The following is a 115,343-nucleotide window of genomic DNA, read 5'->3' as shown; positions in this document are numbered from 1 at the left end:
GATTCCGCCAATCAATTCGCCACAGAAATTGTTTGCGCAACTTTTCATCGACGACAGCCCCGCAGCACAGCGAGCCCAGAAGCAACGCATTCTCGAAGGCCGAAGCATCATGGACCTCGTCGCCGCCGAAGCCAAATCCATGCAGCGCCGCCTCGGTCCCTCCGACCGCGAAAAACTGGACGCCTACTTCACCAGCGTTCGTGATTTGGAACGTCGCTTGGACATGAACCAAGGCTGGGCCGAACGCGCCAAGCCTAAAGTCAACGAAAAGGCACCGGAACCGGTGTCTGACAACAGCCACACAATCGCCAAACAATCGGCCATGCACGATGTGATCTACCTGGCGATCCAAACCGACAGCACCCGGTTCATCACCATGCACACCGATGGCGGAGGTGAACGCGTGCCCTTGGAAGGAGTCGAACAAGGCTATCACCAACTCAGTCACCACGGTCGCGACGAAGAAAAGATCACGCAGCTTGGAATCATCGAAGAAGCCCAAATGCAATCCTGGGGCAACTTGGTTCGCAGGCTTCACGAAACCCCAGAAGGCAACGGCAACCTGCTCGACCAAACCATGTTGTTACTGACTTCCAACCTCGGCAACGCCTCGTCACACGACACCAAGAACATGCCCGTTGTGGTTGCCGGCGGAGGCTTCCGCCACGGCCAGCACCTCGCGTTTGATCAAGCCAACAATTACCCGCTGCCCAACCTCTACACGTCGATGCTGCAACGCCTCGATCTGGAAGTGGAGACCTTCGCGAGTGCCACCGGCACCATGCGAGGCCTCGAACTAGTTTGAGCAGGTGACCAGGAAGAACCACGTGAGTCGCTTAGGCGTTCGCCTGGACTACGAAATCTTTGATGTTGTGGAGCGCATTGGTTTGCGCAAGTTCTGTTCCACGACTTCGCCCCAACGGAGCAGCCCTATGACAGCCCAGGGCAACGCCCTGGGTTACAGCGGGACCAAGATTGCAAAGCCCCAACGGGGCGGCCCTAGCGTTTTGGGGGGACTCTCCAGTTTTCGCGGTCCAGCGTGCGCCACAGTTGTGCGTGGGAACCGTGGCGAACGCCAACCGGCTCACATAACGAAAGACACCTGCTGGACGACTGAAAGAACTCTCACACACTCGCTTGGCCGCTGGCAGGTAGATGGGTCAGCTCGTGAACCTGAATGCCCTCCAACGATCCTTCGGTCGCCGTCCCAAACTCTTTGAGCGGCTGCCCGGCAGTGTGCTGCTGCCACAACTCTCGCGTTTCCCAGTTTTCATAGAACATGAAATGGGCGGGATTCTCATTGTCTTGGTGCAAATCGTAATTCACGCACCCTTCTTCCTTCAACGTCGGTGCAATCAGCTTCAACAACTCGCTTTTGACAAAATCGACTCGATCTTCTTTGGCGGTGATGTGGGCAACGATGGTCAGGTGTGCCATGAGAATTCAATCAACAGTTCAAAAGGAAGGAAGGGGGAAATCAATTCGGACAATTGCCAACGAAAGCAATCTCGACCAGCTGGAAATTCGCTGCCTCAACGAATGAGGTTTATCGGTCGACTTCCGCCAATTTTTTCGCGAACGCTTCGTACGGCAATGTGTTGGCGACATCCGCCGCGGTCAGTCCACCCCGGCGAGCTTGCCGGATTCCATACCGCATCACCCACAACCCGTCCGTGACGTGTGCGTCGGTGTTGATCACGATCGGAATGCCACGCTTTTTCGCGGCCGCCAAGTGAACGTCGTTCAAATCCAAGCGAGCGGGGTTGGCGTTCAGCTCCAGAAACTTGTGGTTCTCTTTCGCGGCTTGCATCACCGCGTCCATGTCCACGTCGTAGGCCTCTCGGCGATTCAAGATCCGCCCCGTCGGATGAGCGATGCAGTCCACATGCGGGTTCTCAATCGCTCCCAGAATCCGATCCGTGATTTGGTCTCGCGGTTGCTTTTGACCGTAGTGCACACTGGCCAAGATCCAATCACCTTGTTCCAACACCTCGTCGGGCAAGTCCATTCCACCGGCTTCGAGGATGTCGCACTCGATGCCTTTCAAGATCACCAGCCGGCCATCGTACTGCGGTCGAATCTCGTCGATGATTTCCCACTGTTTCAACAATCGCTCGGAATCCAATCCGCCCGCCATCGTCACTCGTTTGCTGTGATCCGTGATCGCGATGTACTTCAAGCCACGCTCGATCGCCGCGTCGGCCATTTCTGCGATCGTGTTTTGACCATCCGTCGCGGAGGTGTGCATGTGCAAATCGCCGAGCACATCTTCGGTGTCGATCAGATCCGGCAACTCTCCGGCTTTCGCCCACTCGAATTCGTGGCGATCCTCTCGCAACTCCGGCGCAATCCATGGCAAGTCAATGGCTTGGTACACCTCTTCTTCGGTCGCTCCCGCCACGCGAGTTTCGTCGTCCAAACGGAACACGCCGTACTCGTTGATCTTGTACCCATGCTCTTTCGCAATGCGGCGGACGTGAATGTTATGGGCTTGGCTGCCAGTGAAGTACTGCAGCGCGGCACCAAATTGGTCGGCCTCGACCAATCGCATGTCCACTTGGAACGCTTTGCCCACACGGATCGACATCTTGGTATCGCCCCTGCCAATGAGGGACATCACGCCAGGGAATGTTGCCAAGTGATCCATCGCGGCCTCTCGGTCGGATGCAACTGCCAACAAATCCAAATCGCCGACCGTGTCACGGCCACGTCGATAACTCCCCGCCCATTCCATTTGTTTGATCGCGTCGCACGCCTGCATGTGTTTGCTGATCTCGCGAGCCAGATCATCCGCTTTGGACCAGTAAATCCGTTCCGAAGCGGCTTTCGCGATCGCCAGCCCATCCAAAATCGCAGCTTCCGTTTTCTTGGCAAAGCCTTTCAAGCTGGCGACACGTCCTTCGCGACAGGCTGCGGCCAAATCGTCCAACGACTCAATGCCCAACTCCTCGCGAAGCTTGCTGGCTTTTTTCGCCCCCAACCCTGGAATGCGAGACATCTGAATGACCACCTCGGGGACCGCTTCTCGCAACTCTTCCAATTGAGGCAGCGAGCCGGTCTCCAGCAACACCTTGATCTTTTCCGCAATCGTTTTGCCGATCCCAGACAACTTCGAGAGATCTTGATCGGGATCCGAAGCCAGATTGGCGATCGGTTCGTCAAGGTCCCGAATCGCGCGAGCACCGTTCTGATAGGCACGGATGCGAAACGGATTTTCACCTCGAAATTCAAGCAGCTCAGCGAGCTCTTCGAAAACGGCGGCGACGGCGGAGTTGTCCATGGAAAGGATTCGAACAGAGGCTTCTCGGGCAATCAACAGAAGCCGTCATTCAACGCCGGAGTCGCCTGCATTGCAATGGTGCGGCCAGCTCATGGTCACCTTGGTTCCCGATTCTCCGTCGGATTCCATTTGGAACGATCCGCCCAGCTCTTTGATCACCAACGTCGAAACCGCCAGCCCCAAACCGGCTCCGTCACGTCGTTCTTTGCCGGTCCCCAAACACTCGAACGGCTCACAAATTTTTTCTGCGTACTTGGTGTCGACTCCGATGCCGTTGTCTTCGATGGACACCGAGATCAGTTCACCAGTCTGCTGGATCGAGACGAGCACCTGCAGCGGACGAGACTCCTTTTGAAACCCCAACGCATTGCGAAGCAACTGTTCCAACGGAACCAGCAACAGCGTTTCGTCCACCGACGTTTGGGCGTCGCCCTGCACGGTCAACGAGTCAACCCGGCCGCCGATCGAGCTCCAACTTTCAGAAATCACCTCCGCGACAGAGTAGGGTTCTGCTTGAAATCTCGCACTGGGATTCTTCGCCGTTGCATGCAGCCGCTCGATCATCTTCATGTGCAACGACACCATCAGCGTCAATTGTTGCATTCTCACCGCGGCGGTTCGGACGGTTGCCAACGAACGCCGTGCGTCATCAAGGTCCAACGGCTCCGTCAACGCTTCGTCCACGAACTCCGAAAAAATCGACACGTGACGCGTCGGCGCACTCAAGTCATGCATCAAACGACGGATGTAGGTGGTGTCGACAACAGGTCCATCACGAACCGTGGGGGACTCACCAGGCGAATCGATGGCCGCGTTATCGACGGAGGGATCATTGGACATTCGTGGCACTCCGACCCATGAGGTTTTCTTTCCAAGCCTCTGACAAACTTTCGCAAGCCGCCAAACGCAGATCCGCCGCAGCATCACGAGGCTTTGCAAACAAAACGTCATTGGCCGTTTCGATTGTGAATTCAGGATGAGGACGTTCGATCAACCGCAATTCCTGCCCCGCCTGGACAACCCCAGGTTGCAGCACCCTCAGATACCATCCCGTCCGCCGTGTTTGTTGCACTCGCACTGCTAACTTAGGCAGCCCCCACCGCTGCGACAACTTCCAGCACGGCTCGCGCGGCTGCGAAACCTGCAACCGGAGCCCTTGGGCATCGTCTGACTGACACTCAAAAACATCACCAATGCAAACTTCCGATTCCAGCATTCCAGAGAAGGTCAAATTCTCTCCAAATGCACCTGAGTCCCACTGGACCTCGGGAAATTCGGTTTTCCAAAACGCAAAGTGGGATTCGCAGTACCCCAAAACAGCTTTGTCAATTCCGCCGTGGTGTTTCTTGTCGGCCTGCTCATCCCCTTCCAAACCCAATTTCGAGACAGGCACCGGAGCGTGCACGACACTTTTTTCAATCGCGGAGATCCAGGGTCGATCTGGATCGCCATCTTTGAGATAAGTACGGCACCTTCCCACTTGGACGGCGACAATTCGCAGCGAATCGGTCATGGCAAGCAATCCTCGTCCACACGGCGACATTCAATGTCGGTAATCTGTCCGGCAACCCACCTTGGACGTGACGCGTTCGCCCAGTTTCAATGGGTCCATCCTACCGTTTGATCCCTTCCCCATCGATCCACCTTCTCCCATGAATGCCAATCCCGACCGTGACCCAACCCAATTGCGTTCCCACCGTTGGTTCGGCCGAGACGACTTACGCTCCTTTGGGCACCGTTCCAGGCTGAAAGGGATGGGATTCGACGACATTGATTACCGCGACCGGCCGGTCGTGGCGATTCTGAATACTTGGAGCGAACTGAACACTTGCCACTCACATTTTCGTGATCGAGCCGATGAAGTCCGACGCGGAATCCTGCAATCGGGTGGTTTCCCCGTCGAGGTGCCCGTCATGTCGCTCGGCGAAATGATGATGAAGCCCACCACGATGCTGTATCGCAATCTGTTGGCGATGGAAGTCGAGGAGGTCCTGCGTTGTCACCCGATTGATGCCGCGGTGCTGATGGGGGGATGCGACAAAACCGTTCCCGCCATGTTGATGGGCGCCATCAGCGCCGACATCCCCAGCCTCTTCCTGCCCGCCGGTGCGATGTTGCGAGCCCGTTGGAAAGACCAAACACTGGGCAGCGGCAGCGACGCCTGGAAATACTGGGACCAACGTCTCGCCGGCAATCTTTGTGACCGAGATTGGAACCAAGTCGAAAACTGCATCGCCGCGTCCGCCGGCACCTGCATGACGATGGGAACCGCCAGCACGATGGCCTGCGTCGCCGAAGCCATGGGATGGACGTTGCCATCCGCCGCCACGATTCCCGCCGTCATGGCCGATCACTCCCGACTCGCCGTCGCGACCGGACGCCGCGCTGTCGACATGGCCTGGGAACAACTCAAACCCAGCCAGTTCTTTAACTCACAAAGCATCGACAACGGTCTGACCACGTCGCTGGCCATCGGTGGCAGCACCAACGCGATTGTGCACTTGATTGCGATCGCCGGCCGACTGGGCGAAACACTGACGCTGGATCGCTTCGATGAACTCTCGCGAAAAACTCCCGTGCTCGGTGACCTGCGTCCCGGCGGGCGTTTTCTGATGCAGGACTTCTTCGAAGCCGGCGGACTGCCCGCCCTGTTGCAACGCCTTCGCGATCTGTTGAACCTAGATTGTCCAACCGTCTCGGGCAAAACGCTCGGCGAGCAAATCGAAGATGCGGAAGTCCACGACGACGAAGTCATTCGAACTCGCGAAAACCCGGTCTCACCGGCCGGAGGAGTCTGCTTGCTGCGTGGCAACTTGGCCCCCTCGGGATGTGTGATCAAATCCATCGCCGCCAGCGAAAAGCTGCTGCATCATCGCGGCCGTGCAGTGGTCTTCAACGACTACCCCGAGATGAAAAAATCCATCCACGACCCCGAGTTGGACGTCGATGAAAACAGCGTCCTGATCCTGCGTTCCGCAGGCCCCCTCGGTGCTCCCGGATTCCCGGAATGGGGCATGTTGCCGATCCCGCAAAAACTCCTGCAAGCCGGTGTCACCGACATGGTTCGCATGAGCGATGCTCGGATGAGCGGCACCAGCTACGGAACCTGCGTGTTGCACATCGCACCGGAAAGTGCCGCTGGCGGACCGCTGGCGTTGGTCGAAACCGGCGATGAGATCGAGATCAACGTTCCCGAACGTACGATCCACTGGCACATCGACGACGAAGAACTCGCTCGGCGCCGAGCCAACCAACCGGGCGCCGCACCGGAGCCCGCTCGCGGCTACATGAAGCTGTACGCGAAACATGTGACGCAAGCCGACCAAGGGTGCGACTTCGACTTCCTCGCCGGTCGCTCACCCGGCGAAGAACCCGCCATCCACTGATGGAGCGCGACGAAGCAGGTACGCAGGTTTCATCGGGTATGTGAGCCGTTGGCGTTCGCCACGGTTTTCACGCACAACCGGGGCGAACGCTGGGCTGTCAAAAGGTTGGTATTGATCATTCCTGCCGACCTGCTTACAGCGACGGGACTGAAATCCCAGCGCCACCGCCAGAACGACTCATCGGCATTCGCGGCACTCCGATCCGGGGCGTTGGCCTGGGGAACGATCTCGCTTGGATCTCAATTCCAAACGGCTTTTCCAGTTCCCAGTTGGCAAGCTCCGCCCAGGGTGTTCCTCGATGCTCGCTGACGCACTCGCTCAGAACCTGGGTCGCGTGCTCGGCAAGGGCCGCACCCGGCGAAGTGTTCATCCGCGAGGACGGCATGAAAGTCACCATGTTGGTGTCGGACTGAATCGCGTTCTTCGCTCGATCACAGGCCGCGATGTATTCATGGTACCGAGCCATCGAAGCCAGCGACCTTCCGTGAGCCAGGCTGAATGCAGCTCGCCAACGTGCAGATTCTTCCCCCTCCAGCAAAGCTCGCCAATCGTTTGTCTGTGAATCCTCCAGCAATTGATCCAGCGCTTCCAACGCCGCTTCACTGCGAGCACGCTCGCGTTTGATCGCCACACTGAACCGAGACCGAAACTCGGCGGGGGTGACGTACATCGCTGTGAACTGAGTCGGATCGATCGGCGATCGCTTTCCCATGAACAACATCCGAGGCGCAGCGAGCTGCTCCTTTTCTTGCATCGTCCAATCGGCTGCCTGCACCACGAACGATCGCAACAGACTGCCCTGGACCGACAATCGCACGTCCGTGACCGAGCGATAACTCGGCATGTACTGTCGTAGTTTCCCAACGTCGTACTGATCCGACACACCGTCGTCGTACAGCGTGAATGTCCCGCCGGTTTGCAACGCCAACCGAGTCAGCGCATACGGTCCAAAACCTGACAACACCCGTTCGCGATAGGCACTGCCATACCACGGCATCGCCGACACCGGTTGCATCTTCACGTTCTTCAGCGGCACATCCGCCTCATGCCAGTACGGCAAGAAGATCCGCTGCGGCACCGCCGATTCCGGCCCTCGGTCCACGGTCAGGAAATACTCGGCTCCTCCACCGGCAGCGGGTGCGGTCCAACGTTGCAATCCCTTCTGCATGCCCATCACCGCGGTGGGCCCCAACACGTGCACCACTGCTTCGGACTTGCGACAATTCGCGATCGTGTACTCGAGTTTCTGCACGTCGTCGCCGGATTCATCCGTCAACAACACCACCATCAAACGCTCCTTGCGTCGCTGCTTGGATCGGTAGTGTTCCAGGACACCGTCCACCGCCGCCATGGTGTTCTCAACGCCGCTGGTATCAACCGGCACTCGCGTCATCGCATCGATCGCATTGACGCCGACCAACGAAGGCCGGGAGACCTCTTGGATTCCTTTGCCGAATGCGACCACGCTGCTGAACAAGCGATGTTTCTCGATCCCGTCCGAGGTGGCCGGCCGACTCAGTGCTCCAATCTCGTCATAAAATTCGCGAATTCGGCGAGCCATCCGGTCGCGGTTCAGCTGCAAACTGATGGACGCATCGAGCAACCACACCACCAACGTGTCGCCCTGTTTCAACTCGCCCCGAATCGCGTTTTCGACCGCCTGAGTCGCGGACTCAATCCCGTCGGCGGCGCCGATTTGTTCCGCGGTGGATTCACTTCGCTCCGTCGACTCAGATCCGCCGACCTCGGCCATCATCTTCCGGATCGACGCCAAGCGTGTCTCGGGCGTCGGCAAAAGCTTCTCCAATGCCGAAGCCTCCACCCCTTCCGCCGACGGCATCAACTCCGGCAGATCCAACTCCGCGAGCTCCGAAGTCAACGACGTTTCAACAGGCTCGTCTTCCAAATCCGAATCGCCCAGTTCGGGCATTTCAATCGCAGCGATTGGCATCAATGAGAAACTTGACTCCTGGTCGCCCAGGTCGGCAAAGCTGGCGGTGATCAATTGACCTTCGCGATCCATCCAGTCGGGAAAGACCCACAGCCCCATCACCAACAACGCGGCGGTGTGAAAGATCATCGAGATCAACCACGGATGATCTTTCAGGTGCTCTCGGATCTCTGCCAACGTGTTTCGCATCAGTCGAGCGCTCTGAGAGGGAATTGTTCGCTGGGAACATGCTGTTCCTTCGCGATTGCTTCGATCTGGGCCATCACATCCGGATGCGACGCACTCACGTCGGTGGACTCTGCCAAATCCTTTGACAAGTCATACAGAGCAAACGCCGGCGGTTCGGTTTGGCCTTTCTTCAATCGCTTGGAAAGGTCTTTGCGGATCGCTTTCCAATTGCCCATCCGAATCGCCTGTTGGCCACTGTAACCGGGAAATTCCCAGTACAGAAATTCGTGAGCTTGCTGTGCGGCGTCGTCTCCATGAAGCAATGGCAAAAACGAGATGCCGTCCGTCGTGCTCGGATCCACTTCCACCCCAGCCGCTTCCGTCAGCGTTGGCAAGAAATCCCACCAAGCACCGATCCAATCAGAAGTCCGCCCCGCCGGCACCACACCGGTCTGACGAGCGATCATGGGCACGCGAATCCCGCCTTCATCGAGTTGCCCCTTCAAACCCTTCATGCCCGACGCCGAATCAAAGTAGTCGCTGTCCGATCCACCCAAGCGATCGTAGGTCGGGCCGTTGTCCGACGTGAACAGAATCAGTGTGTTCTCGCCCAATCCCAGTGAATCGATCAGGTCCACGATCTGGCCCACGCCTTCATCCATGCGTGTCACCATCGCGGCGTACCCCGCACGTGGACGCGGGTGCTTCAGATAACCGTGGTGCTCATACTCGGCTTCTTCGATCACGCCGTCATACGCATCGACTTCTTCGTCAGGAACCTGAATCGAAAGGTGAGGCACCGCGAAGGGCAGGTACGCGAAGAACGGCTGGGTCTTGTCTTCCGCCACGCTTTGGCGAATGAAATCACACGCTTCGTTGACGAATTGATCCTGTGAATACGTCTCGCCATTCAATGTGCGATCGTTGCCCGGCTGAATCTCCTTGACTCGGTTCCGCCACAGGAATTTTGGATAGTGGTTGTGAGCGTGACGCTGGCAGTTGAAACCGTAAAACAGATCGAACCCTTGCTCGTTCGGGTCGCCTGTGGTTCCAAAGTGACCCAGCCCCCATTTGCCAAACGCGCCCGTTCGATAACCAACCGACTTCAAGTGCTCCGCAATCGTGACCTCATCAACCGGCAACGGGTACTGACCGGGAAATTCCAGTTTGAGCTCTTCGCGAACGACCGGATCAATTTTAGGATCTCCGTTGTTGCGGACATGCGCATGACCGGGATGCTTGCCCGTCATCAAACAACAACGACTCGGCGCGCAAACCGCATTGCCGGAATAGAAGTTCGTCAGCTTGATCCCTTCCGCCGCCAATTGGTCCAAGCGAGGCGTGCGAATTTTGGTTTGCCCATAGCTCCCTAACTCGCTGTATCCCAGGTCATCCGCCACGATCAACACAATGTTGGGACGCGGCGTGGATGAATCATCCCCTGCCCCAGACTCCGCGGCTTCAGCCCCCGCCGAAAACAGACTGGCCAATCCCACCACGCAACCAACGATCACGGTTGATTTCAGCTTGGACCAGGGGAACAGACTTTGCGACGACATCGGGACGGCTTGATTCATGATGCTTTTCAAATGGTGAAACGTTCGTTGGGCGAGGCGGCTTCGCAATCCACTCAGTGTCGCCCCTGCCAATTCACCCGTCAAATCTCCCCGGTCGATTCCCACCGCAAAGCATCGCAAAGGGGCATTTCGAATCCTTTGCGGCTTCATGTCCAAACCGAGCACTCCAGATCGACTAACCGTTCCATTCTTCAGCGAATCGACGGTGACTCCTCAGGCAGTTTCCAGTCCCGGGGCGGCCAACGTTCTGGCACCGGCAGCTGGGACTCAAACGCAGGTCCCACCAGTGATGCAAATCGCTTTGAAGATTCCTCCAAACCACGGACCACATCCCGGTCTGGATCCTCAACCGACTGGGTTTCATTCGGATCCCGCTGCAAATCGAACAACTCGCCGTCCTTCCACTTCCATCGGTCCGAAACGACGGTGCTCGCATCCAACAAAATCATTCGCTCCTGCCGGGGTGCCTTCCCGGTCAACCAAGGCAACAGGTTCACGCCATCGAGCTGTCCGGGGGGCGAACCGCCCGCGGCCGCCACCATGGTCGGCAACAGGTCCACGTAGCTGGCAACCGAATCAAACTTCGCAGCCGCAGGCAAAACAGCAGGCCAACGCATCACGGCCACCACACGAACGCCGCCTTCCCACGTCGTGAACTTGTTCCCGCGAAGTGGTTCATTGCTCCCACCATGCTTGGGATCGGCGCCATTGTCACTGTGAAAGACGACCAAGGTATTTTCTCGCATCCCATTCCGATCGATCGCATCCAAGATCCGTCCAATCTGGCGATCCATTGCGGTCGTCATCGCCGCAAACGTTTGTCGAATGGAATTGCCTTTGCCGCGTTCGCCATAGTTCAACGCATTCTCCCGCTTCGCGATTTTGCGGTCGGTATTGGGAGCCAACTTTCCATCCGGATCGAAACCGTAGGCGTCAAGATCCGACCGCTTCGCCTGCAGCGGTGAATGCGGTGCGTTGAACGCCACGTAGGCATACACCGGCCCTCCGTTCGCGTTCCGATCGATGAAATCCACCACCGCGTCACCAATCAAATCCGTCGAGTAACCTTCCTCTTGGACGCTGTCGTGATCGCGATGCCAATCCAACTCGCCAAAACGTTCGCGACGGAAGTAGTCAATCGCTCCGTTGTAGTGGCCGTAAAACTCCGTCATCCCATGGCGAAGCGGATGAAACAAAGTCGACGCCAGCCCCAAGTGCCACTTGCCAAACATCGCTCGATGCTCGTAGCCAAGCTTCGAAAGACGCTCTGGAATTGTCTCCAGCTCCGGCGGCAAGCCATGTCGCTTTGTCGGTGAGACCACACCACCCCACATTCCAAATCGAAACGGATACAAACCAGTCAGCACGCCTGCGCGAGTCGGCGAGCAAATGGGAGTCACATAAAACCGGTTGAGAATCACCGATTCACGGGCCAGCCGATCGATGTTGGGCGTACGGATGTCGCTGCCGTGAAAGCCGACGTCATTCCACCCCAAATCATCCGCGACGATGTGAATGATGTGCGGTGATTGGATTTCGTCATTGGGCTCGGCGGACACATCCGCCCCTGCCAACAGAACGCCGAGACTGACTGCGAGTGGACATTTCATTCGCACAACGCACGCGCTTTGGCGGAAGAGATTTCGAAGTCGATTCCCCATGCCCATCCCCTCTCCCATCTTCCCAAAAAACATTTTGCTGTCCCGCCGCCAATCCTTCTCCACACCAAGATAGCAACGTCGCACCCCAAGCGGTTTCGCTCACTCAACGGACCACCCCGGTGAACCGGCGTGCCGCGTCAGGTTTCGTTGTCACCGTCAACACCGCCCAGGCTAACCAATTGACAGAGCAACCAATTGACTGGGGTGCCATTGCCAAGTGATGCCTCGGCAAGTGACAACGCCACCTCGTGCCGACGAAGCGGGCGGACTGCACCACGTCTTGAATCGCGCTCATCGACGAGCGGAGATCTTTCACAAGGACGCTGCTCACTACCACACCCGTGGCATGGGCCATGTCTATCAGCAACGCGACAAAAGCTTTCCGATCCAGGATGACGAACACTTCTTTGTTGTCTGCCGGCATCCCGCCGAAGCCACTTCGGAAACCATGTTTGGTCACTTTCACTGACATCATCCGCCGATGCCACGACCATCTCGAAGCCTGCAGGTGTCATCAGAAGGACACCCTGGAATGGCAACATTGCCGCAGCAACGCGCAGCCGTTAAAATTTCCAACACGCGAGTGAGTTGAGTGATATTGGTAAAACACCCCAACTCACTTGCCCCGTATCACGCGATTTCCCGAATACGACCCTACTGAGTAGGGTTGAATCTATTGTTCATGCATGCTGGTGGCTGAGCACCGACGGGTACTTGATTCGTCGTCGCGTGTGTTGAGTAACATTGAACTGCGTGGTGGCGTACAAGACCGCCCCGGGCCTAGACCAACACTGACCATGACATCCGACGCCCGACCCAGCGCTGAACAAGACATCCAACGCCTGATCCAGTACTGCTGAAGACAATCCGCCGCCTGACGCCAAGTGGAAGTTGCCCCCAACACCCGTGCCATCACAGACTCTGTTAAATTGTTTGGTTGAACCGATGTTCGACGGCCTTGAGCCAAAAGGCATGAACCACGCGATGATGCGGAGTCGCGGCGCCGTCCATCCTGAGTTCACGTCCAATCTCGCGACCCGCATATCGCCGCCGTTCGCCCAATTCAAATGATGACACGACCCAACGACGGTGGCGGCACAACATTGGTCCTCGCTGACGGCGACGATTTAGCTTCCGTGCCGGACTCGCATCGCGACATCATCACCGATTCCGTTCGGGTTGCTTTCCGCGATCCCGCGGCATACTTTTCTGAAATCGCGTCACGGACAACGATACCCAGCCTGCGAAACTATCTGGCCAACTTTGTCGCCGACGGTCGCTGGACTCTGCTTCTCGCTGACACGTACATGATGGACCGCGAGACGACTGCTGCATTCCAATGGTTTCACCCGACCCAATACGCTTGCATGCTTGGCGCGCCGACTGGGGATTGTGACGACAACCGATTCACTTCGTTTTATGATTGCCTGTCCATAGCGCATTGGGATTCGATCGGTTTTGCTGGCGGCATTTTTCCCTGTCGCAACCGAATCTCCGTCGACGACTACGGGACACCGTCAACAAATCCAACATTTCCGGCTGACACAACGACTGTATTTGGCAACTCGTCCTGTGGCGACATGATGGTTTGCAACTCGTCCGGCGATTCCGGGTACTTATCGCACGAGAATGGAGCGTCGTACGTTGTTGGTTCATTCTCTGAGATGCTAGACTGGATTTTTGGCGAGCTGCTTCAGAAACGAACGCCAGAGTTTGATTATTCCCGTTGCTAACAAGGCTGGGCGAACCATGCGATGGACCGAAGTCGCGGGTGAGTCGTTTTGAAATGGAAACGACATTGCCGCGACTCGGTCATCGCGGACGTTCGCCCACGAGTCATCTGACACCGTCCTTTGCTTGAATCTGCATTATGCTCCGGAAGCTACGAAACCTTCTTGGCCTCAATCCACCACTGCCAAACGTGGAAAGCGTCCTCGAAAGCGTGCAATCTGGAAAGCTCTCAGTCGATGAAGCTGCCGCACAGATTCGCAACGATGCAACGCGTCCCTACCTTCCACCGTGGTCGTTGCGGTTTCTTCGGTATGCCGGCGGAGTTTTTGCATTGGTCGGAATTGTTCTGGGGATTTACAGCGTCTCCGTTGGGCTCGGGAAGAGCACGACCGGCGGTACGGTGGTAGAGATGGTTGGAGCTGAAATGACTTCCCCAATTGTCGAGTACCAAGTCGAAGGTACTGTGCATAGAATACAGGGCTCCGTTTCGTCATCACCACCGGCACATTCGGTGGGCGATCTTGTTGATGTCATTTACGACGCAAGCGATCCATCAACATCGAAGATTGACACGTTTCGCGAACGGTGGCTTTTTCCGATTGTTTTTGTGTTCGCTGGTCTGAATGCGATTTTTCTAAGTGTTGTGCTACCCTGGATTTTCAAAGCAATTTTTGGGGCGAACCATTCCGATGCACGGGAGCGGCGAAGTCGCGTTTTTTAACAATTGAGAATCTTTCGTCGCCGCCCCGTGATCGGCGACGTTCTGGCAGATAGAGGCTCTATGGCTTGGACACCTCAACCGGACGACAGTCCTTCCGACGTACTCGACTCTGCGGTCGATGATTCGCAAGCAGGACGCTACGAAGACGCGCTGCAAAAGTTCGTGTGGTTCCACGAAGCGTCACGATCGGAGCGCGGAATGGGTGGCGTGCGATTGTCCTTCGCCTTGGGCTACTGGTTGGATCTTGCATCTCAGTATCCGCCCGCATTGGATGCTTTCACTAACCTTCGTAATGACCTAGAACGGCGATGTCGCAACAATCACGGCGACTTTGAATCGTTTCACGATGTCTCTGCATTCAACGGATATCTCGGTCACAACCAACGAACGATCGACCTGTTCATGGAGATCGCGAATGACTATCCAGACAATGCGAAACGTCTTTATCACGTTGCTGAGCGAATATTGGTTGCAGACGGCATGTACCAACAATGCGCCCCGTTTCTCGAATGGGAGCAAAGAATCGAAACGTCGATTGCTGCGTACGAGATCAGCTTGGAACACGAGGAATCATGGGAGGATATAGAATCGGCTCCACCCAAATTTGCTCGACCGCATTTTGAGACTGAATCTGCTACACTCGTTGCATTGTTGTCGCTTAATGGTCGACTGAGCGAGGCGGAGCGAGTGCGTGATCGTTCCCTCAAGGTTATTGATGATGCGGCTTTTCGTAACACACTCGATCTCGCATTGACTGGCCACTTACCCGACAATGACGATGGCAGAACAAAGCCGTGAACCGGAGCACTCAATCACGCGGCAACTGAAATCAAAGCCTTCCGTTCGTGCCCGGTTACGGCAGGCGTTCCCCGACTGAAGTGCTCGCTGATGGAAAATCCATACCATCCCTCAGTTGAAGCCTCCTCGATGGCTCAGTCGTTCCGTCGCAACTGCTGTCCAGTTTGCGGCCAGAAGCTTCGCCGAATACCTATCATCCGCCCTGGATGCGAGTGCTCCAATTGCTGTACTCGGCTGACGCTCGGGATGCCTGGCACAATTACTTTGATTTGGACCGTTGCTTTGCTTTCTGTTGCTATTGTCGCGGGTCGTTGGGTCATTTCTGATCCTACTCGATTGGTCGACAACGCACTTGTTGCTGCGTTTCTTGTTGTTTCTTCACCACTCGTATCCGGGCTCGCTGCGCTTCTTGCGTTTGGACGAATATTCGCTTCAAATGGAACGAGAGCTCTAACAACCCTCGAAGTCGAAGCCCGGCGAGACAAGCTTGCTCGGTTACAAGGCGGGGAACCATGCGATGCAACGGAGCCGGGCTTGCAAGGTTTCACAAATGGAAAATCAAATCTCCCGGCCCGCTGATCGCCGCCGTTATCCGATGTCGGTGACCCGGTGAAAGATATGACGGCATACGAACAGGCGTGGAACGCGGCACACCACAACGACTTTGCCTGGGGCTACTCCGCTACCCTATGGTTCGGTTGCATCATGCTTGCCCTACTATCGCTCAGTCGATCGCGCCTGAAGCGTTTCCTAGAGGTTCCCGTTGGCCTGGCGTTCACTGCTGTGGCGACGACGTGGTCGGGTTCGCAGATCCAAGAGAAGTGGCGGTTGCGGCGGGAGTGGGCGGAGGCGAACATGACGCCGGACGACCCTCGCTATGCGGACGCTTGGGCACTCGATGGTGCGAACCTCGCGTTAGGACCGGTGGTCGACGGACTGTTCGCTCTAGTGATCCTTGCGATGGTTCCGGTCGTCGTACGGCAAGGCCTTCGTGCCCGTGATCGCGGTAGATCATCCGATGCCGCTAAAACCATTGGATGAAGCGGATAACCATGGCATTCACACGGAGCGGGGCTTGCGGCCGAATCTGAAATGGACAACTTTAATCTCCCCGCCCGGTGATGCCGGACGTTCCCCGACTGACTTCAGGTCACTGATACGTCTTTACACATCAGACCAGAGCACTTAATGCCGTGGATCGCTACTCAGCTAAACTCCTGTTTCAGTTTCGCGTCGACGTCGACGGCGACCCTGGAAAGCGTCGCATTTGCGAAGAACGGATCGTCGTGATCGAAGCAAAATCCCCACAAGCCGCTCTCAAGAAATTGAAACGACGTGCCGCTAAGGCGGAGCACTCCTACCTCAATGACGAGGGGCACACGGTCCACTTTGAATTTGTTGGCATCATGGACCTGCTGCTGCTTGGCATTGAATGCGAGGATGACGAAGTTTGGTACGATGTGCGGGAACGATTGTTGCCAATGGAACGCCGGGGCAAACTAATCCCGCCCGAATCCGAATTGAATGCCATGCGCAACGCGGGGAACAAGGGCGGGGAACCATCGGATGCACGTGAGTCGCCGAGTTAGGTGTAATTGAGTGGTCAGTCGTTCGCGGCGACCACGTGATCCGTAACGTTACCCGACTGAAATCTCCGCACCCAACATTACTCATCGATGGCGACTCGTGGTTACTCCCTCCTGATGACTCCGCTTGACGTGCACGCGTCGTGCGACGAACTGGTTCGCATCTATGAACACGTCCGACGCAACATTGACGTTATCGCACCATTCCTGCCCGTAACCGCCGAGATCGACATCATTGCGAGTGGGACTCCACACAACACTGGGGATATACCGCTACTGGGTCTATATCTGCCGGATGATGCAAGCAGCAACGGTGCCGTCGACAACACACTTCAGGACGCGATTGATGAGTGGTTCATCGCACAAGATCCCGATACACTTGACCAATCGCTGGCAGACATTGACTTCCCGACTTGGGCTCACTTGGTTTCCGTCGGTACATATCCCGACCGAAGCACAACGCAAAATGGCGGGTAACCATCGCGATCGGGATAGGGGCCCGGTTGCCCGGGCCCCCTCCCACACCACCTAGCATGCGGGACCGCACTAGGCGGTTCGTCTCAAGGATGCAAACGAGTGCCAACGCTCTTCTAGATTCAACAAGCCCTCGGCGGTCAGGTATTCGATCGACAAAGCCCGCTGGACACCCGACGTCATGGAAAGACGCCAAGCACCCTTGCCGCTCATCGCAAAACCGCGAGCGACACGGTGGGACACGCCCAAGGAAATCAGTTTCTTCAGTCGAGTCTTCGACTTCTTCCACTGCTTCCAGTAACAAGCTCGGACTCGTCGCCGCAGCCACTTGTCCAAGTTGACGAACGTTGTCTTGACTTGGTCCAATGCGAAGTACCCCATCCAACCCAACGCATAAGAGCGAAACTCACGCAGACGCGATTTCATCGACACGCCTCGGCTCTTTCGAAAGATTTCCGAGGCACGCCGTTTGAACGCATCGAGCCTCTTTGGGCTCACCCGAATCTGTCCGCCGAAGCCACGGAATTCGTAGCCCACGTACTCCAGCCCATCCGTTCGACGGATTGAACTCTTGTCGTGATTGACGGTCAACTTCAGGCGGTCTCGCAAGAAGCGTTCGACGCTCGCGTACACACGTTGTGCGGCAACTTCTGTCTTCGTGAAGATCACGAAATCATCGGCATACCTCACAAATGGCAGCCCCCGTTTCTCCAGTTCCTTGTCCAAATCATCCAAGTAGATGTTGGAGAGCAACGGTGAAAGCGGACCACCTTGCATCGCCCCCTCTTCGCTGGGGTGGCATAAACCATCGACCATCACTCCGGCTCGCAGGTAGCGTCCGATCAACTTCAGCAATCGCTTGTCGTGAACCTTGCGGCTCACGCGTGACATCAGCACGTCGTGCTGGACTCGATCGAAGAATTTCGAAAGATCCATGTCAACGCACCAACGCGGCCAAGAAAAGGGGACGGCCAAGAAAAGGGGACGGCCAAGAAAAGGGGACGGGCCAAGAAAAGGGGACGGGGGTCAAAAACAACGCATCACGCCAATTGACCCCCGTCCCCTTTTCCGAGTCGTCCCCTTTTCCGAGTCGTCCCCTTTTCCGAGTCGTCCCCTTTTCCGAGTCGTCCCCTTTTCCGAGTCGTCCCCTTTTCCGAGTCGTCCCCTTTTCCGAGTCGTCCCCTTTTCCGAGTCGTCCCCTTTTCCGAGTCGTCCCCTTTTCCGAGTCGTCCCCTTTTCCGAGTCGTCCCCTTTTCCGAGTCGTCCCCTTTTCCGAGTCGTCCCCTTTTCCGAGTCGTCCCCTTTTCCGAGTTCGTCCCCTTTTCCGAGTTAGACTGACTCCTCGAAAGAAACCGGAACGAAGCACAGGGGGACTTGCACCCCACAAGATCACGCCCATGTCGGGCGTACTGCACTGGAGCCGGCGGCCGGGCCGGATTCAATTGGAACGTCTTCACCGCCGGCCCAGTGATGCGTAGCGTTCCCCGACTGACAATCTCCAATCTGCAACTTGATGTCGAATGTTTGCCAAAGATTTCAGCATCTCCGATCTTGAGCGACTCGGACCGATCATCGAACAACTGCTGGAATCTGGAAAACTGACCGCTGACGAAACGTGGGCGGTCGATATCTCGTGCCGCGCCGCAACAGACTTGGCATCAATCCGCCATCCCGAAGTGGCGCAAAAGCTCTACGCTCGTCCAGACATCCAAGAGCAAGCCGAAAAAACCACGGAATCGTGGTTGGTGGAGAACCCAGATGCCGAGCCCGGAACTGTCGCCATGATTTGTGGGCGTATGAATGTCGCCTCAATCGGAACCGATGGCAAACTACAATTGACGCCTGTTTTCGATCTGTAGGTGACGTGTTGGACATGCCCGGCACATCATGTCACAATCGCGGGGAACCATCCCGTGCACCGAAGGACGGCTTGCGCGGTTTCACAAATCGAAAATCAATCGTCCGTCCTCGATGACGGGTAACGTTATCCGACTGAATACACCTGCGAAATATGGACCCCGTCAAACGCCGATTCGGAATCGCTGACCTGGTCTTCCTGGTCGCTGCGTTCGCAGTGGCGTTCGCGGTTTGTCTATTCGCGAATCGGCACTGGGATGGACGCAACGCAAATTGGTCGGACGGCAACACGATGACATTCGCCTGGTCATCTGCCGGTAACTTTCTCTATATCTTTACTGTATACCTAACGGCAATGATCCTGCGCCGCAGGCCCGCCAGGCGTGAGTTCGTCGCCTCCCGCGGAAACGCTTGCGTACTTTCGATATTCTTGGTCTCCCTAATTCAGATTCCTACAAACTGGGATGCACTCTTCAATTCTGCGGTTCCAGTCAGCTTTCTTGTCGTCATGGCACCCTTCTCGCTTTCCGGCAACCCTCTTGCTGGTGCTGGTGCGGCGATCAGTGCATGGCTGGCTCTCAATCTCGCATCTGTACCTGCCTCGGAAACGGACTGGCTAGACCGTGCTGGTAAATGCACTGCCTTCACTTGGCTAATTTTCGCTTTTGCGCAACCGGCACTTGATTTGAATGTTCTTGAATTTCTGGGTGTATCTTTTAGCTGAAGTTATATGACACTTCGATCCAGCAATTGACGGATAACGATTGCGATGCACCGCAGTTTAGTGCTCTCCGCTACGGCGGTTGGATTCGCCATTTTACCGCCTCCGCTCCGATCACTAAACGCGGTGATCTCTACGTTCCCCGACTTACTTCATGATTTTCTACACACTTGAGACCGAATACAACCGAAGTGGAGATCTCGACTGGAGTTGTGGCTCATACGAGGGCGAACCAGATGATCTCGACGTCGTTCTAACGACTCTCAGACTGTCGGCGATCTGGAACCCACCAGAAATCCAAATCTTTCAGGAAAAGCATCGGCCGAATGTATACTCTATCGATCATGAATTCGGACTTGATCAATTTGCACGCGATCGCCTGAAGCCATTTCTCGATTGTGATGCGGAACTTCTTCCGTTGTCGTGTAGTGATGGAACTGACCTGTGCCTCTTGCACCCACTCTACTGCACGACTCTCGACGACAACGCAGAATATCGTCGTGGTATTGATAGCGGCAACCTAATCGAGATATCTCGTTACTCCTTCCCGTGGCCACGCTCATTCTACGGTGACCCGTGCCATCTGTTCCGAATCCGCAATTTTCCTGACTCACCATCTGGAACTATTGGGTGTGCTTTCGATTCGATGATTGTTTCAGGCGACCTTCGTCGTGCGATAATTGACGCCAGCATTTCTGGTGTTACGTTTACACGAGTTCATGAGATCGGCGGATAACCATGGCGTTGAACCGGAGCAAGTGTGCTCTCCGCTACGGCGGGTTGCCTTCGGCATTATACCCGCCTCCGCTACGACCACACTTCCCCGGTTATCCCTGGCGTTCGCCCACTAAGATTTCCCGCTTTCCATGACGCGTGACCCACTCGACCTTTCAACCTTTCGACCTTTAGCTATTCGGAACACTACTGGGAAGGCGTTTGCGACATTCCATGGCTCGATCGTGAAACTGAGTGTGTCGTCGAAGGAACATCCGAACTGATTGGCGACGCCGAACGCACGGCACTTGGATTTGCTTGCGGGCTCCCGACTGACACTCGTCTTAGGCTGCAATCGTTCATCTACAACGCATACCAAACCGAAATCTATGGCTCCATGGCCGGTGGAGACAGCGTGACGCCGCCGATTGCGACCGCGTCCGAGATCTGGACGCTGCTCTCAGAACCCGGAATCGCTGTATCGGAACAACCGCGGCCGGATCACTATTTTTGTGTGTCGTTCGAGTGCGTTTAGGATCCAGAGCATGGACTCTCTATACTATTTGACGAAAACGGAGTTCCGATCGAACTCGGTGGCCAAGGTGACCACTTCTGAATCAGTAGCAGGGCGAACCATGACATGCACAGGCGGACGGCTTGCGCGTTTTTTTGAAGTGGAGAGTCTTTCGTCCGTCCCCCGTGATGTCCACCGTTCGCCGACTGTGCACTTTCGCCCTGAGCTTTTTTCATGCTGAACGAAACGCCCAATCCGTCCGACGCATCCGAACCACAGCGGAATGCATTATATGAACGCCATCGGAGTACATGGCGCGAACGCATATTTGCAACAATTGGCCTCTTGCTTGCATCTGCATTGCTGCTTCGATTCGCTGGTTCCCGGTGGGGTAAATGGCCGTGGTACTTCTCCCCACGCGAAGCAGGTTTCGATCTCATCGAGCTATTCGTTTTCTTTCTTTTCCCGATTGGCATAACCGCCGCGATTTCCATCTTCGCGGGTCCTTCCCGCCGGTGGATTCTCGGATTGCTCGCCCTGACCTTTGTGCTCAGCCTCGTGTAGCGGTCGCATCGCTCGACATGACTCCGCTTTAATCAACTACCGCTGCTCGGCCGCACATGGCATGAACGCAACCCACAACGCCGCACCGTGCCACGCAAAGGAGGGCGGCTTGCGAGATTTTTTGAAGTGGAAAATCATTCGTCCGTCCGCCGTTCTTGCTGTTCGTCGTTGCGCGGTCGATTGCCAAGCTTCGTGACTGTTAGGCGGTCGCTCGCTAGACTCCGTGGTGGTTGCTTGATCGCTTGACGCCGCCAATGAGCGCTGGACGAACCTTCACGGCAAAGTGATTAGTGTGCGATTAGCGAAGATTAGTGTTCTCACTTTCTGGAACACTAATCGCCACCAATCACACGTTAATCGGCAGCCTTGCCCGTGGTGGTATGCCGACCTGCAACGCGAATCGCATCAGAAGTTCTGGGCGGAGTCCTATGGAGAGGACTTTCACGATTGGTACCTGCAAACTCAGGTAGAAAGTGCAAAGGAACGCGAGCAAGATCGCCCACCGGCGATTCAACTGCCCTTGCCCGGCCTTGCCGCTTCCCGGCCATACCAAGAATCGTATCTGGTAGACTCTTTCTAGCGAATCAGACGCCCTGATTCGCTTCCCCGCCCAATCCAGTGCGGCGACAAAGTTCAACGCACGATCTATTCGCAAGTCAGGCGATCAGCTCAACCATCAACGTTGAGTTTTTTCAACGCCTGACCAGCGGATAGATCGCAATTCGTTATTGGAGAACATGAATGACAGACGATGACTCAAATGGAAACCAGAATCCGCCACCAGACCCAACAACGAGAATCAAACGCTCGTACAACTCGCCAAACAAACCGAAACCATCCACCGTGCCAAAAAAGGTCATCCGACCCACAAAACCGAAACCAAGCGAAGGCAACACAGAGCAATCATAGCGGCAACGAGCATCCGAACCGCATAAACTAGTGCTTCTGTTTTCCATGCCACAATACGTTCCATACCCTTCGTGGCGCAATGCAAACTTGCTGAACGCCACGCGAGGAATTGGTTCGTCGACTCGTGACGCTCGATGGCGTTTTCGATGCCGAACGCTGACGGAACATCACAAGGGACGCGGCAGCGCAGTGCGAGGTGCATACTCCAAAGCAATATGGCAACGACCGGCAGCACTGCAACAAACGAGAGGCCCGCTCGATCCGGGAACGCGATCACGGCGGCGGACGCAGCAGACGCTAAACCGAAACACCACTCTGCCTTCTTGTCAACCAAATCAAATGCGCCGCGAATTTCTTCGTATTTCGCTTCGGCAAAATTTAGAACTGGTTCGTAATTCTCGGACGTCGGCTGGAACTGCATATACCACGCGACCGCGTCGCGATACTCTTGCTCTTGCTCGTAATCAACTCGCTGCCAAAACGAAACTTTTAGCAAACTCGACAACCAACGCATTGTTTTCTCGCACAACGATCCAATAACCAAACGATGCAACGGAGTCGATTGCTTAATCGGCTTTTGAGCCGTCATCGAATTGGAATACCTATCGTTTTACCACACCAATTGGCCAATTCCATCGACCCGCTGATCGTCAGCGTTCTGTCGCTGACTCAAAGAGACGCATGTGACCGGCCAAGAAAAGGGGACGGGGGTCAAAAACAACGCATCACGCCAATTGACCCCCGTCCCCTTTTCCGAGTCGTCCCCTTTTCCGAGTCGCAAGGCATCCGCCGGGCTTCCGGTACGGCTTCTCGATCAGCAGCCCACTGTGATCCAAGGGATCGCTCCGCGACGGGCCTGGAGTCGTCGGCCTCGTATCAAGTTTCTGTACGTCACCTGGCGGGGCCTGGCGAGAAGATGTCCAGCGACGATTCTTTGCTGGCTTACCGATCATCTTCGCAGGTTTCCTCCCCACGGTTTGTCACCTCCCCGCAGTTGCTCCGGGTTGCTTGGTGAATGGCCTCGGACTGCCTTTCTTCAGAGCTACATTTGGTAGACTGACTCATCGAAAGAAACCGGAACGAAGTACAGGGGGACTTGCACCCCACAAGATCACGCCCATGTCGGGCGTACTGCAACGAAGTGGCGGTGGTGCGTTTCCTGGTGAGATCAATGTCGTCTCCCGCCACCCGCTGATCCCGACCGTTCTGGCACTGAAATCGTACTCGTACTCAGGGCGCAGCCCGGTACTCGTACTCCTACTCGAAACGAATCCTGATGACCGAGCCCATCTTCGACCACGACCGACTCGACGTTTACCGTCTATCGATCGACTACGTCGCATCGTCGTTTGAGATTGCACGGTCGTTGGAAGGCCCGCATCGTCACGCTCGCGACCAGTGGTTACGTGCGGCTCAATCGATCCCGCTGAATATCGCCGAAGGCAACGGAAAACTGCAGCCTCAAAGACCGCAATCGTTTTCTCGATATCGCGAGCGGTTCAACGCTCGAGTGCGCTGCAATCCAGGATGTCCTCACCGCGACCAAAGGCCTCAACTCGGATCGGAATTCGAAACTCAAGGCGATGCTCAAGCGAATCGTATCGATGTTGACCCGACTGATCGCACGTGCCGAAACTGTCGGTGAGCCCGGAGTCGAGTACGAGTACCGCTGCGCTGAGTACGAGTACGATGGCGCGGACGAGCAAGAACCATGGGATGCAACGAAGCGGCGGCAACGTCCTTCCATGACATCCAAGTCTTCTCTCGCCGCTCGCTGATCCCAAACGTTGTGTCCCTAATCGAACCGCAGCGTGCTCCAATGTCCAAGCTGATTGCGTTTTACGCACTGGTAGTCGGTCTCGTCGTTTTTAGCCAAGGTTGCACGGATACGCCGCCCGGTTCTGTCGAAGCTGAATCCAATGATGACCGCAGTATTTGTCGCGACATTCAAATTGTGTTTCCGAAGGCTGAATACAGTTACACACTCGAAGAGGCGACCAAGGGAATTTCCATTGCATATCAAATTGTCGTTCATCGTGACGTGTCAGGCATAATCCCGCTTCCGCTAGATTCGGGACATGCGATGTTACCCGGGCTCAGTGGACCCATTCCGTTCGAGGAACTCTCTGGCAATGGACAAAGTTACCGTTTAATAAATCTCGGTCTTGGAGACCTCCCCTCTACGACGCCAACCACAATTACAAGAGGCTCGTATTCGAGCACCTTTGCATGGGACGGTTGCAATTGGTCGGGCGGAGATGACTATGGCCATCCCAAAGGGGCTCCTTTTCCCGCCGGAGAATACACCCTTCGGGTCAGCTGTATCGGGCAGGAAGTACTTGAAGAGTCAAAGCTCGACTTTACGATAGAATCAAGCGTCCGCGTTCGACTCAAAGAATGAACGAACGATTGCTCGCAGGCCAGACCACAATCAAATGGAACCCGTGTACGGGACATAACCAATAAGGATTTGACTTCGCGTGGATGCGACGGTCATGCGGCCAAGGGGCCGAAAACGGGTTCGCTTTCCTGGACAACCCAACAAAGAGGCCCGCCCCTCTGATGTCCCTGCGTGGGTAACCGCACTGCAACTGTCGAGCGATAACTACCAAACGTAACTCAGCGTGCCCGAGCCGACGTGGTGGACTTGGTGCTCGTTGAACTGGAGGTTGTAGTCGGCACGGAGGGACCAGCGGTCCGTCAGTTGGCTGCTCAACCCGCCACCGGCGATGCCCCAATCACGTCCGAGATCCAAACCTTCCGATGAAAAGCCGCTGCCACCGACACCGGCAAATTGCGAATTGACCAACGTACTGCTGTCCAGAAACTCGTGCATGTAAATCGCTCGCAATTGCGGGGTGATCCGCAGACCGCGAGACGCCCAGGCGGCGAATTCCAACTCGCCGCCCAACAGACTTCGCAGTGAATGCGTGTCGTTGCCGTCGACGGTCAAGTTCATCACTCCGGCACCCGTTTCGGTGAACCCGTTCTGACGAGCGTAGACGTATTGCAGGCCCGCAAACGGACGCAGCAACACCGCATCGGACAACTGCAAGTTCAGGCCCCGTTCACCATACGCGAACGTTTGCCAGCCTTTGGTCTCGCCGTCAGCGGTTGCGGATAGGGCACCGATTTGCATGTTCCGCTCGCTGGTGATCCCGTCGAACTGGAACCCACCGATTGCGATTCCGTAGTGGTTGCCACTGGCGTGGGTCAACAACGTGCCAAAGTTGCCGCCGTTGCTCGTCCGACTTTGGTTGGTGTTGTCGGTCGTGACTTGCGACCCAACGTAACCGCCAAAGAAACCGATTCGTGTGCAATCATCGACAAACTTTTCGATCCCGAACGTGACCCCGCCCAGTCCATACTGAATCCCGTCCGCGTTGCCGTCGCCTTGTGCCGATCCGCCCAGACCATAACCCGTCGTCCATCCCAACCAAGACGGGCTGCGACGTCCACATCCGAGACTGTCACATGCGCCATCATAGGACGGGCCCGCCAATCCGCCGCCGCTTTCTTGATAGCTCACCAATGCGATCGCCGAGTCCGCCACCGGGCTGCTGCTTGGCCCCGAGATGCCAGTACGCTGCGCCGATGCAAATCCGCCGGAGCCGCCACTGAAACTGGACGCTCCGAACCCTGGGCTCATGCTGCCTCGCAGTTGCCTGCTCAGCACGCCCATCAATTGGCTGGTGCCTTGGATACCGACCTGTTGGCTGCTGCCATTGACCGAGGCGCCCAACTGCGACAAACCGTTTTGCACTTGCGCGTTCGTCATCGGACGAAATTCATCCAGCAAGTCACGGAAGTCGCCGGTGGCGCCCGCACTGTTGCGGTCGATCGCCGCAGCGACGGATCGTTGATTGCCGGTGCCGGCGACACTGGCGTAGTCGCTGCTGTTTTCAGTCAGCATGAAAAAAGCATTGTTAGCCGTGTATCCCAGCGCCGCATCAAAGAACGCCAGATTGTCGGTGATCGATCCAAAGGTTCCTGTTACCCCACCGGTCGTGGTCAAGAACGTGTACTGGGTGTTGTGGGTGTAGGTGCCCGCCGTCCCATCGACTTGCACCGTGGTGCCGACATTGCTGATGGTGGCCGTTCCCGTCACGGCAACCAAATCATTGTCAGTGCCCGCGACGGGAGCCGGCGACGGTTGGATCTCGACCACCATCGTCGAGTTGTCTGCGGCCGTGTAGTTCCCCGTGACATTGAGTGTGCCGATGGAATTGCCGGCTGCCAATCGTCCGTTGTTGATCACGTCTCCGGTGATCGTTCCGCTACCGCCTAGTTCCGCACCCGCAGCCACGGTGGTCGCGCTGGTGGTCGAGCCATTGATGGCAAGTCGTCCGGCGGAAACCGTGGTCGTTCCCAAGTACGTGTTGACTCCGCTGAACGTCAACGCCTCGCTGCCACTTTTTGTCAGTGAGCCGGTTCCTGAGACCACTCCGGAATAAGTGCCGTCGGCCGCTTGATTGAACTGCACTGCCGCGTCGTTGTCGATGTTGCCTTGGAGGGAAGTTGTATTGCCGATCAACTCGCCTGCCGAAACAGTCGTCCCGCCCGTGTAGGAGTTCGCACCACTGAGGGTCAACGTCCCGTCACCATTTTTGACGATGCCTCCGCCGGCATTTCCGCCGATCGTGTCGGCGATGGTCATGGCCTGCCCATTGGCCACATTGATGGTGGCTTGGACATCGTTGAGAAACATTCCCGTACCGATTCCCTGACCGGCTTGCGCAGAATACGGCCCCGCCCCGCCGCCAAGAGCGCTACCACCTGAGAATCCGGCGTTTCCTGTCCCACTGGTCTTCTCAATTTGAAGTGTTCCACCCTCGCGAACGAACACGGCACCGCCAAGGCCCGCTCCTCCACCACCACCGTAGTATCCATCGCCGCCGCCAAAGCCACCGCCGCCGTTGACGGTGTAGCCGCCTCCGCCACCTCCGCCGAAGCCGCCGTCGCCACCAACACCGCCGCTAGTTGCGCCAATGCCACCGCCACCGCCACCGAAGCTGCCGGCTGAACCATTGCTTCCTTGGTCACCCCCATTACCGCCACCCCCATTGCCACCTAGGGCACCTGTGAGGCCCGTAGCAGCTGAACCATTCCCAATGTATCCGCCACCTCCACCACCGCCATCATGACTAATCAACGCGGCACCATTTCCACCGGTCGCGTTGTTACCCTGGAAGCTCACGTCTCGCAAAGTAACGTTTGCATTTTCATCAACAAACACGGCTCCACCCGCTCCCAGCCCGCCACCACCACCGTAGTATCCATCGCCGCCATTCCCGCCTTGGCCTTTGCCATTTTCGACGGTCAGGTTTTCGATGACGACGGTGCCACTTTCGACAAAGAACGGACGGTACTGACTGGCCCCGCTGAGCGTCTGACCATTGCCGTCGATGGTCAGGTTCTTGTCTAGGTTGTTAAGGTTGCCGGTCAGCGTGATGCCTGCAGTCAGACGAATCGTGTCACCCGCGACTGAGTTGGTGATCGCGGTGTTGAACTCAGCTTCGTCCGCCACATCGATCGTCCCAGCCCACGATGGCCCGACCATGGCAACACCGGCCATTAGCATCGCAGCGAGACCACGGCACGAACCTTGCCACGTCTCACCCAGCATACGACGCAGCCGAGCACGCCGTGGCGCGAGACCTGGGCTATCGAGTTGCGGACGACGAGACAAACGTGACGAGAACTTCGGCATGCTGATATTCATGTTGGGGAGTGTTGTGTTTCTGACCGGGAATCGCCGGTAGCGACTTTGGGATCAGTCCGAGGCCGAAAAACCTCGACAACCTCCGCGGCATAATCCCACTCAACCGGCATCGGCTACGCCATCAAATCAACTTAACCAGACTGATTCGAAAGACTAAGAATCACGTCTTGTGCAGCCGGACTTTGCAACGTAATCGACAGAGCTTGCCAAGACTGCCTACCTGACGGGGGAACACGCCTTGGGGCCTGCAACAAGAGCAAACAATGGGGGCAGGCCTCTTCGTTGAGCTCACCCGAACGGATACGCCGTAACGTTTCGCACTTGAAGACGATCGATGGTGCCACGGCCACCTCGTGCCGACGAAGCGGGCGGACTGCACCACGTCTTGAATCGCGGTCATCTACGAGCGGAGATCTTTCACAAGGACGCTGCTCACTACCACACCCGTGGCATGAGCCATGTCCATCAGCAACGCGACAAGAGCTTTCCGATCCAGGATGACGAACACTTCTTGGTTGTCTGCCGGTACGTCGAACGCAATGCCTTGCGAGCGGGTCTGGCCAAGCGTGCTGAGGACTGGCGTTGGGGATCGCTTTGGAGGTGGCTTCAAAAGCTCGAACCCAACCCACGCCTGCTTTCGCCGTGGCCGTTGGGTCGGCTTGTGCGTTGGGTCGAGCGGGGCAGCGAACCGCTCACGGACAACGAGTTGGCCGCGTGCCGGCTATCGGCGCAACGCGGCAAGCCGCTCGGTGACGAGGGCTGGGTTGAGTCGCTCGCCCGCCGCCTCAACCTCGAATCCACCATGCGGCCAAGGGGCCGAAAACGGGTTCGCTTTTCTGGACAACCCAACAAAGAGGCCTGAGCCTTTGATGTCCCTGTGTCTGCCGAAGCGGCTTGATCCGGCCTACTTGTTGACACGCAATCGACAGGTGCCCGCGATCGTCCGAACAACCGAGCGGCCAGCGATCCGCTTGGATTCATCGGGTTTCCTTCGAGTGATTGGCAGTGCGTTGGATTGATTTCACTTCGTTGTCACTGCCGAGATCCGTCACCGGACCGAGACTGGTGATGTGGTTGTCGCTGGACAGCTTTGCCAACACGACTGGGTTCTCTGTCTCGTTGGTGAGTGTGATGTCGGCGGCGCGATAGGTTTCAGGTGCGTGTTTTTCAAAATGAGTCTCGTGACCTTCCGGGACCTCCGGAAAGTCGACGCTCAAAAAGTCAAACCGCAACGCGTAGCCAACGATGATCGGACGTGGCGTTTCAGCCTTCGCTGCCTTCTGCCAGAGACGAATCGTGTGACGCCGGCCTTTGATGGCGGCCAATGGATGGTCACCAAGCGAATGGGGTGCTGGAAGGACTTCCAAGTCGATCTGCTGCCCGGAATGCGAATCAGAATGGATGTACAGCAGAGGCCCATAGGCCGCATTCCCGCTGCAATTCTCGATCACCCCGCGACTGGGCAATGAATACCCCTGAATGACACAATCCAGCACTTGGCAATTGGTCACGGTCGCTTTCTTGGCCATATAGAGTTTGATCCCGCCACGAGCTTTCTTGACCACGCAGTTGTCAACAATCATCTCGCCGGCACCCTTGTACGCACGGATGCCATCTTCCATGCAGTTGAGCATGTGGTCTCTCGGAATCGGCAGACCACGGACTTCTTCCGGCCACTGCAACTGATAGTCAAATCGCTTCGCCAAGTCGCGTCGATGAAGTTCCGTGTAGCATTCGTTGCTGGGACGCACCGTGCCTTCGACGATTGTGTTCCGGACCGTTGTTCGATTGCCACCTTGAACAAAGATCGCGTGCCCGAACGCCTCCATCTTGATTTGACATCCGTCGACCACGGTGTTGTCACCGGTGATTTGAATACCGCAATGCTTCTTCAATCGCAGGACGGCTCCTCTACCGATGCCGAACATGTTGCCATACCCATACGGGTAGGAACCACGAATGGTCATCTTCATCCCGATCACCCGGTTGTTGTCACCAGAGATCACCATTTCATTCATCCCGCCAAACTTGCGACCGTGGTTGTAGCTTCCATAGTCCGTGACCTCCGTCGAACCGTCGGGATACGTGTCCTCAATGGTTCCGCCACGCAATGTGATTCCATTCCCGGTCAGTCGAAACAGGTTTCGCCCCGAAACCACATCCATGGGGACAATCAATTTGACGCCCGTCCATTCGACCGTGTTGTTGGAACCTGAAAAATCCAATCCGCGACGGTCGGTGATCCAGTACTCCCCAGGAGCCACCACGATTTGCTGATCATCCCCTTTCGCGACTCGTCGGAGTTCGTCGATTGAGTTCACACGAACGGTGGAGCCGGCAGCTTCCTCGCTCTTCGACCCAACGGGCAACAACTCGTGGACTTGAAAACCCGAGTAAACATGGTGCGTTCCGACCATCCGGAACCCAAAGAATCCTTCTCGATAAGTTGGAAAACGATCGGATTCAAAAGCTGAGCTCCGCGAGACACTTCCCCCATCCTCATCGTGGTCTTCGAACTCGACCAAGTCGCCTTGGCGGAATTGATAGACCAGCTTTCCATCCAAAATGTATTGAACCACATCGTCATAGGCGACCAATTGAACGGTCATCTTGCGGTTGGGCTGAATCAGATAACCAGGGTGATGGTCTTGGTCATTCAGTGCGACATGAGAAACGGCATCACCGTTCCGCGTTCGCGGGTAACGCCGCATCCGAGTCGTCGTGTTTTTGCGGCCTCCGCTGCTGGCATAGTAGCCATGCATCTTGTCGTAGTCGGTGAACTTGCCTGAGTAACGGGCGGGATCGAACAATCCCTGGTCGGGATCGTCCGGATCCGTCGCCATCCAAAACTGATTCAAATCTCGCGGATCCACGCCAGGAATCGCGGGCTCATGGGTGGGGCAAACCACGTCGTAAGTGATCGCGATTCGGGTCGACAATTTGTGCTTGTACCAGACCGTGCAGCCTCGCCCCGGAACCAAACAATCCAACGTCTCATCGTTCGCCCGAACGGATGCCTCGGGAAACCCTTCGCGATCTTCGATCTGGACGACCCAGTCATCGAGGTTCTCAAAGTTGTCCTGCAGCAGCAACTTTCCGACGCGAAAGTTCCCCACACCATGGCCAAGCACAACCGGCGACTGCTCGCTCGCCTGAGCCTTCGCCGATGAAGCAACCGCCTCTGCCAAACCTTGCTCTTCAGCGACGACGTGGTCACAGACCCAAAGGGCGGCAAAGAGGACCAACCAACGCGATGCAGCCATGGGGCGATTCACAAACATGGCTTGCGGAATAAGGCTGGAGGCAGAAATCGACAAACCCGAAATTGGTTGACCGTTCATTCCTTGGATCCTGTTTCAACTTTTGATTCGGTGTGTTCGGTGCGAACCCAGACGTCTCGATGGTACTCATTGTCCGACGCAGTGGGTTGCGAATCCAGCAATGTCGACAACCGCTCCCAATTTCCTTTCGCGATCAATAGGTCGGCCGCAGGACGTTTGACCATGGCGTAGCCCACCAAACGCTTCCACTTGCTGTGATTTCGATCGAGAAAGTAGCCCCGTGCGTCCGCAAAGTAATCTCGCTGGGGATGCCGACTCGGCAAATTCAAATCCAACGACTCGCTTTCAACAAAGTAGTAAGGATCGGGGGTGAAGATCCTTTGACCGGTTTCCGCCTGTTCGATCTCAAACACTGGCAACGCCCCCGACACCGGCTTTGCAAACAACTGGAACGTCGCTCCCTCTCGTGTGACCGTCGTCATCGGGCACTCGGACGCATTGAAGTTTAACAATCCATAGTCGACGTGGTCCACCAACGATTCCGCGCGTTTCATGGTCGCTGCTTTTTCTCCAACGACCAAGTAGCTGCGAAACCAAATGGTTGAACCAGGAGCAATGCGAAGCTTGGGAATGATTTCACAAACGTCGTAGTTGCGAAAACTATTCTCCGGTCGAGTGGCCCAGTCTTTCCACGTGGTTTTGTAAAGCGGTTCGTTCGCACGCCAATCGCGATACAGCGAGTGTGTGAACTGGCAGTACGCTTCGCCGTTCGCTTTGCGTTCCAGTTCGCGTTCCAGATGCTTGTCGCGTCCGTACACCAGCGCCAAACTCGGACTGTCATCCGCATCGGATTGGCACGAGAGGTTCCAACCTGCGGTCTCGCGGACATTCACCGTGCCGTATTCGCTCAGAAAGCCTTCTCGCTCGAGCAACGCTCCTTCCGGCGAAGACACATACCGCAGCGGTAGACTGCTGATGCGCGTGCCTCCCCAAGGTGCATTGAGGTGATCAAAAACAACGTCCTCTCGTTGACTGAAATTGTGCACCACCCAGGTCATCTCGATCACACCATCACCCACATCACGAATTTGAGTGTAGTAGAGCAAGGGCGATCGATGCACACTTCGGATTTGGGGGACCAACCCCCAATTCAACATTCGAATGGCACGAGCGTCTTCGTCGACCTCGTATGCCAGCAGAGGGCAGTACAGTGACTTCAGCTCAGACGAATCGGGGATGTAGGCGCCCGAATTGTGAACAAAGAACGTGTCGCTCAACCCCAATTCTTTCAGCCTGTTCTGGACCGCCTCCACCTCCGTCGATCGTTGCTCCGGCTGACGCCGATTGCTGGCCTGCGTCTGGATGCCGTTGTACTGAGTGCACACAGCAACAAATTGCCAAACCTCGTCGTTCCACGGCGACAACTTGCCACCGGGACTCCTCCAGGATGGCGGCACACTTTCGCCAAACGGTCCTCGCAACGAATAGATCTGACCGCCCTTTCCCATCCGCAGCTGAAATGAATCGGAAGGCGTTTGCTGGTGCTGCATTTCCACTTGAAAGACGGCCGCTTCATCGATCCGGTCGTCCCACACACTGGGACTGGGGGAATACTTTGATTCAAACCGAGTCTCGCCGCTGACCGATTCAGTCACAACGGTGGAGGCTGGAAACACATCCAACTTCGGTTCGACGGATCGGAGGCTTTGCGTTGTCCATTGCCGGTTTCGAAGTTGCGGTGGCTCAGGCAACGTCTCGTCCAACTGAGCTGAGACTGAATCCGCAACGCCGCAGCAAGCAACCACCAGAGCCAACAGCATGCAACGAATCGACACCCATTGAGAACGAAGACAGGACTTCATCGGATTGCTATTTGATGGGCAGGAAGGATGGGAACGGAGAGACTCAGACAGGGAGACATCATCGTCTCGCTAATTCGCAATCGCTCGTTTCGAATACGGTTCCGACGAATCCTTTCCAAATCTCATCGTCGGGTAACTGACCAGATATTGGTTCTCGTCGATCAGGTTGAAAACGAAGTGAGTCACATTTCCGGGCAACTCAACCTGCACACGATCACCTGCAATTTCAGCGGGCAACCGATACCATTCCTCGTATCGTTCACCTCCATTGTCCGTGTAAATCAGATTGGCTTTCACCACCTTCGCCCCGTGCGTTCGAAACTTCACCCACACGATATTCCCATCCCGTCCGTGATCCGACACCTCACAGACTTTGTCTTGATGGGGCAAGCGGCGCGAGCAAGTCGGGTTCAGAAATGGTGGGCTCGCGGCCGTTTCATCCAGACGCCGTTGCAACGCTTCGTTCATGGCCGCTGCTTTCTCCGGCATTTCAGCCGCCAAATTGTTGGACTCCTCTATGTCCACGCGTTGGTTCCGCTTGTCGTAGAGACGATACAACTCCAGCGGATTGCTGCCGTCCTGCAACACATCGGACCAGTTCCGAATCAGCTTGTAGCCGCCCACGCGAAGGGTGGACTGCATCGACGAGTGCGGGAAATGCCAGAACATTAAATCGCGAGGACTGCCGTCGCGATCCACGATCAAAGACGCGTCTTTCGGATCAGAAGCAAGCAACGACGACAGGTCCGCTCCATCAAGACGCTGTTGTGTCGGTTGGGATGTTCCAGTCCACGCCAGGATCGTTGGATAGAAATCCAAACCGTTGACCATCGCATCCGATTCCGTTCCCGCTGCGATCCCAGGCCCGCGAATGATCAACGGCACACGGACGCCGCCTTCCTTGGCGTTGATCTTGCCTTTGTCCAGCGGGTAGTTGTCAGTGATGACCTCGCCCGGATGCCGCTCCATCCCGCCATTGTCCGATGTGAAGATCACATACGTGTTTTCGATCAGTTTGTGCCCTGGCCAACGCGGGTCTTCCGTTGTCTCGAGGTAACGCAACACCTTGCCCACGTAGTGGTCCAGCATTTCGACCATCGCGCCGTAGAACGGATTGCGTTGTCCTTCGAGTTCCCATTTCTCTGGATCCGTCGGAAACGGAACCTTCATCTTCTCGCAATACTTCCGCAACAACCTTTCCGATCGTGTGTGAATCGGTGCGTGCACCAAGTACGTCGCGTGATACAGAAAGAACGGTTCCGCTTTGGCTTCGTCCATGAACGACATCGCGTCCGTCACATTTTGATGGAACGGAAATCCGTCCTCATCCAATTGATAGGGGTCGTCGTCCGCTGCGGTCGCAAATCCAGTCAATCGGTTTGGTCGCATGGACCGAGTCACCCCACGTTCGGACCGAGTGAAATCGAACCCTTGATCCTCGGGTTGCGGAAACGCGAAGTGATTGATCGCGACATGCCACTTGCCCGCGTGTCCCGTCCGATACCCATTTCCTTGCAGCGCTTCGGCGATCGTGACTTCGCTCAGCTTCATTCGACCGCTGTACCAGGGCGAAATCAGGGTCGAGTTCTTGGTGTGCGGCGACGGGGGGGCACCTCCGACGACGTGCGTCTTCTGTGTCTTTGCCGGGTGCTTGCCCGACAAAATGGCCGCTCGCGAGGGTGCGCATGTCGGTGCCGGCGAGTACGCTTGCCGGAACAAGACGCCCTGCTGACTCAGCCGATCGATGTTGGGTGTCTCATAGGGACACGGTTCGTCGATGTCGTAACAACCGACGTCCTGCCATCCCAAATCATCGGCCAGCAGCAACACAACGTTCGGCTTCTCGGGACGCTCTTGCGAGACAGCTGAAGCAGCCCAGCCCACCGCATAGAAGAAGGTGCACGTGGCCAATGCCTGAAATGTCAGGAAGCGAGACATGAGGGTTCACCGCAGATGGGGAGGGAGATGGAGGGGATACCTTGTCGGATCTCAACGGTTGCAGACGACGAACGCCCTGAGCTCACCGCGTTTGAACCTGCAATTCTTGGAAGGCGGTATTTTCACCGCGTTGGGTGACGGGTTGGACCTTCCAAACGATCCAGCGAAAGCGGCCGAGCGTGTGACCGTCCTTGGATCGCAACCCAACCGAGTTGAACCTGCCGTGTTTCCGGCTCGTTGTGTCGACCGACACGAGCGGGGTGAATCGGGACCGATCCTCAACGTTCCATCCGGGATCCGATGCCGAATCGCTCGCATACAAAGTGAGTTTCTGTGCTCCCCTGACACCGTTTCGATCCGTGGACCAACTCACAATCGACACCACACTTTGAACGGTTCCCAGATCCAATCGATACGCACCGGAGTCGACTCCGTTTGCAAACACCGGGCCATAGCCTTCTTCCAATTTGCCATCCGTGAGCGACGGAAGCGGTGCATCACGAACAGGATGATTGGCATTCACCTTCGCATCCGCGGGCGCCTCCTGGTGGGCTTGTTCGATTGCGGCAGGTGATTCAAAGCTTTCAAGAACGACAGAGGGAGCCGAATCGGTCACCACGTCGATCACTCGCTGTTCGCGGACGACCTTCAGTCGCAAGGTCGAACCGCTCGCACCTTGAAATTCCGCCAACAAATCCGAGCCCTTGCCAACTCGTTTGCCATTGAGTCCTTGGATCACGTCCCCCTCTTGCAAACCGGCCTTCGCCGCCAAGCTTGAGGGAGCAACCGCCGACAACGCAACGCCGCCCTCTTCTTTGGCAACGCCGTACGCCGAGAACTCTTCCCCCTTCAAGTCATCCAGCTTCGCCCCCAGCCAGTAGATCGATTGTGGGCGCGTCACACGCCCGCTGTCCGAACGAGGTTTGTTGAGCGAGTTTTTGACGTCCAATGCCGGAATCACAGGCGTCTTCGCGATCTTTTTCAGCGAAGGCTTCTTCACACCAAACTGGTCCATCGGAAAGTTCTTGAACCCAATTTTCAAAGCGGGGGAATCGTCCTCGACGCGAAAATCGCCCTTTGCCGGATCGATGAATTTTGGATCCGCCACGATCGAATTCACATCCCAACCGAAACTCGCATAGCGATTTTTTATCTCAGGAGCGTTGGCAAAGTACAGGTTGCCGTCGACTCGTTTTCCCTTGGCCGTTTTGGTTGGCATCCGTGCTCCTTGCGGTGCCGCCATGAAGATGTTGCCGAAGACTTCGTCGCCGCTGTCGTTGTACCAAACGTGCGGGTGCAATCCATTGTTGAGCGTGATGTTGTTCCACGCCCGGCGCCGGAACCCTTCTCGCAACTTCAGACCACCGGCCAACATCAAATTGTTGGTGATGTCGTAGTTCGATGAGCCATCGTCCAGGTCGATGTCCCAGCCATGATCGCATCGCCAGCGACTGTTTCGAATCACGGTGGTTTCGACCGCATCCAGAAACGGAAAGCTCGGTTCGGCGTCGATGACCTTTTGGCTGGCACCACGATCACTGCTCCAGTAGCGATCGCGTCCCCAGGAGTTGAAGGACCCGTGGTCATGCGTTTCCTGGACCGTGTCAAAGACATCACAGCCTTCGATCAAGTGGCCACCCCAAGCCCCATCGCCGATGTTGATTCCTGCTCGAGCACAATCGTAGATCGAGCAGTCACGGACGGTGATGTGCTGTGCCATTTCAATCTGCACGCCAGCGGGCTGCCGTTCGACTCGGCCGATTCCATGAATCAAGCAATCTTCGACCACACAATCCGCCGGGTAGTTGTTGGTCTTTGGACCTGGCGTTCGGTCCACCTTCGTCAAATCATTTTTGTGACCGTACTGGAACAAAGGATCTCGCACCGCGTCGGGATCTCCCACCAAGCAAACCCCGCTGGCACCTGCATCGTGAATGTGACAACCGGAGATCCGCGCCCGGCGGTTGTAGTGGTTCACAAAGATCGCGTTGCCGCCGACCTGATCGAACTCCGAATTGGCAATCGCGACATCCTCGGTTCCGGTCAGCACCACGGCACCGCCGCGATAGATCGTCCAGTCCGAACGCAGCATCGGTTCCTTGGTATCCATGAACGTTCGAGCGGAATGGCGAAAGACAAAACCGTTCAGCGTGATGTGTCGAACGGGAAGTTGCTCGGTGCCTTGGAACTCGATCAAGTGTCGCAACCGAACGACTTCAATCTTGGCCGCCTTCAAGTCCACCGCTGGGCCAGGGTAAAAATACAACGTGTTCGTTTTCGCGTTGTGGTACCACTCGCCGGGTGCATCCAGTTCTTCGAAGATGTTCTCAACCATCCGTTGGTCCGCGTGCATGCCAGATGGCCGGTTGTTTTGCCAACCGCCTTCGAAGGTCACGTTGCCATCCGAATCTTTGCCAGTGATCCGGTAGTGATACCCGCCCCAACGAGCCCGATGCATGGCGTGAATGAAACCACCACTTGGGTCACTCCACCGTGCCGCACGCTCCTTTGAAAACGCGTCCGCAACGTGGCCTTGATACGCTTGCGTCGTCTTGGATGGATCGTAGTTGGGATAGCGGGCCATGCGTTGCAGTTGGCCGCCCACGAACAGTTGGTCAATCACCAGCCCGGGTGTCGTGTTGGCTTGCACAATGCCATCACGAAACGGTTGCCAGTTCAACTCAAGCCGTGAGCCGCCACTCAAGATTGCCTGACCTTCGTTCACGGCGCGGTAAACCACCGGATGTTCCGCCGATCCCGAATCGCCCGATTCAAACACCAACGTTTGTGGCAGATGGTGCACACCATCGCCGATCCAAACGGTCACGTTTTCTTTCCCCACCGAAGGCCGGGCGATCTCGCGAGCACGCTCGACCGAAGCGACCGGCGCCGACTGAGAGCCATCGTTGGCATCGTCACCTTGCAAGTCGACATACACATCGAGTGCGTTTGCCGACTGCATTCCCAATGACAGCAACGTCAACGTGAGAAACGTTCGCGACAGCCCAAAAGCTGCCCGAGAGATTCGCGACCGAGAAGATTGCATCATGATTTTCAATGAGAAAGGATTCCGCCGAGCAAACACCATGATCCAACCACCTCAAAACTCGACAGGCCAATGCGACGCCCTGGAAATGATTTGCGACACACAAAGACAAGCACGCGGCCACAAACGAACGCTACCGGACCACTGTTCCACCCAAGCATACCAGCCACGTCTCCAAGATTCCTGCCTTTCCACTCTCCCCGATGGAGCCACCCGACAGCTTCCGGCGGACCGCTATACTCTCGGCGAACGCTGCGTTTCCCGTGTTCCTCGATGTTTTCCCTGTTTCCCAATCGAGTGAATCCACACGACGATTTTTCGCAATCGAACGAGGGCCGTCCCCATCGACAATTCGCTAGGCGAGGGTGTTTACTTCGCACCCCATTCGTACCCCGGTTTCATCCGTCGCTTGTTCGCGATGATGGTTGACGGAGCGATTTTGACGCTTGTCGGGATCGCGAATTGGATCCTGCTGGCGCTGCTGTTCTACGTCCTGGAAACCAACCGAAGTCCAGAGACGCTCCACTTGGCAATTTGGGTAACAATCATCTGGATCTACATGACGGTGATCAAACGTTCCTGGCTTCGCACGATCGGGTACCGATTGGCAGGTCTCCGAATCGTTGACACGCGCGGATCACGACCGTCGCTGACCAGGATGACGCTTCGAATGCTGATGTGGATCTTTGGCCCCTTCAATTTCATCCTTGATCTGATTTGGTTGGGAGCCGACTCCGAACAACAATCGTTGCGTGACTGCTACTGCAGCACTTATGTCGTGCTTGCCACAGCACAACCGGAAGGCACCGCGCCCGTCCACCTGACCCGCTACTTCGCCGCTGGAATGGCTCCGTCTTACCCCCGCGTTGTGCGCCCCCGGGAAGTTTCATGAACGGTCTTCTGATTCGCGATTTGACCATCGAGGACTCTGCCGCGGTCGTCGAGTTGAACGAGGCTGTTGTTGCACTCACCAGCCCCATGGATGCGGAACGATTTGCAACGCTGCACGACCTCAGCAGCCTGAAACTCGCGGCGGAAATCGATGGTCGGCTGGCCGGATTCCTGCTCGCGATGCCTGCCGGCGCGGCATACGACAACGGCAACTTCCAATGGTTCTCAGAACGCCACGATCACTTTGTCTACATCGATCGGGTCGTGGTCTCGAATGAGTTCCGAGGCCTTGGCATCGGCCGCGTGCTGTATTCACGAGCGTTCGACGAGGCCAAACGTCTGGGTGCGTTGAATATCTGTGCGGAAATCGATTTCGAACCAGCCAATCAACCATCCCTCCGTTTCCACGAATCGGCTCATTTCGTCGCGATCGGGACTCGCCTGCTGGACAGTGGAAAAACAGTCTCGATGCAAATTCGATCGCTCACTGACTGACATCACTCTGCCGACCGATCTCGGAACAACACGACAGCCTTCGCAGTGGAGAAACCGACATGACCGCCCTTCGAATCCTCCTTGCTTTCCTCTGGACTTGCTCGTCGTGGAATCTCCTTGTGAGCGTCGAACCACTTGCGGCACAAGAGACCACATTGATTCCGCCTGACACCTTGAAATCCCAAATGGATCAGGCCTGGGAAGTCACCTGGGGCAGATTCTTCCAAGAGGAGGTGCAGACATTTGCTGACTATCTCAGCAGCTATGAACCAGGGCAAGAACTCGCACACCTGCCCACCGCCGAGGAGGTCCAACGCCAGTACCCCAACCCATGTGGCTACAGCACGGGGATGGAAGACGGCATGATTTTGGGTGGCGCCATGCTCAGCATCCTTGCGGACAAGTACGCGGTGACGAACGACGACACCCTGCGAGAAACAGCGAAGCAAGTGTTCCGCGGCGTGCACCTCTGCGCCACCGTGCACGGCGTTCCCGGGTTCCTTGCCCGAAACGTCTGCGCCGAAGATCGCAAGAGCGTCTACATCAACTCCTCTCGAGACCAATACACCCACGGCGTGCACGGGCTTTGGAAATACTATCGAAGTCCGCTCTCAGAGGAAGTGACACGATCAGAAATTCGCGAACTCCTCGCCGCGGTCGCGGATCGAATGACCGAGTTCGCCACGCCGGAGAACGATTTCGATTTTTGCCGCGCCGATGGACAACGGTGTCCGCTGGGCATCTGCCGGATGTGGAATGTGCAAGCTCACGAGGCCGCCCGACTGCCCATGATCTACGCCGCCGCCTGGGATGTCACCCAAGACGGAAAATATCGCCAACCATGGCGGCGTTACGTCGCCGAGGCGGTGAAGCAATCCGCCAATCCCGACAAAAACACACCCGCGTATGCGATCTTGCAAATGCAGTGTTCCCTGGAACTGCTGCACCAGTTGGAGCCGGACGCAAAGTTGAAAACACAAATTCAAGAAGTGATGCAACACTTGGCCAGCATCGCTGAAAAGCGTTCAGCAGACGTCGCAGTCCAACTCACGCACAAGACCGCGGAAGAAATGAAAATGCTGGGGCCGGACTGGCGTCACGTCGACCGCTGGATCAACCAGAACGAATATGCCAACCCGCAGTGGGGAAAATACCGAGAGGTGTGGCAGCTCACACGCGAAGCCGGTGAAGCCGCCATCGTGCCACTGATGGTGGACGCTCCGGTCCTCACCGCCGCTCAAAAGCAACGGTTGCAGGACCTGATCCGGAACACCGATTACTCGCACAACTCCAGTTGCGGGATCATGTATCACCAGGGTGCTTACTGGAAATCCCGCTTGACCAACAACCTCTGACTGGAGCGAAATGCTCTTTGTCAACACGATTCGAAAAGCGGCACAGCGAATCCATCCGACTCGTCGCGTCATGAAACGAACGGATCATCGAGAGCGAAGTGTTTGCCGCTCTTCGCAGGCCCGAATGGTTCAGGTAAGTCGACGATCAAAAACAATCCTGCTATTCAACCAGAGTGGTTAGGAGTACAGGTCAATCCCGACGAAATTGAACTGGAACTCCGGACTGCAGGATTCATTGATCTCAGTCGCATCGGCATCGAAATAACTCCCGATGAGTTGAACGTTGGATATCAGTCATCCAATCACTGGGGTATTCGCGAGCTGGACAGCAAAACAACTCTCGAAGTGGGGCCACCAAACCACCTGTTCCTTCGCACTTCCAATCTCACATCCTACCACGCGTCATGGATCGCTGGGTATTTTCGCGACCGCTTGATCCTTGAAGGAAAATCACTCGCGACCGAGTCGGTCATGTCCCATCACTCCAAGATTGAGTTGCTTCAACAAACCGAACGAGCTGACTACCGAAACTACCTCTACTTTGTTGCTACATCTGACGAAGAAATCAACTTGGACCGAGTTCGACTTCGGGTTGCACAAGGTGGGCACGACGTGCCGGAACAAAAGATCCGAGAACGCTAAGCAGGTCGGCAGGAGTCTTTCGGCATTTGGACTGTTTCGGTAAGCGTCGTTGCTCCCACGTACAACCGGGGCGAACGCCCAAACGGCTCACATGATGATGCCCGATCATTCCTGCCGACCTGCCTACCATCGCTCCATCGCATTGCTTGGGAAAGCACTGCACCACGTCTATCGCGGTTACGTTTTTGACAACTCGGGAGCAGAGCCCGAACTGATTGCCGAACGAACCCCACAAGGCACCGTTGAATTGCGATCGCGTACCATTCCACAATGGTTTGCTGATGCGGTTTGGAACCAGTCGACTTCCGACAAAATCTGCTCCTTGAGCAACCATTCCTGACGGACGGCCTTCCTATCATTCATCCCTGAGGCTGGAGAAGAACTCGGCACTTGGTGATTCGGGTAGCGAGGCTTTCCAATCTGCCAACTGCTTCGACAGCTTCGAGACAACATCCGCTTGCGAGTCTTTCAAATCAGTTGACTCGTAGGGGTCGGACACAATGTCATACAGCTCCACGTAGCTTGAATCTTCGTTTGCCAACAGCTTCCAAGATTCATGCACCACGCAGAAAGACGCCCAGTGATGCGGACGAGATTTCGCGGCCGGCCAACGCGCCCCAATCTTCCAGAACAAGGGCTTGGAACGGCCGGATGTTGATTCGCCTTGCAACGCAGCGACCTGGCTGACTCCGTCGGCAACATACGTTTCCTGCAGTTCGACTCCCGCAACCTCGCAAAACGTGGGCAATAGATCGACGGCACTGATCATGGCCGAATCATTGGACTTCCCTGCCGCGACCTTCCCAGGCCAGCGGACAATGAAGGGAACATTGACACCTCCTTCAAACAGCGACGCTTTGTAACCCTTCCGTCCCGCCGTGATTCCTTTCGATGCGCCGACACCAAACCCTGCTCCGGTCGCGGTGTCGTAGCTCAGTTCCAACTTCGAGTTGGCCGATCCACGTGCGGGTCCATTGTCGGAACTGAACACCACCAACGTTTCGTCCGCCAGCTTCAACCGGTCCAAGGCGTCCAAGACTTCGCCGATTCGATCGTCTGCGTGCGACAACACCGCGGCATAAATCTCATCGGCATCACTCAATCCGAGCTCACGAAAACGCCAGCGGTACTTTGGAATCACGTGGAACGGTGTGTGCGGTTCATGAATCCATAAGTTCACGAAGAACGGCTTGCCCTCGGATTGCGCCGCTTCGATGAACCGAATCGTCTCGACCGCATCTTCGTGCACCGGCATCTGCTCGCCCGAACAATTGAACGCGCCGTACTGGTCGTACCCGTAGACCGCGGGTGTGGGCGAATCAGGAATCATGTCATTGGACAGGTGCCATTTGCCGAAGTGAGCTGTTTTGTAGCCACCCGATTGCAGCAACCTCGGCAGCGTCACCGCGCTGGGATCCAACCAATCCGGCATGTTCCGCTTCGCGTTGCTGGGCACCCAAGCGAAGTGCCCATCAATGTTATGACGAGCCGGAAAGTGTCCCGTCATCACCGCCGTTCGACTCGGTGAACAAACACCGCTGGCAACCGTGAAGCGTTGAAAATCCGTTCCCTCGAGAGCCAAGCGATCGATGTTTGGCGTTTGAACATACGGATGCCCATGACAAGACAGATCGCCCCACCCCCAGTCATCCGCGAAAATGAACAAGATGTTTGGCTTGCTCGGTTGCTCAACCGCGGAGGAACCTTCCGCGGCGGACACCTTCCGTTCCGCCATGGCAACGCCACCGAAAATCAACATCCCCACAACCAGGCAACTGAGCCACTTCATTCGTCCACCGACAACCGTTTGATTCCACATTTGATTTTGTTCCGACCCCTGAGTGTGTGATTGTTTCGAACCAGTCAAACGGACTGGCCCCCGCCGTGGAGTTCACAACCGAGACTCATGACACGCTAATCCATCTCGCCGCCCAATGCATCAACCTCGCGAAACGACGCGAGTCGCAAATGGGTTTCGCCGCGACGCAAACCTTGCTCGATCTCCCTCGATACAGACCCAAAATACCCCTGGTGAAAACCCCGCCGGCACTCCAGATGAGCCATGCCAAACTCAAGCAATCCGATGGCCAGCCAAGCAGAAGCGGCATTCCATCGCTATCACACCCCGCTGGTGCGATGGATCCGAAACCATGAACATGCCCCGGCAGCGAATTTTTCGTCGCAGTGCCTGGCATGCCTTCGAAACGGATAACCTCGAGGGTGGCGACTTCCGCGTCTGACAAAACTTCGGACCGCTGCACGGACGCAAGTTTATTTCTCCCCCACACACGAACCTCGCATGACCACTCCATCCAACCTGGAAACGATGCTGGAACTGTCTCACTTTCTGGGGGACGAACAGCGTCATCTCGCGATCCTGGGCGAGGGCAACACGTCTACAAAGGTCGATGACGAAATCTTCCTCGTCAAAGCCAGTGGCAGTTGCTTGCAAACACTCTCACCCGACGACACGGTCGCGTGCCGTTTCGATGCGTTGCTGCCAACGCTGAAGGAACAACGACTCAGCGACGAGGAGATTGAACAGCGATTGCTGGCGAGTCGCGTTGACCCCACCGCGAAGAAACCCTCCATCGAGACGCTCTTTCACGCGTACCTTTTGTCATTGCCTGAAATTGCGTTTGTCGGTCACACGCACAGCGTTGCCATCAACCAAATCTTGTGTTCACCAATGGCAGAAACCTTCGCCAAACGCCGCTTGTTTCCAGATGAAGTGGTGTGCTGCGGCGCCCGTTCGGTGCTGGTGCCCTACGTCGATCCAGGATTGAGGCTGTCACTGGAAATTCGCGAAAAGACAGAGGCCTTCCAGAAAGAAACGGGCGCTCTGCCACGGATCATCCTGCTGCAGAACCACGGCGTGATCGCGATCGGAAAGACAGCCGGCGCTGTCAAGGCAGCCATGCTGATGGCCCACAAAGCCGCCACCATTTTCGTGGGAGCGGCATCGCTCGGCGGACCAACGTTCATGAGCGAACACGACGTCCTCCGAATCGCCGGACGAACCGATGAACACTACCGACAAAAGGCTCTCCAACTTTGAGCCTTGGACGGACGGCGCAAGCGTGAACCAACCTGAACCGAACCAAAAGGGTTGGACGAAAAAGCCCGATCACCCAAGACACTCAATCACTCGCCGGAATCGAGCTCTTTCCTCGCAGCGTTTCCAATCTGTTGCTGTTCGGTGCGGTATTCACCGGGTGATTGTCCGGTCTCTCGCTTGAACACCGCGCCCAGACTTTCCTTGTGACTGTAGCCAGCCAGCGGAGCGATCTGCTCCAAGGTCATTTCGGTTTCGGTCAACAGTTGCCGGACGCGTTCCAACTGCGTCATCGTGATTTGTTTGTGTGGGGTGTGACCGAGCACATCGCGGAACCGCCGCTCGAGCTGTCGGCGAGACAAAGTGGTGAACTCCACCACGTCACCGACGTTGATTCCCGTGCACGCATTCTGACGAATGAACCGACAAACCCGTGCCAACTCCGCATCCTCCACCGCAATCACTTTGGTCGAGAGTCGCTCGGTAACGGAGATCGGAGTGATTCGCTCCACCTCTTTGTCTGGTACCCAGCCCGCCATCATTTGCTGCAAGATCTCCGCCGCACGGTACCCGGCGAGCTCGGCATCGGGTCGCACACTTGATAGGGGCGGGTCACAGATCGAACAAATCGTGTCGTCGTCATCCACACCGATCACCCCGACATCATCGGGCACCGCGATGCCTGCAAACCGACACGCGTTGAGAACTTGTTGTCCACGAATGTCATTGCAAACAAACAACCCGGTGGGACGCTCCAACGTCGACAACCACTCGCCCAGAGATTCCTGCTCCACCACACCGGCACGTTCCAATTCCGTCAACGTGATTCCAGGTGCACCGGGGGATTGGAACTCGGTGAACGGGCAGCCTGCGTCTTGCACCAACTTTCGGAACGCAACCAGGCGAGCATCCGAATAGGTGGCGAAGCGAAATCCACAAAAAGCAAAACGCCGAAAACCGCGTTCCCAAAGATGCTCAAAAGCCATCTCGGCTACGCGTTGATTGTCGGCCTCCACCTGAGGGACACCGGTGAACTTTCGGTTGCACCGCACGTCCACAATGGGAACCCGCAACTGACGAAGCGGATCAATGGAGTGATGATCAAGTCGGGCAATCACGCCATCCACGCGAGTCCCAGAAATCCAGTCTGGGACCCCCGCATCAATCGTCATCTCCTCGTGCAAGAGAGACCAATTGCCTTTGGTCCTGGCATACAACGCGATCCCGCGAAGCAACCCGCGACCGTAGGCCCGAGAGACTTCCACCAACAATGCAATTCGAGGTCGATTGGTCTGAGTCATGGACGCATTTCTCCCAGGCCGACACGAGGCTGCAAACCAAGCCACGAACGACGCAAATGATTGCCAACCCGACACACACGCCGAGCTCTATAGGCAACGACGATCCTACCAGAACCGAAACGCACCGCAAATCACGACCGTCAACATTCCGTCTTTTTCGCCTCCCCTCCCGCAGGAGGGCGACGCAATCCCATAGTTACCCGACTCGAAAACACACTGCGAAGCCCAGACTTTCGAGGGGGCCCAATGTGATCGCAGGTGCCTTCAATTCGCGTTCCGACGCAAACGGACCTGGAAAAGCGTTCACGCTCATCGAGCGCCCGGCACATGCAGTTCGGCGAAAAACGGAGGCCGATCGGGTTGGCAAACGGCCCAACCCTGAGTCAGAGTGGACGTGGCCTCCGCCCAATCACTCTCGTCTAGGAATCGTCACGTGCTCCCCATCCGACGCTCGCCCCTTCGCTGTTTTCGCAATGCCGCTTGTTTGTCCATCGCGGTTCCAGTGCTGGCAGTGGCCTGTTCAATGATGGCTGGACTGCCGCTTGCTTCTGCCGTCGAAGGCCAATGGCCCAAGTTTCAAAACGGCGGCCTTTTGTCCATCGACACAACGCTGCCGACGGAGTGGTCGCCGGAGCAAAACATCGCGTGGACAGCCGACATCATTGGCTACGGTCAATCAACTCCGATCGTGGCCCACGATCAAATCGTGGTGACCTCCACCAGCGGTGAAAACAAGGACCAGTTCCACGTGCAGTCGTTCGCGATTGAAACCGGTGCACTGAACTGGCAAGTCGACCTGGCCAATCCGTCGCCGTTTAAAAATTCGCCGATGGTCAGCCGAGCGGCGCCCAGTGCCGTTGCCACCGCAGAAGGCTTCGTTGCGTTTTGCGAAGGCGGTGTGTTGCTGGCGATTTCGCCTCAGGGTGAACCCCAGTGGAAACGTGACTTGGTCGCTGAGTACGGACCAATCGAAGCCCGACATGGATTGTCAGCTTCTCTCGAGGCCAACTCCCAACACGTTTTCGCTTGGGTCGAACGTGGCGAAGACCCTTACATCTTGGCAGTGTCCCCAACGACCGGCGAAACGATCTGGAAAACAGAAGGTTTGGGCGCGACCTCCTGGGGATCGCCGCGATTGGTTCCTGTCGCTGGCGGTGAACACTTGGTTTGCAGCGCCAGCGGCAAACTGGTGGGACTGAATCCATCCACGGGCGAGCGACTCTGGGAGTTCACCGACCTGTCCAACAACACGTCCTGCACACCCACCATTGTCGGCGAAGGTCGCTTCCTGATCGGAGCCTCCGACGGGCGGGGTGAAACCAACGCAGGCGCCGCAGCGGCCAGCAACGGATTGATCGAGATCACCCTCGGCGAAGACGACCAATTTCAAGCCGCCTTTGTCTGGCAAGCCGAAAAAGCAACCAGCACGTTTGGCAGCCCCATCGTCGCCGGGAACACCGCCGCGATCGTCAACCGAGCCGGAGTGCTGTATCGACTGGACCTCGAAACCGGCGAACAAGTCTCTGCGAAACGAACCGACGCGGGCGGCATCTGGGCAACCCCCTTGGTCTCGGGAGACAACCTGTACCTGTTCGGCTACAAGGGCACGACCAGTGTGTTTTCTTTGGCCGACGGCAAAGCGATCGCAGAGAACCGATGCTGGCCCGAGGGCGGCGACGACGAGAAAACGCCCGGTTTTGGCGGCGGGAACGTGCTGTACGCGGCCGCTCCCGCAGGCAATCGCTTGCTGATCCGACGCGGCGACAAACTTTTCGCGATCGGTGCGAAGTCGAAGTAGACGGAGCAATGCCTCCACCGCTGGCGAACTTCTTTTTCGCAAGCGATGTTGACGCAAATCACCAAATCGCTACCATCCTGAGAACCACTCGCAATAAGCGAATGGTTTTGATAGCCAGCAAGCGATGCCAAGCGGCCGAAGTCCGCGTCGAGTGATCGACGCCCCTTTCGCGCCGCGGTGACGCCAGCCAGCCATGACCCGATTGTCTCGAAATCCTCTCGAGGCACTGCTTTCGTCATCCAGGTTGGCCCTATGAAAAAGATCTCTGAAGAAACTCTGCAATGCGCTTGGCTCGCTCATCTCAGCGGCGCATCCGATCAAGTCATCCAGCTTCTCGCGTCAGACAATGTCCTGGCGCAAACGCACGATGAGGTCGAACCCGCCGTGCTGCTTGGTCTCGCGCTGCATGAAGTCGGACGGACGCTGGAAGCAGCCGACGCGATTGAAAAAGCCAGCTTGCTCGGGCCGATCCCCGATGAAGCACGGATCACGTTGGCATCGTGTTATGCGCAACTTCGCCGCATCGACCTGGCTCGCGAGTTGTACCTGGAACTCGCACTCAGCCGACGGCTGGATGCGGACCTCATGCTCAAGGTTGCCGCCGGCCTGGCAGCGATCGATTCGCCTCAACTGGCCATGAAGGTCTGCGAGTGGATCACCGAGAAAGACGACTCGGTCGGACAAGCGTACTACGACATGGGCGTGTACTCGGCTCGCTGTGGCAACGCGTTGTACATCAGCGAAGCATTGACACGCCGTGCCCTCCAACTCGACACAGGCAACTTTCACTACCGAGTCGGACTGGCAGCGGTGTTGATTCAATTGCAGCGTGACGGCGAGGCACTCGAGATCGCGCTCACTTTCACGGTCGATCAACTGCAACACGCAACATGCTTCAGTTGTCTGCAACGGATTGCAGACTTGTTGAATCGCCATCAACACACTGATTTGGCCGTTGCCTGCCAAGCACAATCCGACGTCCTCCGAGCCAAACTCGACACCACCCCGATCCACTGAACCAAATTCCTACTCAGCCTTCACCATGAACGATTCTCTCTCCTTCGCTCAGCTCGAATTCGAAGCGGGCCGCTTTGCTCATGCCATTCAGTTCGCCCAATACGCTTTGGTTGAAGCCCCAGACAACACGGACGCCCTGACGCTTTTGGGGATGGCCAGCCTTTGCATTGACGAAGTCGACGAGGGCATCGATGCACTGGAACGCGCTGCGCTGCTACGTCCACTGCCTCGCGTCGTTCAAATTGAACTGGCGATCGCCTACGGGTCGGCGGGAAGACGCACACTCTCCAAAGATTTGCTGATGACGATTGCGACGTCGGGCAAGGTCAGCAGTTCGGAACTCCTTCGAATCGCAGCGGGCTTGGAAGCGATCGACCAACCGCGTTTGGCAATGGAAGCCTGTCGCCAAGCCGGCATCCTGACGCCGGAACGCCCCGAAGTTCACTACCAAATGGGTTACTACGCCGAGCAATGCGGGCATCCGGCTGAGATTTGCGAATCACTGCTCCGACACGCCATCGGACTGGATCCACGCAACGTCCACTTTCGAATCGGCCTGGCGTCACTCTTGATCCGACTGTCACGACAAGACGACGCCATCAAGGTTCTTGCTCCCGTGATCCCTGATCGCCTGGACGAAGTGCACTGCCAGTGCTGCCTCAAGCGCATCGCGAACCTGTTCTTCGACGCCGGCGATGTCCCACGAGCACGCTTGAGCGCGTCGCGATTGAAAAAACTGACCGAAGGCAACCCGGTGCCGCAACAACACCACATCGCCTGAATCCTTGAGCTTCCAAGCGCACACGCCGAGAAGACGCGCGGCAATCTCAACGCAGAACGATTTGACCGACGGCAAAACAACACACTGAGCAAGCCTGATAAGCCAGGCACCCAACGCGCAAAGATCGCAGTGGATGCGTGCCCAAGAATTCTGACAGGACTTGTGGGTACTGACACCCCTCCGCATGCGAGCAATTCGTTCTTGTTGCGCATTTAATCGGGTGAGTCCCACTTGTTGCGGAACCAACTTTGTGGATAACAGGTCTACGTTTTGCACATCTCCCCACGGATTGGATCCTCCCGTGAGATACGCGTTTTGGCTCACCTTCGCATTGATTGCGACCTGGCTGCTCTGGTCGGGACACTTTGACAACCCGTTCTTGCTTGGACTCGGGGCGTTGTCGGTGCTGGTCAGTCTCACCATCTCGTTGCGGATGAAGATCGTCGACGAAGAAGGGGCTCCCGCTCAGCTGGGCATTCGGCCCTTTGTGTCTTACGCACCTTGGTTGGCCAAGGAAATTGTCCAGAGCAACTTGGCCGTCGCAAAGATCATCTTGTCTCGCAAGATGAAGCTCAAACGCAACCTACTCACGATCACATCGCATCAAAAGTGCGAACTTGGGCGAGTCATTCTGGCGAACTCCATCACGCTGACCCCCGGTACCGTTTCGGTGCAAATGGAAGGCGACAAGATCTTGATCCACGGTTTGAATCTTGAAGAGACTGAGGAAGACATGTCCGGTGAAATGGACGATCGCATCTGCCGCTTGGAGAAATCCAAGTGATGCTTCCCAACGGCGTGTTGCCGATGATTCTGGCCGCCAGCGAAACCGCCACCCATGCGGCTCATTCCACTTCAGGACGTGGCCACGCCAGTTCCTCGGACCTGCATGAGATGCTGAGTTACTCGTCCCATGCGTTCCATTTGAGTCCGACGCACCACGTGATGATGGCCACCTCGGCGGCCGTCTTGATCACGATGACGCTGGCACTGATTCGTGCGATGGCCGGCCCCACGGTGTTCGACCGAGTGCTGGCATTGAACATGTTCGGAACCAAAACGGTGCTGTTCATTTGCGTGGTCAGCTTCGTGACCGCACGCACGGATTTCCTCGATCTCGCCTTGCTCTACAGCCTGATGAATTTCATCGGCATGGTCGCTCTGCTGCGTTTCACTCAGTATCGCAGCTTCGGTGAGGAACCCGCCTGATGAAAGGTGACTCATGATCGCATTGGAAATTGCAAGCTGGTTCTTTCTCATCGCAGGAGCCATTTTCTCCATCATCGGTGGGATCGGCATCATTCGCTTGCCCGAGTTTTTCTCACGGATGCACGGTGGTGGCATCACGGACACGATGGGTGCTGGGTTGATCCTGATTGGGCTGCTGTGCCTGGCGGGCCCCACCTTGATCGCCGTCAAACTGCTGTCGATTTTGTTTTTCTTGACCATCACCAGCCCCAGTTCCTGTCACGCACTGGCTCACTCCGCACTGATTCACGGCGTCAAACCCGAGCTGGACGTCAAACAGAATTCCAACCGCACAATCAACACGCCCGCCGCCCCGCGTGATGGAGACGTCTCATGATGAACTGGGTCGTCTTTGCCATCCTGGCGTTGCTGGCACTGACCGCCGTGACCGTCGCACGATTGCGACAGTTGTGGGCGGCGGTGATGTTCACCGGCATTTATAGTTTTCTCAGTGCATCCTGGATGATGATCCTGGACGCACCCGACGTGGCGTTCACGGAAGCCGCCGTTGGCGCGGGCATCTCGACCGTTTTGATGCTCAGCACGCTGGCACTCACCGGCGAACAAGAACAACCGACCAAACGATCTCCCCTGGTGCCACTGTTGGTGGTCACGATCACCGGCGGAGCACTGATCTACGGAACGTTGGACATGCCGCACTACGGCGACCCCAACGCGATCGTGCACCTGCACCCCGACCCTTCCTTTGTGGAACGTTCTCTGGAAGACATGCACGGTTTGCCCAACGTGGTCACGGCTCTGCTGGCGTCTTACCGGGGTTATGACACTCTCGGCGAAACCACCGTCGTTCTCACAGCTGGAATCGCGGTGCTGCTGATTTTGCGTCGCGATGAGATGGAACGTCCCGCGATTGCAAGCCGAGCCAAACGACGCAAACGGAAGGCCAGCGCATGATCAAGTTCCCCATCATTCGCGTGATCACCAAGCTGCTGATCCCGTACATCTTGCTGTTCGCATTTTATGTTCAGTTCCACGGTGATTACGGACCCGGCGGCGGCTTCCAAGCCGGAGTGATCTTTGCTTCCGGTTTGATTCTGTACGGCTTGGTCTTTGGGCTCGACGCGATCAAACGGGTCGCTCCCCCGATCGTGATCGAGAAGCTGATGGCCCTGGGTGTGTTGGTTTATGCCGGCACCGGCTTCGCCACCATGCTGCTGGGCGGCAACTTTTTGGACTACGACGTTTTGGAACACTCCTTCAATCACCAGTACCTGCCCGGCGGACAACACCTGGGAATCTTTGTGGTGGAAGTCGGCGTGGGAATCACAGTGACCTCGGTGATGACGATGATCTTCTATGCCTTCGCCAGCCGGAGTCGATTCGTATGAACGGTCCGGCCATGGAACAAGTCACAGGGCTTTACAACTACTGGATCGTGATCGTCTTGATGATGACCGGGTTTTACATCGTGCTTGCGCGACGCAACCTGATCAAATCCGTCATCGGGCTCAACATTTTCCAGACCTCCGTCTTCCTGCTGTACGTGACGATGGGCAAAGTCCGCGGCGGAACCGCCCCGATCATCCCGCCAGAAGTCGCGGCGGCGCAGGCCGAAGCGATGCACGCCTCCGGTCACGCAGAGCAAGCGACGCACGCCCTGGGAACGGTTTCGGAAGAAATCGTGGGCTCACACGCTGGGCATGCGGAACTCCCCGGTGCGGAAATCATTTACTCCAACCCCTTGCCCAGCGTGCTGATGTTGACGGCGATCGTGGTTGGCATTGCCACCACGGCACTCGCATTGGCCCTGGTCGTTCGGATTCGTGAAGACTACGGGACGATTGAAGAAGATCGCATTCTGGAAATCGATCGCGCCGATGGATTGCCGGATGACGACGACGAAGATCAATGGATCGATGCAGAAGCTCATTCACTGGCCGGGAGTTCCCCTGACAACCCCACCGATTCGGAGTCAGTGAATTGACGGAACACCTCCCGATCCTATTGATCGTGTTGCCGCTGGTCGCGGCACCACTGTGCGTGATTTTGCATCAACGAACGGCCGCCTACGCTCTCGCATTGCTGGTCAGCTGGATCACGTTTGCGATTTCGATTGCGTTGGTCGCGCAAGTCAACCAAACCGGAGTCATCCGCTACAACCTGGGTGGCTGGGCGCCGCCGTACGGCATCGAATACCTGGTCGATTCTCTGTCATCGTTTGTGATGATGTTCGTCTCAGGAATCGGTGCGATCGTGCTGGTCTACGCACCCAAGTCCGTTGATGACGAAATCGCTCGTTCCAAACACTATCTGTTCTACGCAACCTATCTGTTGTGCTTGACCGGATTGCTGGGCATGTGCGTGACCGGTGACCTTTTCAATGTCTTTGTGTTCTTGGAAATTTCATCGCTGTCCTCCTACGCCTTGATCAGCCTGGGGAAAACCAGACGAGCCCCGCTGGCTGCGTTTCAATATCTGATTCTCGGCAGCATCGGTGCGACCTTCATTTTGATTGGCATCGGGTTGCTGTATCAGATGACGGGCACGCTCAACATGGCCGACATCGCCGCCCGCGTGCCGCACGAAGACGGCCCTCGAACGGTCTTGGTCGCCTTCAGTTTTTTGGTCATCGGGTTGTGCGTTAAAATGGCGGTGTTCCCGCTGCACACTTGGTTGCCCAACGCTTACACCTACGCACCATCCGTGGTGACCTGCTTCATTGCGGCGACGGCCACCAAGGTTTCGGTGTACGCATTCATCCGAGTGATCTTCGGAATCATCACCCCCGGTTTTGCCTTTGATTACTTGCCGCTCGACACAGAGCTGACCATTTTGGCTTTGGTGGGCATCTTTGTCGCCTCGACGGCCGCCATCTACCAAGCCAACGTCAAACGCTTGCTGGCTTATTCCAGCGTGGCTCAAATCGGTTACATGATCCTCGGAATCAGCATGGCGACTCCGGGTGGCCTGACCGCTGGCATCGTCCACATGTTCAATCACGCTTTGATCAAAGGCGGGTTGTTCATGATCGTCGGTTGCTTCGCGTTGCGACTGGGCAGCGTCAAACTGGAAGACTGGAAGGGTGCCGGCAAAACCATGCCCTGGACGTCGCTCGGATGGGCAATCGGAGGGTTGGCATTGATCGGTGTTCCAGTGACAGCAGGTTTCATCAGCAAATGGTTGTTGCTGACCGCTGCGATGGAAAAAGGCATGTGGCCGGTGGCGGTGCTGATGCTGTTCAGTTCGTTGCTGGCAGTCGTCTACGTTTGGCGAGTGGTTGAAACGTTGTACTTCAGTGAGCCCACGGCCAAAGTCCTGCGGGCCAAGGAGGCTCCGCTGGGAATGTTGATCCCCACCTACGTCGTCTTGGCGGGGACGTTTGTGTTTGGTGTTTGGACCACCTACTCGGTCGACCTCGCCGCCGCAGCCGCCGCGGGATTGTTGGGAGCCACACCATGACCGATTCAATGCAAATCTGGGTGTCGTTGCTGCTGCCGCTGATCGCGTATGTCTTGCTGACTCTGACTGGCAAATCGCCCAACGTTCGCGAAGCCTGCACGCTGACCGTCGCCACCATTCTGTTTCTGTTGACGTGCCGATTGTCCAGCGATGTGTTCGCGGGAGCACGTCCCGAATGGACGTGGGGCGAATGGCTGCCCGGGTTCCAGATCGCCTTCAAAGTCGAACCACTTGGAATGTTGTTCGCCCTCGTTGCGTCGGGGCTTTGGATCCTGACAACGATCTACGCAATCGGCTACATGCGTGGGCACAATGAAGGCAACCAAACTCGATTTTATGGCTGCTTTGCCTTCGCCATTTTCGCGGCACTCGCTGCCGCGTACGCGAAGAATCTGTTCACGCTGTTTGTGGCGTACGAGATCATGACGATCTCGACCTACCCGTTGGTGACTCACCACGGCAATGAAGAAGCCCGCAACGGCGGCCGCGTTTACCTCGGAATTCTGCTGTCCACCTCGATCGCGTTTTTCATGCTTGCGATCGCCTGGACCTACACCTTGGCTGGCACACTGGATTTCACGCTCGGCGGGATCCTGGCCGGTCCAGTGGCCGACGAAAAGATCTCCATCGTGGGCCTCGGCATTTTGCTGGCTCTGTTTGCTTTCGGAATCGGCAAAGCCGCTTTGATGCCATTTCACCGCTGGCTGCCCGCGGCGATGGTTGCGCCGACTCCCGTTAGCGCCTTGCTGCACGCGGTCGCGGTGGTCAAGGTCGGCGTGTTCTCGGTCCTCAAAGTCGTCGTTTATATCTTCGGCTTGGATCTGCTCACGGGCTCCGGCGTGAACCTTTGGCTGGCTTATGTCGCTGGTTTTTCGCTGGTCGTCGCTTCCTTGGTTGCCATGACGAAGGACAACCTGAAGGCACGGCTGGCCTATTCGACCATCGGCCAGCTCGCTTACATCACCCTCGGTGCCTTCCTGGCAACGCCCAGCAGCATCATCGGTGGGGGGATGCACATCGCCATGCACGCGGTCGGCAAAATCACGCTGTTCTTCTGTGCTGGTGCGATCTATGTCGGTGCCCACAAAAAAAACATCAGCGACATGCGTGGCCTTGGCCGTCAGATGCCGTTCACGTTTGGTGCCTTCCTGCTGGCCTCGGTCAGCATCATTGGATTGCCGCCCGGCGGTGGTGCATGGAGCAAATGGTTCTTGGCCGTCGGGACGGTGGAAACTCACCAGTACTTGCTGACCGCTGCCCTGATGTTCAGCTCGCTGCTCAACATCGCCTACTTGATTCCGATTCCGATGCTCGCGTTCATGGGCAAACCCAAAGCAGATGACGCATCCGGTCATGACACCCACCATCACGCACCCACCGATGGGATTCACGAGGCCCCGATGATGTGCGTCGTCCCGCTGTGCATCACCGCGATCGGCAGTGTCGCACTGTTCTTCGCTGCCGACTGGATTTACGAAGCCCTGTTGCCGATCACGCAGACGCCGAACTCATGAGCCACACACCTCCCTCCGACCCCAGTTGGTTCGAACGCCCCCAAAACATCCACAGGATGATCATCGGCTTGGTGGTCGTTTGCGTGCTGTTGGTTCTCGCAGATTTGTTTTACGAGAACCCGCACCCACACTTTGGCAAAGTCGAAACGTTCTTCGGCTTTCAAGCTTGGTTTGGCTTCATCGCATTTGTGACGGTTGTGTTCCTGGGAGCGATGCTTCGTCCGTTGATCAAGAAACCCGAAGGCTACTACGACCCAGAACCGGAGAACGAATTCCCCCGTTTGGATCGCCCCGAAGACAACATCACCCCAGGAGACGAAGCATGAGTTTCTTATCTGCTTTGCCACCGGGATGGCCGATGATTTTCGGTGGTCTGTTCCTTTGGTTGCTGCCCAAACGAGCGCAAGCCGCCGGTGCACTCAGCCTGGCGATTCTCAGCACCTTGCTGTTCTGGTTCACACCGGTTCTGGCTGCCGATGAAACGGCAAAGACGTTCACGATGCTCGGTGCTGACCTGCACCCCATTCGCGTCGATTCGCTCAGCCGTCCGTTTGGGTTGGTGTTCCACATCGCCGCCATCGTGTCCGCGATCTATGCGTTGCACGTTCGCGACACGCGTCAACACATCGCTGGCATGGTCTACGCCGGCGCCGCCATCGGAGCCTGCTGTGCCGGTGACTTGATGACCCTGTTCGTGTTCTGGGAACTCACCGCCATCAGCAGCGTGTTTCTGGTTTGGGCATCGGACACTCCCGCCGCCTACCGCGCGGGGATGCGTTACCTGATCATTCAAGTCGGTTCAGGGGTGCTGCTGTTGACCGGAGCGGTCATCCAATACGTCGAAACCGGCTCGTTGAAGTTTGAATTGTTCGTCAGCGAAGGACAAACGCTGTTCGGCGACAGTTCGATTTCGCCCGCGGCTTGGTGCATCCTGTTGGCGTTTGCGATCAAGTGTGCCTTCCCATTGCTGCACAACTGGTTGCAGGATTCTTACCCCAAAGCGACCGTGACCGGCACTGTTTTTCTCAGTGCGTTCACGACGAAACTCGCCATTTATTCGCTGGCCCGTGGCTTCGCTGGTTTTGATCCGTTAATCACGATCGGCTGCGTGATGACGTTGTTCCCGATCATCTTCGCGGTCATCGAAAACGACTTGCGGCGAGTCCTCGCGTATTCCCTCAACAACCAATTGGGCTTCATGGTCGTGGGGGTGGGGATCGGAACGGAGCTCGCCATCAACGGAACGGTGGCCCACGCGTTCTGTCACATCATCTACAAATCGTTGTTGTTCATGTCCGTCGGTGCCGTGTTGTTTCGCGTTGGCACCGCCAAAGCAACGGAACTGGGCGGACTGCACAAATCCATGCCTTGGACCACTGTGTTCTGCATGATCGGTGCGGGAGCGATCTCAGGGTTCCCGTTGCTCAGCGGTTTCGTCAGCAAATCCATGATCATTTCCGCCGCCGGCGAAGAGCACATGTTCGGCGTGTGGATAGTGTTGTTGATCGCCTCCGCCGGGGTGATGGAGCACTCAGGGATCAAGATTCCGTTCTTTGCCTTCTTTGCCCATGACAGTGGGAAACGAGTCAAAGAAGCTCCGTGGAACATGTTGCTGGCGATGAGCATCGCGGCCTTCGCCTGCATTGCCTTGGGCATCGCTTACCCCTTGCTGTACCGGCTGCTGCCCTTTGATGTGGAGTACCACCCGTACACGATCACCCACGTGGTCACTCAGCTACAACTGTTGCTCTTCGCTGCACTGGCTTTTGTCGCCTTGATGAAATCGGGCCTGTACCCGGCGGAGCAACGCGCCGTGAACCTGGACACCGATTGGTTCTATCGACGACTGATCCCCAAAGCCACACGCGGTGGCCAGGTCGCAATCGAATTGGTCGACCAGACGCTCCGTCACGACTTTTTGCTGACGCTGCGAAGTGCTCTGCGGATGGTGCAGCGATCGTTCAACGTCAACGGATTGATCGGCCGAACCTGGTCCACCAGCACGATGGCATTTTGGGCGGCGACGCTGCTGGCGATCAGTTTGGTGCTGTACTACATCTGATCGTCTCACTTTCGCTTGAAAACGGGTGCCAACCTTTTGCACCCGCCGCCGGACGACAGTCAAACGATCGGTGTGACCCTCGCCATGAAATGGCTGGCCAGAGAGAAACGGTGGGGACGATCGCTCTAAGCAGGTCGGCAGGAGTCTTTCGGCATTTGGACTGTTTCGGTAATCGTTGTTGCTCCCACGTACAACCGGGGCTAACGCCGAATGGCTCACATGATTATGCCCGATCATTCCTGCCTACCTGCTTACAATGGGCTGATTCTGCAAATGTCAGCCCATTTTGAAAACGATTGCCGATCGATGCTCCCGCAAAGCTCCATGACGTCAAAGTCTCTCTTCGGCAGCATTCCGACGCTGCGGCACATCGCCGGCCTCGTGCTCGTGGCGTCTTTCCCCTGGGCACTCTGCCACCAAGCCGATGCGGGAATCAGTGGCGAAAACATCATCGTGGTGGTCAACGCGGAATCCCAGGACTCCTTGACACTGGCGAATCACTACGTCCGATTGCGTGAGATCCCGCCGACGAACATTGTCTTGCTCGACGAGGTTCCCACTGGACTGCGAGTCTCACTGGATGACTTTCGCGAAAAGATCCTGAAACCTGTTTTGACCGAACTGAACCAACGCGGCCTCGGGGCTCACGCTCAGGTGATCGCTTACTCGGCCGGATTTCCCACTGCAGTCGACATTCGCGAACACACCAAGAGGCTGACCGACGAGAACCAGAAGAAGTATCAGCGCCCGGTTGCCTCGATCAACTCAATGACGTTTTTCTACCGCTGGGTGCTGGCGGATTCACCGGATTACCTTGGTTGGGTCAGTAACTTTTACGCGCGTGGCACGTTCGAACGCCATTTCGCGAATCCGTTTGCGGGCGAGGCGGGTGAACGATTCGAGGCCGCCGAAGATGCCTCCGACAACGCCGAATCAACGGAGGATTGGAGCGAAGCGGCGGGCCTTTGGACAGCGATCGCAGATGAGTATCCAACGCTCTATCCCGTTCACCTCCGCGCAGCCGAAGCCTATGCCAATGCGGACGAACTCGATTCGGCGGTGCAGCGTCTGGCGATGGCGACGGCAGGTGGCTGGGCGAATCGGCGTTACGTGGAAGAATCTGAATCACTGCAAAAGCTCAACTCGACCCAAGGTTTCGAGACGATCCTTGCTCAACTGCAAGACGTGCCGATGAAGAACCAAGGCCCGGTTCCATTCGCGACCAATGTGGGATGGACCAGCACGGGCCATTCAATCCCCAGCGACAAGGGAGGCATGCCTTACCTCCTTTCATGCGTCTTGGGCGTCGTCCATGAACGTGGCAGCACCTTGGAACAGGCCATCGAGGTGCTCGAGCGGGCTCGCCAAGCCGACCGAACTTCCCCCGATGGAACGTTCGGGTTTGCCAAGACATCCGACGTCCGTGTCACGACCCGAGAACCGTTGTACGCTGAGGCACTCGCTTGGTTGATGTCACGTGACCAAAACGTCGAGATCTTTGCGTCCAAACTGCCGACGTCCACCAAGCCATACTCCGGGCTGATGTTGGGGGCGGCCAGCTTCGATGCTCGCAAGCGATCTTGGTCGATGACTCCTGGAGCCATCGCCGAGAACTTGACCAGTTTAGGAGCTGCGTTTGAAACGGGCTCGCAGACCAAGTTGACCGAACTCTTGCACGCGGGGGCAGCAATCAGCAGCGGCGCCGTGGCCGAGCCCTATGCGTTGATCCCCAAATTCCCGACACCGATGCTGCACGCCTACTATGCCGAAGGGGTCTCGGCAATCGAGGCATTCTATCTCAGCACCACGTCGCCCTATCAATTGCTGATCGTCGGCGATCCGGCATGCCAACCCTTTGCGAAAGCGCCGATTGATTTCGTTCGGATCGAGGCGGGAGAAGCGACCGATGACAAAATCCCGGTGAACTTCTTCTGGCAACAACTTCCTGGAAACGCAAACTCGACTGCGACCGCCGCAATTGAACTGCATCTGCAAGGCAAACGAATCGCCGTGGCGCGACCAACCAACAAGATCGAGATCAAACTGCCATCCAGCCTGCAAGGGGCGCTGCATTGTCGGGCCGTTCTGATTGGGCAGCATCCCACACAACCTCATGTGGCAATCACCCAAACGATTGTTCTCGGGAATCCCAACGCCTTGCCCACGATCGAACAAGAAACCGTGGATGACGAACAGATCCAAGTCAAACTTGCCTGCCCCGACGCGGACCGCATCGAGCTGAAGCACCTGGGCCGCGTCGTCGCCGAAATCGAAGGCCCATCAGGATCCGTCTCACTCACGCCCACGCAGGTCGGCCGGGGCCCGATCCAACTCGACGCCATCGGACATGTCGGAGAACAAGCCATCCCAGGGGAATCACTGCTCATCGAATTTTGAGCATCCCCGTGGGGCACCGTTCCCAACGTCAGTCAGCGACTCAGTGGTCGCTGATATCGCGAGGCGGTTGGCTCGAAAGAGCCCGCTGAATTTCAACCACACGAATCGCCTGCTCGGAACTCATCTCCAGCAACTGATCACGCCCATTCGCATCAGGGCGGAACTCGGTGAAGCCCTTGTCATCCACGACCACGCGGCCAGGCGGAGACAGCCCAAAGTAGTGATCAGCCGGACGCACGGCGTGCAGCACGCTGGTCAAATCCCAAGTGGGCCGATCATGGTTGGGACCACTGTGCAACAAATAGGCTTCGCGTACCGGGTGATGCGGCACATAGGAAAAATCGCGAGCGATGCTTTCGCGTGGGTAGGCCGCCGCGATCCCAATCCGGTAATCACTCCACACCACCGGCACCTCCTCGGGCGATCGATCCGCGAATCGTTGCATCGCGCCGATTCCATTGACGACGTTGGCTTCATCGTGCCGCGGCTTGCCGAGTGTGGGTCCGAAACATCCCGCCATGACTGAGATCAGCTTGCACTTCTTGCGAAGCAATTCCACCCCATTCAGCGGACTGAATTGGTCGCCTTGAGAATCCAACAGATCCGCCAAGTTCGTTGCCAGGCCAACCTGAATGATGACCACACTGCCATCATCGGAATCCGCCAATGTCTGCCGCAGCACATCCACCGCGGTGGGGGCGTCATCGCTGCTGAGCAAGTCATGCGGGTATCGGAATCGATCGCCATCGCGTGTCTTGCACAGTTTCAGGTAGCGACTTTCGCGACGCTGAGCTTCCCGAGTTGCTCCGATGGGAAGATCACCGCGGCCATAAAACGTGTTGATCGCATCGACGAACGGAGCCGCCAGCGGATTGACCTTGGAGATCGTCACGGCTTTGAGTTCGCACTCACCACGGTCTTGCATGGCATGCAACATGGCCAGCGCCAGCACATCGTCGCAGTCCCCCGTGATGTCGGTATCAAAAATGACCGGCAATGGCGTTGCCGTCGTCGCAGAATCGGATTCCGCGTGGAGAGCCGAGCCATCGATCGCTGCCAGCGCGATCAAACACAAAATCATTTGTCGAAGCATCGATACAGTTCTCTTGAATCACGAGATGTTGGGGGCAACTGTCTAGGTCGAGCAAGTCAAACTTGCTGACTTGCAACCGCCTCCCAAACGGGGCGGACACAGAGACCACCAATTCGTTGGCGTTCCCGACCTCCTTGGACGCCCCAAAGGGGACTTTCCCTCGCCCTAGAGAACTATAGACCTGAGTGCGGCAACACGCACCCCCGCCAACGGAGGCGATTCCCTGCTTCCCGGCAACCAGCGATTCAACGTCACTGCCGCCACCGCGTTTCCAACGCCACCTACCACGACGAAGAGCCACCGCGAAATGTCTTTCGCAGTGGCTCACTGTTGAGTCGGAGATCAAATCTCACTTTTTCAGCAGAGCCAAGACCGCCTCGTGAAGGTGACCGTTGGTGCCCACGCCATCACCTCCGCGGACGGTGTCGATGCCTTTCCAAGACGTGAAGCGTCCGCCCGCTTCGCTGAGGATCGGAGCCATCGCGGCGACGTCCCAAGCATTGCAAATCGGATCGACCATCAAGTCCGCTCGGCCAGTCGCGACCATCGCGTACCCATAGCCATCGCCCCAAGTTCGTGTCAGCCACGTGTCTCGCTGCAAGGCATCAAAGACATCGCTGTCACCGCGCGGGCCATCGCCTCGATCGCCAAACGACTTCGCTTCGCTGGTGACGAAGACCGCCTTCGACAAATCGGTTTGCTCCGACACATGAGCTTCGCTCCAGGTCTTCAGGTCGTCGCTGTGGTAACAACCACTGCCCAATGCGGCGACGACGATCTGATCGGTCGCGGGAAGGTAGATGACTCCGCCAAATGGGGTCTCGTCGCATTCCAGTGCCAACAAGGTGCTGTACAACGGCACGCCGCAGATGAACGACTTGGTTCCGTCGATCGGATCGACCACCCATCGGTAACGGCTGACGCCTTCACTGTCAGCAAATTCTTCCCCGGCAATCGCGTCCTCGGGAAATTGCTCAGCGACCAATTGACGGACCAATTGCTCGGCTTCTCGGTCAGCGATTGTCACCGGGGAATCATCGGATTTCCGATCCACCGACAAGGATGCCTTTCCGAAATGAGTCAGTGTGTGCTGGCCAGCTTTCAAAGCAATGTCGACCATCGCGGTCAATCGTCCACCGTGTTCCGATTGCCACTGGGCGGGAGTCCAATCCGACATGAGTATCCAAAGATGTGAGCGGGGAGGTAAATGGGAAGGTGAGCGTGGAGTGAAACGAAAACCAGGAACGTCAACGACGGTCGAGCCTCGGCAATTGCCTGCCATCAACGCTCATGCCACCAATCTAGATGAGCAAGCCAACGCCATGCCACCCGGGCGCCATCCATTCGCGGTGGACCGCTGCCTGTTTGTCCAGAAAAACCCGCCAGCTGGTCTCGGAGCCTCCGCCCCGAATTACCAACGCAGACTCCTCCGGAGCCATCCACATTCGCCCCGGACGGGGCCGGCATCGTTAGCTCGGGGCGGAAGCCCCGAGAACGTTCGCGGAGATCCCAGCGCCGCCCCGGACGGAGCCGACGTCGTTGACGTGGCGTGACCTGCCTGACCCCAAAACGATTGACTAAGTCAGGATGTCTCGGATGACGTTGCCGTGGACATCGGTCAGCCTGAAATAGCGACCTTGGAAGCGGTAGGTGAGACGCTCATGATCGATGCCCAGCAGATGCAGCATCGTGGCATGCAAATCATGCACATGGACCGGGTTCTCTGTGATGTTGTAACACACCTCGTCGGTCGCTCCGTACGCCATCCCTGGTTTGACACCGGCACCCGCCATCCACAACGAGAAGCAACGTGGATGGTGATCGCGACCGTAGGTCTCTGCGTTCAACGTGCCTTGGCAGTAAGACGTTCGCCCGAACTCGCCTCCCCATACGACCAGTGTGTCTTCCAAGAGACCGCGTTGCTTCAAGTCGTTCACCAACGCCGTTGTCGCTTGATCGACGTCGCGACACTGGCCAGGCAATTGCTTCGGCAGCGTGAAGTGTTGATCCCATCCCATGTGGAAGAGCTGGATGAATCGCACGTCGCGTTCTGCCAAACGGCGTGCCAGCAAGCAGTTGTAGGCGTACGTCCCACGCTTCGTCACATCGGGACCGTAAGCATCCAGAACATGCTGGGGCTCGTCAGAAAAATCGATCAGTTCAGGCACGGATGTCTGCATTCGGTAGGCCAGTTCGTATTGCTGGATTCGCGAATGGATCTCGGGATCACCGAACTCATCCAGTTTCTCTTGGTTGAGTTGCTGCAGGTCGTCGAGCATGCGGCGCCGGGCCTTGGCATCAAAGCCGTCTGGGTTACTCAGGTACAGCACCGGATCCCCAACGCTCATCAGTTTGACGCCGGCGTAAGTGGACGGCAGGAACCCACTTCCCCACAGTCGATCGTAGAGCGGTTGGCAGTTGGGACGCCCCGTGCCACGCGACACCATGGAAATGAAGGTGGGCAGATTCTCATTGATCGCGCCCAATCCATAGTGCAGCCAAGACCCCACGCTGGGTCGGCCGGGCAACTGGTTCCCGCTTTGGAAGAAGGTCATCGCGGGGTCGTGGTTGATCGCCTCGGTGTGCATGGAGCGAATCAAGCACATGTCGTCGGCCAGCGTTGAAATCTCTGGAATCAGCTCGCTGCCAAGTTCCAAACCCGCTTCCCCGTGCTTGGCGAATTTGTACCGCGAACCGGCCATCGGAAACGATTTTTGTCCGGCGGTCATCCCCGTCACTCGCTGATTCATGTCGACGAAATCAGCCAGCTCCTTGCCTTCGTGTTGCTGCAAGGCGGGTTTGTAGTCGAACAGTTCTTGCTGGGACGGAGCCCCGCTTTGGAACAAGTAGATGACTCGTTTGGCTTTGGGCGGCGTGTGGTATTCCTTCATCACCCCGTTGGGCTCGGGGAAGTCCGGCTGCGGAACGTTGCTTGCCGCGGGCGCGTTGGTTTCCGCCGTCGCCGAGCGTCCCATCATGGACGCCAGCGCGGCCATCCCGACTCCCGATGCCGACCGGCCAAAGAAATGACGGCGAGTCAGCATCATGCGATGCTCGTCAGTGATGTCATTGGGTTTCATGGCATGTTCTCTATTCAACGGTGATGAATTCGTCGGTGTTCAAGATCAGGTGAGCAACGGCAGTCATCGCCGCCAACTCCGTCGCATCGAGTTGGTTGTCGGGGTTCGATTCCCCAACGGCCAGCAGTTTCTCGGCGGCTTCCGGGGCAGCGTGGTAGTGATCTCGGAAGTAAGACAAACTGCGTGACATCACTTTCAAGGTCGTTGATGAAGGCCGTTTGGCAATCGCCCAGAAAGCGAGTTGCGAGAGTCGTTCTTCGTCGGTGGCATCGAGTTGCAAGGCACGTTGAGCCAGGTTGCGGGCGGCTTCCACAAACGTCGGGTCATTCATCAACACCAGAGCCTGAAGCGGCGTATTGGTGCGTCGAACGCGGACGTTGCAAACCTCGCGACCACTGGCGTCGAAGATGGTTTGACGCGGCGGATTGACGGCTCGTTTCCAGTACGTGTACATGCTTTTGCGATACAGGCTGTCGCCCTGATCGGGTTTGTATCGCGTGCCGGCATTGGCAGCCACGCTTTCCCACAACCCACTCGGTTGATAGGGCTTCACGGACGCCCCGCCGACTTGGTCGCTGGCAATTCCCGCCACTTGCAAGGCAAGGTCGCGGATCACGAACCCATCGGCACGATAGCGCGGCCCGCGGCTGATCAGTCGATTTCCAGGGTCCGGGTCGTTGAGCCCGTGATTCCGTTTGGACGATTGATTGAAGGCGGCACTGGTCACGATCAAACGATGCATCGCTTGGACATCCCAGCCGGATTCGATGAACTCCACGGCCAACCAATCGAGCAATTCGCGATGGCTGGGCATCTCGCTTTGCAGACCAAAGTCTTCGGCGGTTTTGACGATGCCGGCCCCAAAGTGACTTTGCCAAATCCGGTTGACGGTGACTCGAGCGGTCAGTGGGTTTTCACGAGAGACCATCCAGCGTGCCAGTTCCAAACGATCCCGCGGTTGGCGTGCATCCAAGGAAGGCAGCAGGGCCGAGGGAACGCCTCGCGGCAACGGATCGTCTTTGACCGGTTGATCGTATTGGCCTCGGTCCAAAAGGTAGGCCGGTTGCGGATCCGACTCCCGTTCTTTCATCACCATCACCGGAACACGGGGGCCCGTTTTCTGTAACAGCGCGTCATCGGCGGCGGAGAATTGTTGTTGGGCGGCCTTCAGTGGTGGGTCAATTTTGCGGTAGTGGGCCAGCAATTGTTTGCGATCCGCTTTCGTCCGATCTCCAGTGGGCTTCAGCAGGATGTCCTTCAGCTTTTGATTCAGCCCAGTCACCCGCTTGGGCAAATCCGTCGCCGACGTGGAACGTTCGATTTGGAGTTTGCCGATGACGTGATTCGCGAACGAGCTGTCGAATCGAAGCGTGAGCTTGGTGGGTTGTCCGGCATCGGCTGGAATCGGTTCCTGCAATAGGAAGGTGATGTCAACCGGCTGCTCTTCGGCGTTCGGTTCAAAGACAGCCCAACCTGATTTGGGATCCTCATCGATTGCGTTCGACGCAGGGTAATTGTCCTGTTCGAAGGAAGCTGAAACGGATTGCACCGCTTGGGTTTGGTCGCCGACGTGGATCTCAAAATCGGTCAACACAAAGTTGCCGTTCACGCTCGGTGCCAACTTGCGAGGTGCACCGAAACGCTTGTCAGGCAAAGCGGTCACCTTGAACATGCTTGTGCCGGAAAGGTCGCCTGAGATCACGAATTCATAGGCAACGTTCTTGGCGTTTTTTGCTTCGGTGGGTTGGAAGAAAACCGTGTGTTCGGATTCTTTTTCCAGTTTCCCTTCACCGGTCAGTTGCATCTCTTCGAGGGTGACGTGCTGCCATCGCACGCTGAGGGATGTTTGCAACAGTCGCTGGGTTTCGGCTGCCCATTGGTCCATCCGTTGACGAATCCCGGCCTCGGCATCCTGGATCGCTTGCTCGGCCCGCTCCACCGCCGCGAGCTCTTGCGGGGGGGCTGTCGCCAGGGGCGAAGCGAACTTCATCGTGGGGTTAGCACTCACGCCTTTGCCGATCCCACGCTCGCCGATGTTATTGAAGTAACCGTAGAACTGGTAGAACTCGCGTTGCGAGATGGGATCGTATTTGTGGTCGTGGCAACGCGTGCACCCGAGAGTCAGACCGAGCCAAACGGTTCCGGTTGTTTCCACACGATCGATCACGTTCTCGACCAAGAACTCTTCTGCCAGTGCGCCGCCTTCGCTGTTTTGGCGGTGGTTGCGATTGAACGCGGTGGCGAGTCGCTGCTCGTCGGTTGCGTTGGGGAGCATGTCGCCGGCGAGTTGTTCGACCGTGAACTGATCGAACGGCACGTTGTTGTGGAACGCCTGAATCACCCAGTCACGCCAGGGCCAGTTGCTGCGTTCGGGATCGTTCTGATAGCCGTCGGTGTCGGCATAACGAGCGGCGTCCATCCACAGCAATGCTTGGCGCTCGGCATAGTCCCAAGTCAACATCAGTTCATTGACTGCCTCTTCGAAGGCTTGTTCGCTTGGGTCGGCCAAGTATCTGTCTTGCAGTTCAGGGCTTGGTAGCTGCCCCGTCAAAGTCAGCGAAACGCGTCGGAGGCGGGTGGCGGGATCCGCGTCTGGAGAAGGCGTGAGTTGATTCGAGAGCAGCTTTTCAGCAACGAAGGCATCGATCGGGTTCTTCGACCAGCGGTCAATCACTTCCTGGGGCCATCCCGACTCGGCCACGACTTCGGTGGGCACTGCTGGTCGGGTTGGTGGTTCGAACGCCCAGTGCCCCTCGTAGGGGGCGCCTTGAGCGACCCATTGTTCCAGGATTCGTTTTTCTTCATCGCTGAGCGACCGGTTGCTGTCCGGTGGCGGCATCATGTCCGATTCGTCCTCGCTGCGAATGCGGGCGATCAGTTCGCTGGCTTCCAGATCGCCGGGCACAACGCCTGCATAGCCACCCAAATCAGCGACCAAGTTCTCTTGGCTATCCAATCGGAACTCGGAATCTTGATTGTTCGCGTCGGGACCGTGACAGTGAAAGCAGCGATCGGAAAGGATTGGTCTGACCTGGCTGCTGAAATCCACCAACTCGATCTCATCGGCCTTCAACGGCAACGTGTTCCAGGACGCCAGTCCAGCGATTGCGACGCCAGCCACGTAGAATGATCGAAAGGAATCGAAACGGAAATTCAGCATAAAAACCTCGCGACGAGACGCATGCGTCCCTGAAAAACACCATTTTGTTCGGTCGTTGTCCTGCATACTCCCGCTCCCGACCGAACCTGCCTGCGTTTTCTTCGTTTTTTTCCGATTTCGACCGGCAAGTTCATTGAGCAGCGGGAGTTTGTTGGTGGCGAGGCGGCCCATGCGTAAGCTCGGTGAATCCCCCAATTCCCCCCTTAACTTGAACCACATCGATGATAGACGAAGGTCGATTTCTATCACTGTTCCTCAAACACGAGCGAGAACTCGCCAGCATCGCTCGTGCGTTTTTGCCCGATTGGAACGCGGTCGACGACGTGCTGCAGGAAGCCAGCCTGGTGATGTGGCGAAAAATTCATCAACTGGAATCGGACGACGAGTTCCTGCCTTGGTCCAAAGTCATTCTGCGTTTTGAAATTTTGAAAGCCCGTCGCTTGCATGCTCGCCAGAAGTGGGTGCTCAACGAAGAGTTGATCTCCAAACTGATGGATGAATCCGCGGAGGACGACGCGGAGATGCGGCACGCACAACAATCCGCCATCCAGCATTGTCTGCAGTCGTTCAGCGAAGACCATCAAAAGCTCTTGCTTGCCCCCCACACCTCGCGAGGCGGCGTGCTGGCATTGGCAGAAACGGGCAGTCATTCCGCCAATAGTTTGTACAAGCGGATCGGACGTCTGCGAGTGAAGTTGCACGACTGTGTGGTGCAGCGACTTTCATCGGCCGAACTCGATCTCCCCATCTGAACTCTCTTCTCATGAACAAACAACCGATCCATGACTTGATCGAGAAGTACTTTCTCGAGGAATTGAACGAAACCGAGCAAGCCGAACTCCGGTTGGCACTGGAGGCACAGCGAAGCTACCGGGACCGTTTTCGCCGCGCCGCTGAAATTGATGCGCAGCTGCGACACTGCTGGAACGAAGACATCGGTGACGATGAAGGTTCGCGCCCGCTGCTTCAAAGTGAACCGAATTCGCTGGCACGGGAGCCACTCGCCACCGCTTCCCATCAACGCATCGATGTGCGGTGGCTGCCGGTCACTGTTGCGGCGAGTTTGATTGCTGTGGCTGGCGTGCTGTACTCAGGGATTCTGAAACCAACGCCCCAGCCCACCATTGCTCAATCGAATTCGGCTCAGCCAACGGCACCGCAGTCCGTTGGCGACGAGGCAACGACACGAAATTCATCGGAGGTGGCATGGTTGGTGACGGGCTACAACCATCGGTTCAACGACGGTTTGGCCCCACAAAACAATTCCTTTGAAAGAGGGGATTACGAACTCACGGATGGTTCCATCACGCTTCGCTTTGACAGTGGAGTGGATGTGTCGATTGAGGCGCCGGCGCGGTTCACCGTTGTCAATTCGCTGCGGATGAAGATGGACGCTGGGCGAGCACGGGCGATCGTTCCCGAGACCGGCCACGGCTTTGTGATTCAGACACCCACCGCCGATGTCGAAGACCTGGGCACCGAATTCGGCGTCTACGTCAGCGAAGAACAAGACGTGGAGCTGCACGTTTTTGCCGGTGAAGTCAACGTGCACACGGCCAACCTTCCCTCGCGACGGATCCAGGAAGACACCGCCGTGCACTTGACCTCGATGGGCACCAAGCATCTTTCGGCGACGGATGATGTCGCGTTTACAACACGCAGCAAAATTGGATACCAACGTTGGCTCGCCGACAGCACGGCAAGACGTGAAGATCCCTCCACGCTGTTGTATTTCGACTTTGAGCCGGATCCGGACGCTCCCACCACGCTTCGCGATCGAAGCCAATCTGGCTTGGCCATCGATGGCCAAATTCAAGGCTGTATCTGGGCGACAGGCCGCTGGCCGAACAAAGGAGCCCTCTTGCTGGAACGTGCCGGTGATCGAGTGGAGCTGGATCTACCCGGGACCTTTGATGCACTCACGATCTCGGGATGGATTCAGGTCAATCGTTTCGACCAAGCCTTGCAGGCGTTCTTCAACACACGAGACTGGCAACCCGGTGAGCATCACTGGAACATCCAACGGAACGGTGGCATGAGCGTCGGCGTGTCTCGAGCCTACACGATTCACTCGGCGCAAAAGAAAGTTCCCTTGGGAAGATGGACGCATCTGGTGGCCTCCATCGACGCTCAAAAGCGAGAGGCCACCTACTACATCGATGGCGAATTCGCTCAGCAAAAACAATGGGAAAACGCAACGTCGATTGTCTTTGGCCCGTGCACCATCGGTGCCTTCGGATCGACGCTCGAGGCCCCCGCGGAGATGGCCACCGAGGAAGAAGCCAACGCGGCGGAGTCATCCCTTCGCGTCGAAGCGGTCCACTACAACCGAGAACTCCGAGGCCGACTCGATGAACTGGCCCTTTTCGCCGGGGCCCTCTCCGCCGAGCAGGTCAAAGAACTTTATGAGGCGGGCAACGGGTTCGACTGACCCGCCAAGCTCACTGAATCGGACGTCAAGACGGGGCCGCCATCGATGATGCGGCGCAGTACCAGAACCTGCTCCAGATCCGTTCGCAATTCAGACGCTCCACAGATTGGGCTGGTCGTGGCGTCGTTGATTTCACTATGGAAGAGGCTGCCCATACAAAATCCGACTTGTGAGCACGTACCCGGCAGGGGAGAAACAGCCGTGCAGACTTTGAAAACAGCCGCTATCGTTGTACTCATGACGACGGTCCTTTACGGGGCCTGGATTTCCATGACGACTCCACCCGATGCGCTGCCGCCTGAAGTGGCGCGGGACCTGATCGTTGATGCAAACACGTTTGACATCAGCGACGGGATTCCAGAAGCCTTGGGCAGTCTCGATCCGCTCGCGGAATTCGGAATCGACGAGGGTTCGGTCGACACGAACGTTGCCAGCGGAGGGTTTGACGACCTCGATCTGGCGCTCAATGAATCCGCCAATGGTCTGAATTCCCCTGAAAACTTCGCGGTTCCCGACCCAAATGAGCTGAATGCAACGGCGGACAGCATGCCGATGGATTCGATCAATCGCAGCTTCGCCGACGTGCCTTCCTCGGCCACCGGAAACCTTGGTGCAGAATCCGAATCGTTCTCCATGTCCGATTTGGATTCCCCCGCTGTCGACCTGCAAGCCAGCCGATTGCCCGAGGTGACTCCCGGTTCGAGCACACCGATTCAACTCAACCCAAATCAAGAATACACCTCGACCGGGACGCAGTACTCTGCCCCCGATCCCAATGCTGCCGTGGCATCCGTCAATTCATCGGGACGCCCGAGCGGCGAAAATGCCGCGGCTGAGTCCGATCAAATTGCAGCGGCAGGCTTGAGCAACGCAATCGCGACGGCTGACCGCCAGTATCACTCGGATCGTCGCCGCGAAGCCTTGGCGACACTGAGCCTGTTTTACGAGACTCCCAGCCTGACCAGCGAACAACGCGATGAATTGCTCAGTCGGCTCGATCCTTTGGCCGCCGAAGTGATCTACTCAGGCGAACACTTGTTGGCGGAACCGCACCGCGTCGCCCCCAACGAAACGTTGATGGACATCGCTGACCAATACGAAGTGCCTTGGCAATTGCTGGCGAACATCAACGGTGTGGACGATCCCGTCACCATCCTGCCCGGCACCGATTTGAAAGTGGTGCGTGGCCCGTTTCGTGGCGACATCGATCTGAAACACCAAGAACTGACAATGTTCGTCGGCGACCTGTACGCCGGTCGCTTCAAGATCGCCGTTGGAAGTGACCCCGCTCCCAAACCAGGGGCGTACACCATCCAGGAAAAGCAGTCGGCCAAGACCTACTACGATATGTCCGGAACTCCCGTCCCACCCGGTAACCCACGCAACCCCTACGGGTCGATGTGGATCGACTTGGGATCGGGCTTGAGTATCCACGGAAGCCCTGACGCAAACGCTCCCACCGACCAGGGCTGCATCAGCGTCGCAGGCAACTATTCGCGAGACGTCTTTGGCATCTTGTCCGAAGGGTCCTCGGTCACCATTCGTTGAACCGACGGCGACACCATCGCTCGGTCCTCCGAGTGATCTGCCCAACAGCGAACACCTGTTGTCCAACCAACGCAGTGTCGAAAGACCCTGCGTTGGCCATTCGCCAGTCCCCGTCACGCGAACTTCCGTGGCTCACGCAGCGGGATCACGCCCCGCGATTCAGTCGCATCAGCGCCGCTAATTCAACCAAGTGGCGAAGCGAATCACAGTGAGCCGTGTAACGCAGACGCGGTCGCAACTTATCGCTCAAGGCTCGACCACCAATCAACAGCGGCACGTCCTCTCCGAGTGACTCAGCCAATTGGTTTTGAGCGGCGACAAACATGCCTGGTTCGCTGACCGATGAGATGCTCATCCACACCATTTGTGGGTCATAGTCGTGAGCCGCTTGAACAAAGCTCTCCATCGGCAGGTCATTGCCCAGACTCGTCGCGTTCCAACCGACTTCTCGCAATGCCAGCTCCACCAACATGGTGGGCAATTGATAGGGGTCACCTTCGGGCGCCCCTCCAATCGCAACGGGTGCAGTGGCAGACGGAGCGGGGATCTCCGCCCGCAGCTCGTGTATCAGACGCATCGCAATTTCGCACCCGCGACGTTCTTGATAGACGTCCAAAGCATTGCAATCCCAAGCCTCGCCAAACCCGTGCATCGCGTCGGTGATCAACGACTCGGCAGCTTCACTGCGCGTGGCCCCGGACGCCACCTTCTTCGACAACAGCTCACGACAGGTGACCTCCTCACCAGCCGCCAGGGCGTCCCGAAATTGTTGGTTCAGCGGATCGCCAATGCCCTCAATTCGCGTCGTGCGACTGGGCGCCAACTGAGGCAGCCCCAAGACGTCAGGACGAAGCAAGCACCGATCGTTGGCATGCACAAACGCTTGCAACGCATCCAAGGTGATTCTTCGGTGGCCGCCCGCTGTCTTGATCACGGGAATCGTGCCTTTGTCGCACCAACGTTTGACCGATGACTCGCTGACTTCCATCGCAGCGGCAATCTGCTTCGGAGAAAACTGGGGCTGACGAGCTGCCACGGAAACGTCTGGGGCGAGAGGAGGGGAGCGGCCTGAACGTTTCATGTCATGCATTGAACGTTTCTAATTCCGCCGAGGAACGTTTCCAGTGTAAACGATTGGCAATTGTGAACGATTTCGAACCACCCAATCGACCAATTTGGAGCGAAAAACGTTCACCTGAGACCGCAGTTCCGGATCCGCTCGCTGGTTCTGTTTGCAAAATCGGAGCGAATTCGCTTGCGTCTTGTTTCACGCACCGCTATACCAATGGACGAAGTGCACGTTTTCGCAAACCAAAACGTTCACTGAGAGTTTCTGTTCGGCACATCAATTGCGGAACAGGCGACTCAATGTCCATTGGGTTGGAAGAGGAAGTTGGCTCGAAACTGCCGCCTGGCAGCGTCCGCCGTCAGCACCTTCTGACTGACCCCACGATTTAGCTACCTGCCACCCAGCCCAGCCATTCGAGAAGGTCGAAAAATGTCCACCCTCACCGCATCGTCCGTCCCCGCCCGTCGCCCTGCTTGGCTCCAGAGTCCTGAGTTGTCACTGGCAGTGATGGAGGTTCAGCCTCTGTTGTCCGATCATTCCGAAGCGGACACCAAGACACTCCAACGCCTCACGAAACGTCGCTTGCGAGAAGAAATCGACTTCATCTCGAATGAACGTTTCACCATGGCTCGCGAAGGCAAGCGGATTTTCTCTTCGGAACTGGGGCTGGCACCACGTGAAACGGCGTTGGGGATCGCGACGATCCGTCGAAGCGGGGTGGATCTTCCGATTCACCTGGGTCGACTTTGCGAGGCGCCGTTGCTGAAGCCTGAACAAGAAAAGATGCTGTTCGAGCGAATGAACTTCCTGCTGCAACAGGCCGCGATTCATCGCAGCGTTCTCAACCCAGAGCGTCCCTCTCGGCATCGCTTGGAACTGATTGATTTGCTGGTCGCCTTGGCCGACTGGCATCGCGACCGGATTGTCGAAGCCAACTTGCGGTTGGTGTTTTCGATCGTCAAGAAGTTCGTCAATCCCAACAACACGTTTGACGATTTGCTCAGCGACGGAATTGTGGCGTTGATCCGTGCTGTCGAAAAGTTCGACTTCGATCGCGGGTTCCGGTTCAGCACCTACGCGACCCAAGTTGTTCGTCGAAACTCCTATCGAACCGTTGTGTTGAATCAGCAGGAACGTCAAAGGGTCCAAGGGGGACTGCAAGACATGGACATCGATCTGAAAGAGGAAGAACATTCTTCGGCGATCAGCGAAAAACGCTGGCACGAATTGCGAAGCCGCTTGAGCGTGATGATGGGCGACTTGGACCGTCGAGAAAAATTCATCATTCGCGCCCGCTTCTCTCTCGGACCTCACCGGAAAGTTCACACGCTGCAATCGTTGGCGGATCGGCTGGGTGTTTCCAAGGAACGCGTCCGCCAGTTGGAACGACGCGCGATGGACAAGTTACGAGCGATGGCCGGCGACGCTCAACTGGCGGAATTGGAAGCCTGATTGAGCGTGCTTTCTCCAACCAACCGCGACGACGACCAATCCGGTCCCCCTTCGCAATCAGCGGTTCAGCCGCCCAGCGTTGCCGAGCAAGGCCGCTCAGATGGACTTCCCGCCGAGTGCCAACCCCAACCGGGAACGCAGCACTACGTCGCGCGAGTTGACCTGCCCGTCAGCATCGACGAGGCATTTGCGTATCACGAACGCCCCGGTTGTTTGAACCGACTCACGCCGCCGTGGGAACACGTCCAACTCGAATACTCGGATCAATCCCTGGCTCCCGGCAGTCGCGTGATCTTGAAAACCAAAATCGCCGGGATCCCGGTGCGCTGGCGAGCCCGGCACGTGTGGTGCAATCCTCCCCATGGCTTCGCCGACGTCCAGGACACTGGTCCTTTTTCGCGGTGGTGCCATCAGCATCGATTTGAATCTTTGGCACCCAACCGTTCCCAGCTGACCGACGCGATCGAGTACAAACTGCCTGCGGGAATGGCGGGCAAATTGCTCGGAAGCGGCAAGGCCCGCCGGACCATCGAAGCGATGTTCGCGTACCGCCACCGAGTCACTCAGGATGATTTGCAGATGTTGGTCGATTACCCCATGAGTCCAAAAACGATTGCGGTCTCCGGAGCCAGCGGCTTGGTGGGCGGTGGCCTGTGCACACTGCTGAGTTTGCTAGGCCACAAAGTCGTCACGATCACCCGGGACGAGCACGGCACAGTTGATGAACATGGCATGCCCGACGCGATCGCCGCCTGGGGCAGCCCGTCCGAAATGGAAAAGTTTGAATCGGTCGATGTGGTCGTTCATCTGGCTGGCAAGTCCGTCGCTGGAAAGCGCTGGACTCCCGAGGTCAAACAACAAATCCGTGACAGCCGCGTCGAGAAGACACGTGCTCTCTGCGAAGGGCTTGCCCAGCTGAAACAGAAGCCCGCTGTTCTGATCTGTGCCTCGGCAACGGGATTCTACGGCGACCGCGGCGAAGAAATTTTGACCGAGAACTCCTCCTGCGGAGACGACTTTCTGTCCGACGTGGCTGGTCAGTGGGAAGACGCTTGCCAACCGGCTCGCGAAGCAGGAATCCGAGTGGTCAACACGCGGTTCGGAATGGTGCTTTCTCCTCAGGGCGGCGCCCTTCAGCAAATGCTGCTGCCGGCCAAACTGATGGGTGGCAAACTGGGCAGTGGAAACCAGTGGTGGTCCTGGATCGCACTGGACGATGTGCTGGGCGCGATCGTCCACTGCATCCACCACGACGAGATCTCAGGTCCAGTCAACTTTGTGGCGCCGGACCCGATCCGAAATCACGAATTCGCCAAGACCTTGGGCGAAGTTTTGAATCGGCCGGCAATCTTCCCGGCACCCAAGTTCGCTCTCCGGTTGGCGCTCGGCGAGATGGCGGAGGTGTTGCTGCTGGCCAGTTCGCGTGCCGTCCCAGAACGTTTGCAGCAATCCGGTTACGCATTTCGCTATCCCGATTTGAAGGATTGCTTGCGGTCACTGCTCGGAAAAGAAGGCAAACCGTCGGAACCCGTCGCCTCATGAACGCCAACCTGCTGTTTCTTTTGAACGCTCTGTCGACCTGGTACATGGTCGGGCTGATCTGGATGGTCCAGCTCGTTCACTACAAGATGTTCGATCGTGTTGGCGAGGATGTCTTTGCCCGGTACGCGACCGACCACGCGAGACTGATCACGCCGGTCGTTGCGATCCCGATGCTGATTGAAATCGCCACGGCGGTCTGGTTGCTGTTCTCGCGGCCCGGTAATCTTTCGATGACTTGGGCTGCGGTGGGATTGGGGTTGGTTGTCCTGATCTGGGCCAGCACCGCGGCACTGCAAGTCCCGGCGCACGGCAAGTTGGCATCCGGGTTCCAGGCGGACGTTTACACGACACTGGTGACAACCAATTGGATTCGAACCGTCGGCTGGTCGATCCGCGGCGTTCTTGTGGGCTGGGCCTTTTGGACGTTGCTCCCGTCGAGCGGTTGAGAGCGTCTTCCCAAACCAGCCTGAAAACAGCGTCGCACGCAATGAGTGTCGAGCGGATTGAATTCAGTTAAGATGGGGTGTCGACGAAGGATGACTTCGCCGCCGTTAGCCCCCCATCTCCCTCCCCATTCCCGCCTTCACTTTCTTTATGTCCCAAAAAATGTTTGGATCGCTGCTGCTCGCGATCACAGTCTGCTTCGGAACCCTCGGTTCCGTCTCCCCCGTTCACGCCGACCAACCGGTTCAATTGATCTTTGACACGGACCTTGGAAACGACGTCGACGACGCGTTGGCCATGGGCGTCATCCATTCCTTGCAGTCGCGTGGCGAGTGCGAATTGCTGGCCGTGACGCTCACCAAAGACCATGAACTGGCTGCCCCTTTCGCAGACGTGGTCAACACGTTTTATGGACGCGGTGACATTCCGATTGGTGTGTGCCGCAGTGACGTCACCAACAGCGAAGGACGTTTCAACGGACTGGCTGCGATCAAGGATGACGGAAAAGACCGTTACCCGCATGACTTGCGAAGCGGCAAAGACGCTCCCGATGCGGTCGAGGTTTTACGTCGGGTGCTCGCCCAAGCGGAAGACCACAGCGTCGTGATCGCGCAAGTTGGATTCTCAACCAACTTAGCCAACCTGCTCGATTCCCCCGCGGACGATCTCAGCCCACTGCCCGGCAAAGAGCTCGTCAAGAAGAAAGTGCAGCGTCTCAGTGTGATGGCGGGTGCGTTCGAACAGATCAAGAACAACAAAGGTCAGCCCTACGACCACAAAGAATACAACGTCATCAAAGACATTCCGGCTGCACAAAAGCTCGCCAAAGAATGGCCAACACCGATTCTATGGAGTGGCTACGAGATCGGAATCGCGCTTCGTTACCCTCATGAAAGCATTGAGCAAGACTACGGCTACGTCGAGCACCATCCTTTGGCTGAAGCCTACATCGCCTACAACCCACCGCCTCACGATCGTCCGACTTGGGACCTGACTTGCGTTCTGCAACTGGTCCGTCCCGATCGTGACTACTTCGGTTTGACTTCCGTTGGAAAGGTCACCGTTGCCGACGATGGTTTGACAACGTTCGCCGAGGACGCCAACGGCCGCGACCAGTACTTCACTCTCAACGACGCACAAATCGCGAGAACACTGGAAGCACTGCAATTGCTTTCCAGCGAACCGCCACACGCCATTCGTTGAGACTTGCCACGCACGATCCTCGATTGCTCCGCGGTCGGCCATCCCGGCCGCGAAGTGATCAGGGTCACCTCCATTCGAATGCAGTTCGTTCTGTTCCCATTTTCTTCTCGATCCACTTCCAGTTGGCGAATGACATGAGTTCGCAGCAAAGGATGTCTGGTTCGAAGGCTCCAAAAGGATTTTGAAAGCCGTGATCGCGAGATTGATCTCCCTTCGCTGCGATCACTGCGGTGCGCCGATCGACGTGAAGCCCAAGGCCAAGTTCGTGACCTGCGGCTATTGCCACGCCAGCCTGGCGATTCATCACACTGGCTCGTCGTACTCCACCGAGTTGATCGAGGACCTGAAAGAAACGACCAGTGCACTCGTCAAAGATGTTGCGTTGATCAAACACAACGCTGCACTGGATCGCCTTGATGAACAGTGGGAGCGGTGGCGTTTGCAAACGCTGGGCACCAACAAACACGGGCGTCAGATCACCCAGCCACCCAACCCAGTTGTTTCCATCTTCGGCTTCGGTTTTGTGTTCGTCTTTGCGTTGGTCTGGACCGGCATGGCGGCGAGAATGTTCGCCCCCATGGCCTTGTTCGGGATGGTCTTCTTGGTCATGGCTGTCGTGGGGCTGTTCCGTTCGTTCTCCAAGACCAACGAATACCACGCCAAGCGACAACGCTACATGCAGGAACGTCAGTCGCTGGTCGAACAGATTCAAAACGGCGACTGAACGCCCTGGGAGGGATGTGTGCTTCTCAGTCTCACCAACCGAGCACGTGAGCAAACACGAGTGGCGCACAAATCGTCGCGTCGCTTTGGATCATGAACTTCGGCGAGTCGGCATCGATTTTGTACCACGTGATCTTTTCGTTCGGCACAGCGCCGCTGTAACCGCCGTAGCTGGTCGTTGCATCGCTGATCTGGCAGAAATACCCCCACAACGGAATGTCTCGTTTGAGGTCTTGAATCAACATCGGGACGACACAGATCGGGAAGTCGCCCGCGATCCCGCCGCCGATTTGGAAGAAGCCGATGGGGTCCTGCATCGTGGCTTGGTACCACTCCGCCAGTTGCTGCATTTGCTTTGTGCCCGTCGCATACGCCCCGTGCCCGGAAACGCTGCCGTCGATGACGTGCGAGGTGTAAATGTTCCCCAGCGTGGAGTCCTCAAACCCGGGCGTGAAAATCGGAATGCCCGCATCCTTTGCCGCCGCGACCCAGCTGTCTTCCCGAGGCACCTGGTAGTGCTGAACCAGCCCTTCGTCATCCAAAAGATCGAACATGAACTCGGCAGGCATGCGAGCGGCATTTTCAACCGCCGCCTTTTGCCACATGGGCACCAAGCGATCCTCTAGGTGCCGCATCACGGTTTCGGGAATGCAAGTGTCAGTGACACGGTTGAACCCACGATCGCGAAGTTTGACTTCGTCTTCCGCCGAAAGAGCTCGCCAGTTGGCAACGATTTCGTATTCGTCGTGAGCGACCAAGTTGAAGATATCTTCTTCCAAGTTCGCCGCCGTGCATGTTACGGCGTGGACCTTTCCCTTGCGGATCATTTCGGCCAGCGACAGCCCCAATTCTCCCGTGCTCATGGCGCCGGCCAGTGTCACCATCATCTTGCCCCCGCCGTCAACAAAGTCCCCATAGGCCTTTGCCGAGGCCAACAATTCCCGGGCATTGAAGTGGCGAAAATGCGTTTCCAAAAATTGCGTGACATTCATGAAAATTCGACAACCCATACAAGAAGAGACAAAGCACCCAAATTGACAGAAGCGGTCAACCGCCGCTTCCGTTCAGAACGATCCCCATCGGACCGATGCGTCGAAACGCAAAAAAAAGACGTTGGGCGATGGCGCCGAATCTTACCGTTCTGCGGAGTCAGTGTCGTCAGGGGATCACTAGGCGTTTTCGTTCATGAAAACTCTTCGAACAGCCGTTGCAGTGACAGGGAACACCAAGCAATTTGAATGCAAATTGGAAACAGAAGCGAAACATTTTGCGTCGCCCGATGTTGGATCCACTATGAACAAGCTGCCTACCAGACAAGTCACTTTGAAGTCGGCTCAGCGTCGATGGATACGGACGATCGCGACGCTGGCCATTCTCGGAACGCTATTCGGAATGGCTTGGAAACCGCGATTGGTGACCGAAAACTTCCTGCGGGATGCCACGGACTTGATGGTCGCGGAAACGGACCTTTCGCCCATTGGCGCCCCCTTGGCAGATTCGATTGCCATGGGACAGGCAGTGCCAAACACACCTCGCCCTCGGCATGGATGGTACGTCGGCGGATTCCCTTTGGACGCTTACCAAGCACGGTTCTCAGAGAATGAAGGGCAGGATGGCTTGGAGAACTGGAGCACGTTGGGTTTGGGATTGGCGATTGACCTTTGGTTTTGCATCGGCTTGCTCGCTTTGGCTGGCCACGCCGCCTACCACGTCCGTCCCGGGCAATCACCTTGGAATGTCCTGTGGTCCCCCAAGCAGATCGAAAACACTCGTTACCGTCACGCCTTGCTGAGCATTGTGTCGGTGGGCTTGGTGGTTTCTGCCTGGCACTTTTATTCCACCCAACGCACTCTGCAAACGTTGAACGATGAATCGCGAGTCACTCTGGCTCGGTCGACCAACCATCCATTGGTCGCTCGATTGCCTCTCGTTCTTCGCGGTCCTTGGACCCACGCGGTTCACGTCCAGTGCCTCCCTGAATCCGACATGCAGTCGATTGATTGGAGCGACTACCCATCGATTCAGTTCATTTCACTGCAAGGCGACATCGATCCGCAGACACTTCAATCGATTCAAGAAAATCCCTGGGTCACCGGCCTCCGCTGGTCGAACATCCCGAGCATTGAAAGTGCGAACACGGTCCTCGAACGCTTGCCGTCGCTTCGCAGCCTCTCGCTCTCATTCAAAAACATCGAGACGTCCACGGAACTTGGTCCCGCCCCGAAGCTTCAAGTGCAGTCTCTGACGAGTCTGGCGTCGTTGTCATTGCGTCGCATTCCGGGCACCGCACTATGCACCGATGAGTTGTTGGTTCCCTCACTGACCTCGTTGGAAATCCAAACCATTGGCCCCAGCGTTGATTCATGGTTGTTCGAAGAATCCAACAATCTGAAGTCGCTCTCGATTCGTCACCTGCGGCGGGCTGACGAAAGGAATCCGCGTGCATCCGAACTGACGGTTCGCCTGATGCCTGCCTTGACGGAACTGTCCGTGGACGCGGGCATTCCCATCCATCTCCGCCTGCTAGAACTGCCACGTTTGCGCAATGTGCAGGGGATCGGTGCGATGACCTCTTCGATGGACTGGTCGGAATACGAAAACGGCTTCATCGTGTGGGTATCGTCGCTGAAGATGTCCGGCCTCAGTTCGCTCTCGAGCCTGGATTTAGCGGGCGAGAATTTTGACCAGTGGGAAGTGTCGGAATGCCCCCGATTGCACACCGTTCGCGTCAAGCACCCACGCGCCGGCGGAAACGGGCGTTTCCGTCGCAGCGTGCATGGTTGGGAAGCGTCTCCTGAATTCGTTGACGCTCGATTGTTCGCTGCCATGGCATCGGGAACCCCTCTTCCCAAACGAAAGTCGCCCAAGGGGTTGATGGCCTTTGCAGCCTCGCTCCCTTCGCTTCAATCATTGAACCTGCATGGCATGAATCTGACCACGTGCGAGTTGTCAAAACTCCAAGCGTGTTCCTTCCTGAAGACCCTGACGCTGGACCATTGCGGAATTGAGTCGGATCAGCTGGATGAACTTTGCAACGTCAGTTCGCTCCGAGAACTATCCGTCTCAGGAGCCGACATTGACCCGGAGGTGGTCCCTCGCCTGCTAGCCATGCACAACCACTGGGAAGTTTTGGAATTGCCGTGGGAAGAACTCCAATCCATCCGGATCATTGACCAGCCCAAATTGAGACGCGCCTTCACCTCAAGAACCTTGCGAGCCAAACACATCGAATTGGTGAACTTGGACTCGTTGGCCAGCCGATTGCGCATCGCACCTGGCGCCGAAACCATCCGTGTCGTCAATCTTCCCAGCCTGACCGATATCTCCATTCGCCGGCCAAAGACAAAGGACATCGTGATCCAAAATGTCCCCCGTCTCCTCTCCTTCACACTTGAACGAGGCGTGCTGACATCGTCGACGCTCAGCAGCCTGACGCAAAGTCGCCAACTGCACTCGCTGATTCTGCCTGGCAGTCGTTATCCCCAGGGATTGGCTAAGCACTTCCTGTGCTGGCCCGGCCTGCAGGAATTCAACGCCATCGCCACACCACTGCATGACGATGATCTGCGAGACTTGCCGAACCTGAAGAACCTTCGGCGTTTGCGTTTGGATGACACGGCATTGACGGCGAAAGGCATTTCGATCTTGGCACGCTGCGATCACCTGCAAAGCGTGTCATTGCTCGGTCTGGATCTGTCTAGCACCGCATTGGAACCCTTGATGGCTCTTTCATGGCTGATGGAGCTGTCGGTCAATGATGCGGTTCCACTGCCTGAAGCTCTTCAATCCATCCGGCTGACTCCAGAGGACTGGGCCACCCAAAAAGCCCAACCGCATTTGGTTGGAAACTGGCCCAACGGACTCAGAACGAGTGTTGACCGCGGGAAGAATTTGGTTCGACGTGGACCGCAGCATGGGCAGCGTTTGAATTGGGTGACCACTGAAGAAACGGATTCCAACGAATCGCTGGACTCACAACAGGTGACTCTGACGACTGATGCAACGTGACCAGAACACCTGCGGTGGCAAACAAATACATGTGCACCATCGCAATGATGCCGACTTCGTGGAACATCCCGTTGCACACGTAACCGCTGAGCAATCCCAGCATCAAGATGCCAACGGTTCGGCGGTAGTCTTCGGTGCCCTCGTCCAACAACGTCGCTCGCATCTCTGACCTCGTCGAGTCAGCATGTTTGGCGGACGCAAACTGCCAGGCAAGACAAAACAGCACCGTCAACAGCAACAGGTGCAGGCTGAAGCCGATCAACCCCAAATCGACCAACACCGACAAGAAGACGTTGTGTTGCATGTAGGGCCGGGCGGATTCCAACGGCACGCCGTGGCGTCGAATCGCGTGATAGGGTTCCGCCGCATCAAAGTAGTGACCATACCCGTGCCCGCCGAGAGGCCGGTCCAAGAACATCTCGTAAGCAACCAAAGCCAGCAAAGGTCGCAACTCCACACTCTTGGCAGCGTCCGCAGCACTCAATGCTTTGTCGCGTTTCATGCTCATGATTTGATCCTTCAGTCCCATCGCCATCGCGCCGCTGAAGACGACCACACCGGCGAGAGCCACGATCCGAATCCGGCGAGGGACATAAATCAACCCGATGCCCCCGATCGCCGCGATCGCCCCCAACCAAACGCTCCGCGTCAAAGTTGAATAGCAACCCGCCAGCATCAACAATGCCAGCAATGCGTACCAAGCCTTGCCATGGCGTCCGCATTCCAAGAAGCGACTGGCACAAGCGGCCAATGCCATGGTTAGCAAAATCCCATTCCCAGCGGGATTGAGCAACGGGCCTCGTCCACGACCATAGAATTCCCAGATTTCCGGATCGTTGATAAACCGAGGGAACACCAAAGCGCGAACATCCCACATTTCCATCACGCCAGTGAACGCAAGGTACGCCCCCAACCCAATCAACACGGTCACCATCCGGCGAATGTCTTGCGGCGTGAACGTCGCTGTTCGCATCACCCCATACAAGCTGCACGGCAGCGCCATGTAAAACAACCACCGAGCAATCGGTGGCTGGGCGTCGCCAAACATTCCAAATCGCAAGCAGCTCAGCAGCCCCACCGCGACAAATCCAAACACGATGCCATCGGTTCGGGTCAGCGCGGGCAATTGGTTCTCACCCGTCAGAACGCGAAAAATCGTGACTCCGATCACTGCGGCCCAAAGCAATCGGTCCAGACTGATTTGAATGACTCCGTTGAACGCGAAAAAGGCTGGCCCAAAGACCGTTCCTAAAAACAACACGGCCATCACCAACGTCCAGGTGCGGGCGCCGCGAAGCATCGGGATCGACCACGGAATGATCGCCAACAGAATCAAGATGAGAAGCAAGGTCATGTCGAACCTTAGCTCATTCGAGACAGCACTCGGCAAATCCAATCGAGTTTTGTCGCCCTCGCCAATCATCCACTTTAACGATTGCGACGATTCTGTTGGTTGTGCGTGTCACGACGGTCGCACGCATCCAACTCATTCTCCCGAGCGAAACGTTCGATTCGATTGAACGGGCGATCCATCGTTGGCACGCGTCCCACTCCGTCATCCCGCTCGCGTCAGGAAACCACGTGCCGCGCCGCGAAAAATCTTGTCGTCTCTCCGTCGCACGGGCGTTCTGCACGAGCATTCTCGCCTGGGTATGCGTGATGAGCGTGGCAGGTTGCTCGCATCCCATGCGAGCGTTGGTCGGTGGGAACATGCGGATCGATGGCGACATGGGCGTCCAAGGAGACATGGGTGTCGACGGCGACATCAACATGAACGGCACGATGACCACGGTCAGCAAGACCGACAACACCGCCTCACCTATCCGTCCGGTTGAGATCGACGCCGCGTCGCCTGGTTCCAACTCACGAATCGCGATTGTGGATGTGGACGGGTTGCTGATCGACCGCAACTTCAGCGGGTTTGGCTCGATGGGAGAGAATCCTGTCGCCCTGTTTCGCGAAAAGATGCGTTGGATCGAATCCGACCCCACCATCTCCGCCGTTGTCCTGCGGATCAATTCGCCCGGGGGAGGCGTGACGGCCTCGGACATGCTGGCTCACCAGCTTCAGCACCTCAAGCAGGCTCGTGGTATCCCTGTCGTTGCCTGCTTGATGACCACCGGAACTGGGGGCGCGTACTACCTGGCCACCCATGCCGATGCCATCGTCGCGCACCCAACCTCGGTTGTTGGCGGCATCGGCGTGATCTTGAACAACTACAACATGGAAGACACGCTGGGCCAGTTCAACATTGTTTCCCTGCCGATCAAATCGGGAGACAAAATCGACGTTGGATCGCCCGAGCGAATGATGCAACGCGAAGAGCGTGATTTGTTGCAAGCGATGGCCGATGAATTCCACGAACGTTTCATTGCACAAGTCCGCTCATCCCGTGGAGATCGTTTGGTGGTCACCAGCGGCACCAACGCAGCGAACATGGACGAATTGGAAGACGCGGACGGGGAAATGCCGGAGGATGAACCCGGCGACCTGATTCCGTTTGATGGCCGCGTGGTTTCCGGACAGCAAGCTCGCTCACTGGGATTGGTCGACCAAACGGGGTACCTCGACGACGCCGTGTCACTGGCTGGAAGCATGGCGGGTCTTTCGTCTTCGCCCGCCTTGGTTCTTCTGCGTCGAGACAACGACCGAGCGATGTCTGAATTTGATGTCACACCCAATGTTCCGATGACTTCGATCTTGCCCATTCAGTTGCCAGGTTTGGATCGCAGTGCGATGCCAACGTTCCTGTATTTGTGGCAACCCGACCCGAGCATTGTCACCGCCAACGGCGGCTGATTCCGATTTCGAGCTTATTTGAACTCAGGAACTCATGCCCCAGCTCTTGACCGTGTTCTTCCAATCCGCGGTCAACGCGGAACACAGGTAGCCGATGTTGGACATGTAGCGAGGCACCAACCGTTTGGGGTCGCTGAGCATTCGATAGGCCCACTCCATCCCAATGCTTTGGAAGATTTTGGGGGCGCGTTTCGCGGTCCCGGCCAAAAAGTCGAACGAAGCCCCCAGCTGAATGCTGACGGGCACACCGATGCGAGCGGCATGTTCAGCGATCCATTGCTCCCCTTTGGGTTGCCCAAACGCCACGAACAACAGGTCCGTTCCGGCCTCACGAATTCTCGCGTCTTGAGCCGCCTGTTCATCCGGCTTCAAATCGCGAAAGGGCGGCGATTCGCAACCAGCGATTCGCAGACCTGGGTACATGGCTTTCAATCGCTGGGACGCTTTGTCGGCAACACCGGGTGCACCGCCTAAGAAGTAGACACGATGACCACGCTGGGCCGCCCGTCCGCACAAGTGAATGATCAGTTCGCTGCCAGCGACTCGTTCGGGAAGTGGTCGGTCGGTCAATTTGCTGCGAGCCACGATCGGTTGCCCGTCCGCCAAGACCAGTGCCGCCCGATGAGTGATCTGTTGCAACTGCGTTGACCGGTGATGCAGCATGCAATAATTCAGGTTCGCCGTGATCACGTACTGAGGCGTTCCAGCGATGATCAATTGATCGATCGCATCGACCGATTGCCACATGTCCAAGCGATCAAAGGGCACATCCCAAACGTTCACGGTGTCGCGAACAAAAGGAGGAGCTGTCGCGACCGAGGCTTCGGGTTGCGTCAGAACCGTGGTTCCGAATCGTGGCCCCGATTGAAATTTGCCCTTGGCTTCTTGCGAGGCTGGTGGCACCACCACCGGCGAGGCTGAGGTGGACGAAGCGGGATAAGAACTGACGGAAGAAGCCGAATTCATGGCGGAGCGTATTCGATGAGTGGTTGAAAAATCGTTCCAACCGCGACAATCGGTGCTCCCGTCATTCTGAGAGTGACCGTGCCGCGATAGACTGCACTTTCAACCCTACGTCACGTTTTCTGCCGCAACGCAAATTTGGTCCCAAGCAACGCATGCTGATCTTCACGCTGGAAGGATTCACCCCCGCTGCGATCTCCGCCTACGGGTCGTCTTGGAATCGAACCCCCGCTATCGATCGCCTGGCGGCCGAAGGCACCACGTGGAACCGAGCGATCACGCCGGTCACCGATCCACTGGAACAATGGGACCGGTGGGCGAACACGCTGGCGGAGACGCCACAGTCAAACCACATCGTCGTGATCACCGACGACCCGCGATTGCTGGAACGAGATTCCGCCGCCGTGTTCGATGAGATCATTTTGCTGGAAAGCGACGTGCCGACGGCACCCGACGCGGACGATGAATCCGACACAATTGATATCGAGGACACCTCCATCGGTCGCTTGACCGCCCTCGCTGCGGACCGAATCGCACAAGGCGACTCGGTCTGGCTGCACACGCGTTTCCTCACGCATTGTTGGGACGCCCCTCGCGAACTCAGCGACGACACCATCGCGGACGAACCCAGCTACTACGATGAGGAATCCGGGGAGGACCTTCCGGCAGAGGAACTCGGCGACGACCATGATCCCGTGCCCTTCATCGTCGAATCAGCCACTCCGCCAAACCATTCCATGACCGCGGACGACGATCCGGACTGGATCACCACCTGGATGCGAACCTATGGGTGTCAGATCAAATTGGTCGACGCCATGCTCGACATCCTGAGTTCGGTGCTGGAGCCCGACGAAACGATCGTGCTCAGTGGGACCAGCGGTTTTGCCCTGGGACAAAACGGTTCGATCGGGCATCGCACCGGTCCCTGGCGTTCGTGTCACCTGCACGTGCCGCTGGTCTGCTCCGGTGGATCTGGGCTGCGATCTCGATTGGTTGCCTCGGCCGATGAAGTCGCTGCGGTGATCGGCATCCGATTGGGCAACCCGAGTGGGGACCTTTTGCCAACCCATCTGTTTGCTGGTGAAAACGTTGTGGACACTCCAACGGAAGAATCCAACCCCGAGGAATCTTTGCCTTCAAATGCCTCGTCGCCTTCGCCAACGGAGCGTGTTATCACCCAACATCGCAGCGTTCCCATTGCGATCACCACCAACGATTGGTTTTACGTTCCTTCGGACGACCACTCCTTGCCCAGTGATGCAGTCGAGCGATGTCACCTGTACCTGAAGCCCGATGATCTTGACGACTTCAACAACGTGGTGCGTTTGCGACAAGAAGAGGCGGACCGACTTCACCAAACCCTTTTGAACGAATTTCATCAAACAGAGTGATTCATGATTGTTGGCGTGCCCTCGGAAATCAAGACCGACGAATACCGTGTTGGCATGTTGCCCGTCGGGGTCGCAGAACTGACTCAAGCCGGTCACACCGTTTTGGTGCAAGCCGGGGCGGGCCTGGGATCGGGGTTGCCCGACCATGACTACCTCCGGGCGGGTGCCGAATTGGTTGCCACGGCCGAAGACATTTTCGCGCGAGCGGACTTGATTGTGAAAGTCAAAGAGCCTCAGGTTTCGGAGTACGAATTGATTCGTCCCGGCCAACTGGTGTTCACGTACTTTCACTTCGCGGCCGACGACTCGCTGACCAAAGCCATGCTCGATAGCGGCGCGACCTGCCTCGCGTATGAAACGCTCCGCAACAGCTCGGGACAACTTCCGCTGTTGACACCGATGAGCGAAGTGGCCGGCCGGATGAGCATCCAAGAAGGTGCGAAGTTCCTCGAACGACCTCAAATGGGACGTGGCATCTTGCTGGGTGGTGTTCCTGGTGTCGCCCCCGCTCACATCACCATCCTGGGTGGCGGCGTGGTGGGCGCCAACGCGGCCAAAATCGCCGCTGGATTCCAAGCCGACGTGGCGATCTTGGACGTCAACCTGGACCGCTTGCGGTACCTCGATGACGTGATGCCCGCCAACGTGAACACGTTGTACAGCGATCGGCACAACATCGTCGAACAACTGGAACGAGCCGACCTTGTGATTGGTTCCGTGTTGATCCCTGGCGGCCGCGCGCCCAACTTGGTTCGCGCCGAAGACCTTCGCATCATGAAGTCGGGTGCAGTGGTCATCGATGTCGCGGTCGACCAAGGCGGTTGCATCGAAACCAGTCGCCCGACCACGCACAGCGAGCCCACGTTCATCATCGACGAGGTCGTCCACTACTGCGTCGCCAACATGCCCGGAGCGGTCGGCCGGACCAGCACCTTCGCGCTCTGCAACGCGACGATGCGGTGGGTCATGAAAGTCGCTGCGGCAGGAATGGATGGCGTCCTGCAAGACACTGGCCCGCTTCAAACCGCAGTCAACATCCACGCCGGCAAAATCGTCCACGAAGCCGTCTCCAACGCCTACCAAGCCTGAACGCAAGAGACCTGTCGTCCCTTCAGGTTCCATTGGCTAACGCCAATGGCTACACCCTGTCGCCACTTCGTGGCTGGAACGTTCACGCGAGCCCTCTCGACACAACCATCCAACCAGTCCCAACGGGACGACACGTTGTCGCCACGGGCGCGAGCCCGTGGATGCCCGACAACCCACACCCCAAAAGCCCCGAAGGGGTGACAGGTGTCGAGACCTGGCATGACACCTGTCGTCCCGTCAGGACTTGGTGAACTCGTTCCTTGCCGGTTCCATTGGCTGACGCCAATGGCTACATCCTGCCGCCACTTCGTGGCTGAAACGTTCACGCCAGCCGTGTCCATCGGCTGACGCCAATGGCACCATCTTGTCGCCACTTCGTGGCTGAACCGTTCGCGCTAGCATTCGCCGCTGCCCAAACTCCGCGCGGGGCTGGGACCTGCACTCATCTGATTCAAGCTTCAGAACCGATCACTCGTCCAATTCGGCATCGTCGGATTTGGAATCAGATTCGCTAGGCTCAATTTCGGCTGGCTTCGCTTCGTCCGCTGGCGAAGTTCCTTGCTTGGACGACGAATCTTCCTCTGGTTCACCGAACAGAAGTTCGGGTGCGTTTGGATCCTCCAACCACTCGATTCGCTCGACGGTCACGTAGTCGTAGTCATTGAACAAGACTCGGACGTGGGTTTCCCCCGCATCGCCTCGGACCACAAACACGTAGCTGGCCGCTTCCGCGTCGGTGTGGTCGTCGGTCAGTTCCCAATCGTAGGCGACGTACTGGACCGTTCCAACTTCTTCCAGGATCGTTGGATTCTCTTTGATCAACTCGTGAGTCGATTGCGCCATCGCGGAATCGAAGGGCACAGGAATGGTCTCCAACTGCACTCGCGTGTCCAAGTCCGTCTCGTCGGGAATCAAATCCACGCGGTCGAACCATTCGTCTTCCTTGGCGCTGACCTCGACCCGCACGATCGCCTCGCCCACCGTTCCAATCACGCGGTAAAAGTACTCGTCGGTGTAGACCGAATTGTCGAGGTTGTGCTCCGCGGCGAACTCAACCGACTCAATCTCGCCCACCTTTTCTTGGAGGACTTCATTTTCCGACAACGCGTGCTGCAAGGCCGTGGGGGTCTCCTCGTCGTCGGCCATGTAGTCGTAGTTGACCGCATTGAGTTCGCTGGCAAGCCTTTCGACCGCGTAGTACCCCAGCCCCAAGACACCTCCGCACATCAGCAACATCGTCACCGAAACAATTGCGACGATGATCACCGTGTTCTTGGAAGAACCACCGCCACCGGACGATGAATTCGGAACCGGTTGGCTGTACGGTGAGTGCGGCGCGTGGGACATGGATGAATGTCTTGATTGAATGAATGCCGAAAGAAAGCGATGCCGACCGAAGTATAAACAAAAACGGGCCGGTGAATTTCACCGGCCCGTTCGCATTCTTCGGATCCCTCTTCATTCCGTCTCCGCGGATGCATCGCAATGAAACGCGATGCACCCACCACCAGAACTCATCGCCATCACTGCAGCGGAACGATCATCCGGGTGTTCCCACGACGAATGATCAATCGCAATGGGATGCCTTGCCGCTTGGCTTCCGCAATGATCACTTGCAATTCGTTCACCGATTGGACCGCGTTTCCACCGGCACTTTCGATCACATCGCCGGCCATCAGTCCCGACTCCGCCGCGATTCCATCGTCTTCGACTCCGACCACGATCAATCCCGATTCCATTCCCGTGTATCCATAGCGCCGAGCGGATTCAGGAGTGATTGGTTCGAGCTTGGCACCCAGAACACTGCCGCCATGGAACATCGCCATCGCTTCACTGGTTCGCTCTTGCAGATCAACGGTCTTGTCCAGCGTTTCGCCGTCGCGATTGATGACCATCGACACGCTCGCCCCTGGAGGGCGACTGGCGATGTAGTTGACCAATTGCGAACTGCTACGGACTTTCTTTCCATCCACACTGACAACCACATCGCCTGGTTGCAGATTCGCATTCGCGGCGGGTTGTTTGTCCAACACGCCTTGAATCAGCGCACCGTCTTTGACCTTCAAACCCATTTCATCGACCAACTCCGGCGTCACATCGCGGACTTGGGCCCCCAAGAATCCTCGCCGCACTTGACCGTTTTCGATAATCGACGTCAGCACGGGCCGAGCCAGCGAAACAGGGATTGCGAATCCGATGCCGGCGCTGGCACCGCTGCGAGAAAGAATGGCAGTGTTGATCCCGACCAACTCGCCACGCAAATTCACCAATGGGCCACCTGAATTCCCCGGGTTGATGGCCGCGTCGGTTTGCAAGAAGTCCTCGAATCCTTGACCGTTGTTAACGATCTGACGGTTGCGATTCTTGCCACTGATGATGCCCGCGGTCACCGTTTGATCCAAACCGAAGGGACTGCCGATCGCCAGCACCCAATCACCGACTTGAATGGCATCGGAATCACCGAAGGCGATCGCCCGCAGGCCTTCGGCTTCAATTTTCAAGACCGCCAAATCTGTTTCGGGGTCCGTCCCCACCACTTCGGCGGGCAATCGGCGATCGTCGCTCAGCTCCACATACACTTCGTCGGCGCCTTCCACCACGTGATTGTTGGTCAGGATGTACCCGTCTTCTCGAACAACCACACCACTGCCCTGGCCTTCGCGAGCGGGCATCTGCTGGCCGCCTCGCGAACGCTCCTCAAAGAAATCATCGAACCCAGGCGGCAACTGGCTTCGCAGTCCCGGCGGCAAACGATTGCTCACGGACTTGGCCGTCGTCTTGGAACTGATGCTGACAACGCTGGGACGCATCGCTTCGGCAACGGTTCGAAAGGAAGCCGACAAATCCTGAGCCGTGTTCAGTCCCTGCCCCGGATCGATCGACGTCGCAGCCCGATTCGTTTGATCCGCCATCGCGTCGGACCGCATGCCATCCGGCAAACTCACCACGACAGCGGTGGTCAGCGTGGCAAGCCACAAACTTCCCAAAGCAAAACTGATTGGTTTCCATTGATTTCGCATCGTGAATATTTTCTCCTGAGAGGGGATGGTCGGGGTGAGTGATACTTCGCTCGTACCGTGGCGAAGTCAACGCACCATCGCGAGACCTCGGCCAAACTCTTGTCATGGAAAGCTCGCCTCCGACTCCGGCACGGATTGCCATGACTTTTCAGAGCAGTACTACTGAGGAGGATGCCCGTTTGGTTCACTTTGAACCGGAGATGAATTTCGACGCACACCTCCGAATTGTGCCCCTGAGTCCCCGGTTCGGTCCCAAATGTGCAATCCCTGGGTCTCACGCTCGCAGCAGGCAAGAACACACGAATCGCCTGGCTGAGATCGCCAATCGGGTGTGCGTTATTGAGCAACGTGCGCACTCACGCTGTCGAATGTCAAAATGGTCAAGCTGTTCCGCATCGACGCATGAAATTCCCTTTCACGCCAATGAGGGAAAACTAATTTCCGCTCGACAGTCAACAAGGGACTTTGCTAGCATGCTCGTTCAGCATGTTGCGGGTGCCGACATGCCCAACGCGGTAGGAAACCACGAATCCATGATGCGACAAACAGTAACGGTAATTTTGGCCGGAGGTCGTGGCTCACGACTGGAACCACTCACGCGCGATCGAGCGAAGCCGGCGGTGCCCATTGGCGGCGCTTATCGCATCATCGACTTTGTGCTGAGCAATTGTTTGAACAGCGATATGCGACGGCTGTTGCTGTTGACGCAGTACAAAGCCCAGTCGCTGGACCGACACATCAACGTGGCCTGGCGGAACTATTTCTGCCGTGAATTGGGCGAATTCATCGACGTCGTTCCGCCTCAGCAACGCATCGATGACAATTGGTACCAAGGCACCGCCGACGCGGTCTACCAAAACATCTACGCGATTGAACGCGAAGCCCCCGAATACGTGGTGATTTTGGCAGGCGACCACCTGTACAAAATGAACTATGAATCGATGGTGAACTTTCATCATCGCAAAGGCGCGGATGTCACCGTCGGCGCGCTGCGTGTCAGTCGCGAGGAAGCAAGACAGTTCGGCGTGATGCAGGTCGACACCGACAATCGGTTGGTGGAATTTCAGGAAAAACCAGAAAACCCGCGTCCCACACTCGACGATCCCGATGTCTGCTTGGCATCCATGGGCATCTACGTGTTCAACACCCGGTTCCTGTTCGAGCGACTGTGTGACGACGCGACTCAGCCCGACAGTGACCACGACTTCGGCAAAAACATCATCCCGGGTGCGATCAAGGACAGCCAAGTCTTTGCGTTCCCGTTCACCGACGAGAATCGCAAACGCGAAGCGTACTGGCGAGATGTCGGCACGCTGGAGGCTTACTACGAAGCCAACATGGACCTGGTTGGCGTTGATCCTCAACTGAATCTGTATGACCGACAGTGGCCGATCCGTTCGTTCCAGCCTCAACTGCCGCCCCCCAAGTTTGTCTTCGGCAGCGAAGGCCGCTCGTCACGTCGCGGGGAAGCATTGGATTCAATCGTCTGCCAAGGCGCAATCATCAGTGGCGGTTGTGTTCGCCGCAGCGTCATCGGCACGGGCTGTCGCATCAACAGCTACGCTCAAGTTGAAGACAGCATTTTATTTGACGATGTGAACGTCGGCCGCCATAGTCGCATCCGCCGCGCCATCATCGACAAGGGAGTTCAGATCCCGCCAGAAACAGAAATTGGATATGATCTGGCGATGGACCGCGCTCGTGGTCTAACAGTCACTGACAGTGGACTCGTTGTGATAGCGCGCGGCGAAATGATCGCCCCCCCAGTCACCACGAATGGATCCCCTGGTCCATCCCCGACTTTGACTTCCTGACCGCTGTCTTCGGCCAATGCTGAGGGCCTCCTTGCTACCCTTCGCAGCACCGTGAATCCGTCTCTGATCGCCGCTGGTTTCTTCTTTGCAGCGGTCTTGGTTGCAATAGGCTATTTCGTTGGCCGGCGGCGACGCAAACTCCCGACTGCCGTCCCCGAAGGTCCGATCATTCACGAGGACGAACGTCAGCGAATGCTGGGTTTGCTCGAAGGTCTTTCGCGATGGACCAACGAATACTCTGGCAACGTTTCGAACTACCAAAGCGAACTGGGCGAACTCAGCGACGCGATGCGAATCAGCATCCAACAATCGCGATCCGGATCCACTCGTACCGGCAACCAAGCTGACAACCAACACGCCAGCGACGCTCGCATGGTGACGCTGATCAATCAGATCATGTCCACCAACACCGAATTGCAAACTCGGTTGGAGGCCGCCGAAAAACAGCTGGAAGAACAGACTGAGCAGATTCAGTCCTACCTGACAGAAGCTCGCACAGACGGGTTGACGGGATTGTACAACCGCCGCGCGTTCGACAAAAAACTGGATGAACTCTTTGTGGCTTACCGCGGTGGCGGCAAGTCCTTCACGCTGATCTTGATCGACATCGATCACTTCAAAATGATCAACGACACGCACGGTCACCCCATCGGCGACGTTGTCTTGCAACAGATTTCTCAACGCCTGGGCAACGGCATGCAAGACGCCGAGATCGTCTCGCGATTTGGCGGCGAGGAATTCGCGATCCTGACCTATCTGCCAATCCGAGTGGCAGCGGACAAGGCCAACAAACTAAGAGAACGCATGGCCAATGACACCATCGAAATCGGCTCCGCCGATTTGACCGTCACGTTGAGCGTCGGGCTGAGCACGCCACATGAAGACTTGGTCATCGGTCCCATCGTGCGTCGCGCCGACGAGGCTCTGTATTCCGCGAAAAACATGGGTCGCAACCGAGTGTATTTCAACGATGGAAACGGGGCACAACTGATTGGTGCTCCGGAGATTGTCCGCTCCTAGAGACGCTCGGCAGGAATGAGCAGGCACAACCATGTGAGCCGTTTGGGCGTTCGCCTGGGCCGCGAAGTGTTTGGTTTTGACACCGCTTTGGACTGCGCAGGTTTTGTTCCTCGACTTCGCCCCAACGGGGCAGCCCAGGGCAACGCCCTGGGTTGTGGCTTCGAATCGACCAAGAATTCCAATCTCAAGCTGACGCTCGGCAACTACTTTCCGTCCAGCAATCGCGCCGGATTGGTCTGGGTCCAAGCCTGTATGCGGGCCTCGTCGATGCTCAATTCTTGGCGGAGCTTTTCCGTCATGCTCTGAACCGATGTGGCGCAGCCAGCGAAGTGTGTGCGGCACTCGGCCCAGGCCGCACCGTCATCATCCACGTGCACGTTTTGACCGGCCAAGGCATACGTCCCAGGCCCCAACCCAGCCGCACTGATCGCATCACTGACGATGATGATGTTCTGTTCGGGCACACACTTCAAATAGTTGCCCAGCGCCATCATCGGAATGTGAAAGCCATCGGCAATGAAGCTGATCGCCAACCGCGAGGCACGTGAGAGAACTCGCTGCACAATGTTGTCGTGACGAGGCACTTCCGAGGGACACGCGTTGCCCAGGTGAGTGAACATGGTCAGCCCAGAATCCATCGCGACATCCAAATCCTTCAACGTCGCGTTGGTGTGCCCTGCCGCCACGATGATTCCCTGATCACTCAACCAGTTCGTTGTCTTGCCGGCGGAGTCTTGCTCCGGTGCCAACGTGACCAATCGAACATGCCCGCGGCCTGCATCCACCAATCGCTGCGCGTCCTCCAGATTCGCGGCACGGATCTCGGATTTGGGATGCGCCCCCGCGTAGCCATCCAAAGGGGAAAGGAACGGTCCTTCCACATGGATTCCAGCGACCGTGTTCGCAACCTCGTCATCCTGTTCCATCGCGTCCACCAGGCGGCCGATGCGCGCGCACATGGCGTCCATCGAGTCGGTGATCACCGTGCCCAAGCACCGATCCACCTGATGCGATCGCATGGCTCGACAGGCGTCCAGAACCTGCTCGATCGACAACTCATCGCCGTTGAAATCCACGCCCGCGTAACCGTTGACTTGCAGATCGACGTGGCTCAATTGCCAGGCTCCATCGAATTGCGAGTGTCGCGATCCAGATCAGCGGACGACGCGATGTCAATGATCAGTGTCGCATTGGGATGCTGATGCAGTGCCGAAGCCGGAACCATGGGGTCGTTGACCACCGACAATGTTTTCGCAACCGCTTCGGCCTTTTGAGCGTCGGGCACGGAACAGAAGATCTGACGTGACTTCAGGATCTGCTGAACCGACATGCTGATCGCTTGCGTCGGCACTTCCTCGAGAGACGAGAACCAACCTTCGCCGACCTGTTGCTCGCGACACCGTTGGTCCAAGTCCACCAAAAGATACGGGTCGGTGGTGGTGAAGTTGGCGGGCGGATCATTGAACGCCAGGTGCGCGTTCTCACCGATTCCCACCAAGGACACGTCGATGCGTGTTTGACGAAGCAAATCGCCCACACGCTTCATCGTTTCCACCGGGTCGTGATCCCCACGAAGAAAATGAAACTCACCTGGCGAAACCTTTTCGACAAAGCGTTCGCGAAGGTACTTGCAAAACGAAGCGGGATGATCCGGCGATATCCCAACATACTCGTCGAGATGGAAACCGGTCACTTTGGACCAATCGATGCCTGGTTGTTCTGCCAGAGACGACAAAACTTCAAACTGGGACGCACCGGTCGCCACAACGATATTGGCATGACCGTACTCGTTCAGTGCCATTCGGATGGAATCGGCGGCATTTCGGCCCACCCACAGCCCCATTTCGAAGCGGTCAGCGGCTAGGATCTTGTTCAACATTGGCGGTCGCAGAAGGCGGCTAACAAATCATTCGTTCATCGACAAGGCTTCATTGTGACACAGCCGGTAGCAGTAAACGAGAGTGGTTGGAAACGATATCGTCGAATTGGCCCCGCGATTGTGGTCGCGGCCGTCGTCCTCGGCCCCGGAAGCATCGTCAGCGCCAGCCGTGTGGCGTGCGGCGAAGGCTTTGATCTGCTGTGGATCGTGCCTCTGGCCGGCATTTTGATGATCGGAATGACCGCTGCCTCGATGACCATCGGCGTTTGCAAAGAAAAAACACTGTGCGGCCTGGTCGCCGATCGTTTTGGACGCTGGGCCGCATGGGTCGTCGGGTTATCCCTGCTGATTGCGATCACGTTGTTCCAAGCCTCCAACAACAATGCGATGTGGATGGCGGTCAGTGGTTTCATTGGCCACGAAACAGTGGACAAATGGTCAACGCTCGGCCGTGCATCGGGATTGCTGCTGTTCAACGGAGCCATCATTGCATTGGTGTGGCTCGGCCGCCGCGACCTGTATCGCTGGATCGAACGAGCGATGGCGTTCCTCGTCGGTGCAATGGTTCTCTCGTTTGGAGCCAGCATGTTTGCATCGGCACCGGATTGGAGCGAAGTCATCGGCGGACTGATCCCCCGTTTGCCGACCCCGGACACAACCACCACGCTGCCAACCGAAGCCGAAGCGGTGGCCAGTTCCGACAACGCTTCGATCGCTTGGATGAGCATGGCAGCGCTCGTCGCCACAACGTTCTCCGTTGCCGGTGCGTTTTACCAGTCCTACCAGGTCAAAGAAAAAGGCTGGAAACGCAACAACCTCTCGACTGGTTTGGTCGACGTGTTTGTGGGAATTTCTTCCTTGGCCCTGATCACGGGGATGATCTACGTCACCGCCGCAACAGCCCTGCACGGCAACATCGCCCCCAAGGATCTGACCGACGCGTCCGTCGTCGCCTTGTCACTCGAACCGCTGTTCGGTTCCTGGGCCCGGATCGTTTTCTCCATCGGAATCTTCGCCGGTGCGGCCAGTTCGTTCCTGGTCAACGCGTTGATCGGCGGCGTCGTCTTCTGCGACGCGATCGGAACGGATTGTCGAGTATCCTCTCAACCGGTCCGGCGAGCCACCATTGCAGCGTTGCTCGCTGGATGGGCAGTTGCCAGCCTGGCCGCGTTGACCGATGTCGACCTGGTCAGCTTCATCGTCATCGCCCAGTCCCTGACCGTGCTTTGCTTTCCTTTGCTTGCCGGCGTGATCGTCTGGCAGTTGCACACCTTGGACCGTCACGATGTCGCCTGGCCCATCCGAGTGCTCGCCTGGATCGGCTTGGCCGTCGTGATCGCCCTGTCCCTGAAAACGCTCAGCGGGTTGATCTGAGCGTGTTCGCGACAATCAGTTGAAACCGAGCCGCGACCGAGGCCAACGCTTCAGTGAATCGCTGCGGCAAACAGTTTCGAGATCCGAGCCTGTTGGTCGGGTGTGATCCAGCGCAGATCAATTGCCACACCGTCATCGGAAGGTTCTGCCAACAAACACGCGTCCCCCTTGGCCAATCGCTCGACGATGACCGCGGGGCTGGCCGTGTTGACCCGCAACAGCACCTGTCGAGAGGGCAACTGGCCCGCGTCGAGAGACATCGACGCAGGCTCCTGCGTGACCGTCGCCGACGTCACGCCGTCCACCCCTGACAACTGCGTCGCCAATCGCTCCGCTCGATCGTGCAAGTTGCTTTCGCTGGCGGCGATCAAACGGTCCACTGGCAACCCACTGTCACAAGCCAGAAGCGCCGCCGCGTTCAACATCGCGACCAGCGCATCGGGTGCCTGCAGCATCGAAACACGCGGGTCTTCGTCCCACGCCTTCATCCATTCGGAGCGTCCGATCAGCATGCCCATGCCAGGTGTTCCGGTCAGAACTCCGCCGCCCAACAAAACCGCATCAGCACCTGCCTTGATCAACGACGCAGCACTGCTGCAGTTTTCCGAAGACCCACCCAACAGCCGAATCGAGGGTGCCACCACGACTTCTGAAACATGATGCTTGCGTCGCGATTCCGGATCGAGCGAGCAGGACGCTTTTGACAACCGCACCAAGGTCGTGGTTCGTTGACCGCCGAACGATCGACTGGGACAGCCCCCCATCGCGCTGACCACGTCGGCTTCTGTGAAGCCTTCGGCCGTGCCCACTTCGCGGACTGAGCCCCCGGTCCAGCGTTGCAATTCATCGGCCAAGTAAGCGGAACTGCCCGCTTGCATCGGGATCGCACAACAACGCGGCACGAGAATCCGTCCGGATCGCCGGCCACACTGTCCGAGCAGGCTCAAACCTGCATCAAATGAGTTGACCACCAGGACTTGAATGTCGGTGCCACTGGCGTCGGACAAAAACCGTTCAACGGGTTGAGTGCAGCGTTGTCCCTGAGGCAGAACGCAGTCGCCCATCAAATAAGGCGCCGCAGCGGCCATCACCGCTGTGTCCACGGCCACGCCGCTTCCAAGTTCGTGCGTCAGATTCCCTGATCCATTGATCAGAGAATGGGGACGCTGAAAGGACGCGGCTCCGGCCCACGCGTCGCGAAAGGGTCCCGCCCCGGCTTCGGCTTGCTTGAGGATCGAATCCACCTTTTCGCGAGCCACACGGGGCAGTTCCTCGACCAACTTCGTGGCTTGGTCCTTGAGGTTCTGAGCGGTTTCCGGATCGGTCGCTTGCCGAGCCAAATCCGCCACACCACGTCGCAACAAATCCACCGTCCAGGGAGGCAGTGCCATCAGAAATCGTTTTCAAAAGAGAAGAAGACCAGTCCGAAACCGTCCGCTCCATCATCCTCCACCCCACCCCAACACGCAAGAAAGGATTTCCGGCGACGAATCGTCGCCACAGAACCACTCCGCTCCGATTGAAAAACAACCGGTTTGAAAGGAACATCGCAGCTCGATTTCAGCCCGTCCCAACGGAATGATGAGGTTCGACGCCTTTTTCGGTGAACTCCGTGTCCTCGGTGGCAACCTCCCCCGAAACAATGCCCCAGCTAAAAGAAATGCCCCAGCTAAACAGGGAAGCAGAGCTGAACAGGAAAGCACGGCATGATTCGTCCCACTGAGATCAGGGGCGTTGTTGGCCCAGGAAGTCGTTGACGTTGGCGACTCGTTCTTCGGGGCCCGTTTCAGCTTTGGGAGCACCGAACATCGAACTGAAGAACCCAGGCGAATCGGACTTTTCAGTCGCTGTCGATTCCGTTCCCGTTCCGGCGAACATGTTCATCGGATTCAAACGAGCTGGATTGAATGTTTCTTTGGTTCGCTGCCAAGACGCTGACGCGGTGGTTTTCACATCCGTCATCAACCCGTCTTTGCGTTCCACAATCCGATTTTGATCGTCGTCGGGAACCAAAAAGGATGGCATGCGAAAGCTGGGAGCCTTCGGCATCGAGGGCATCTTCCAGTTCGCTGGGTTGAGTGTTTGAGCCATCTTGGAGAAAGCTCCCGGCTCCGCGTCTTGCGCAGACACCGACGTGGCAACCAGACACTGGCTGCCGACAAACAAACAAACACAGACCGTGAGTCGATGCGAAAAAGGCGACATTTTAAAACGGGGCATTGAGAACGCTCCACGTGCTACGATTCGGAAATTCAACGTTGGATCAGCTATCGCCTTTCCGCCAGAACTGCCGCAACCCCAGTTCCCGATTTCACTTTCAAAAAAGTGTGACAAAACGGAATCAATAAGGCACGTCGACCGCATCGCAGAGGAACCGCATGAACGGCTTGGCGTCTCGAATCAATTGCGTGATCCGGGCCACCGAATCCTTGGCGGTGATCTCTTTGGGGGCCAACGTGGCGATGCCGATGAAGTCGATCCGCCGCAAGTCCTCAATCATCGGATGGTCGCGGTCGTAGTCGCGCGGGGATGTCTTCAGCCGGTCCCCGCCCAACTCAAATGAGGTTCGAAAGGACTTGGCATCGCGAGCCCGCCGCCACGCGTTGGGATCGTCTGCGATGGCGGCTCGAATCGCCGCCAGAGATTCACGCTGAGGCCGCCACACGCCCATCCCCACAAAGCATTCTTCCGCGGACAAATGAACGTAGCCACCGGGCGCATGAATGTCGTCGGACACCGTGCCGGTGAAGCACGCGTCATGCCGCAGCGAGATCCCCACGTTGGTCTTGTAAGGCGTCTTGTCTTTGCTGAACCGCGTGTCGCGGTGAATCCGCATCAGCGATCCACCTTGGGTTTTGTCAATCACACGCAGCATCGGCGCCGATCGTTTCAGCGGAACGGCGAGTTGCCGAATCAGCTCGAACGCCGGTTGCCGAACATCGTTTTCGTAGCGTGCCTTGTTATCAGCGAACCACTCCCGATGATTGTTGTCAGTGAGGTCTTCCAGGAAATGAAACAGCTCGGGTCGAATCGGAGACGTCATCAGGATCAGGCTGCGGTTGCTTGAGGAACTTTCTTGCCTTGCATTTGATACACGTACCGCAAGATTTCTGCCACGGCTTGGTATTGCTCCGCCGGAACCTCTTGGCCCACATCGACCAATTTATAAAGAGCCTGAGCCAGCTCCTTGCGTTCCACCACGGGAATGCTGTTTTCCAACGCCAATCGCCGAATCCGCTGAGCGATCATGCCTGCGCCCTTGGCCACCACGATGGGCGCCGGCATCGTCAACGGATCGTACTTGATCGCGATCGCAAGCTCCGTTGGATTGCTGGCCACCACGTCGGCCTTGGGGACTTCCGTTCCAAGTTGCCCCATCGCCAACTGACGAGCGACCTGCCGACGACGTGCCGCGACCTGTGGGTCCGCCTCGGTGTCCTTCATCTCATCGCGAACCTCTTGGTCCGTCATCATCATGTCTTGTTCCGTCTTCCACCACTGGTAGACATATTCAAGCAGCGCCAACACGAACAACCCCACGCCAATCCACAATGACACCCCGAACAAGGTGTCAAACATCGACTTGGCCAATTGGGGCACGGACAGCGACGCCATCGAGATCACGTCGCCATGGTGTGCTCGCAGTGCTAAGTAGGCGATGCCGCCGATGATGCCAACTTTGAACATCCCAAACACCAATCGCATCACGCCCTGCAAGGATAGAATCCGTTTGGCTCCGGACATCGGGCTGATGTTGCTCAGCTTGGGCATCAACTTTTCAGTCGACAGCAACAATCCCGACTGGAAGACGTTGATCAACACGCCACCGATGAACATCAAAATCATCATCGGAACCGCAGCCATCGCCAGTCGCTGTGAGATCTGCAAGATGTACTGCGTGGCATCTTGGTTGGTCATGGGGGCCAACTTGGTTTCACCGAGGGCATGCGCAATGCCTCCCGATAAATAGGCCGCCATGTTTCCGCCGATGGCGTAGAGCGCCCAAATCGCGGCCAGCAGCAGAGTCGCTGACGTCAGGTCTTGGCTTTTCGCGATCTGGCCTTTTTCGCGAGCCTGCCTGCGTTTGCGTTCTGACGCTGAGTGTTTCTTGTCTCCACCGGAATCAGACATCTGGCGTGGTCCAAATCGCGGACAAGCGCTCGACGTTCGCCGTCAAGTCTTCTTGGAACATCCAGGCGACCGAGCCGATGGTGAGTGCCGTGACCACCAGCATCGCCAGGGCGTTGATTGACAACCCAATCGCCAACACGTTGATCTGCGGCAATGTCCGACTGATCAAACCGGTCACCAGGTTCGCCAGCAACAACGCCGCGATCACCGGACCAGCCACGCGAACACCACTCGCCATCGAATTGCCCATCACCACAATCACGGCGTCCATCATCGAATCCGTGAACCGCACGTTGCCCGGCGGGATGTGCTGGAAACTTTCAACCAGCAGACGCAGCACCACCCGGTGGCCTCCCGTGATCAACATCACCGTGGTGACCAACATGCCGACCATTCGCGCCAGCGCCGGCATGCTGCTGGAGGTCGTCGGGTCCACTGAATCACCAAGCTGCATCCCGCCGGTGCTGGTGATGGCCTCCCCGGCCAGTTGCAATCCGGTGATCACCATTTGAGTGGTCGCACCGATCAGCATTCCGATCAACGCCTCGCGACCGATCGCAACGGCCAGTTCAGGCAAGTTTTCGATCGTTGGCATCGAAGGCTGGTCACACTGAGCTGCCAAGGTCGGCATCAAGATCGCTGTCAGAACCAGTGCCAGCAAAGCTCGGATCCGTTTGGGAACCCCCACACCGATCGCCGGCATCGCCATCAGCAACATGCCCAGGCGAGTCAGCACAAGTGTGCCGAGCACGAGATGACTGAAAATCAAATCAACGAAGGCTTGCATCGCTACAAACCACCTGCGTCTTCAAAGACCTGGCGAGTGAACTCAACCATCCGTGACATCAACCACGGCAAACAAGCGATCAAGACCGCGGCCATCGCCATGATTTTCGGAACAAACGAAACCGTTTGATCTTGGATTTGCGTGAGCGCCTGGATCAGACCGATGACCAATCCGGCCAGCATCCCGACCGCCAACATCGGCAGCGCCAAAACAACGGCGGCCAACAATGCCTCACGGACCAAATCAATTGCCTCGGAAGATTCAAACATATTGCGTTATCCCATTGTCCCGAAGCTGTTCATCAACATCTCGACCACCAATCGCCAACCATCCACCAACACAAACAACAACAGTTTGAATGGCAACGCGATCACGGCGGGAGGCAACATCAGCATCCCCATCGAGATCGTGACGCTGGCAACCACCAAGTCGACGATCAAAAAGGGCAGGTAAATTTGAAAGCCCATCAAGAACGATGTCTTCAGTTCGCTCAAGATGAACGCAGGCAAGAGGACACGCAGGGGCACGTCATCAAACGTGCTGGGCACGACCGCGTCGGGATCCATGTAGCCATAAAACAGCACCACGTCGTCTTCGTTGCGTGCTTCCCGGATTTGCCAGGACATGAATTCGCGAATTGGAATGGCGCCCTTTTCGAACGCCTCTTCCAATGTCATCTCCACTTCTGGATCGGTGTAGGGCTTGATTGCATCGTCGTAGACCCGCGTCCAGACGGGCGCCATCACGAACAACGTCATGAACAAAGCCACGCTCGTCATCACTTGGCTGGGGGGCAGGGACTGCAGGCCAATCGCTTGTCGTAACAATCCGAGCACGATGATGATCCGGACATAACACGTCGTCATCAACAAAATTGCGGGCGCCAGCGACAGCACCGTGAGCAGCAGCATGACTTGCAAACTGCCAGCCAAGCCCTCGGGACTGGTCCACTGATCCGGGCCTCCGGCAATGAAGTCGAGGGGAGTGCGGTCAGAGGGTTCGGAAGCTTCGAGGTTTTCCGGGCCACCAAAGAATTCGACCGGAGTTCGCTCCAGCACTTCGGGATCAGAAACGGTCGCTTTGCTGGGCAAAGGATCATTTGGACGAACAATGCTGGGTTCAGATTGCTGTGCCGAGAGGCTGGATCCCCCCCCAAAGACGCAGGCAATCAGAAACGCCTTGGCCAACCACCACGGAATGGAGGCGATCCGGTTGCGTTCGTTCACTCGAAGACAATTCAGTCGGGCAAACACAGCCAAAGCCACGGGAAAATGGAGAGCACCCAGGTTCGCCGAGCCCCACGCTCGACCGTTCCGAGTCGCGACTTTAGAAGAAGTTGGCATTTCACCGAAAGTCAGATTCTGACCCTGATCATCTCCCCTGAGCTCCTTTGGGTGAAAGTTCGTCTTCGTACTGTGAATTCAGGCCCGGATGCGTTTCTGAGATTGCCCATTCCCCACAAACCGACCAATCCCAAACAAAATGACCTCCGTTGACGGAAAAAAGAGCGTCCCCGTCGATTCGGCACCCCCAGAATCGAAACTTTTCGGACGCCAAAGGGTTGAAACGATGTAGGCTGGAAACCAATCCAATTCCACTGGTCGTGAATTGGACCTCGGCGTCCAACGCTCTCTTTTCTCGCTTCGTCTCGTCATTCAGACTTTGCCATGCTCACGAGCCCATTCTCCATCCGATTGCTGCTCATCCCTGCCCTCGCCGTGCTGATGTCATTGCCGACACTGGCCCAGCCCCCTGGAAGAGGAGGTGAAGGCGGAGGTGGCCGTGGTGGTCGCGGTGGCGGTGGCGAACGCGGTGGCGGCGGCGAACGGGGTGGCGGCGGCGAACGGGGTGGTGGCGGCGAACGAGGCGGAGGCGGCGGCCGCGGCGGTCCTGGTGGTGGCTTTGATCCCTCCAGCATGTTGTCTCGTTTGGATCGCAATGGAAACGGCACCTTGGATCCCGACGAGCAAGAAGGTCCGGCTGGATTCCTGATTCAACGCCTGGCATCGACCGACTCCAGCATCAAAGTGGGTTCGCCCATTCCGCTGTCCAAATTCAGCAGCGCCTTTGAAAAGATGCGAAAAGAACGCGAGGGAGGTGGTGACTCACGCGGCAACGACGACCGCCGAGGCGGCAGCAGTGGTTCCACAGACGAAATGGAATTGGAGATGCTGGTTCCCGGATTTGGCTTGGAAGTGGATCCAGTCTTGGTGCCCGGTTTTGGCCCCGCTGCTGAAATCATGGCGACCCCCACCACCGAAGAAGACCGCAAAAGCGCTCGCGAAACCTTGGGACGCTACGATCGCAACAAAGACGGCCAGCTTGGAAAAGATGAGATTTCGAGCCGGTTCTGGGGCAACCCAATGGACTTTGACCGCAACGGCGACGGCAAGCTCTCGGAAATGGAACTGGCAACCCGGCAAGCCGTTCGGAGAGGCAATGAAGAAGCTTCTCGCGACAATCGTCGTGATGACCGCGGCAGCAACGACGATGACAGTCGCGTCCCGGTCGAAGTCGATTTCGGCGGACGCAAGTCGTACCGGGTTCAAGACGCAGGGACGGCGGAGGGAATGCCGAGCTTCTTCGCTCAACGCGACCTCAATCGCGACGGCCAAGTGTCAATGAATGAGTACACGAGCGAATGGAACACCGATCGCATCAAGGAATTTTATCGCTGGGATCAAAACCAAGACGGCGTGATCACTCAATCCGAAGTTCGCCAAGGCGTGAACGACGGTGCCGTCGCTACGGACGCTCCGACCGGACGTTCCATGGCGGGATCAGCATCCCCCAGCAATGCGAGTTCCAGTGGCAGCAGCTCATCCAGTTCGCCCGCGGCAGACGGTCCGCCGCCGTCGGAAAAACAACTGAAATACGCTGGGACCATCATCGGACGCTACGACAAAAACAACGACGGGGCGCTCACGGCAACCGAATGGAAATCGATGTTGCTCAGCCCTGCCGGAGCAGACGCCAATGGCGACGGACGTGTCACGGTGCAAGAATACGCACAGCAAATGTCCAACCGTTCGAAACGCTGAGGCGGAACTGGTTGAGCGTCACCTGACGACAGTGGTTGGTCAAACCAAAATTTGGTTCAACTCGTCGTTGATGGCCCGAGCTGAACGCAGGTTCTGGAACACGCACCCGCACTCGCACCGATCATCTTCCGTGCGACGCAACCAGATCACGGTCACAGTCCCGCTCACGCCCGAAGGCGTGCTGATCAGCAATCGTTCCGACGGGTCCACGTGACCGAGCAAGGTGATTCGCATGCCAGATGCGGAACAATCTTCCAGCACAACATCGTGAACCTCAGGCTTGCCGTGCGCTCGACGGACTTGCACGGGCATTCCGACCTGCATGCGTTCCTCTTCCCGGCGAGTGATCAACCCACCATCCACCATTCGGTCAATCAGATCCGAATCAATCGGCCGTCGAAAACGGAATCCGAAGGTGTTGGATCCAACCGAGGTCTGCTGGTTCCAGCAGAGGCGTCCAGCAACTTCCAATTCGATTCCCAACGTCGGCGCTTGAATACGAAGCACCGCGATGGTGACATTGGAATCTTCTCCCAGCTTCGCGCGCACGGCGCAACCGCCTTGGCTGAGATCCGCTAGTTGGCATTCGTATTCTTTCACGATGTCGTCGCGAAGAATCACCACCACTGCCTGCAACTGATCACGATGCTTTGCATGGAAGCGATCGCTCGCTCGGTTTTGGCCGTTTACATCACGCGTCATGAGGATTTGGAGAGGGTTTGAGAATCTTGGGGGGCAGAACCATCTGGAAAACCCTACGTCATGAAACTCCCGGGGGGGGCAAAATTCGCAGTCGCCGTGAACTTGTAACGATTTTGCCGCTTGTCCCACCGCTGCAACTGTTGTGATTCGATCGGAAGGCAAAATCATCACAACCGGACCGAGGGACCGCCCGATGACAAGGTTGTCGAACATCATCCCGCTGTTGATCGAGTCTTATGTTGCGTCCCATCCGTCATCGGTTTGTCCCCGCGAATTGCCGTGCTCACGGTGCGCAGCGACGGCGTTCCCGGATGCTCATCGTGTTCGGGTTGGCCCCGCTGACCTTGTTGGTTTCGCCCGTTTTGGCTCAGACCACTCGCACCAACCAGTTCGTGTTGGGGACAACCGCCTCCTCCTCAGCAGGCGTCGCCGCCACGCCGGAGATTGCCACCGCTCGATTGATGCTGCCCCAATCGGACTCGTCGCTGGTCAAACAACCCGCTTCGGAAATGTCGGCTGATTTCTGGATGCCACCTTCAGCTTCCCCACCAACGGAAACCGCCGGATTCGCTGCGCACGCCCCCGTTGGGCCGAACCAGAACAGCTTCGAAACCTTCCAACCCGCAGGGCCGGAAACGGCGAAAACGTCCCGGCAACACACGGGTCATTCTGAAACCCAACCGATGCTGGGCCAACCCACACTGGCACCAGACGCGCTGCGAATCGCGATGCGTCCTGACGACCGCTCGCAAGCAACAACCGCTTGGGCAGCAGGACCATCACCGGCTTCCCCGGCGGAAAATGCGAGACCGAAACGTCTGCCCGCCGCGGGACCCTCGTCCAGCCAGACCGCGCAAACCACTCCCTTGCCACAACCACACCAGGAGTCCGTCGGTCAGAATCCCGTCAACCAACGCTTCATGGATGCGATCGCAAAACGACGAACCGAGGAACGCGCCAACGCCCCCGTCACTCCACCGGCCGCCGCATCCGGGATGTACTTGGCGACTCAAACGGCAAAATCCAAACTTGACGAAGCTTGGACTCACTTCCAACAAGCCGAGTTGGAGTACAGTTCCGCGGCCTACGCTTCGGCGGAAACCTCGGCCTGGAAAACACTGCACCTGGCTGCCGAAGCCATCGACTTGCACGATCAGCACACACGCTCTCGTTCCGCAATTGAGTCGGGACAAAGCATCACACCAGCACCTTCTCACACCGCGGTTCAGCGACTGCAATCAGGAAGCGATGCCCTGAACGAGGCTCAAGACTTCGTCGGTCCCTATGCGACCAGTGCCCCTGAGTCCATCGCTCGCTTGGCTCGTTCCCACCGCACCCCAGTCGTTCGCGAAGGCCTTCCTCGTCGCGGTCGAAAAGCAAACGCCGCTTCGCAACCCAACTCGCAGTCCGCCCCCCAAGACAACCTGGGTTGGTACACCGAGATGTTGGTCGAGAGCTCCGAGGGCGGAACGTCGTCGATTCCCAATGCAACCGAAGCCATTGACCGGTATCTCGACTTGGCTCGCATGGAACTCAGTGAAGTGGCCGGGAAAAGCCTGCTGGCCGCTCAAGCCATGGACCTACTCGCTGCCATTCGACTTGGTCGTGGCGAGGAATCGCAGTTGCCCGGTCCATCCGCGATCTGTTTGCGAAGAGCGGCTGTGCAGGGCCAGAGCAACAACCCGGACCTGGTCGCCAAACTGGGACTCCACTTGGCCGATGTCGGCTTGGTCGAGGAAGCCAGTTGGGCACTCCAGCATTCACTGACACTGCGTTATGACCCTCAAGTGTTGAGCAAACTCAACCAACTGCAAGCCATGACACCTTCCGCCACCACGGTCATGAAAGGGGCTCCCGTCCAATCGCAGGTCCAAACACGACGCACGCCTGACGTTGTCACGATGACCCCAGAACAATTCGCTTCGGTCTCCCGGAGCGTCATCCCGGGTCAAGGCCGACAGATGCAAACCGCCATCGGATCCCCCCCCGCCAGAAACGTTGCTGGAACCACGACGGTCGAAGCTCAACCGGCCAGCTACCGCTTGATGAACACTCCGCCAGCCACGGCAGCATTGGGACAAATCAATTCGAATCCCCAACCGAACTCGACTGGACCTTCCGATCCTCCCGAACCACCGACGCGAAACAGTTCCCGTTTCTTGCCTCAACTCAAAAAGTGGTGGTAAGACCATGAGCTTGATTCTCGCTCCGTCATTGTTCATCTCGACTCCGACCTTGTCGTCCGATCGTGCATCCTCGTTGCTCCGAAACAGCACCCGATGCATTGCTGCCGGAATGATGATCGCTTGGTCGTTGTTGCAACTGCCCGGCGTCCAAGCACAAGTGCGTTCGGGTGAGCTGCTGCCAGCCACCAACGCTCAACGCGTGCCGGTTCCGACGCTGACAACCGTCCCCCATGTTTCCACCTACGGGCCCTGCGGATCCTGTGGCACGCACTTGGTGCAAACAATGGAAGGTTACGGTTGCCCCAAGTGCATGCTGGGCGTCGACTGCGCCACCGCATGCGGCAGCGAGGCTCGTTGGCAAGACATGAAGCCGATGGACTTCGACAAGTATGGACCGGGTGGCTACACCGGCCCGGCTCGCATGCGTCATTTGGCGAAATACCATGTTCGCCCCGGTGATCAGCTGCAAATGGTGTACTTGGTCACACGCCGCCAAAATGCGGGTCAGTACCGGCTGATGCCCGGGGACCAAGTTTCCATCGAATCCATCGCGGACGAAGACCTGGACCGAGGAACGCTCGATAGCGGACTGCTGATTCAACCCGACGGAACCATCACGGTGCGTCTGCTCGGACAAGTCCAAGCGGCCGGATTGACCGTGCCGGGACTGCGTGAATTGCTGGAACGCGAATACAAGGCGTTCTACGATGATCCCGCCATTGATGTCACGCCGGTTCGCACCAACACCTTGGCCGAGGACATCCGAGCCGCAGTTGGTGGACTGGGCGGCTTCACCGCGCAAGCGATCACGACAACCGTCATGCCGGATGGGCATGTGCGACTGCCGGGAATCGGTCAAGTCAGCGTGCAAGGCTTCACGTTGGAACAACTCAAACGAGAAGTCAACCTTCGCTACGCAGAAGTCGTGGTGGGGTTGGAAGTCGAACCCATTCTCACTCAGCAAGCACCCCACTTTGTGTATGTGCTCGGACAAGTCGGCCAACCTGGGCGATTGGAAATCACCACCCCCACCACCGTGCTCGGCGCAATCGCCTCCTCCGGCGGGCACCTGCCAGAAGGCAACCTCCGACAAGTCATCGTGTTCCGCCGGGCTGAAGATTGGCGAATGATCAGCACGATGCTGGACCTCAACGGAGCCATCCGCGGGAAACGTCCCACGCCTGCCGATGAAATTTGGGTCCGCGATGGCGACGTGATCGTGATCCCCGATCGCCCGATCACCGTCTTCGGTGACTTTGTGCGTCAAGTCTTCACCGAAGGCGTCTATGGCATCGTCCCATTCGGCGGATTCTCCATCACCCAAGACGTCGGGAATTAGTCGCTTCTAGCTTCTAGCTTCTAGCTCGTACTCGTACTCGTACTCGTACTCGTACTCGTACTCGTACTCGCCACTCGCCACTCGCCACTCGCCACTCGCCACTCGCCACTCGCCACTCGCCACTCGCCACTCGCCACTCGCCACTCGCCTACTCAGGTGGCGTGTCGATCAGCGGGTCGAATCGGTTCCAGCATCGCACCAAGACCCAACCGGCCAACGCGGCGACGCTCCAGACGGCGAACAGGGTCCCTGCAAACGCAGCGGGCCCCACCCAAAACGATGGCAACAGGCGTTCGCACATCATCACGTAGCTGATCAGCCCGATCGGAGCGATGGCCAGCATCACCCCTTTCCATAGGAACGTGATCTTGGCCCGGATCACCATCGCGATGCCTTGAGCATGCACGTGATGCGGGAACGCCAAGAACAAGGCGTTCTCAACGGCGAAGGTCACGACCGCGAGCGACGGCAGTGCCATGAACAACCAAATCGTTTGCCATTTGGGTGGCGCCGCGATCCAAGCCCCCAGTGCCAGCGTGCTCCACTGGAACAACACCGTGATCGCGACCGGCACGCTAAGCATGCCCACGCACATCGCGACATTTCCCAGCGGCAAAGATCGCACCAAGAACATTCGTTTCAGATCACGACGAAAGTCAATCTGCAGCGCCGGCGGAGCCAGCAACAACGAACTGAGCGCTATCCCGCCAATCACAAACACCCACTGCTTGGTCGTTTGGTCCGTCAACAAGGGCGAGAGAGAAAGCGCCATTGGGATCGCAAAACTGACGATCACGTTGGGCAGGTAGCGGCGAACGCATTGCAATTGTCGAACGACCAATCCCGACATCCCACGAGCGCGTTCCGGCAACCATTTGGCCAATGCGTCCCCAAATCGTTGAGTCCATGTGACTCGCAGTGACCGCGAGACGTCATCCAACGACCCCGTTTTTCCTTGGATCACGTTGCTTTCCATCCATCGCAATCGTTGCCGTTCGGTTTCAGTCCGGCGACGGGTTGACCAAGCATCCACGCGAACCAGTGTCTCCGCCAGCGCCAAAATGACTGCGACCGCGAGCATTGTCATCAACGTCAACGAGACCGACGGCGCCAGCGATCCGAACATTGACCAAGGTTCGGCAGATGCCACCGAGGCGGCCGGCAACAGAGCGAACGCCATGATCTGAATCCAGGCTGATCCCGCGTAGTGCCCCACTTCGGACATCGCCGACAACACATAAATCACAGGGTCGCTGCCCGGCGGTGTGGATTGCCAAATTTGCACCCCGAGCTGGAACACCATCGCCAACCCAACCACCAAACTGATCGCGCAACCCAGTCGCCGTTCGCAGGGACGCAGCGCATCGATGCCATGGGTGATCACCCGCCGAATCATTTCCAATGCGATCAGCGCCAAACAAACTCCCGCCAACAACAGCGGCAGAAATTCCGCGTCTCTCCAAAGCACCACGCCAAGCAAAGCCGTCTTGGCAAGCGCCGACGGAATCGCTGACATCGCTTCTCGCAGCACCATCGTGCGGCGAGAGACCGGGCCACCGCCCAACCACAATCGATCCGCGGCCGTCCAGGTTTCCGCATCGGGTTCCAGCGATGGCTTGGCCCACAAGTGTTTGACGGTGTGATACATCGCGTACAACACCATCCCACCAGACAACCACAATCGCAGTTGTTCCGGGTCGTTGGCTTCGCGACGCGACAGCAGCGTCAGTCCGGCCAACAGATACAAGGACACGAACGCGATGGAAAGCAAGGATGCAATCGCTTGGCGAGGCGAAAACATCCGCTTCCAAAATCGCTTCACTCGAAAACGGACCTGTGCCCGCGACAAGTATCGCAATCCATCGAGCGAATGGTCAGGCAACAGCCAGTCCCCCAGACCGTTCGCCTGGCCAACGCGTTCGGAGGTGAATCCGGATGCACTCATGACACGTTGGTCACGGACGATGGAGGTACTGTGCTCGTGGGCACGGGACGGATCGGTGCTCCAACGGATTTTGGTTCAAGGTTCGGCATCTGAAAACTTGGAGGCGCTGCCATCACCTGGGTGTCGTCCGCATGGTTCGCCTCGGCCTTGGCAGCCGGCTTCATCGCTGCGAAAAACGCTTCTTCCAATGAGTTCGTTTCCGGAAACTCGTTTCGCAATCCGGCTGTAGTCCCGTGATATCGGACCAGACCATTTTGAAGCAGCCATACTTGGTCGCAGACATCACCGATCATTGCCAACAAATGGCTGCTGACAATCACCGTGCGGCCACTGCGGACAAACTCTCGCACCGATTCCAACAGCACGCGAATGCCGGGCGGGTCGAGCCCCGTCAAAGGTTCGTCCAACAACAGAACTTGAGGTTGGATCAGGTAGGCGCACGCGACCGCCAATTTTTGCCGCATGCCTCGCGACAGAGAAGTCACCATCGCGTCGTATTTGCTGAGCAATTCAAATCGCTCCAGCAGATCAATGGCGGTGCGTCGGTGATCTTCGATTTGGTACAACCGGGCGATGAAGTCCAGATGCTCGCCCACTGTCAGGTCGTCAAACAATGGCGGATCGTCCGGCACGTACGCAATTGTTCTCTTGTGACGCACGGGGTCAGAATCGGGTGAAAATCCGTTGATTCGGATCTCGCCGGCAGTGGCCGGCAACAGCCCCGCCATGCACCGCAAGGTCGTCGTTTTGCCCGCACCATTGGGGCCGACCAATCCGCAGACAACCCCAGCCGGGATCGACACCGTCACGTCCTTGACGGCAATCGTATCGTCATAAAGCTTTTGTAAATGTATCAGCTCGATCATCGGCCGGTGCCAGGTCAGGGAAGAATGCCTCTGAGTGACGCTACCCCACGCAGGGCGTCCCCGTGGTGAACCTTCGTCCTGGAACCTGCCTCGTTTCCCTCCTCCGGACCGACTGTGCGTGTTGGCGCGATTACGAATGTGTTTGCCGTCCTCGCGGTGCTCCGGTACAGCGTCGCTCGTCCAAGCTCGATCGCCCCGCATGACCTACTCTGAAACGTCCACTCCTGTTGTTTTTGAATGTCTTTGAATTCCTCCCGACCGATCTCCTCGCCGTATGCTTCCGTCGTCGTCGACGCGGGTCAGCCATCGCCGACGGCTGGACGTTCCGCCTGGGAACCGCTGCGTCAACCAATGTTCCGAATGTTCTGGATCGCCTCCCTGGCATCTAATTTGGGAACCTGGATCCACGAGGTCGGTGCCGGGTGGTTGATGACGACCCTGGACGCGACCCCCGAGATGGTCGCCGCCGTTCGAACCTCGATGGCGTTGCCGATTGTGTTCCTGGCGATCCCAGCCGGTGTGGTCGCGGATCGAATTGACAAACGTCACCTGCTGATCGGAACCCAATCGATCCTGCTGTTCATCACCGCGATGCTGGCGGTCAGCACCGCCACCGGTGTCATCACCGCTTGGGGCTTGCTTGCGATGACCTTCGTGATTGGATTGGGAATGGTGTTGCACGTTCCGACCTGGCAATCCGCCATCCCAGAATTGGTCCCGCGTTGGCAGATCAGCCGGGCCGTGGGATTGGGCAGCATCAGTTTCAATCTCGCTCGCGCGGTCGGCCCCGCGATCGGAGGCGTCCTGATCGCCGTGCTTGGAATCTGGAGCACGTTCGCGATCAACGCCATCTCATTTGCAGGTGTGCTGACGGTGTTGATCCGCTGGAAACGGCACACGACCGAGACCAGTCGTGGTCGATCGTTCCTGTCTTCCATGCGACAAGGCATTCGTTATGTCATTTTGAAACGAACGATGCGGCATGTGATGTTGGGCGTGGTTCTGTTTGTGTTGCCCGGCAGTGCCCTGTGGTCGTTGATGCCGCTGTACGCCAAGACCGCGTTGGGCTGGGGGGCCCAAGGGTTTGGAATCTTGGTCGCGATGGTTGGAATCGGAGCCGTCGTCGGAGCCTCCATGTTGCCGCGTGTTCGCTCGCACATGGGGTCTGATCGCACGATTGCCGCTGCGATGACGCTGTATGCGATTGGCATGCTGACATTGAGCGCCGAACCCGCGTGGCCGATCCTGCTGTTGGCCACGCTCATGATGGGATGCGGTTGGATGGCGACCCTCACCACTCTGAACGCCACCGCCCAAATCACCTTGCCGAGTCGCCTGCGAGCCCGCGGCATGGGCTGCTACCTCACGATGATGGCTGGCTCGATGTCGCTCGGATCGTTCATTTGGGGACAAACCGCCGGGGCCATCGGCATGCCAGGCGCGATGCTGGCTTCCGGAATCACCATGATCGTGACCGCCATGATCAGCCTGCTGTTTCCCCTCGCCGCATCGCTGGACGACGCCTGAGCGTCGTTGGCATTGAGCACCACGCAACGTAGGCCAGGTCTTACCTGGCCTGACGAATCGGTGTGCATTTGGGAGGGATGGGAAAGTTTTGTCATAGCTTTGGTCGTGTCTCTGAAGGCGTGAAACAGACGCCCTGGGGCCGTGACACTCTCCACAGGTGATCGCAGCGTTGGGCTGGAAACAGGTGGGATGGTGGGGATTGCGACGGCGCGCCTTCTTTCCCGGAGGGAATGCAGAGGGTAGCCGGCGGTCGAGCGAAGCGAACACCGCCGGGAAGCCCCCCGATCACACGGTTGACCCTGAAGGGGTCAAAGATTTTTACGGCCGAGTTTTCTACGACACCCTTCGGGGCCGACGCCGCAATCTTTTGTCGCTGTCCGGTGGTTTTCGCTCTGCTCGACCACCGGCTACCGGCTACCGGCTACCGTCTGTGACCACTTCGTGGCCTCACTCGCGAACGCGAGACCCTGGGAAACCCGAGCAAAATGCGACCACCTGGATTGGACCGCTTACCAGCGATTCGTCAGGCCAGGTACAACCTGGCCTACATCATGCCTCCAACCGATCCGCTCGCGGTTTAGCTCATCGCAAGATCGATACAACGCGAATCATTCCGGCGGTTGCGGGTAGGTCTTCTTTGCCCAAGCCGCAGCGCCGAGCACGCCGGCGTCGTCCCCCAGCTTGGCAGGTTTGACCTCAAAGCGATCTTTGTAAACCGGCATCACGCATTCGCGAGCGGTCTTGCGGACGGTGCTGACGATCAAGTCCTCCATCGCTTCGACCAAACCACCGCCCAAGATGATGGTGTCAGGGCAAAGCAGATTGACGACGTTGGCGACCCCATAGCCAATCGTGACGCTGGCAGATTCCACCAACGCTTTGATGGCTTTGTCACCATTCTTGATCGAGTCCGCCAGGGCTCCGCTACGGATATCGGCCAAGTCCGTCCCGGCGTCCTTGAGCAAGGCGGGGGCTTCCCCTCGATACGCGGTCTTGGCCGCTTCCGAGGCGATTGTCAATCGACTGGCTTCCGCTTCCAACGTCCCTGTCATGCTGCTGCCGCTCAAACGCGTGCCGCTGCTGACCCGTGTGTGCCCGATCTCCATGCAGGAGATTCCGGCACCATGCAGAATCTGGCCCTCGTAGACGCAGCCGCCGCCGATGCCCGTTCCTGGGAACACGCCGACCGCACAGCGACTGCCCTTCGCCGCACCGAACAGAAACTCACCGTACACGCCCGCGTCAACATCATTGAGCACCGTCGCGGGACAATCAAATTC

The 115,343-nt window shown here is 57.3% G+C and carries 95 protein-coding genes and 3 pseudogenes (2 of these 98 only partly in view); 58 read left to right on the top strand and 40 right to left on the bottom strand.

Annotated elements, in window-relative coordinates; all coding sequences use genetic code 11:
* Positions 1 to 805, top strand: partial view of a DUF1552 domain-containing protein gene (locus UH5x_RS26605; protein WP_047817475.1) — the 3' portion only. 488 nt of this gene lie to the left of the window's left edge; only the last 805 of its 1,293 coding nucleotides appear in the window; the start codon falls outside the window, past its left edge; its stop codon occupies positions 803 to 805.
* 320 nt (positions 806 to 1,125) lie between these two features.
* On the opposite strand, the gene UH5x_RS26600 is transcribed toward UH5x_RS26605, so the two are convergent.
* The 4 genes from UH5x_RS26600 to UH5x_RS26585 all read right to left on the bottom strand — a co-directional run bounded on the left by UH5x_RS26600 (position 1,126) and on the right by UH5x_RS26585 (position 4,793).
* Entirely contained in the window at positions 1,126 to 1,437 is a 312-nt protein-coding gene (locus tag UH5x_RS26600; RefSeq protein ID WP_482634234.1) for a putative quinol monooxygenase, read from the bottom strand.
* 109 nt (positions 1,438 to 1,546) lie between these two features.
* Positions 1,547 to 3,280 carry a DNA polymerase/3'-5' exonuclease PolX gene (gene polX / locus UH5x_RS26595; protein WP_482634233.1) on the bottom strand — a complete coding sequence of 578 codons (1,734 nt, stop codon included), beginning with the start codon at positions 3,278 to 3,280 and terminating at the stop codon, positions 1,547 to 1,549.
* 45 nt (positions 3,281 to 3,325) lie between these two features.
* Positions 3,326 to 4,120: an ATP-binding protein gene (locus UH5x_RS26590; RefSeq protein WP_047817478.1), complete on the bottom strand. Its 795-nt coding sequence runs from the start codon at positions 4,118 to 4,120 to the stop codon at positions 3,326 to 3,328.
* Positions 4,110 to 4,793 carry an MOSC domain-containing protein gene (locus UH5x_RS26585; RefSeq protein ID WP_047817479.1) on the bottom strand — a complete coding sequence of 228 codons (684 nt, stop codon included), beginning with the start codon at positions 4,791 to 4,793 and terminating at the stop codon, positions 4,110 to 4,112. Before UH5x_RS26585 ends, UH5x_RS26590 begins: the two co-directional genes overlap by 11 nt.
* Before the next feature lie 139 nt (positions 4,794 to 4,932).
* Here UH5x_RS26585 and UH5x_RS26580 point away from each other — a divergent pair, with 139 nt between their 5' ends.
* The gene (locus tag UH5x_RS26580) at positions 4,933 to 6,666 is read left to right on the top strand and encodes an IlvD/Edd family dehydratase (RefSeq protein WP_047817480.1); all 1,734 of its coding nucleotides are present in this window, start codon (positions 4,933 to 4,935) and stop codon (positions 6,664 to 6,666) included.
* A gap of 133 nt (positions 6,667 to 6,799) precedes the next feature.
* Here the strand turns inward: UH5x_RS26580 and UH5x_RS26575 are convergent, their stop codons facing one another.
* The 3 genes from UH5x_RS26575 to UH5x_RS26565 all read right to left on the bottom strand — a co-directional run bounded on the left by UH5x_RS26575 (position 6,800) and on the right by UH5x_RS26565 (position 11,972).
* Positions 6,800 to 8,806, bottom strand: coding sequence for a vWA domain-containing protein (locus UH5x_RS26575; protein WP_482634232.1), 2,007 nt, complete (start codon positions 8,804 to 8,806; stop codon positions 6,800 to 6,802).
* On the bottom strand, positions 8,806 to 10,362 hold the full coding sequence (locus UH5x_RS26570; protein ID WP_482634231.1) for an arylsulfatase: 1,557 nt from the start codon (positions 10,360 to 10,362) through the stop codon (positions 8,806 to 8,808). Before UH5x_RS26570 ends, UH5x_RS26575 begins: the two co-directional genes overlap by 1 nt.
* Positions 10,363 to 10,553: 191 nt before the next feature.
* The gene (locus tag UH5x_RS26565) at positions 10,554 to 11,972 is read right to left on the bottom strand and encodes an arylsulfatase B (RefSeq protein ID WP_482634230.1); all 1,419 of its coding nucleotides are present in this window, start codon (positions 11,970 to 11,972) and stop codon (positions 10,554 to 10,556) included.
* Positions 11,973 to 12,255: 283 nt separating this feature from the next.
* On the opposite strand from UH5x_RS26565, the gene UH5x_RS26560 reads away from it, so the two are divergent.
* From UH5x_RS26560 to UH5x_RS26530, 7 genes are all read left to right on the top strand, one after another.
* Entirely contained in the window at positions 12,256 to 12,492 is a 237-nt protein-coding gene (locus UH5x_RS26560) for a hypothetical protein (protein ID WP_482634229.1), read from the top strand.
* A 598-nt stretch (positions 12,493 to 13,090) separates the two neighbouring features.
* A complete protein-coding gene (locus UH5x_RS26555; protein ID WP_482634228.1) occupies positions 13,091 to 13,756 on the top strand; it encodes a hypothetical protein in 666 nt (221 codons plus the stop codon).
* A 137-nt stretch (positions 13,757 to 13,893) separates the two neighbouring features.
* On the top strand, positions 13,894 to 14,475 hold the full coding sequence (locus UH5x_RS26550) for a DUF3592 domain-containing protein (protein WP_482634227.1): 582 nt from the start codon (positions 13,894 to 13,896) through the stop codon (positions 14,473 to 14,475).
* Positions 14,476 to 14,535: 60 nt separating this feature from the next.
* The gene (locus tag UH5x_RS26545) at positions 14,536 to 15,273 is read left to right on the top strand and encodes a hypothetical protein (protein WP_482634226.1); all 738 of its coding nucleotides are present in this window, start codon (positions 14,536 to 14,538) and stop codon (positions 15,271 to 15,273) included.
* Between the two features lie 705 nt (positions 15,274 to 15,978).
* Entirely contained in the window at positions 15,979 to 16,314 is a 336-nt protein-coding gene (locus UH5x_RS26540; protein ID WP_482634225.1) for a hypothetical protein, read from the top strand.
* A gap of 152 nt (positions 16,315 to 16,466) precedes the next feature.
* Positions 16,467 to 16,862 carry a DUF4288 domain-containing protein gene (locus tag UH5x_RS26535; protein WP_482634224.1) on the top strand — a complete coding sequence of 132 codons (396 nt, stop codon included), beginning with the start codon at positions 16,467 to 16,469 and terminating at the stop codon, positions 16,860 to 16,862.
* A 114-nt stretch (positions 16,863 to 16,976) separates the two neighbouring features.
* Entirely contained in the window at positions 16,977 to 17,336 is a 360-nt protein-coding gene (locus UH5x_RS26530) for a hypothetical protein (RefSeq protein ID WP_482634223.1), read from the top strand.
* Positions 17,337 to 17,405: 69 nt separating this feature from the next.
* Here the strand turns inward: UH5x_RS26530 and UH5x_RS26525 are convergent, their stop codons facing one another.
* Positions 17,406 to 18,308: a reverse transcriptase domain-containing protein gene (locus UH5x_RS26525; protein WP_482634222.1), complete on the bottom strand. Its 903-nt coding sequence runs from the start codon at positions 18,306 to 18,308 to the stop codon at positions 17,406 to 17,408.
* Positions 18,309 to 18,853: 545 nt separating this feature from the next.
* Here UH5x_RS26525 and UH5x_RS26520 point away from each other — a divergent pair.
* From UH5x_RS26520 to UH5x_RS26500, 5 genes are all read left to right on the top strand, one after another.
* Positions 18,854 to 19,192 carry a hypothetical protein gene (locus tag UH5x_RS26520; protein ID WP_482634221.1) on the top strand — a complete coding sequence of 113 codons (339 nt, stop codon included), beginning with the start codon at positions 18,854 to 18,856 and terminating at the stop codon, positions 19,190 to 19,192.
* 290 nt (positions 19,193 to 19,482) lie between these two features.
* Positions 19,483 to 19,914 (top strand): hypothetical protein, encoded by a 432-nt coding sequence (locus tag UH5x_RS26515; RefSeq protein WP_482634220.1) that lies wholly within the window; start codon positions 19,483 to 19,485, stop codon positions 19,912 to 19,914.
* 151 nt (positions 19,915 to 20,065) lie between these two features.
* Positions 20,066 to 20,647, top strand: a complete 582-nt coding sequence (locus tag UH5x_RS26510; protein WP_037245906.1) for a hypothetical protein — start codon at positions 20,066 to 20,068, stop codon at positions 20,645 to 20,647.
* Between the two features lie 207 nt (positions 20,648 to 20,854).
* A complete protein-coding gene (locus UH5x_RS26505; RefSeq protein WP_482636084.1) occupies positions 20,855 to 21,160 on the top strand; it encodes a DUF6985 domain-containing protein in 306 nt (101 codons plus the stop codon).
* Between the two features lie 213 nt (positions 21,161 to 21,373).
* Positions 21,374 to 21,703, top strand: a complete 330-nt coding sequence (locus tag UH5x_RS26500; protein ID WP_482634219.1) for a hypothetical protein — start codon at positions 21,374 to 21,376, stop codon at positions 21,701 to 21,703.
* 856 nt (positions 21,704 to 22,559) lie between these two features.
* Here the strand turns inward: UH5x_RS26500 and UH5x_RS26495 are convergent.
* Positions 22,560 to 23,201 (bottom strand): hypothetical protein, encoded by a 642-nt coding sequence (locus UH5x_RS26495; RefSeq protein ID WP_482634218.1) that lies wholly within the window; start codon positions 23,199 to 23,201, stop codon positions 22,560 to 22,562.
* A gap of 687 nt (positions 23,202 to 23,888) precedes the next feature.
* Between UH5x_RS26495 and UH5x_RS26490 the strand changes: the two are divergent.
* From UH5x_RS26490 to UH5x_RS26475, 4 genes and pseudogenes are all read left to right on the top strand, one after another.
* Positions 23,889 to 24,017 (top strand): annotated as a pseudogene (locus UH5x_RS26490) (four helix bundle protein); the annotation flags it as partial.
* Positions 24,018 to 24,042: 25 nt separating this feature from the next.
* Positions 24,043 to 24,180, top strand: a pseudogene (locus UH5x_RS26485) (hypothetical protein); the annotation flags it as partial.
* Between the two features lie 15 nt (positions 24,181 to 24,195).
* Positions 24,196 to 24,390, top strand: coding sequence for a hypothetical protein (locus tag UH5x_RS26480; protein WP_482636135.1), 195 nt, complete (start codon positions 24,196 to 24,198; stop codon positions 24,388 to 24,390).
* Between the two features lie 41 nt (positions 24,391 to 24,431).
* Positions 24,432 to 25,013 (top strand): hypothetical protein, encoded by a 582-nt coding sequence (locus UH5x_RS26475; RefSeq protein ID WP_482634217.1) that lies wholly within the window; start codon positions 24,432 to 24,434, stop codon positions 25,011 to 25,013.
* Between the two features lie 204 nt (positions 25,014 to 25,217).
* Here the strand turns inward: UH5x_RS26475 and UH5x_RS26470 are convergent, their stop codons facing one another.
* Positions 25,218 to 28,322: an autotransporter family protein gene (locus UH5x_RS26470; RefSeq protein WP_482634216.1), complete on the bottom strand. Its 3,105-nt coding sequence runs from the start codon at positions 28,320 to 28,322 to the stop codon at positions 25,218 to 25,220.
* Between the two features lie 346 nt (positions 28,323 to 28,668).
* Between UH5x_RS26470 and UH5x_RS26465 the strand changes: the two genes are divergently transcribed.
* A complete protein-coding gene (locus UH5x_RS26465) occupies positions 28,669 to 29,196 on the top strand; it encodes a transposase (RefSeq protein ID WP_482634215.1) in 528 nt (175 codons plus the stop codon).
* A gap of 115 nt (positions 29,197 to 29,311) precedes the next feature.
* On the opposite strand, the gene UH5x_RS26460 is transcribed toward UH5x_RS26465, so the two are convergent.
* The 4 genes from UH5x_RS26460 to UH5x_RS26445 all read right to left on the bottom strand — a co-directional run bounded on the left by UH5x_RS26460 (position 29,312) and on the right by UH5x_RS26445 (position 38,464).
* Positions 29,312 to 31,597, bottom strand: a complete 2,286-nt coding sequence (locus UH5x_RS26460; protein WP_482634214.1) for a DUF6250 domain-containing protein — start codon at positions 31,595 to 31,597, stop codon at positions 29,312 to 29,314.
* 74 nt (positions 31,598 to 31,671) lie between these two features.
* A complete protein-coding gene (locus UH5x_RS26455; RefSeq protein WP_482634213.1) occupies positions 31,672 to 33,435 on the bottom strand; it encodes a hypothetical protein in 1,764 nt (587 codons plus the stop codon).
* Between the two features lie 111 nt (positions 33,436 to 33,546).
* Complete coding sequence (locus UH5x_RS26450; protein ID WP_482634212.1) at positions 33,547 to 35,415, bottom strand: sulfatase; 1,869 nt, start codon at positions 35,413 to 35,415, stop codon at positions 33,547 to 33,549.
* A gap of 82 nt (positions 35,416 to 35,497) precedes the next feature.
* A complete protein-coding gene (locus UH5x_RS26445) occupies positions 35,498 to 38,464 on the bottom strand; it encodes a PDZ domain-containing protein (protein WP_482634211.1) in 2,967 nt (988 codons plus the stop codon).
* 415 nt (positions 38,465 to 38,879) lie between these two features.
* On the opposite strand from UH5x_RS26445, the gene UH5x_RS26440 reads away from it, so the two are divergent.
* The 5 genes from UH5x_RS26440 (at position 38,880) to UH5x_RS26420 (ending at position 42,184) form a co-directional block, all read left to right on the top strand.
* Positions 38,880 to 39,353, top strand: a complete 474-nt coding sequence (locus UH5x_RS26440) for an RDD family protein (RefSeq protein WP_482634210.1) — start codon at positions 38,880 to 38,882, stop codon at positions 39,351 to 39,353.
* Positions 39,350 to 39,847 (top strand): GNAT family N-acetyltransferase, encoded by a 498-nt coding sequence (locus tag UH5x_RS26435; protein WP_482634209.1) that lies wholly within the window; start codon positions 39,350 to 39,352, stop codon positions 39,845 to 39,847. Before UH5x_RS26440 ends, UH5x_RS26435 begins: the two co-directional genes overlap by 4 nt.
* A 119-nt stretch (positions 39,848 to 39,966) precedes the next feature.
* Positions 39,967 to 41,202, top strand: coding sequence for a hypothetical protein (locus UH5x_RS26430; RefSeq protein WP_482634208.1), 1,236 nt, complete (start codon positions 39,967 to 39,969; stop codon positions 41,200 to 41,202).
* Positions 41,203 to 41,673: 471 nt separating this feature from the next.
* Positions 41,674 to 41,844, top strand: coding sequence for a hypothetical protein (locus UH5x_RS26425; RefSeq protein WP_482634207.1), 171 nt, complete (start codon positions 41,674 to 41,676; stop codon positions 41,842 to 41,844).
* A gap of 91 nt (positions 41,845 to 41,935) precedes the next feature.
* A complete protein-coding gene (locus UH5x_RS26420) occupies positions 41,936 to 42,184 on the top strand; it encodes a hypothetical protein (RefSeq protein WP_236696766.1) in 249 nt (82 codons plus the stop codon).
* Between the two features lie 15 nt (positions 42,185 to 42,199).
* Here the strand turns inward: UH5x_RS26420 and UH5x_RS26415 are convergent, their stop codons facing one another.
* Complete coding sequence (locus UH5x_RS26415; RefSeq protein WP_482636083.1) at positions 42,200 to 43,579, bottom strand: sulfatase family protein; 1,380 nt, start codon at positions 43,577 to 43,579, stop codon at positions 42,200 to 42,202.
* Positions 43,580 to 44,143: 564 nt separating this feature from the next.
* Between UH5x_RS26415 and UH5x_RS26410 the strand changes: the two genes are divergently transcribed.
* On the top strand, positions 44,144 to 44,902 hold the full coding sequence (locus UH5x_RS26410) for a class II aldolase/adducin family protein (protein ID WP_482634206.1): 759 nt from the start codon (positions 44,144 to 44,146) through the stop codon (positions 44,900 to 44,902).
* An 86-nt stretch (positions 44,903 to 44,988) separates the two neighbouring features.
* Here UH5x_RS26410 and UH5x_RS26405 read toward each other — a convergent pair whose 3' ends face one another.
* On the bottom strand, positions 44,989 to 46,200 hold the full coding sequence (locus UH5x_RS26405) for an AraC family transcriptional regulator (protein WP_102017683.1): 1,212 nt from the start codon (positions 46,198 to 46,200) through the stop codon (positions 44,989 to 44,991).
* Positions 46,201 to 46,735: 535 nt separating this feature from the next.
* Here UH5x_RS26405 and UH5x_RS26400 point away from each other — a divergent pair.
* The 14 genes from UH5x_RS26400 (at position 46,736) to UH5x_RS26335 (ending at position 60,437) form a co-directional block, all read left to right on the top strand.
* On the top strand, positions 46,736 to 47,998 hold the full coding sequence (locus tag UH5x_RS26400; protein ID WP_482636082.1) for an outer membrane protein assembly factor BamB family protein: 1,263 nt from the start codon (positions 46,736 to 46,738) through the stop codon (positions 47,996 to 47,998).
* 252 nt (positions 47,999 to 48,250) lie between these two features.
* Positions 48,251 to 49,015 carry a tetratricopeptide repeat protein gene (locus UH5x_RS26395; protein WP_482634205.1) on the top strand — a complete coding sequence of 255 codons (765 nt, stop codon included), beginning with the start codon at positions 48,251 to 48,253 and terminating at the stop codon, positions 49,013 to 49,015.
* 25 nt (positions 49,016 to 49,040) lie between these two features.
* Complete coding sequence (locus tag UH5x_RS26390) at positions 49,041 to 49,796, top strand: tetratricopeptide repeat protein (RefSeq protein WP_047817502.1); 756 nt, start codon at positions 49,041 to 49,043, stop codon at positions 49,794 to 49,796.
* 301 nt (positions 49,797 to 50,097) lie between these two features.
* On the top strand, positions 50,098 to 50,580 hold the full coding sequence (locus UH5x_RS26385; protein WP_047817590.1) for a Na+/H+ antiporter subunit E: 483 nt from the start codon (positions 50,098 to 50,100) through the stop codon (positions 50,578 to 50,580).
* Positions 50,580 to 51,005: an MrpF/PhaF family protein gene (locus UH5x_RS26380; RefSeq protein ID WP_236696788.1), complete on the top strand. Its 426-nt coding sequence runs from the start codon at positions 50,580 to 50,582 to the stop codon at positions 51,003 to 51,005. Before UH5x_RS26385 ends, UH5x_RS26380 begins: the two co-directional genes overlap by 1 nt.
* 13 nt (positions 51,006 to 51,018) lie before the next feature.
* Positions 51,019 to 51,381 carry a monovalent cation/H(+) antiporter subunit G gene (gene mnhG / locus UH5x_RS26375; RefSeq protein ID WP_482634204.1) on the top strand — a complete coding sequence of 121 codons (363 nt, stop codon included), beginning with the start codon at positions 51,019 to 51,021 and terminating at the stop codon, positions 51,379 to 51,381.
* Positions 51,381 to 51,959, top strand: coding sequence for a DUF4040 domain-containing protein (locus tag UH5x_RS26370; protein WP_047817504.1), 579 nt, complete (start codon positions 51,381 to 51,383; stop codon positions 51,957 to 51,959). Before mnhG ends, UH5x_RS26370 begins: the two co-directional genes overlap by 1 nt.
* On the top strand, positions 51,956 to 52,393 hold the full coding sequence (locus UH5x_RS26365) for a Na(+)/H(+) antiporter subunit B (protein WP_047817505.1): 438 nt from the start codon (positions 51,956 to 51,958) through the stop codon (positions 52,391 to 52,393). Before UH5x_RS26370 ends, UH5x_RS26365 begins: the two co-directional genes overlap by 4 nt.
* Positions 52,394 to 52,404: 11 nt before the next feature.
* Complete coding sequence (locus UH5x_RS26360) at positions 52,405 to 52,989, top strand: sodium:proton antiporter (protein ID WP_236696769.1); 585 nt, start codon at positions 52,405 to 52,407, stop codon at positions 52,987 to 52,989.
* Entirely contained in the window at positions 52,986 to 54,464 is a 1,479-nt protein-coding gene (locus tag UH5x_RS26355) for a monovalent cation/H+ antiporter subunit D family protein (RefSeq protein WP_047817507.1), read from the top strand. Before UH5x_RS26360 ends, UH5x_RS26355 begins: the two co-directional genes overlap by 4 nt.
* Positions 54,461 to 55,978 (top strand): proton-conducting transporter transmembrane domain-containing protein, encoded by a 1,518-nt coding sequence (locus UH5x_RS26350; RefSeq protein WP_047817508.1) that lies wholly within the window; start codon positions 54,461 to 54,463, stop codon positions 55,976 to 55,978. Before UH5x_RS26355 ends, UH5x_RS26350 begins: the two co-directional genes overlap by 4 nt.
* A complete protein-coding gene (locus UH5x_RS26345) occupies positions 55,975 to 56,304 on the top strand; it encodes a hypothetical protein (RefSeq protein ID WP_482634203.1) in 330 nt (109 codons plus the stop codon). Before UH5x_RS26350 ends, UH5x_RS26345 begins: the two co-directional genes overlap by 4 nt.
* Positions 56,301 to 58,040: a Na(+)/H(+) antiporter subunit D gene (locus UH5x_RS26340; RefSeq protein WP_482634202.1), complete on the top strand. Its 1,740-nt coding sequence runs from the start codon at positions 56,301 to 56,303 to the stop codon at positions 58,038 to 58,040. Before UH5x_RS26345 ends, UH5x_RS26340 begins: the two co-directional genes overlap by 4 nt.
* A 324-nt stretch (positions 58,041 to 58,364) precedes the next feature.
* Positions 58,365 to 60,437, top strand: a complete 2,073-nt coding sequence (locus tag UH5x_RS26335; RefSeq protein WP_482634201.1) for a hypothetical protein — start codon at positions 58,365 to 58,367, stop codon at positions 60,435 to 60,437.
* Positions 60,438 to 60,477: 40 nt separating this feature from the next.
* Here UH5x_RS26335 and UH5x_RS26330 read toward each other — a convergent pair whose 3' ends face one another.
* The 4 genes from UH5x_RS26330 to UH5x_RS26315 all read right to left on the bottom strand — a co-directional run bounded on the left by UH5x_RS26330 (position 60,478) and on the right by UH5x_RS26315 (position 67,731).
* Positions 60,478 to 61,518, bottom strand: coding sequence for a nucleoside hydrolase (locus UH5x_RS26330; RefSeq protein ID WP_482634200.1), 1,041 nt, complete (start codon positions 61,516 to 61,518; stop codon positions 60,478 to 60,480).
* Positions 61,519 to 61,879: 361 nt separating this feature from the next.
* Positions 61,880 to 62,707, bottom strand: a complete 828-nt coding sequence (gene hisN / locus UH5x_RS26325) for a histidinol-phosphatase (RefSeq protein WP_047817513.1) — start codon at positions 62,705 to 62,707, stop codon at positions 61,880 to 61,882.
* 400 nt (positions 62,708 to 63,107) lie between these two features.
* On the bottom strand, positions 63,108 to 64,610 hold the full coding sequence (locus UH5x_RS26320; protein WP_482634199.1) for a DUF1501 domain-containing protein: 1,503 nt from the start codon (positions 64,608 to 64,610) through the stop codon (positions 63,108 to 63,110).
* Positions 64,611 to 64,620: 10 nt separating this feature from the next.
* Positions 64,621 to 67,731, bottom strand: coding sequence for a PSD1 and planctomycete cytochrome C domain-containing protein (locus UH5x_RS26315; protein WP_482634198.1), 3,111 nt, complete (start codon positions 67,729 to 67,731; stop codon positions 64,621 to 64,623).
* A 260-nt stretch (positions 67,732 to 67,991) separates the two neighbouring features.
* Between UH5x_RS26315 and UH5x_RS26310 the strand changes: the two genes are divergently transcribed.
* The 3 genes from UH5x_RS26310 to UH5x_RS26300 all read left to right on the top strand — a co-directional run bounded on the left by UH5x_RS26310 (position 67,992) and on the right by UH5x_RS26300 (position 71,749).
* Positions 67,992 to 68,522 (top strand): sigma factor, encoded by a 531-nt coding sequence (locus UH5x_RS26310; protein WP_047817515.1) that lies wholly within the window; start codon positions 67,992 to 67,994, stop codon positions 68,520 to 68,522.
* A gap of 11 nt (positions 68,523 to 68,533) precedes the next feature.
* Positions 68,534 to 70,201 carry a LamG-like jellyroll fold domain-containing protein gene (locus UH5x_RS26305; protein WP_482634197.1) on the top strand — a complete coding sequence of 556 codons (1,668 nt, stop codon included), beginning with the start codon at positions 68,534 to 68,536 and terminating at the stop codon, positions 70,199 to 70,201.
* A gap of 270 nt (positions 70,202 to 70,471) precedes the next feature.
* The gene (locus UH5x_RS26300) at positions 70,472 to 71,749 is read left to right on the top strand and encodes a L,D-transpeptidase family protein (RefSeq protein ID WP_482634196.1); all 1,278 of its coding nucleotides are present in this window, start codon (positions 70,472 to 70,474) and stop codon (positions 71,747 to 71,749) included.
* A gap of 145 nt (positions 71,750 to 71,894) precedes the next feature.
* Here UH5x_RS26300 and UH5x_RS26295 read toward each other — a convergent pair whose 3' ends face one another.
* Complete coding sequence (locus UH5x_RS26295; protein ID WP_047817594.1) at positions 71,895 to 72,785, bottom strand: MerR family transcriptional regulator; 891 nt, start codon at positions 72,783 to 72,785, stop codon at positions 71,895 to 71,897.
* A gap of 462 nt (positions 72,786 to 73,247) precedes the next feature.
* Between UH5x_RS26295 and UH5x_RS26290 the strand changes: the two genes are divergently transcribed.
* From UH5x_RS26290 to UH5x_RS26270, 5 genes are all read left to right on the top strand, one after another.
* Entirely contained in the window at positions 73,248 to 74,270 is a 1,023-nt protein-coding gene (locus UH5x_RS26290) for a sigma-70 family RNA polymerase sigma factor (RefSeq protein ID WP_482634195.1), read from the top strand.
* Positions 74,271 to 74,432: 162 nt separating this feature from the next.
* Positions 74,433 to 75,812, top strand: a complete 1,380-nt coding sequence (locus tag UH5x_RS26285) for a TIGR01777 family oxidoreductase (RefSeq protein WP_482636081.1) — start codon at positions 74,433 to 74,435, stop codon at positions 75,810 to 75,812.
* The gene (locus tag UH5x_RS26280) at positions 75,809 to 76,258 is read left to right on the top strand and encodes a hypothetical protein (protein WP_482634194.1); all 450 of its coding nucleotides are present in this window, start codon (positions 75,809 to 75,811) and stop codon (positions 76,256 to 76,258) included. Before UH5x_RS26285 ends, UH5x_RS26280 begins: the two co-directional genes overlap by 4 nt.
* 148 nt (positions 76,259 to 76,406) lie before the next feature.
* A complete protein-coding gene (locus UH5x_RS26275; RefSeq protein WP_047817521.1) occupies positions 76,407 to 77,459 on the top strand; it encodes a nucleoside hydrolase in 1,053 nt (350 codons plus the stop codon).
* Between the two features lie 244 nt (positions 77,460 to 77,703).
* A complete protein-coding gene (locus UH5x_RS26270; RefSeq protein WP_047817596.1) occupies positions 77,704 to 78,183 on the top strand; it encodes a hypothetical protein in 480 nt (159 codons plus the stop codon).
* Positions 78,184 to 78,214: 31 nt separating this feature from the next.
* Here the strand turns inward: UH5x_RS26270 and UH5x_RS26265 are convergent, their stop codons facing one another.
* Positions 78,215 to 79,174, bottom strand: coding sequence for a deoxyhypusine synthase family protein (locus UH5x_RS26265; protein ID WP_047817597.1), 960 nt, complete (start codon positions 79,172 to 79,174; stop codon positions 78,215 to 78,217).
* A gap of 301 nt (positions 79,175 to 79,475) precedes the next feature.
* Here UH5x_RS26265 and UH5x_RS26260 point away from each other — a divergent pair, with 301 nt between their 5' ends.
* Positions 79,476 to 82,190: a leucine-rich repeat domain-containing protein gene (locus UH5x_RS26260; RefSeq protein WP_482634193.1), complete on the top strand. Its 2,715-nt coding sequence runs from the start codon at positions 79,476 to 79,478 to the stop codon at positions 82,188 to 82,190.
* A gap of 301 nt (positions 82,191 to 82,491) precedes the next feature.
* On the opposite strand, the pseudogene UH5x_RS26255 reads toward UH5x_RS26260, so the two are convergent.
* Positions 82,492 to 82,866 (bottom strand): annotated as a pseudogene (locus tag UH5x_RS26255) (O-antigen ligase family protein); the annotation flags it as partial.
* A 983-nt stretch (positions 82,867 to 83,849) separates the two neighbouring features.
* On the opposite strand from UH5x_RS26255, the gene UH5x_RS26250 reads away from it, so the two are divergent.
* Positions 83,850 to 84,989, top strand: a complete 1,140-nt coding sequence (locus UH5x_RS26250; protein WP_482634192.1) for a S49 family peptidase — start codon at positions 83,850 to 83,852, stop codon at positions 84,987 to 84,989.
* Between the two features lie 24 nt (positions 84,990 to 85,013).
* Here UH5x_RS26250 and UH5x_RS26245 read toward each other — a convergent pair whose 3' ends face one another.
* Positions 85,014 to 85,955, bottom strand: a complete 942-nt coding sequence (locus UH5x_RS26245; RefSeq protein WP_482634191.1) for a WecB/TagA/CpsF family glycosyltransferase — start codon at positions 85,953 to 85,955, stop codon at positions 85,014 to 85,016.
* A 152-nt stretch (positions 85,956 to 86,107) separates the two neighbouring features.
* Here UH5x_RS26245 and UH5x_RS26240 point away from each other — a divergent pair, with 152 nt between their 5' ends.
* Together UH5x_RS26240 and ald are read left to right on the top strand one after the other, a co-directional pair.
* On the top strand, positions 86,108 to 87,343 hold the full coding sequence (locus tag UH5x_RS26240) for a sulfatase (protein WP_482634190.1): 1,236 nt from the start codon (positions 86,108 to 86,110) through the stop codon (positions 87,341 to 87,343).
* Between the two features lie 3 nt (positions 87,344 to 87,346).
* Positions 87,347 to 88,432, top strand: coding sequence for an alanine dehydrogenase (ald, locus tag UH5x_RS26235; protein ID WP_047817527.1), 1,086 nt, complete (start codon positions 87,347 to 87,349; stop codon positions 88,430 to 88,432).
* Positions 88,433 to 88,900: 468 nt separating this feature from the next.
* Here ald and UH5x_RS26230 read toward each other — a convergent pair whose 3' ends face one another.
* A complete protein-coding gene (locus UH5x_RS26230) occupies positions 88,901 to 89,779 on the bottom strand; it encodes a hypothetical protein (RefSeq protein ID WP_047817528.1) in 879 nt (292 codons plus the stop codon).
* A 176-nt stretch (positions 89,780 to 89,955) separates the two neighbouring features.
* Positions 89,956 to 91,452 carry a Do family serine endopeptidase gene (locus UH5x_RS26225; RefSeq protein ID WP_047817529.1) on the bottom strand — a complete coding sequence of 499 codons (1,497 nt, stop codon included), beginning with the start codon at positions 91,450 to 91,452 and terminating at the stop codon, positions 89,956 to 89,958.
* Positions 91,453 to 91,925: 473 nt separating this feature from the next.
* On the opposite strand from UH5x_RS26225, the gene glgC reads away from it, so the two are divergent.
* Both glgC and UH5x_RS26215 read left to right on the top strand, forming a co-directional pair.
* Entirely contained in the window at positions 91,926 to 93,266 is a 1,341-nt protein-coding gene (glgC, locus tag UH5x_RS26220) for a glucose-1-phosphate adenylyltransferase (protein WP_047817530.1), read from the top strand.
* A 51-nt stretch (positions 93,267 to 93,317) separates the two neighbouring features.
* Positions 93,318 to 94,286: a GGDEF domain-containing protein gene (locus UH5x_RS26215; protein ID WP_482634189.1), complete on the top strand. Its 969-nt coding sequence runs from the start codon at positions 93,318 to 93,320 to the stop codon at positions 94,284 to 94,286.
* 203 nt (positions 94,287 to 94,489) lie between these two features.
* On the opposite strand, the gene UH5x_RS26210 is transcribed toward UH5x_RS26215, so the two are convergent.
* Both UH5x_RS26210 and UH5x_RS26205 read right to left on the bottom strand, forming a co-directional pair.
* The gene (locus tag UH5x_RS26210; protein ID WP_482634188.1) at positions 94,490 to 95,401 is read right to left on the bottom strand and encodes an N-acetylglucosamine-6-phosphate deacetylase; all 912 of its coding nucleotides are present in this window, start codon (positions 95,399 to 95,401) and stop codon (positions 94,490 to 94,492) included.
* The gene (locus UH5x_RS26205) at positions 95,398 to 96,165 is read right to left on the bottom strand and encodes a glucosamine-6-phosphate deaminase (protein ID WP_047817533.1); all 768 of its coding nucleotides are present in this window, start codon (positions 96,163 to 96,165) and stop codon (positions 95,398 to 95,400) included. Before UH5x_RS26205 ends, UH5x_RS26210 begins: the two co-directional genes overlap by 4 nt.
* A 54-nt stretch (positions 96,166 to 96,219) precedes the next feature.
* On the opposite strand from UH5x_RS26205, the gene UH5x_RS26200 reads away from it, so the two are divergent.
* Entirely contained in the window at positions 96,220 to 97,539 is a 1,320-nt protein-coding gene (locus UH5x_RS26200; protein ID WP_482634187.1) for an NRAMP family divalent metal transporter, read from the top strand.
* Positions 97,540 to 97,589: 50 nt separating this feature from the next.
* On the opposite strand, the gene UH5x_RS26195 is transcribed toward UH5x_RS26200, so the two are convergent.
* The 7 genes from UH5x_RS26195 to fliP all read right to left on the bottom strand — a co-directional run bounded on the left by UH5x_RS26195 (position 97,590) and on the right by fliP (position 103,722).
* Complete coding sequence (locus UH5x_RS26195) at positions 97,590 to 98,930, bottom strand: PLP-dependent aminotransferase family protein (protein WP_047817535.1); 1,341 nt, start codon at positions 98,928 to 98,930, stop codon at positions 97,590 to 97,592.
* A 334-nt stretch (positions 98,931 to 99,264) separates the two neighbouring features.
* Positions 99,265 to 99,759, bottom strand: a complete 495-nt coding sequence (locus tag UH5x_RS26190) for a hypothetical protein (protein WP_236696776.1) — start codon at positions 99,757 to 99,759, stop codon at positions 99,265 to 99,267.
* Between the two features lie 121 nt (positions 99,760 to 99,880).
* Positions 99,881 to 100,582 carry a DUF2461 domain-containing protein gene (locus tag UH5x_RS26185; protein WP_047817537.1) on the bottom strand — a complete coding sequence of 234 codons (702 nt, stop codon included), beginning with the start codon at positions 100,580 to 100,582 and terminating at the stop codon, positions 99,881 to 99,883.
* 5 nt (positions 100,583 to 100,587) lie between these two features.
* The gene (locus tag UH5x_RS26180) at positions 100,588 to 101,670 is read right to left on the bottom strand and encodes an EscU/YscU/HrcU family type III secretion system export apparatus switch protein (RefSeq protein WP_047817538.1); all 1,083 of its coding nucleotides are present in this window, start codon (positions 101,668 to 101,670) and stop codon (positions 100,588 to 100,590) included.
* The gene (locus UH5x_RS26175) at positions 101,663 to 102,457 is read right to left on the bottom strand and encodes a flagellar biosynthetic protein FliR (protein WP_047817539.1); all 795 of its coding nucleotides are present in this window, start codon (positions 102,455 to 102,457) and stop codon (positions 101,663 to 101,665) included. Before UH5x_RS26175 ends, UH5x_RS26180 begins: the two co-directional genes overlap by 8 nt.
* Positions 102,458 to 102,459: 2 nt before the next feature.
* Positions 102,460 to 102,726, bottom strand: coding sequence for a flagellar biosynthesis protein FliQ (fliQ, locus tag UH5x_RS26170; protein ID WP_047817540.1), 267 nt, complete (start codon positions 102,724 to 102,726; stop codon positions 102,460 to 102,462).
* 6 nt (positions 102,727 to 102,732) lie between these two features.
* Positions 102,733 to 103,722 carry a flagellar type III secretion system pore protein FliP gene (gene fliP / locus UH5x_RS26165; protein WP_236696789.1) on the bottom strand — a complete coding sequence of 330 codons (990 nt, stop codon included), beginning with the start codon at positions 103,720 to 103,722 and terminating at the stop codon, positions 102,733 to 102,735.
* 402 nt (positions 103,723 to 104,124) lie between these two features.
* On the opposite strand from fliP, the gene UH5x_RS26160 reads away from it, so the two are divergent.
* Positions 104,125 to 105,498: an EF-hand domain-containing protein gene (locus UH5x_RS26160; RefSeq protein WP_482634186.1), complete on the top strand. Its 1,374-nt coding sequence runs from the start codon at positions 104,125 to 104,127 to the stop codon at positions 105,496 to 105,498.
* A 39-nt stretch (positions 105,499 to 105,537) separates the two neighbouring features.
* On the opposite strand, the gene UH5x_RS26155 is transcribed toward UH5x_RS26160, so the two are convergent.
* Positions 105,538 to 106,200, bottom strand: a complete 663-nt coding sequence (locus tag UH5x_RS26155; protein ID WP_047817543.1) for a PilZ domain-containing protein — start codon at positions 106,198 to 106,200, stop codon at positions 105,538 to 105,540.
* Between the two features lie 236 nt (positions 106,201 to 106,436).
* Between UH5x_RS26155 and UH5x_RS26150 the strand changes: the two genes are divergently transcribed.
* Together UH5x_RS26150 and UH5x_RS26145 are read left to right on the top strand one after the other, a co-directional pair.
* A complete protein-coding gene (locus UH5x_RS26150; protein ID WP_482634185.1) occupies positions 106,437 to 108,386 on the top strand; it encodes a hypothetical protein in 1,950 nt (649 codons plus the stop codon).
* 109 nt (positions 108,387 to 108,495) lie between these two features.
* Positions 108,496 to 109,725: a polysaccharide biosynthesis/export family protein gene (locus UH5x_RS26145; RefSeq protein ID WP_315852670.1), complete on the top strand. Its 1,230-nt coding sequence runs from the start codon at positions 108,496 to 108,498 to the stop codon at positions 109,723 to 109,725.
* 6 nt (positions 109,726 to 109,731) lie between these two features.
* Here the strand turns inward: UH5x_RS26145 and UH5x_RS26140 are convergent, their stop codons facing one another.
* From UH5x_RS26140 to UH5x_RS26130, 3 genes are read right to left on the bottom strand one after another with little or no spacing between them, the layout of a single operon-like run.
* Positions 109,732 to 109,869 (bottom strand): hypothetical protein, encoded by a 138-nt coding sequence (locus UH5x_RS26140; RefSeq protein WP_482634184.1) that lies wholly within the window; start codon positions 109,867 to 109,869, stop codon positions 109,732 to 109,734.
* 4 nt (positions 109,870 to 109,873) lie between these two features.
* Positions 109,874 to 111,670: a hypothetical protein gene (locus tag UH5x_RS26135; protein WP_482634183.1), complete on the bottom strand. Its 1,797-nt coding sequence runs from the start codon at positions 111,668 to 111,670 to the stop codon at positions 109,874 to 109,876.
* A complete protein-coding gene (locus tag UH5x_RS26130) occupies positions 111,667 to 112,536 on the bottom strand; it encodes an ABC transporter ATP-binding protein (protein ID WP_047817545.1) in 870 nt (289 codons plus the stop codon). The genes UH5x_RS26135 and UH5x_RS26130 overlap by 4 nt, the downstream gene beginning before the upstream one ends.
* 237 nt (positions 112,537 to 112,773) lie before the next feature.
* On the opposite strand from UH5x_RS26130, the gene UH5x_RS26125 reads away from it, so the two are divergent.
* Positions 112,774 to 114,063: an MFS transporter gene (locus UH5x_RS26125; RefSeq protein WP_047817546.1), complete on the top strand. Its 1,290-nt coding sequence runs from the start codon at positions 112,774 to 112,776 to the stop codon at positions 114,061 to 114,063.
* 608 nt (positions 114,064 to 114,671) lie between these two features.
* Here UH5x_RS26125 and UH5x_RS26120 read toward each other — a convergent pair.
* Positions 114,672 to 115,343, bottom strand: the 3' portion of a protein-coding gene (locus UH5x_RS26120) for an ROK family protein (protein WP_047817604.1). Its footprint extends 306 nt past the window's final position; only the last 672 of its 978 coding nucleotides appear in the window; its start codon lies beyond the right edge, outside the window; it ends in the stop codon at positions 114,672 to 114,674.

The sequence above is a fragment of the Rhodopirellula sp. UH5 genome, from assembly GCF_056839225.1.
This window is presented reverse-complemented; position numbering and strand designations above follow the sequence as displayed.

Coding starts and splice junctions, on each gene's coding strand:
- UH5x_RS26440 (WP_482634210.1), top strand. CDS start 38,880: ATGATGGTTGACGGAGCGATTTTGACGCTTGTCGGGATCGCGAATTGG.
- UH5x_RS26230 (WP_047817528.1), bottom strand. CDS start 89,779: ATGTCCCACGCGCCGCACTCACCGTACAGCCAACCGGTTCCGAATTCA.
- UH5x_RS26455 (WP_482634213.1), bottom strand. CDS start 33,435: ATGCTGTTGGCTCTGGTGGTTGCTTGCTGCGGCGTTGCGGATTCAGTC.
- UH5x_RS26300 (WP_482634196.1), top strand. CDS start 70,472: ATGACGACTCCACCCGATGCGCTGCCGCCTGAAGTGGCGCGGGACCTG.
- UH5x_RS26515 (WP_482634220.1), top strand. CDS start 19,483: ATGACATTCGCCTGGTCATCTGCCGGTAACTTTCTCTATATCTTTACT.
- mnhG (WP_482634204.1), top strand. CDS start 51,019: ATGATCGCATTGGAAATTGCAAGCTGGTTCTTTCTCATCGCAGGAGCC.
- UH5x_RS26240 (WP_482634190.1), top strand. CDS start 86,108: ATGCTGATCTTCACGCTGGAAGGATTCACCCCCGCTGCGATCTCCGCC.
- ald (WP_047817527.1), top strand. CDS start 87,347: ATGATTGTTGGCGTGCCCTCGGAAATCAAGACCGACGAATACCGTGTT.
- UH5x_RS26580 (WP_047817480.1), top strand. CDS start 4,933: ATGAATGCCAATCCCGACCGTGACCCAACCCAATTGCGTTCCCACCGT.
- UH5x_RS26500 (WP_482634219.1), top strand. CDS start 21,374: ATGCTGAACGAAACGCCCAATCCGTCCGACGCATCCGAACCACAGCGG.
- UH5x_RS26600 (WP_482634234.1), bottom strand. CDS start 1,437: ATGGCACACCTGACCATCGTTGCCCACATCACCGCCAAAGAAGATCGA.
- UH5x_RS26475 (WP_482634217.1), top strand. CDS start 24,432: ATGTCCAAGCTGATTGCGTTTTACGCACTGGTAGTCGGTCTCGTCGTT.
- UH5x_RS26420 (WP_236696766.1), top strand. CDS start 41,936: ATGATGATGCCCGATCATTCCTGCCGACCTGCCTACCATCGCTCCATC.
- UH5x_RS26125 (WP_047817546.1), top strand. CDS start 112,774: ATGTCTTTGAATTCCTCCCGACCGATCTCCTCGCCGTATGCTTCCGTC.
- polX (WP_482634233.1), bottom strand. CDS start 3,280: ATGGACAACTCCGCCGTCGCCGCCGTTTTCGAAGAGCTCGCTGAGCTG.
- UH5x_RS26570 (WP_482634231.1), bottom strand. CDS start 10,362: ATGAATCAAGCCGTCCCGATGTCGTCGCAAAGTCTGTTCCCCTGGTCC.
- UH5x_RS26335 (WP_482634201.1), top strand. CDS start 58,365: ATGACGTCAAAGTCTCTCTTCGGCAGCATTCCGACGCTGCGGCACATC.
- UH5x_RS26390 (WP_047817502.1), top strand. CDS start 49,041: ATGAACGATTCTCTCTCCTTCGCTCAGCTCGAATTCGAAGCGGGCCGC.
- UH5x_RS26435 (WP_482634209.1), top strand. CDS start 39,350: ATGAACGGTCTTCTGATTCGCGATTTGACCATCGAGGACTCTGCCGCG.
- UH5x_RS26360 (WP_236696769.1), top strand. CDS start 52,405: ATGGAACAAGTCACAGGGCTTTACAACTACTGGATCGTGATCGTCTTG.
- UH5x_RS26275 (WP_047817521.1), top strand. CDS start 76,407: ATGTCCCAAAAAATGTTTGGATCGCTGCTGCTCGCGATCACAGTCTGC.
- UH5x_RS26280 (WP_482634194.1), top strand. CDS start 75,809: ATGAACGCCAACCTGCTGTTTCTTTTGAACGCTCTGTCGACCTGGTAC.
- UH5x_RS26405 (WP_102017683.1), bottom strand. CDS start 46,200: ATGACTCAGACCAATCGACCTCGAATTGCATTGTTGGTGGAAGTCTCT.
- UH5x_RS26495 (WP_482634218.1), bottom strand. CDS start 23,201: ATGACGGCTCAAAAGCCGATTAAGCAATCGACTCCGTTGCATCGTTTG.
- UH5x_RS26180 (WP_047817538.1), bottom strand. CDS start 101,670: ATGTCTGATTCCGGTGGAGACAAGAAACACTCAGCGTCAGAACGCAAA.
- UH5x_RS26320 (WP_482634199.1), bottom strand. CDS start 64,610: ATGAAACCCAATGACATCACTGACGAGCATCGCATGATGCTGACTCGC.
- UH5x_RS26460 (WP_482634214.1), bottom strand. CDS start 31,597: ATGGCTGCATCGCGTTGGTTGGTCCTCTTTGCCGCCCTTTGGGTCTGT.
- UH5x_RS26205 (WP_047817533.1), bottom strand. CDS start 96,165: ATGTTGAACAAGATCCTAGCCGCTGACCGCTTCGAAATGGGGCTGTGG.
- UH5x_RS26245 (WP_482634191.1), bottom strand. CDS start 85,955: ATGAATTCGGCTTCTTCCGTCAGTTCTTATCCCGCTTCGTCCACCTCA.
- UH5x_RS26450 (WP_482634212.1), bottom strand. CDS start 35,415: ATGTCTCGCTTCCTGACATTTCAGGCATTGGCCACGTGCACCTTCTTC.
- UH5x_RS26425 (WP_482634207.1), top strand. CDS start 41,674: ATGTCCCATCACTCCAAGATTGAGTTGCTTCAACAAACCGAACGAGCT.
- UH5x_RS26545 (WP_482634226.1), top strand. CDS start 14,536: ATGGCTTGGACACCTCAACCGGACGACAGTCCTTCCGACGTACTCGAC.
- UH5x_RS26540 (WP_482634225.1), top strand. CDS start 15,979: ATGCTTGCCCTACTATCGCTCAGTCGATCGCGCCTGAAGCGTTTCCTA.
- UH5x_RS26575 (WP_482634232.1), bottom strand. CDS start 8,806: ATGCGAAACACGTTGGCAGAGATCCGAGAGCACCTGAAAGATCATCCG.
- UH5x_RS26345 (WP_482634203.1), top strand. CDS start 55,975: ATGAGCCACACACCTCCCTCCGACCCCAGTTGGTTCGAACGCCCCCAA.
- UH5x_RS26185 (WP_047817537.1), bottom strand. CDS start 100,582: ATGACGTCTCCGATTCGACCCGAGCTGTTTCATTTCCTGGAAGACCTC.
- UH5x_RS26290 (WP_482634195.1), top strand. CDS start 73,248: ATGTCCACCCTCACCGCATCGTCCGTCCCCGCCCGTCGCCCTGCTTGG.
- UH5x_RS26410 (WP_482634206.1), top strand. CDS start 44,144: ATGACCACTCCATCCAACCTGGAAACGATGCTGGAACTGTCTCACTTT.
- UH5x_RS26225 (WP_047817529.1), bottom strand. CDS start 91,452: ATGCGAAATCAATGGAAACCAATCAGTTTTGCTTTGGGAAGTTTGTGG.
- UH5x_RS26520 (WP_482634221.1), top strand. CDS start 18,854: ATGTTTGCCAAAGATTTCAGCATCTCCGATCTTGAGCGACTCGGACCG.
- UH5x_RS26305 (WP_482634197.1), top strand. CDS start 68,534: ATGAACAAACAACCGATCCATGACTTGATCGAGAAGTACTTTCTCGAG.
- UH5x_RS26155 (WP_047817543.1), bottom strand. CDS start 106,200: ATGACGCGTGATGTAAACGGCCAAAACCGAGCGAGCGATCGCTTCCAT.
- UH5x_RS26135 (WP_482634183.1), bottom strand. CDS start 111,670: ATGAGTGCATCCGGATTCACCTCCGAACGCGTTGGCCAGGCGAACGGT.
- UH5x_RS26585 (WP_047817479.1), bottom strand. CDS start 4,793: ATGACCGATTCGCTGCGAATTGTCGCCGTCCAAGTGGGAAGGTGCCGT.
- UH5x_RS26160 (WP_482634186.1), top strand. CDS start 104,125: ATGCTCACGAGCCCATTCTCCATCCGATTGCTGCTCATCCCTGCCCTC.
- UH5x_RS26150 (WP_482634185.1), top strand. CDS start 106,437: ATGTTGCGTCCCATCCGTCATCGGTTTGTCCCCGCGAATTGCCGTGCT.
- UH5x_RS26480 (WP_482636135.1), top strand. CDS start 24,196: ATGCTCAAGCGAATCGTATCGATGTTGACCCGACTGATCGCACGTGCC.
- UH5x_RS26310 (WP_047817515.1), top strand. CDS start 67,992: ATGATAGACGAAGGTCGATTTCTATCACTGTTCCTCAAACACGAGCGA.
- UH5x_RS26350 (WP_047817508.1), top strand. CDS start 54,461: ATGACCGATTCAATGCAAATCTGGGTGTCGTTGCTGCTGCCGCTGATC.
- UH5x_RS26530 (WP_482634223.1), top strand. CDS start 16,977: ATGACTCCGCTTGACGTGCACGCGTCGTGCGACGAACTGGTTCGCATC.
- UH5x_RS26380 (WP_236696788.1), top strand. CDS start 50,580: ATGCTTCCCAACGGCGTGTTGCCGATGATTCTGGCCGCCAGCGAAACC.
- fliQ (WP_047817540.1), bottom strand. CDS start 102,726: ATGTTTGAATCTTCCGAGGCAATTGATTTGGTCCGTGAGGCATTGTTG.
- UH5x_RS26370 (WP_047817504.1), top strand. CDS start 51,381: ATGAACTGGGTCGTCTTTGCCATCCTGGCGTTGCTGGCACTGACCGCC.
- glgC (WP_047817530.1), top strand. CDS start 91,926: ATGCTCGTTCAGCATGTTGCGGGTGCCGACATGCCCAACGCGGTAGGA.
- UH5x_RS26265 (WP_047817597.1), bottom strand. CDS start 79,174: ATGAATGTCACGCAATTTTTGGAAACGCATTTTCGCCACTTCAATGCC.
- UH5x_RS26260 (WP_482634193.1), top strand. CDS start 79,476: ATGAACAAGCTGCCTACCAGACAAGTCACTTTGAAGTCGGCTCAGCGT.
- hisN (WP_047817513.1), bottom strand. CDS start 62,707: ATGTCGGATTGGACTCCCGCCCAGTGGCAATCGGAACACGGTGGACGA.
- UH5x_RS26590 (WP_047817478.1), bottom strand. CDS start 4,120: ATGTCCAATGATCCCTCCGTCGATAACGCGGCCATCGATTCGCCTGGT.
- UH5x_RS26465 (WP_482634215.1), top strand. CDS start 28,669: ATGGTGCCACGGCCACCTCGTGCCGACGAAGCGGGCGGACTGCACCAC.
- UH5x_RS26565 (WP_482634230.1), bottom strand. CDS start 11,972: ATGAAATGTCCACTCGCAGTCAGTCTCGGCGTTCTGTTGGCAGGGGCG.
- UH5x_RS26190 (WP_236696776.1), bottom strand. CDS start 99,759: ATGCCCCGTTTTAAAATGTCGCCTTTTTCGCATCGACTCACGGTCTGT.
- UH5x_RS26470 (WP_482634216.1), bottom strand. CDS start 28,322: ATGCCGAAGTTCTCGTCACGTTTGTCTCGTCGTCCGCAACTCGATAGC.
- UH5x_RS26330 (WP_482634200.1), bottom strand. CDS start 61,518: ATGATTTTGTGTTTGATCGCGCTGGCAGCGATCGATGGCTCGGCTCTC.
- UH5x_RS26145 (WP_315852670.1), top strand. CDS start 108,496: ATGATGATCGCTTGGTCGTTGTTGCAACTGCCCGGCGTCCAAGCACAA.
- UH5x_RS26340 (WP_482634202.1), top strand. CDS start 56,301: ATGAGTTTCTTATCTGCTTTGCCACCGGGATGGCCGATGATTTTCGGT.
- UH5x_RS26395 (WP_482634205.1), top strand. CDS start 48,251: ATGAAAAAGATCTCTGAAGAAACTCTGCAATGCGCTTGGCTCGCTCAT.
- UH5x_RS26195 (WP_047817535.1), bottom strand. CDS start 98,930: ATGGCACTGCCTCCCTGGACGGTGGATTTGTTGCGACGTGGTGTGGCG.
- UH5x_RS26130 (WP_047817545.1), bottom strand. CDS start 112,536: ATGATCGAGCTGATACATTTACAAAAGCTTTATGACGATACGATTGCC.
- UH5x_RS26415 (WP_482636083.1), bottom strand. CDS start 43,579: ATGGCGGAACGGAAGGTGTCCGCCGCGGAAGGTTCCTCCGCGGTTGAG.
- UH5x_RS26555 (WP_482634228.1), top strand. CDS start 13,091: ATGATGACACGACCCAACGACGGTGGCGGCACAACATTGGTCCTCGCT.
- UH5x_RS26510 (WP_037245906.1), top strand. CDS start 20,066: ATGATTTTCTACACACTTGAGACCGAATACAACCGAAGTGGAGATCTC.
- UH5x_RS26445 (WP_482634211.1), bottom strand. CDS start 38,464: ATGATGCAATCTTCTCGGTCGCGAATCTCTCGGGCAGCTTTTGGGCTG.
- UH5x_RS26250 (WP_482634192.1), top strand. CDS start 83,850: ATGAGCGTGGCAGGTTGCTCGCATCCCATGCGAGCGTTGGTCGGTGGG.
- UH5x_RS26550 (WP_482634227.1), top strand. CDS start 13,894: ATGCTCCGGAAGCTACGAAACCTTCTTGGCCTCAATCCACCACTGCCA.
- UH5x_RS26365 (WP_047817505.1), top strand. CDS start 51,956: ATGATCAAGTTCCCCATCATTCGCGTGATCACCAAGCTGCTGATCCCG.
- UH5x_RS26175 (WP_047817539.1), bottom strand. CDS start 102,457: ATGCAAGCCTTCGTTGATTTGATTTTCAGTCATCTCGTGCTCGGCACA.